This is a genomic window from Marinobacter alkalisoli (genome assembly GCF_045449795.1).
In the GTDB taxonomy this organism is placed as follows: Bacteria; Pseudomonadota; Gammaproteobacteria; order Pseudomonadales; family Oleiphilaceae; genus Marinobacter.
Genome location: NZ_JBJJLB010000023.1, coordinates 55,808 through 171,150 on the forward strand (window position 1 = coordinate 55,808; position 115,343 = coordinate 171,150).

A 115,343-nucleotide genomic window follows, 5' to 3' on the forward strand; every position below is an offset into this window, starting at 1 on the left:
TTTTTAAAATAAGGTTGCAAGAACAAATTAACAAGAACAAACGTAAAAAGGCGCACAATGACACCCTCAGCAAAACTTTCCAGCGCTCTGAAAACACTGCCCGATGAACTCGCGGAAGCGGTGAGGGCCAATGCCGAGAGCACCTTGGCCGCACACCGCCAGGAGATTGCGAGTGAGCTTGAGGAAGCTCGACGCCACCTGCCTTTGCCATCACGACTGGTTTTCAACATGACCGTCGGAAAAGACAACAAGGCGGAGGGGGGATCGCAGTGAAAACGTCCTCGTTGCAAATGGTAGCCGAACTGGAAAAATTACAGGCGCTCATTGGCGATCTCCCTGCCGCGCAGAGGAATCTGGCCAGTGGTTGCCAGCCCGGTCAGATCAGAGAGACCAGGGATGCCGTGCTCGACACCCTCCACGAGGACCACGCATCGACCTTCCGGCGCCTGGCCTGCTTCGTCAGGGCGCTGCCGGCAAAACGGGCGGCAAAACTCGCGACCAGCTGCGGCCCCGTCGTCGTCGCCCGGGTTCTGCCATTTGTCGACCTGTTGAAGGTCGGCAAAATTACCCGCCAGCTACCCGTGGATTTCCTCACCGAGGTGACACTGAAAGCGGATCCGCGGGCGCTGCGGACACTGATCCGGCACATACCCACTGATCAGATTGCCGCCGTGGCGGCAGCACTGATCGAGCAGGAGCATCACATTACCGCCGGCCAGCTGGCAGATGCCCTGCCCTCCACCGCCATTCGGCAGGTACTGACACTGGTTGACGATGACGTAGCCCTGTTGCGCACGGTGTTCTACATGGACGAGCCGGAACAGCTCGGAGACATCATCCGTCTGGTGGACAACGAACGCCTCAACCGGATCATTCTGGCCGGCCTCGGCAACCGCGACACCTGGCCCATTCTGATGTGGGTACTCGATCAGGTCGGACGGGACATCCAGAGCCGCATCACCAACCTGATCGTGGAACGTGACCCCGAGACCCTGAACGAACTGATCAACGTGGCGAACAGCCAGGCGCTCTGGGGGCCGATCCTCCGCTCCCTGGACACCATCAAGGAACGCCACCAGCGGTCACTGGTGCATTTGCAGGCCCTGCGGGACGAGCAGGTTCTGGAGGGACTGATGAAAGCCGCCTACGATGAGGGGTTGATGGCTAACACCATCCCTTTGATCGAGGCCATGAACGCTGACTTGCAGGCTTTCGTTGCCAAAGTCGGCTTGCGCCAGGGTGCGGATATTCTGGAGGCCTTCATTCGCGACGCGGTCCGTCAGAATCATGCCGCAGTCATCCTCACGCTCCTGAGCAGAATGACCGACGAAGAGGTCAAGGAACTGACCACCCTGGGCGTGTTCAACGATAACTTCATACTGCAGGCCATCGTGTCGGCCGGCATCGGCACCGGCCAGATCCGCCCCCTGATCCGTTTTGCCCGACGCCTGCCCAGCAAGGGTCAGGAACTGTTGGCCAGTCTGATGGCGGCCGACCACGGCGCCCTGCTGGAACGGCTGCTGAATCGTTCGGAACTGCTGGGAGACAGCGACTGGAACGAACTGGTCAGTCTCATATCAAAAGTCCGGATACCGGATCAGGCGAAGGAGATTGCCGATGTCATCCGCTACCAGTCACGTCAGACATCACGGGCACTGAAAGCCCGTGCCGAGAACATGGGTTCGGACCTGTTCAAGACGTTGTTGAAATAATCCGTCAAACGTCCTCAAGGATGAGGACTATCAGTTCCTTCGGTCCGTGGGCACCGTAGGCCAGCACCTGCTCGATATCCGCCGTCTTGGACGGTCCGGACACCAGTAACGTATTGGTCGGCAGACCCGCAGCCCAGTTCTGGACGGTCATCATGTCGTACCAGTTATCGTGAATCCCGCTGGCCTTGAGCAGGGCAATATGCACTGGCGGCACCAGGCTCATCAGCCTGGGTTCATTCCGGTCCGGCCAAAGCACCAGCGACCCCGTTGCGGCAATGCCGCCAATGGTGCCCGTCAGGCTGGCCTGCACGTCATTGAAGAACTCTGCCTTCCACTCCTCAATGGGACGGTCATAGGCCTGCAAATCCGGCCCACCTGTTCGGTCCTTCCAGGCACTCGCTAACTGCTCGCCATGAGTCGTGGCCGGGGCATACAACAGATTGTCGATCTCTCGCTTCGCCAGTAACTCCGCGACCAGTGCCGGCCAGTCATCCTGTCGGGTCTGATGCACTTCGGTATGCACCGCTTCCATCAGCTCCCGTAACCGGGCAATGCGCTGCTCCGGGGGATAGCGCCAGGGGCCGGTCACCAGGGATTCGTCGAATTCGTCCGGGCGGGGCGTTGTACCGGCCAGACTGGTTCTGAGCTTATTGAGAATATTGGCACGAGCGCTCATGATCCCGCTCTCCCGTTGGGTGGATTCTTCAAATGATCCCTGGCGAGGTCATGGAGAGAGCGTGCAGCGGGCACCGGGGCGCTGTGATTCTCGGTCCACGGGCCCACGTTTTTGGGCGCAAGCGCCCTGAAACGGGTCGCGCCCCACAGGAAAAGCTTATATAAGGACGGACGAGTGTTCAGCATCACCCAGGCCCGCCACATCATCCGCTCCTTGCGGGAGTACTTGCTGCCGGCCCCTTTCACGGCGGCCGGCTCGTGGTCCGGAGACTGAACGTTTTCCTGCCGCAGCCGCTGCAGCAGTTCCGGAATGGGGATCTTCACCGGGCAGACTTCCCCGCAGGCGCCACACAGGGATGACGCGCTGGGGTGGTCCGGCACCTTGTCCAGCCCCACCATATGCGGTGTGACAATCTTGCCGATCGGTCCCGGATAGACTTCCCCGTAGGTATGGCCCCCCACCCGGGTGTAGACCGGACAATGGTTCATGCAGGCGCCGCAACGGATGCAATTCAGGGTCTGGCGCATCTGAGCGTCGGCAAACGCGCCGGTGCGCCCGTTATCCAGCAACACCAGATGCACTTCTTCCGGGCCGTCCAGTTCATCAGGCTTGCGCGGGCCGGAGATCATGTTGATGTAGGTGGTGATGGGCTGCCCCAGGGCTGAGCGGGTCAGCAGGGACACCAGCGGCACCACATCCCGCAGGTTGGACACCACTTTTTCGATCCCGGTCACGGCGATGTGTACCGGCGGCGACGTGGTGCTCATGCGGCCGTTACCCTCGTTCTCCACCAGCAGCAACGTGCCGGTTTCGGCAATGGCAAAGTTCACACCAGACACCCCCACGTCGGCCTCAAGGAACTTGCGGCGCAGGATGCGTCGTCCGGTCTGGATCAGCTCATCCACATCTTCGGAGACGTGTTCGCCGAGCTTTTCGTTGAACAGCGCCGACACCTGGCGGGCGTTCTTGTGGATCGCCGGCATGATGATATGGGAAGGCTTTTCATCGTCGAGCTGGACGATGTATTCCCCCATGTCCGACTCCAGGCATTCGATATCACGGTCGGCGAGATAGTCGTTCATCTCCATCTCTTCACTGACCATGGATTTACCCTTCACCACCTGTCGACCGTCATGGGCTTCAATGATGCCGTGAACAATCTCGTTGGCTTCCTCAACCGTCTCTGCCCAATGCACCTTTATACCGTTGGCGGTGAGTTGGGTTTCCAGTTGTTCCAGCAGATCCGGCAGGTTGGAGAGCGAACGCGCGCGGATACGGTTGCCCAGCTCCCTCAGCCCTTCCCGCTCGTCTTCATCGCTGAACGCTTCAGCCCGCTTGCGCATCAGTGAGTCCATGGCGGTACGGAAGTTGGAGCGTAACTGCGAGTCGGCCAGCGCTTCATGGGCACGGCCCTTGAAGTCACTGGCCAGTTCAGTCACCGGAATGCGCTGGTTCATTGTTCACCTCCAAGCAGCTCTTCCCCGCACCTTTCCCAAAGAAAACTGGCCAGATGGCGCCCGCGGAACGCGTGCTGCTGCTTTTCCAGCGCGCCGTTGATGTTCATCAGGCAACCACAGTCCGCACTGATGGCTTCGGCCGCACCGGATTGCCGCAGGGCGGTTGTCTTGTCCAGCACCATGGCGCCGGAGATATCCGGCATGCGTATGGAGAAGGTGCCGCCAAACCCGCAGCACTCACTCTCATGGTCATGGTCAACTCGCTCCACGTTGGCGAGCTGGGCCAGCAGTTCCCGTGCGTGCAGGTGGGTATTCATTTCCCGGCGGGCGGTGCAGGAGGTGTGCAGGGCAATCCTGTGTTGCTTCCCACGATCAACGAGCTGGACCTTGCAGACCTTGAGCAAAAACTCCGTCAGCTCAAACGTGCGCTCGGCCAGGTCCTCGGCACGCTTCAGGTTGTCCGGCTCATCGGCGAACAACTCGCGGTAGTGATGGCGAAACATGCCGGCGCAGGAACCCGAAGGCACCACCACCGGACGACCGTTATCCAGGAGGTCCAGCTGCGCCAGGGCCACGGCCCGGGCCTCGTCACGGTAACCCGATGTCCACGCCGGCTGGCCGCAGCAGCTCTGTTGTTGTGGAAAGTGCACGCGAATGCCCTGCTGTTCCAGCAGACGGATAGCATCCAGACCCGCCTCCGGGAAGAACAGGTCCACCACACAGGTACCGAACAGCGATACCTCCGCAGGCTTGTCAGGATAGCGGCGCTCCGTTTCCCGGGCAGGAGCCACCCGGGTAGCGTTCGGGGCGGCGTCATAAAACAGTTCGCTCATTGTTTAACGTCCTCCGGACGGGATGAGACGAATGCAAATTGGTAATACCAATTTACAGGTATAGTCTGATAAGGTAAGTGAGTTGTTAACGGACTGTCAAAGATAGATGTTAGTACATTAGTCTGACAGGCATGGTAAAACGCCGTCCAAATACGTCAAATGACAGCCATTCGGATATTGGTCAGACCAATCACTAAGATGCGGGAATAGAATGGGTATCGGTCATATTTCACCAAAGCGCCTTGCAGACACCATCGTTGAGCAACTGGAAACCATGATTCTGGAAGGCACCCTGAAACCCGGGGAGCGGCTGCCAGCCGAGCGGTTGCTGGCTGAGCAGTTCGGGGTATCCCGTCCTTCCCTGCGGGAAGCGGTTCAGCGACTCGCGGCCAAGGGTCTGCTGGTTAGTCGTCAGGGGGGCGGGCATTATGTGGCTGAAACACTCGGCTCCAGTTTCAGCGACCCGCTGATCGGGTTGCTGGAAAACCGCCCGGACGCCCACCGCGACCTGCTGGAATTCCGCCGCACCCTGGAAGGCGACTGCGCCTATTACGCCGCCCAGAGAGCCACGGAAGTGGACAAGGCACAACTCAGGGAAGCCTACGAAGCCCTGCAGGCCTGCTACAGCGACGACAGCAAACAGGATGTCATCGCCGAAGGCGCCGCCGACGCCCGCTTCCACCTGGCCATTGCCGAAGCCAGCCACAATGTGATCCTGCTGCATACCATTCGCGGGCTGTTCAACATGCTGAAGAACAGTGTCGTTACCAACATTGGCGGTATGTACGCAAAGACCGCGGAAACCCGCAATGGACTCATGGAGCAACATCAACAGTTGTTCGAAGCCATCATGGCAGGACGTGCCGAAGATGCGCGGGAGATCGCCGGGCGGCATATCCAGTACGTACAGGGTGTGCTGTCAGAGCAGTTCGAGAGTCATCGAAGGCTGGAGCGGTCGCTACGCAGGGATCAGTTGGGTCGCAGCTGAGGCCCCTGCCTCACAGCAGAGCCTTGATGTCTCGCCAGAGCCTGCGATAGGCGTCGGCCGCCACCGAGTTGGGTGCCAGCAATTCCACCGGCGTGCCTTCCTCCCCCATCCGCTCCACCACGCTGGCGTTGGGGATGATGGTTGCCAGGCTGGCTGGCAGGCGTTCGTCCTGTGCGTCAATCAATTCACGGTGCAGGTTTCTGCGGCGGTCTGCCATGGTATAAAAAGGGTGCAGCCGTGAAGGCTTGAGTTTTTTCTCCCTGGCAACTTCCCGCAACTGCTGCCAACTGTTGAGCGACAGCCACGTTGGAATCACTGGCACGAACACCTTGTCCGCCGCCGTCAGAACCTGCTCTGACAACCGTGACAGCGACGGTGGACAATCCAGCACCACCAGACTGGTTTCCTCCGACAGCGGCGCCAGCCATTCCTTGATGAGGTTGGCGCTGTCATTCTGGTCCAGTTTGACGTCCAGATTGCGGAAGCTGGTGTGTGACGGAATGAAATCCAGATTCTCGTAGTCGCTTTCGCGAATAAAGTCGGCGATGGGTGTCTTGCCTTTCATCAACGCAGACAATTTGCGACCTTTAACACTGCTGGCACCTGCAAGGTACCAGCTGGAGGCTCCCTGTGGATCCAGGTCCCAGAGCAGTGTGGAATAACCCGCCTGACTGGCCAGGTAAGCAATATTGACAGCTGAAGCCGTTTTCCCGACACCACCCTTGAGACTGTAAAACGCGATTGTTTTCATTGTATGACTTCCAACTCCCGGACATAAAAAAGCCGGGGAAGTCCCCGGCTAAAGCATTGACACGATTCGCAAACGCAATGCATCTCGTCCTGATAACAACCAGCATGCCTCTGTCCCGTGACAGTTTGATGACACCCGTGGCCATCCGCCCTCCGCATGCTATTTTTACATCGTCTGACCCATGTTATCGGCACTACAGGATATCCCCATGACCGACCAACCCGTGCTCACCTCCGTGGATGACGGCATTCTGACCATCACCATCAACCGACCAGAAAAACGTAATGCCGTGGACAGACCGACGGCAAGCGCCCTGCGGCAGGCGTTTATGGAATTCGAGCAAAACCATACATTGAAGGTGGCCGTGCTTTGCGGTGCTGGCGGCAACTTTTCCGCAGGTGCGGATCTGAGCGCGCTGGATGATCCTCAGCGGCGCAACGAGATCGATCCCCATGGCACCGGTCACGGCCCCATGGGCCCCACCAGGATGGCATTATCGAAACCGGTCATTGCAGCCATCTCCGGCTATGCGGTTGCCGGTGGCCTAGAACTGGCGTTGATGTGTGATTTGCGGGTCGTGGAGGAGTCGGCGGTATTTGGCGTTTTCTGTCGGCGCTGGGGCATACCGCTGATCGACGGCGGTACCGTGCGCTTGCCCCGCATTATCGGCCACGGTCGCGCCATGGATATGATACTCACCGGTCGGCCAGTGCAAGCCGATGAAGCACTGGACATGGGCCTGGCCAGCCGCAAAGTCGCTGATGGCATGGCGCTGGAAACGGCTCGAAAACTTGCTCGGGACATTGCCAGCTTTCCCCGGCAATGCATGCTGGCGGACCGGGCGTCTGCGATTCATCAGTGGGATCTGGACATGCAGCAGGCGCTTGTGGCGGAGGGCGCCGCCGGCTACCCCGTTGTGTTTGAAGAAGCCGTGGAAGGCGCAAAAAAATTCAGGGATGGTGCCGGGCGTCACGGCCAGTTCTGAGCAACGCCGAAACCCAGTCCGACACGCCCGGGTATTCATTCAGGTCCAGCACAAACTCCTGACCACGGGCGGCGCAATCCAGGTAGCAATGCGGTGGTGCAAGCCGCCAGCGGTCCAACCGGGTGTGATAGCTAAGCGCCGGCCTGCCGTCTCCGGGAAAGAAGTCGGAGGGCAACCGCCACCGCGTAGGCAGGCGCCCGTCCGGGTCGCTCAGAACCAGGGGATCAGCGAGATGGGTAAATACGCCACTACCCGGAAACCGCTTGTTATGGTCCGCCAGGGAAAATCGGTCGGACGACACGTACAGCGTATTACCGGGATCGGGTTCGCCATGGAAGTGTGGATGATAGCCAGCCCAGGGCAAGGCGCCTGACATCAGGTCATCTATCCGGTGAACATCACCAATGTGCAACCAGCCCCAGATGGCATGAAACGACCGCGAGCCCGGCACAAACCGCCAGCGCCTCTGCCACAGCTCGGCGCGACGAAACACTCCGAAGAACAGGAACAGATCACCGGTGGTCACCCCCTGATTGCGCAAATGGCCCTGTGCGGAACCTGTCTGCCCCAGCACCGGGCGCCAGCCATCCGCCCGCGGAATAGCGTCAGCGATCAGGTCCGGATCCAGATGGGCGCCGTGGTTGCCACGGATTCTGCCCCGGGTCAGATCCCGGGCAATCTTTCCCAGCCGTCTTGTGCCGTGACTAACCTCATCGTAGCGAATGCGGGACTGGCTATCGGGAATGGGAAGCACGCACAGGGAACCGTCCGGCAACACCGAGCTTGGGCACCCACCGGCGGAAGAATCAAACCCTTTTCGGCTGAGGATCAGGCGCATGGACTCACTGCAAAAATCATGGACGACATATCGGGGGGCAATGCTATCTTAGATTCCGGGCGATTGCCCGCCACAACGTCAAATCGTCAAATCGTCAGCCGGATAGCGAACCATGAGACTTGTCTGCATTTCCGATACCCACAGTATGCACCGTCAGATTCAGGTGCCCGATGGCGACATCCTGATCCACTCCGGTGATTGTCTCGGTGTGGGCACGCTGGATGAGCTGGAAGACCTCGACAACTGGTTCGCTGACCAACCCCACAAACACAAGATTCTGATTGCCGGCAACCACGACTGGTGTTTTCAGGACGAGCCACAGGATGCTCAGGCGCTTATAAAACACGCCCATTACCTTCAGGACAGCGGCCTCGAACTGGAAGGCCTGAAATTCTGGGGCAGCCCATGGACGCCGGTGTTCTTTAACTGGGCCTTCAACCTCGAACGCGGCGCAGCCCTGGCCGAGCGCTGGGCCCGGATCCCCCGTGACACCGACATCCTGATTACCCACGGGCCGCCAGCGGGCATACTCGATGCAGTGCCAACCGGGACTGGTTCGCTGAACGTCGGCTGTGATGATCTTGCCAGCATGGTTGAAACCCTCAGCCTAAAGCTCCATATCTTTGGGCACATCCATGAGGGCTACGGCCAACAGCAAATTGGCCAGCGCCGGTATATCAACGCAAGCACCTGTACCGGCAGCTTCAAACCCCTGAATCCACCCATCGTGATCGATCTTTAGCCCAAAGGTTCGATTTATCCGGAGCACGATATGCCACAACGCCCGCCCTTTTCGCTGCTGGAACTGGCTTCCGTTCGCGAAGGCGACTCCGTCGGCGCCACGCTGGCCAACAGCGTGGCCTATGCCCAACATGCCGAAAAGCTGGGTTTCAAGCGATTCTGGCTGGCAGAGCACCACAACATGGAAGGCATCAGCAGTTCCGCCACCTCGGTGCTGATTGGTCACATTGCCGGTAAAACCGAATCCCTGCGCGTGGGCTCCGGGGGCGTGATGCTGCCCAATCATCCACCGCTGGTGATTGCCGAACAGTTCGGCACGCTCGCCAGCCTGTATCCGGACCGGATCGACCTGGGGCTCGGCCGCGCACCCGGAACCGACCCGATCACCAGCCGTGCCCTGAGACGTGACGGCCTGGGTGCCGAACAGTTTCCCGAAGACGTAGCCAGGCTGCAGAGCCTGCTCGGACCATTGCAGCCTGGCCAACCGGTCAAGGCGATTCCCGGCGCCGGCACCAACGTGCCGATCTGGCTGCTGGGGTCCAGTCTCTACAGCGCGCAACTCGCGGCCATGCGGGGGTTGCCCTATGCCTTCGCCGGGCATTTCGCCCCGCGACTGTACCGTGAAGCGCTCAAAGTCTATCGCGACCATTTCCAGCCCTCGGAACAGCTGCAAACGCCCTACGCCATGCTCGCGGTACCGGCGATTGCGGCAGACACCGACGACGAAGCCCAATGGCTGTCCACCACCAGCTACCAACGTATTCTGGCCCTGTTCCGCGGGCAGCCGCTGTGGATGAAACCGCCGGTGGACACCATGGACGGGCTGTGGAATGCCGGCGAAGAAGCCAGCGTACGAGATTTCCTGGGATTGCAGATACTCGGTGGTCCGGAGTCCGTCAGGGAACAGCTGGACCAACTACTGGACTCCGTGGACGTGGACGAACTGATGTTCACCGTCGATATCTACGACCCGGAAAAACGCCGGCATGCCCTGGATATCCTCAGCCAGGCCTGACAACACCCAAACACAACCAAAGGATGGGTTCCGGAAAATGACAGCAACGACTACCCACGTTTTTCTTTCCCACGGTCTCGAGAGCGGCCCGGGAAGCACCAAGATTCAGGCCATGAAAGAAGCGGCGGAATCCTTTCCGGGCGTCACCGCCGTGGCGGTTGATCATCGCAGCAGCAAGGATCCCGCAACCCGGCTGGAACAGATGAGGCACGCCATGGAGAAGGCGGGAGCCGATCCCAGGCGCACCATCCTCGCTGGCTCCAGCATGGGCGGCTGGGTGTGTGCGCAAACCAGCGCTGAACAACCGGTACTCGGTTGCTTTCTGCTGGCCCCGGCACTGGCGCTGCCCGACTATCCACAATCCAGCCCGACCATCCAGGCTGACTACGTGCAGATCATCCACGGCTGGAACGATGACGTGGTTCCGGCCATGCCGGTCATCGCACTCGCGGAGCAACAACGGTTGTCCATGCTGATGCTGGCGGATGGCCACCGACTGGAGAACAGCCTGGAACGGGTCGTGTCAGAGTTTCGCCAGTTCCTCGTCAGGGCTGGCTTATAGCTTCGAATTCCGCCAGTTCCTGGCCGTCGGTATCCAGTAACCGCAGACGGTGGTCATCCATCTGGACGCCGGCGGTGTTTTCCAGCGCCCTGAAAAAGGCCGGCTCCGGAATATCGATATTCTGGCATGCTCGGCGGGTACTGGCCATGCGACTGAACACCAGGTTGCGGTTGTTGATGACTTCATACTCCCCACGAAAGGCATTGCAGCCGCTGAAGCCATTCACGACACCATCGTCCCGGAGAATCAGATGCGCTTCACTGGCCGCACCGGCATCGGGCGTTGGCGTACCGTCCACCTCCTGAAGCTTCCAGTATGTATTGGTCAACGGCACCCCACCGCCTCCCATCATCGATTGAGACATGCACCCGGCCAAAACCAGCAGGCAGCTGGCCACAATCAGCCACCGCCCCACCATCCACGACTTGTCCATTCTGTTTCCTCCTTCGTACGAGAATCACTTCAATCATTTTTCATTTCACTTCAAGACGATACCTCGCAGCAATCTAAATTGGCCATTTTCTTGCGAAAACCACTTTGTTTTGCCAGTCTTTAATAATGCAGCAATAGTCTGGAGCAAAAAAACTAAATGGAGACAACACGATGAACAGCTTAAGCAAATTCAAGAAACTGGCCGGTATTTCAGCGATCGCATTCGCGACCATGACCGCCGCAAACTCGGTAAATGCTGCAAACTGGCGCTATGCCCATGAAGAATACGAAGGCGACGTCCAGGACGTATTTGCCTACAAGTTCAAGGAATACATTGAAGAGAATTCCGACCACACCCTTCAGGTTTATCGCTTCGGTGAACTGGGTGAGTCCGACGACATTATGGAACAAACCCAGGCCGGCATCCTCAACTTTGTAAACCAGTCTCCCGGCTTTACCGGTTCCCTGATCCCGGAAGCACAGATCTTCTTCATTCCCTACCTGATGCCGACCGACATGGAGACCGTTGTCGAGTTCTTCCGTGAAAGCGAAGCAATCAATGAGGACTTCCCGGAACTTTACGCTGAAAAAAATCTTGAGCTTCTGCAGATGTACCCGGAAGGTGAAATGGTCGTCACCGTCGATGAACCGGTCACCAAACCGGAAGACTTCAACAATAAGAAAATCCGGGTGATGACCAACCCGCTGTTGTCTGAAACCTATGACGCCTTCGGCGCAACTCCGACACCGCTGCCCTGGGGTGAAGTCTACGGTGCCCTGCAGACCAACATGATTCAGGGTCAGGAAAACCCGATTTTCTGGATTGAATCCGGCGGACTGTATGAAGTATCCCCGAACCTCGTCTTTACAGCACACGGCTGGTTCACCACTGCCATGATGGCCAACCAGGACTTCTATGAGGGTCTGTCCGACGAAGACAAGAAGCTGGTTCAGGACGCCGCGGATTTTGCCTTCGAGGAGATCCTCGTTCATATCGACGGCCTGGCCGATGAATCGCTGGCAAAAATTCAAGAGGCCAGCGACGAGGTCACAGTAACCCGCCTGACCGATGAACAGATCGAAGCCTTCAAGGCCCGTGCGCCCCAGGTGGAGAAAAAGTTCATCGAGATGACCGGCGAAAGTGGCAAAGAACTGCTGGAGCAGTTCAAGGAAGATCTGAAAGAAGTTCAGAACGACTGAACCGCAATATAAGGAAGCATTCCCGCCGGCCCGTCCGGCGGGAATCTGTATTAACCCCGCCCCGCCGGGGAGTCCCCAGACCGGTCGGGAGCGAGATGCTCTGGAGCAAACCCCATGTCAGAGAAACCCTCAGAGGTAGAAGACGACACCGGTACCTATGAGTCCGGCCTACCCGGTTTTTTGGGAACCATTGATGAAGTCATCGCCAAGGTAGAAGCCGTTATGCTGGCGGCCGGCGTGCTTCTCATGGCATTGAACACCTGCACGAATGTAATCGCGCGCTTTGTTTTTGGCCAGGGGCTGTTTTTTTCCGGTGAAATCAACCGAATCCTGATTATCCTGATTACCTTCGCAGGCATCGGTTACGCGGCCCGCCATGGCCGCCATATTCGTATGTCTGCGGTTTACGATGCGATTCCTCCAAAGGGACGCAAAGTGCTGATGATTTTCATTGCCCTGTTTACATCCCTGGTGATGTTCTTCCTTTGTTACTACTCCTACGGGTATGTAGAAACCCTCTACGGTCGTGGGCGGATTCTCCCTGCGCTGGGTTTTGAGATCTGGTGGATTTACATCTGGGCCCCTGTAGGCTTTGCGATCACTGGCATTCAGTATTTCCTCACGGCCATCAAGAACTTCACCAGTAAGGATATTTACCTTTCCACCGGTGTAATCGACGGCTACTCGGACACCGAATCGGAAGTCTGAACCCTGCAGCTGCTTTAACAAAGGATAGAAACTCATGGCGACTATAATGATGGTGATCATGATCGGGCTGCTGCTACTGGGCTTCCCGATGATGGTTCCGCTGATTGCCGGTGCGGTGGTCGGTTTTGTAATGATGTTTGATGGCTTCGGCCAGATGGGTACTTTCGTCCAGCAAATGATGGGGGGTATCCGTCCCGCCTCGCTCATTGCTGTGCCCATGTTTATTCTGGCGGCGGATATCATGACCCGCGGCCAGTCCGCTGACCGCCTGATCCATATGGTGATGGCGTTTATCGGACACATAAAAGGCGGGCTCGCCATCAGCACGGCGACTTCGTGCACCCTGTTCGGTGCGGTTTCCGGTTCCACCCAGGCCACTGTTGTGGCCGTGGGCTCTCCCCTGCGGCCGAAACTCCTCAAAGCGGGTTATTCAGACTCGTTTTCACTGGCGCTGATCATCAATTCCAGTGACATTGCTTTTCTGATTCCCCCCAGTATCGGCTTCATTATTTACGGGGTTATCTCCGGGACCTCCATTGCCGAGCTGTTCATTGCCGGTATTGGCCCCGGCATCATGATTCTGATCATGTTTTCAATTTATTGCTTGATCTATGCCTACGTTAAGAAGGTGCCCACCGAGAAAAAAGCCGGCTGGAGAGAACGAGGGGTCGCCGTCCGTGAAGCGCTGTGGCCGCTGTTCTTCCCGGTAATCATTGTGGGCGGTATCTATGGCGGCATTTTCAGCCCGACCGAAGCTGCAGCCGTCTGCGTGCTCTACGCCTTCTTGCTGGAATTCGCTGTTTTCCGCTCGCTGAAATTGCCGGACATCTATCGGATCGCCAAATCCACCGGCCTGATTACCGCCGTGGTTTTCATACTGGTGGCGGTCGGAAACGGCTTTTCGTGGATTATCTCCTTTGCACAGATTCCGCAAACCATACTGGAGGCTGTCGGCGTCAATGATGCAGGCCCGGTCGGCGTGCTGGTTGCAATCTGTATCGCTTTCTTCGTTGCCTGCATGTTTGTCGACCCGATTGTCGTCATCCTGGTGCTGACGCCAATCTTTGCCCCCGCGATTGAAGCCACCGGCCTTGACCCGGTGCTTGTCGGGGTTCTGATTACACTTCAGGTGGCCATAGGCTCGGCAACGCCACCCTTTGGTTGTGACATATTCACCGCCATAGCCATATTCAAGCGCCCGTACTGGGAAGTGATTCGCGGTACACCACCGTTTGTCTTCATGCTGGTGGCAGCAGCGGGGTTGATTATCGCCTTCCCGCAAATTGCACTGTTCCTGCGCGACGTGGCGTTCCGCTGAGGACAATAGAGACCAATTTCAGGGAGAAGAGCATGTTCAAAAGAATCCTGGTGGCTGTTGACGGTTCCTCGTCCTCCTTCAAGGCAATGGACAAGGCCATTGCGCTGCAGAAACTCACGGAAGCCGAGATCTATTTGCTCTGCGTTTACAAACACCACAGCCTGTTTGAAACATCGCTATCGATCGGACGTCCTGAAGGCATGGATATCCCTGACAAGGTGTTATCGGAGTACGCCAAGGGGGTGGTCAACCACGCCAAGGAACAGGCAAAGGAACAGGGTGCGACCAAAATACGGGGGTTCGTCAAAGCCGGGCGTCCCTCCAGTGTTATCGTCAAGTTTGCCCAGCAGAAAGAGGCCGACCTGATCGTGGTCGGCTCCCGGGGCACACACAGCGACAAGGACGGTTTGCTGCTGGGCAGCGTCTCCCACCGGGTTGCATCGAATGCGAAGTGCCCGGTTCTGGTCGTGTAACTTTCTGATTCTCCAAACACCCGTCATCCAAACGTCATCTGTTTGCGTTAAAAAAGATCCGACATTTTTTATGGAGCTGTATCAATGTCGGATCAATCCTCCCTTCTTGTTGAAAAACTCTGGCAACTCAAGCGCCTGATTGATAAGGGTGAATGCCCTGAAGTCACCTTCGTGCACCTGAATAACCTGCTGCGTGAACCAGGCTACCGCAGCGATGTATTACGCCGCGTTGAAGCATCCGGCACCGAGCGCCTGAAACACCTCGCCAAAGATATCCGCGCCCGTGACTCGGGCAAGCCTTTGATGGCAAAGCCCGCCACGAATACCGATAGCGCGGGCCAGGCTGACGCCGAGCAGCAACAATCTTGGTTACGCCGCAACCTGATATGGATAACCCCTGCCACGGTGGCGGCCGCCCTGGCCGCTGTCGGATTCACCGCGTTCGAGCCCCAGACTATCCGTGTTCACGAGGACATTGTCGCGGACACGGTCTGGGAATCCGGCAAGACGTACATTCTGGAAAAAGCCATTTTCGTCGAGGGTGCCAATCTCACCCTTGAAAGCGGTGTCACGGTAAAAGGCGACAATGGATCAGCGCTGATTATCACCACGGACAGCAAGCTGTTCTCCCGGGGTCGCCCCGACAGCCCGGTGGTATTCACCAGCAACCAGCCGGAAGGCCAGCGCGCCCGTGGCGACTGGGGCGGAGTGGTGGTGCTCGGCAAGGCACCGGTTAACCAGCCGGGCGCGACTATTGAGGGCGTCTCCGGCAACGATTCCAGAGGCAGTTTTGGCGGTACCGATCATCGTCACAGCTGTGGTGTCATCGAGTACACCCGCATTGAGTTCGCCGGCTTCGAGGTCTACAAGAACAACGAACTCAATGGCCTCACCCTCGGGGGGTGTGGGCGGGACACCATCGTCCGCAATGTGCAGGTGCATCGCGCCCTGGATGATGGCATCGAAATGTTTGGCGGTTCCGTGGATCTCAAGAACATTGTGGTGACCGGCGCTGCGGACGACAGCATTGACTGGGATTGGGGCTGGACCGGCCGGGTTCAGTTCCTTGTAGTACAGCAACACCCGGATGTGGGTGATAACGCCTTTGAAGGCGACAACAACGGCAATGACCACCAGGCCCAGCCGCGGTCGGAGCCATCATTCTATAACGTCACCCTGGTCGGCACTGGGCAGACCGCGAGGAAGCACCGGGGCATGGTCCTTCGGGAAGGCACTGGCGGCCATTTTCACAACATGATCATCGACAGCTATGGCATTGAAGCGGTCGACCTGCGGGACGAGGTCTCCTCACTGATCGCCAGGGGTTCCCTGACTTTCTCGAATAACCTGATCGCCAATACCGGAAAGCTCGGCAAAAGCGTGGATGAATCCGGCCAGGACGATGACGACTTCGGATTCAGCGAGGGCAACTGGTTGATGAGTCCGGATCAGAACAACCTTCAACGTCTCGACAGCGCTCTGCATATCACTGCCAGGGACCCGGTGGATCCGAACTTCCAGAGCCGCGTGCAGATGCGCCAGATGACAGCCATGGCACCGCCAAAATCCGAGTTCTTTGATGAATCGGCGAACTACGCCGGCGCCCTGAATCCACGCCTGCAGTCCAGCTGGCTGGACGACTGGACAGCCTACCCACAACGTTGAACAAGCATCTGCGGGTATCCACGTCAACTTCGGATATCCGCAACCCCCCATTGATTTCGCCGTGCTAGACTTCCGCGCCAACCCTTAAATACAAATTCCAAAGTCACAAGGCGTCATCATGACCGCAATTGTCGATTTTCTGAACTCTATACTGTGGGGCTATGTCCTCGTCTACGGTCTCTTGGGCGTGGGTGTATTCTTCACCATTCGTCTGGGTTTCCTCCAGTTCGTTAACTTCGGTGAGATGGTGCGCGCCATTCGCGGCTCCCGGGAGAGTGATGTCCATGGCATCTCGCCGTTCCAGGCATTGTGTACCAGCCTGGCGTCCCGGGTTGGTACCGGCAACCTCGCCGGTGTGGCCGTAGCGTTGTATCTGGGCGGTGCCGGCGCGATATTCTGGATGTGGATGGTCGCCCTGGTGGGTATGGCCACCGGGTATGCCGAAAGCACCCTGGCGCAGCTGTACAAAGTACGAGACGGCAAGGGGCAATATCGGGGCGGTCCCGCGGTGTATATTTCCAAAGGCCTGAAGGCGCCCTGGGCAGCCGCCATTTTTGCGGTTTGCCTCATTCTTTCCTTCGGACTGATTTTCAATGCGGTACAGGCCAATTCCATTGCCGATGCCATGCAAGGGGCGTTCGGCGCCCCCAAACTCGGTGTCGGGGTGGTCGTCGCGGCACTCGCCGGGGTTGTGATCTTCGGGGGCCTGCGCAAGATCGTCCGTTTCGCCGAATTCGTCGTGCCGTTCATGGCAGGCGCCTACGTATTACTGGCGCTCGTCATCATGGCGATGAACATCACGGAAGTGCCCGGGGTGCTGGCGATGATCGTGAAAAGCGCGTTCGGACTTGAGGAAGCTGCCGGCGGTGCCGCTGGCTCCATCACCGCAGCGATGCTCAACGGCATCAAGCGCGGTCTGTTCTCCAACGAGGCGGGTATGGGCTCCGCGCCAAACATTGCGGCAACCGCCACACCGGCGCCCCACCACCCGTCTTCCCAGGGGCTGGTCCAGGCCTTCGGGGTATTTGTGGATACCATTGTCATCTGTACGGCCACCGCCGTCATGATACTGCTGGCCGGCGTGCTTGAACCCGGCTCCGGAGTGACTGGCACCCAACTGACCCAACAGGCCATGGAAGTTCACCTGGGCGAGTTTGGCGGCTATTTCATTGCCGTTGCCATCCTGTTCTTCGCCTTTACGTCCATTGTGGCGAACTACACCTACGCTGAAAACGCGCTGATCTACCTCAAAGGGGGCAACACCCTCGGGCTGACCCTGCTGCGCCTGGCTGCCCTGGCCATGGTGGTCTGGGGTGGGTATGAGGCGGTTATCACGGTCTTCAATGCGGCGGATGCGTCCATGGGACTGATGGCCACCATCAACCTGACTGCGATCGTGTTGCTCTCCGGCACGGTCGTGAAACTGACCAAAGACTATCTGGCCCAGCGCAAGAAGGGTGAAGTCCCGCACTTCAAGTCCACGGATTATCCAGAGCTGCACGAAAAAATCGACAGTAATATCTGGCACTGATTGCTCTGCGCCTGCCCACGGTCGTCAGGACGGTGGGCAGGCGGGACACCCCTCTATCCGATCCCTGCCGCCCTCCTTCGCCCTGTATAGGGCACGGTCCGCCAACCCCAGCAGGGCCTCGGCGTCATCGGTGCATTCCGGCCAGCCCGCAACACCCACTGAAAAGGTAATCCCTCCCAAGTCCTGATTCTCATGAATAATGGGGGTCTCCCGCATGGCACGGCACAGGTTTTCTGCTTTTTCCCGGGCATTGGACAGACTCGCACCCGGCATGATGACAACAAACTCCTCGCCACCATAGCGGCACACCACGTCACTGCCCCGGAACTGCTGCGACAGTACTTGTGCCACAGTTTTCAGGGCGCTATCACCCGCTTCATGGCCATGGGTGTCGTTAAACTGCTTGAAGTGATCGATATCGACCACCAGCAAGGCCAGGGGCGTATGACTCCTGACCGCGCCGGCAGTCTCATGTGCCAGCAGCTGATTGAAGTAACGGCGGTTTTTCAGGCCAGTCAGCGCGTCTTCGTAGGAATATTTCTTCAGCTCTTCATGCAACCAGATGCCGGACAGGGTAATACCGATCCGCTGCAACCCCTGGTCCAGGGCGTGAAACAGCCGTGCCGCGCCGTATTCATTGCCCCGGGGCGCAAAGTTCTCCGGAATCTCAACCTTCAGCAATCCCATAACCAGCGCGCCCTCGCTGGCCGACTGCACCGTTATCCAGAAACACGCAGTGTCCGTCAGCACCCTTTGCTGTTCGTGGGTATGTTCCGGGGGTGCCGCCAGGTATCGGGGAGGCACCTGGGTGGGCGCGGGCAATCCCCCGGAGGTGTCCAGAATCAGTGCAAACTTCGGGAGTTGTCCGGCATAGCCCCAATGGTTGACGCGCTCGTATGCCCTGCCATCATCAATACGCTGGTAAAGTGCGCCCCGCAGCGGGCTGCAGAGATCCGGAAGAACCCGGGCAAGATAACTGAACGCCCGCGCCAGTCCCGGGCAATCCTGAAGTCCCGCGATAATGTCATTGAGCATCCGGCTCTTTTCATTTTCAAAGGTGAGCAGCCGAACTCTTCCCTGCTCCCGGCGTGCCAGCGCCTCGGCTTTTTCCGTGCGTTCAGCCACCTGTTGTTCCAGTGACAGGTTCAGTCGGTACAGCGCCTGCTGGGTGCGGGCGTAATGCCACAGCGAGATCACCACAACCGCCAGTGCGAAAATCAGGGCGCCCCAACTGACGGGAACCCGCCCCCAGGGCAACACACCGTGCGCCACCGCCATATCCACGATCAGAAACACGCAAAAAATGGCGTAGGTCAGCAGGATGATCCGCTGGTCCAGCAGCAAATTTTTAAACCGCTGGATTACGACTGCGGTCATGGTCAGCAGGGACATCAGGAACAGGGCGTCAAACGGCGGAAACGTTGACGATAAATCGATCACGCCAGCCACGGACAGCCCGAGAGCAACCACCACGTAGGCCAGGTGAACTTTCCAGATCAGATTGATGATCCCGGGCCGATAATCGGCCAGCCACTGCTCAAGCAGCAGCGCCATTGCCACCGGCAGCAGGTAATAGGAGCCAGCAGCCAGATAGTCCCAGACCAGCGGGGCATTCCACAGCAACTGGCTGGCCTGACTTTCCGCCAGCAACATGCTTCCCGATGAAAATGCAAACAGCGCCAGACTGCCAGAGCTTTTTCGCTCAGATTGAAGCATCGCGAAAATCAGCGCCAGTAAACCGATCAACGCCGAGAACCCCGCAATCACCAGTGCTTCCAGGGAGTTCCCGAGGATATAAAGAACCAGATCCGGTCGATCCATGATCGACACTTCACCCCAGAGACCGATATCGGTGTAATTGGAGAAAACCCGGAAATACAGCATCTTGCCCTCAAAATCCCTGGGCAGGCTGATGGCATGCCAGGGCCAGCCGGCAAAGCGTCCGCGCCCCTGGTCATCGAAGGCACCGTACTGATAGATCTTTTCGCCCTCGAAATACACCTGGACAATCAGGTCGACACTGAAAATGTACAGTACGGGTTCCTGCCATTCCCCCTCCGGCAGCATGACCCGGAACCACACATGCTGGCGACCATCACGATTGGGAGGATTGGACGGAAAACCGATCGCATGCCAGTCGCTATCTTTGGGTTCGCCCAGCGCCCAAACCGGGGTACCGTCACTGGCGGTAGGTGAATCGCCCCAACGGTATTGCCAGCCCTCGGAAAGCATCCGGGGCGCGGCTGTTGCGACACCACACATGATTAAGCAGACAGTCAGAACAACCAGTCTGGCGAGAGAACGTGGAACAGAACGCATCCTGGACATAACCTGATGGGTTGGCCTGCCCTGAGTATAAGACACGTCCGTGTTTCACACTGCATTCTTGCGGCGAATGACAATCTTTTACGGTCTGTTTACACAGACGGGCCGGAAACCGCCCCGGCCCGCCTGCCATGGAGCCGCCTCAGCGGCCGGATTTCAGTCGTTCCCAGTACCGGGTATACACCTGCATGGCGTCATCTCCTACATCCTCCTGGAACTCGGCGTTGGTCAGGTCTTCGGCGGTGGGATAGCTGGAACGGTCGTTCGCCACCTCATCCGGCAGCAGCTCACGGGCCGCGAGGTTGGGCGTAGCATAGCCAATGTCTTCACTGATCAGTGCGGATATTTCCGGCTGCATGACAAAACTGATGAACTGGTGAGCGGCATCCGCGTTACCGGCATTTTTCGGGATCACAAAACTGTCGAGCCAGACAATGGTGCCCTCTTCCGGATAGACATATTCCAGTGACGGCATGTCATCCTGTCCCATTACCGCTTCGCCATTCCAGATCATGCCGATGTCGGTCTCGCCTTCCAGGTACGGCATGCGCGGCGCGTCGGAATTGAAGGTACGCACCGCCGGCATCAGTTCCGACAGTTTTTCATAGGCCTGTTCGATTTCATCCGGGTTGGTGCTGTTACCTGAGTATCCCAGCACCCGCAGACCAATATGGAACACTTCGCGCATGTCATTGGTCAGCATGACCCTGCCCTGGTATTCATCGTTCCAGAGATCGGCCCAGGCGGTGACCTTGTCACCATCCAGATCTTCCGAATCGTAGGCCAGGCCGGTAGTACCCCACAGATAGGGAACGCTGTAGGCGTTGTTCTCGTCGAATGCCTGGTTCACCAGTTCCGGGTCCAGGTTATCGAAGCCTTCAATCTTGCTATGGTCGATTTTCTCCAGCAGTCCTTCCTTGCGCATCTTGTTGACGTAATAGGTGGACGGCACCGCAAGGTCATAGTCGCCGCTGCCTTCCAGCAGTTTGAGCCGTGCGTACATCGCTTCGTTGCTGTCGTAGGTGGTGTAAATCACCTGGATACCGGTTTCCTCTTCAAAGCGATCCAGTACTTCCCGAGGCATGTACTCAGACCAGTTGTAGAGGTTCAGAACCCTGGGTTCCTCCTGACTGCCGCACCCGGCCAGGGTTGCAGTCATCAGGCCTGCCAGCACCAGCTTTTTCATCGTTTGCTCCTTGTCAGTATCCATTGGGAAAGCATCAACATGACCAGTGAAAACACCAGCAAAAGGGTGCCCAGCGCGTTCACTTCCGGTTTCAGTCCGACACGCACCATAGAGTAGATGCGCAATGGCAAAATTTCATAACTGGGACCGCTGACAAACGTGCTGACTACGACATCATCAAGTGACAGGGTGAAACCCAGCAGCCAACCCGCCAGCAGGGCCGGCATGATCACCGGGATCAGTACGGTGCGGGTCATGGTGAAATCACTGGCGCCCAGATCCCGCGCCGCCTCCGGCAGGCTCTCATCGAAGCCGCTGAGGCGGGCCATCACGGTAATCACCACAAACGGCAGGCAGAAGGTCACGTGGGCCAGCAACAGCGAGACAAACCCGAGCTGTAGGCCAACGAGCAGGAACAGCGCCAGCAATGAGATCGCCAGCACGATCTCCGGCGACATCATCACCACAAACAGCATGCCCCTAAGCACCCGCTTGCCACGAAACCGGTACCGGTGAAGCGCCAGGGCGGTCAATGCGCCGATGACAGTGGACACGGTCGCCGCGGCCAGAGCCAGCCACAGGGAATTCCACATGGCCTGGACCATGGCGTGGTTGTCAAACAGCGACCGATACCATTCCAGACTCAGCCCACCCCAGCGATAACCAGTGCGCGAACTGTTAAACGAGAATACCACCAGCACCAGGATGGGCAGGTACAGCAGTGCATACACGGTGGTCAGGTAAGCCCGCGGCAGCCAACGCCTCATGGCGCCTGCTCCTGTTCACCAAGCCGGCTGCGGCTAAGCTTGTGGGCATACAGCAGCAACGCCATGGCCACGGTCAGCAGGATGCTGGCGGCAGCGCCAAACGGCCAGTCGCGGGCATCCAGGAACTGGTTCTTGATGACATTCCCCACCAGCAGGTTCCGTGAGCCACCGAGGATATCCGCCACGAAGAACAACCCCATCGCTGGCAACAATACCAGCATGACGCCCGCCAGCACGCCAGGCAGGGTCAGCGGCACAATGACATGAATGAATGTGGGCAATCTGCCCGCCCCCAGGTCATGGGAAGCCATCAACAGCTCGTGGCGGAGATCCTCAAACACTGAATACAGCGGCAGGATCATGAACGGCAGCAACAGATACACCAACCCCACGATGACCGCTCCCTCGGTATACAGCAGCCGTAGCGGCTCCTCGACCAGCCCCAGCCCCATCAAGGCGTTGTTGATCAGGCCATTGGTTGCCAATAGCAATTTGAGGGCATAGGTGCGAACCAGGGAGTTGGTCCAGAACGGTACGATCAACAGGAAAATCAGCAGTGTCTGCCGCTGCTTCGCCACCCGCGACAGGGCCCAGGCAAACGGATAACCTATCAGCAGGCATAACGCTGTGGTGACGCCCGCCATGTACAGCGAATGGAGAAACACCTCCAGATACAGGGGATCCAGCAGTCGCCGGTAGCTATCGAGATTCAGTGGCAACGACAGGAAGCTGGCGGCGTCCCGGCTCATCACACTGGCGCCGACCACCAGAAGGTTCGGCGTCAGCACCAGTAGCAATAACCAGCCCCACACCAGGACCAGAACAGCGGTTTTGAAGGGTTGCTGTAACACCCTATGCATCGATCAGGCGCTCCACAGCCGTCTCGTTCTGTTCGGCCGGGAGCAGCCATTCCCAGCCATCCACCCAGCTCACCCGGACCGGCTCGCCAAGGCGATAGTCAAAGGTGGGATCGTCCTCATCGAAGAACTCGCTGGCCAGCACTTCGGTGCCGTCGTCCAGGTGAATGACCGAATCCAGCGTGCTGCCCTTGTAGTTCCGCTCCATGACCTTGCCGGACAGCCCGTGGTCGGCATCTGGCTCCAGCACACGAATGTCTTCCGGACGCAGCAGGACGTGCACACTCTGGCCTTCGGCAACCGAGAAATCCGGCTTCCGCAGAGTCCGGTGTACACCAAAGACATCCACGGTAATCGCGGTTTCCATGACCTGCTTCAGGTGGCCCGGAAACAGGTTGGTCTCGCCAACAAAGCGGGCAGTAAACAGGTTGGCGGGGCGTTCGTATATTTCACGCGGCGTACCCAGCTGCTGTACAACGCCGTCTTTCAGCACCACCACCCGATCGGACATGGAGAGCGCCTCTTCCTGATCGTGGGTCACAAACACGAAGGTTATGCCCAGCTCCCGCTGCAGGCGTTTCAGTTCCACCTGCATGGTGCGACGCAACTTGTAGTCCAGCGCGGACAATGGCTCATCAAGCAGCAACAGGCGCGGGCGCTTGACCACGGCACGGGCTATCGCCACTCGCTGCTGTTGCCCGCCGGATAACTGGTGGGGCTTGCGACGGGCGAAATCACCCAGTTGCACCATCGCCAGGACGTCTTCGACCCGCTCGCGGATTTCTTCTTTCGGGCGCTTTTCCATTTTCAGTCCGTAGGCGACGTTGTCGAACACGGTCATATGGGGAAACAGCGCGTAATGCTGGAACACGGTATTGAGGGGGCGGTGTTCCGGAGGAGATTGGCTGATGTCATTCCCGGCCAGGGTAATAGAGCCGCCGTCGGCATGCTCAAATCCGGCCATCAGACGCAGCAGTGTGGTTTTGCCGCAACCGGATGGCCCGAGCAACGTGATGAATTCGCCATCGTAGATATCGAGATCCAGGGCATCGAGTACGGTTTTGTCACCAAATACCTTGCTGACGCCCTTCAGAGATAGCAGTGTCTGTTTCATCGGCCCTGCCCTATTGATGAGCGGCCTATTTTTCCAGAATCCACTGCAAACAAAAAGGGCACGCCGGTTTTTTGTACGCACCCGCCGTGCCCCTTTCGGTTTTCCCTGATCAGTCCGTGGCGACGCTGTTCAGGTAGGCCTTGTCAGAGATGTTGGTCCATTTGCGAACCTTCTGCAGGTAATCGCGCTGGGAGGTGATAATTTCCTTCGCCAGCGGGTCGTTTTCCGCTTCCTGCGCCAACAGCTTGTCGGTGGCCTCGCGCAGCGCGTCGATCACTTCCGGCGGGAACGTCTTGTGGGTGACGTTGGGATAATCTTCCTTCATGCGGTCCCAGGCCTCGCCGCTCATGTGAGTGCTCTGGATGTACATGTCATAGGCGGCGGTGCGCATGGCAACCCGCAGAATTTCCTGAAGATCTTCTGGCAGGCTGTCCCAGGTTTTCTGATTGATCAGGAATTGCACTTCCGCTCCGGGCTCCTGCCAGCCGGAGTAATAGTAGTCGGCTATCTGATGAAAGCCCATGGGCAGATCCAGCGCCGGCCCGACCCATTCGAGGGCGTCAATGGTGCCACGCTCCAGAGCGGTGTAAAGCTCACCCGGCGGAATGTTGGTCACTGCCACGCCGATTTCCGCCATCACCTCGCCGGCAAAGCCGGGCGTACGCATCTTCAGACCTTTCAGATCCTCAAGGGAGTTGATCTCCTTGCGGAACCAGCCCCCCATCTGGTTACCGGTATTGCCGCCGGGGAACGACAGCAAGCCATGGGGCTGGTAGACCTTTTCCATCAACTCCATGCCGCCGCCGTAATAGAACCAGGCGTACTGCTCAGCCGCCAGCATGCCGAATGGTACGGTGGTGAAATACATGGCATTGGGGATCGTGCCCTTGTAGTAATAGGACGCGGTATGCCCCATGTCGTACTGCCCCTGACGCACCATGTTGAAGATCCCGAAAGGCGCCTTATGCTTGTTGGACGAGTCAATGCGGAACTTCAGACGGCCCGAGGACATTTTCTCCGCCATCGCCGCCATACTGCGAGGCGTTTCACCAAGAATCGGCGAATTCGGCCCCCAGGTTTCAGCCAGTCGGATGGTGTAGGTTTTTTCGGCCATCAGCGAGGTGCTGACCAGCGACAGCATCAGCGCAAAAGCCGCAAGGAAGGGTTTGCGAATAGTCATTGTTGGCATCGTATTACCTATTATCGGTTGTTATCTGATTATCCCGACAATAGTAGCGTGCCAAATACCGCTTAGCCAATGCAGCAGGCGCTTGCCTCTGCGCCCGCTGAATTGGCTATTTCAGTCACTCCCGTTCCAGTTCCACCAGGCGATAGCGCACCAGCTCCGGATCAGATTCAATCTCTTCCTGCTGATACGGGAAGCGAATCCATTGCTTGCCGGAATAAGCCTCGGTCATATCACTGAACCAGGGCGATGCCGGGTCGGTCGACTGGGAATAGGTCACAAACCCCTCGGCCACCGGCTGCCCGTCTTCATCCCAGGTGACAGCCTGGATGTAGCTGTTGCCGTAGTTCACCTCGTAACGCCCATCACTGATATCGTTTGGCCGAGAAATGGCAATGGTAAAGGCGCCCTCAAACCCTTCCCCACCAAACAGCGGAATCACCGTGTCATGAACGCCGGACACCTGGACATCGCCCATGGCAGCGGTCATTGCCATTGGAGAGTTCTGTATGGCTTTTACGCCGTCCGCGAAGGCCGCCTGAATCAGCGGACTGGCCACGTTCAGCATCGCCGGCGTATTCACCGGATCCGCGGGATCGAAGGGCGTCAGCCATTTATCAGGCGATTCCACGGGAAGCGGGTCCACATTGCGCCAGAACTCGCGCCAGATATGCCCGCCGACAGAACCGAGGTTGTGGGTACCATCCCAGCGCTGCAGAACGGAACACGCTTCGGAAATATCCACCGGCTGACCATCGCTGCCCAACACAACACCAAGCGGGCAGTAGGCGCTCAGAACGTCTTGCCGCGCCAATTGCTCGGACATCAGGGAGCTGTCGAGAACGATGTCCTGTAGATTGGCCAGGTCGAACCCTGTACTGCCCGGGCGCCCATCGGAACCATCCAGACGCTGGACCACCTGCTCCATGCATTTACGGGTACGCAGTGAACGCGGGGTTTCCTCGTCACCAATGATGGCGGCAAAGCCGGTCAGCGGCTCCGCCGGGTTGGTGACCCAATAGCTGTCATTGCAATTATGGACCCAGTCGTTCCGCTGCAGCGACGGCAGGTTCGAGGGGCCGAATACTCCGTCTGCCGGAGCGTCCGCATCCGTGTCCCACTGGCAATCGGCACGGGCGCCGTCCAGCAGAGGCAGGCCCGGGGCCAACAGATCAAATACCGGTGACAACACCGTGGCACACGCCTGCACCTTGCTATCCGGAACATTGGGCACCACCGTCAGATCACCGTAATAGGCGGGTTTTCCTGGCCCTGTCGCGACGGTATTGACCCAGGGCACGCCAAGCACGCTGCCATGCAGTTCCACGAATTCCTCGAAACTGTCGGCCTGGTTCCAGCGGAAAAACTGGTTCAGCAAGCGGTCATTCTCGGCATTGGCGTCCCGCAGGGTGTATGCCTTGCCGTTTGACCAGTTCAGTATTGGCACACCTGCCGCCTCGAAAGTCAGCATGGGTCCATAACGGGAACTGTAAAGCGTGCGGGTGACGTCACTCACCTCACCGCTCTCATCCATTGCCTGTACCGTGATCTCGGTGGCATCCATATCCACAAACTCACCTTCATACAGGTACTGGGTCGGGTCTGCGGGGTTCAGGGTCAGTTCGTAGAAGCTGAAGCGATACGCTGTGGATACCGTATGGCTCCAGGCAAAATGTTCATTGAAACCGATCAGCACCGCCGGAAGGCCATAGAGTGCCGCGCCCATGATCTCGGCCTGATCCCCGACTTTAAGGTGGGCCAGGTAAAGCCGCTCGGTCTTCTCCCATGGAAAATGGGGGTTGCCGAATAATATGGACTCCCCTGTGCGACTGGCCTCGGCTGACAGCCCGTACATATTGCTGCCGATGGGGAGTTCGTCCGCGAAGGGGAATGGCAGGTCTCCGCCATCCTCAATGCCAGCATCGGCCAGCGCATCGAGAATCGCGTCGGCGGACAGCTCTGGCACGTCCGTTTCCGGCGGCTGGGCTGTCGCGACCCCATCCACAAACACAGAGGATGACGCCAATACCGCCAGGCGGAGATAACGGCGGTACATATCATCCTCTTCCATCGCCATCAGCCAGGGTTCGCTGCGGCAAGCTTCGTGCCGTCCGGGGTGCTCTCCATTGCGGAGCTCCCGCAGGTAGCGATTGAACCCGGCAACGTACCCACGGGAAGCCTCGCCAACCTCCGGATCGCTACCGGTTTTCAGGGGCTGTATGGCTTCATCCGTTGCCGTGGCTCGCCAGAAAAAGTCGGCGTTGAGGTTGGTGGTCGTCGCCCCATTGGACGGGATTTGATAGGTTCCATCGGCCCCGAGGAAGCGGGCACGCAACCCGCGAACGGTCAGGGTATCCTCCGCCAGGAGGCAGAGATTGTCCTCAGCCTGAACGTAACCGTAGGCATAACCCATACTGGCGAAGTCATCGGCTTCGATATGGGGAATACCGAAGGCCGTGCGCTTGAGGGTGGCCTTGAAGACTTGCTGATCACCCCCGACGACAGGTGCCGGGGCATTCGAATCGTCATCACCGCCGCTGCTGCTCAGGCAGCCGGAAAGCAGGATTGCTGACAGAGCAATCCCGCCCAGTTTTATTTTATGTACCATTGTCTCATCCGTCGTTGTTATTGTTGGTCACAAAGCTGACGCCCTGTCACCAACTAACGAACAACGGAGAGAAAGGGTTCCCTTTACCCGCGCAGTTTATACCTTGAATTGCCCCACCAACTCCCGCAGGTTCTCGCCCAGGCGCGCCAGTTCATGGCTGGCCTCATTGGTCTGGGTCACGCCGGTATCGCTACGCTGAGCGGCGTCCACGATGCGTACCACGTTCTGATTGATCTCCTCGGCCACCTGGCTTTGCTGTTCGGCTGCCGTTGCAATCTGCGTCACCTGGTCATGGATCTGACCCACGGATTTTTCGATGGTACCCAGGGCACTGGTGGCGTGATTGATACGCTCAACCGTTTCCGTGGAGTGATCACGGGATGCATTCATACGGTCAACGGCCGCCCGCGACTCGCTGACGAAGCCACCGATCATCTCGCGAATCTGGTCGGCCGACTCCGCACTGCGCTTGGCCAGCTGACGAACCTCATCGGCCACCACCGAGAAACCGCGACCGTGCTCACCGGCGCGGGCAGCCTCAATAGCGGCGTTCAGCGCCAGCAAGTTGGTCTGTTCGGTGACGGCATGAATCACATCCAGCACCTGTTGAATATCGTCCGACTTTTCAGCCAGGGAGTTGATGCTGCGGGCGGTTTCCTCAATTTCACCAGACAACTTGTTAACTGCGGCCTGAGCATTGGTGATGGTTTCACCACCATCCCGCGCCATGCGATCGGCATCCGAAGCGGCACTTTCCACTTCATTGGCATTGCCTGAAATCTGCTGGATTGTCGCCGCCATCTCATTGATGGCAGAAGCAATCTGGTCGGTCTCGGATCCCTGCTCCTGCACCGATGCGCGGGTTTCATTCGCCACCCGGCTCAGTTCTTCAGCAGCCGACGCCACCTGATCCGTGGTGGACCCCACTTCACGGATGGTGCCCTGGATCTTGATGACGAAGTTATTAAAGCGCCGCCCCAGCTCCGCCAGTTCATCCGTGCCCTCGTCCGGCAGGCGTTGACGCAGATCACCCTCGCCGTCAGCGATTTCCTGCATCATGTCACTGACGACTTTCAGCGGCTTGGTCACGGTACGGCCAACGAACAACCCAATGAACAGGGCCACCAGAACCACGATGACAGTCACCAGCAGAATAAAGCCAAGGGTGGCCTGAATGTTCTCTTCGACATCCTCGCGGGCGGCGTTTACCACGGCGTCAATATCCGTCACGTATACACCGGCGCCAACCAGCCAATCCCATTCAGGGATAATGGTCGAATAGGACACCTTGGATTCCTCATTGCCAGAGGCGGGATTCATCCAGTCGTATCCGTAAAAGCCACCGCTTTCAGCAGCATCAAACAGGTCTCTGATCAGTTTCCTGACAGTCGGGTTATCCGTGGGGCCTTCCTTCGAAGGATCGGGGGCATACGCCAGGTTGTTGACGTCCCGGGTGTAGGCAAATACATAATTGGTCTTATCGAATCGAATCGAACGCAAACGGGCTGCCGCTGCCTCCTTGGCTTCCGACTCTGACAGGTTCGGGTCGTTCTTCGCTTCCATGACCACTGCACGGGCTGCGTCCACCAGATTCCTCAGCCCGGTTTTGCGGGCATCCAGCAGGCTCTCTTCCAGACGCTCGAGCTCCGCCTCACCGTTTGCACTGATCTGACTTGCAGTAATCCAGGCAATGGTAGCGGCCGTAAGCAGAACCGGGACCATTACAGCCAGCAGCAGTCGGGAACGGATTTTCAATCGAGTCATCAGTGTCATAGGCGCATACCCCATTATAATCGGTGCTTGTGGTGCAATTATGCACAGGCCTGCAAACACATCTGTTCCAGTTTGTTAAGGCGGTGTTACCGGAATTCATTGTCGGGGGAGTCCGTGCATACGAACTCGTTTAACGACAGTTGATTACGATAAGAGGTGTATCGGCCATCCTGTTACGGACTTGAACCGAGTGTAGACTAAAGTATCTACCATCGGACGGCACCTATGAAGAATCTGCTCCTCATATGCCATGGGAGGGGATACTGCAGTGACTCAGGGGAGCAGAGATGACTGCGATGGGCGCTCATCCGCCGGAGCACCCTCATCGCACTTTTTACAATCCAATTCAAATCCGACCATCGAGGCCCGCCCTTCTTCGGACACAACCCATGGCCGGTTTACCCAGGGCGGCTCATGGCGCACATGCTGGTTATGACCACAAGCCAGTTGCGCAACCCAATGGTTTTCCTCGTCTTTGTGATAGCCGGTTATGGATTGTTTCATGGCTGGTTCAGGATATCAGAACCTGAATTCAGGCCCGGCGGAAATCACATGGATATCCGACTTGAAATTCTCAATATCGGCAACGTCTTCGCCAATGCTCTGGAGGTAATCATACTCCACCCGCAAGCCGAAGAACTCGGTGATATCCACGGTAGCGCCAACACCGGTACGCAGAGAGAAACCCTGTTCATCGTCACTGGCACTGCCCAGACCAGTCACTGAGGCGCTGATGTCCTGGCGCCAGAACTGGCCGCCGACTTTGGCAAACAGGCGGACCGGACCAAAATTGGGCGTGAACACCAGCAACGAGCCGTCGAACATGTGATAGCCCATATCCAGCCTCGCGCTCATACCCGGCACCGATGCCTCCATCGTGACATCGTCGACAAACCGATAGCCGCCTTCAAAAGCCAGGTACTTATCAATGAATCCGCCGGCATAGACGCGAACGGTGGTTGCCTCATCGTCGCAACCGGAATCAATGTCGTCGCAAAAATCCTTCACTTCTGCCACGCCGCCGGACAGACCGACGTAAACCAAGTCCTCTGCAGAAGCCGCTCCAGCGATACCGGCCATAAAACCGCCGGCTAACACGCAAGACAACGCCCTTGTCTTAAACATCCTGATTTTCCTTGTGTTGGTATAAGAATGCGGATTGAGACAGGGATAGTACATCGGGAAAATTCGCCAGAGGCATAACGCACCCAATGTTTTACATGGTTTGACATTGCCAGCGAGCCAGATAGTCAGAGGCAACACGCCTTGTATTTTTTACCGCTTCCACAGGGGCACGGTTCGTTGCGGCCGGGTTTCAGCTGGCCTTCCGTGGTGTCACCGGACACGTAATACCAACGGCCATCTTCCCTTGTGAAATTCGATGTTTCTTCCAGATACCCCCAGCCGTCACCCAAACGATAGACCGCACGGAAATGCACCATTCCGGCATCGCCCCGGGTGGACGTATCGAGAATACGAAGGGAGGCCCAGTCCGGCGACTGTTCCGTATCCAGGGACTGGGGGCGGGTACTCTCGTGCCAGGTTTCCAGCAGGTAGCCGGCAAGCCTGAAAACGAAAGCGCAATACCGCGAGCGCATCAACGTTTCCGGCGTGGGTGCCAGGCTGCCTTGATGAAATGGCTGGCAACAGGCATGGTAGGCTGCGCCGGAACCGCAGGGGCAGTGTTGCTGTTCAACGGAGGATTGGGCTGTCATCCGGATACTCTCATTCCACTATACTGTGATAAAGGCGCACAGTTTATCAGTTCCAACCGTTTCCCGGCTGTGCTATCACGATCCCTTACCCTCAATCGGTGACTTGTTTTGGACGAAGTAGCCCTGGTTCATATTCTGCTTGCCAACCTGACGTTACTTGCGGGTGCTTGCCTCCAGGGCGTTGCCGGCTACGGCATAGGCACCTTTTCGGCACCACTGCTGTTCCTGATCAGCCCTCTGTTCGTACCCGCGCCGCTGGTGTTGAATGCGGTTCTCCTGACGATCTTCATGCTGTTCCGGTACCGGGGAGCCCTGCAACTCCGCGAAGTACGTTTCGCGATTGGCGGAGGGGCACTGGGGACCATTTTCGCCGGTCTGACACTGTTGATCCTGTCGCCCCAGGGGTTCGAACTGATATTCGGGGTGCTGATACTGACCGGCGTGATGCTGAGCATTGGCGGCTTACGCCCGCGACTGAACGCCCGCAACAGCGTACTTGCCGGCGCTGCGTCTACCTATATGGGCACGATTACCGCGGTGGGCGGCCCTCCCATTGCCCTTATATACCAGAATGAAAAAGGGCCGCTGGTCCGTGCAAACATGTCCGCATTCTTTCTGGTCGCCAGTTTTTTCAGCGTAACGGCGCTGTTTGCGTCGGGGTATCTGGGCACCCGGGAGCTCACCCTGTTCGCCCTCACGTTTCCCGGTGTTCTGGGCGGCTTCTGGCTTTCGGGTAAACTGGTTCACCGCCTGCCGGTTGAGGGGCTTCGGCCAATCATCCTGGGCATCGCCGCCGTAGCGGGTACGGCGGCTCTGGCGCGTGGACTACTGTCGCTTTAGGGGAGCCCTGTCCTCACTCCGCCCAGAGCCGTGCCCGGAATCGGCTTCGCCGCCACAGCACAGCCAGCCATAGGGCGTGGAGATTGATCAGCAGCGCCAGCACCCATTCAAAGGCATTGTCCCTCTGGTCATGAAATTCCGGCACCACGCCATCGAGAATGACCGACAGGATGCCCACTGCGAGAGTGAGCTGGCACAGCTTCAGGAGCCGTGAGCCGGTTTCGTTCCAGGTCGGATGATGTCGCAGGGCGCCACTGATCAAAAGCTGGGCAATGAACGTGAGCGAGAAATACAGAACCACGCCGGTGCGCCGAACCAGGTTGAAGCCGTCACCGGCGTGACCGAGCGCCAGGGTATACGCGATCAAAGACAGGCAGGCGATAAGCCCAAGCCCGGGAATCCAGGCTACGCCCGAGGTGTGGATTCCCAGCTGGCGCAACCAGCGGCCATTCAGCCACCAGAACAGAATTCCAAGCAACCCGGCTGGCAACATCGCACCCTTGAAGATGAAATAGGCCATGCCGTTCCGCCCGGTACGGCTGATGCTGGTGCAGCTGTCCCAGTAGGGGATACACGCGGAAACATGGCCTTCCATCACCGAGACCACAAAGGTGGTGTGAATGGTCAGAAACGGAATAAGGCCAGCGGCAAGCGCCAGCCACCATAGTGATATACTCCTATGATCGGCCACGGCAACAACCCCTTTATCGGGAATCCTCAGACAATGAGGTTAGCACTTCGCCGATTTGACGGCTCGCCGCTCAAATGAACATTATCTGATCGGTTTTTGCAAGTGGACGTATTAAATGCCTTCAATGCCGCTTAACTGCTAGATTAGACAGACGCCCATTCATCATCCGACGCTGATTCCATTATAAAATGTCTCGAACGTGCCTGTTGTTTATCACTCTTCTTGCCAGCAGTTTTGGGTTCTCAGCCCCGTCCACCCCTCACAATGTCGCGTTCTACTATGGTGACGAAGCTCCCATAGGCAGCCTCTATGCCTATGACTGGGTGGTACTGCAGCAGGACCGGACATCCGATGCCCGTCTCGACCTGCTGGACAAGGGGGGAACCCGTCCACTGACCTATATCAGCATTGGCGAAATGGCGCGTTCACATCGGTATTACCGTCAGTTGAAGGATCACTGGAAACTGGGCAAAAACACCGCCTGGCAAAGCTCGGTACTGGATATCAACAACCCGGCAGTTCAGCAGTTCATTCTGGATAAGCTGGTTGCTCCCGCCATGGAGCGAGGGTTTCAGGGTGTATTCATGGACACACTGGACAGTCATCTTCTGACCGATCAGGGGAAGGAGGATCCTGCCAGTTTCGCCGAAAGTCAGGCTCGTCTGATCAGGGCAATCAAACAACGCTATCCATCCGCCAGACTGATCGCGAATCGCGGATTCCACCTTCCTGAAAGCGTTCACCCGCTGATCGATGCCCTGGCGTTCGAGTCCTGGCGGAATGGCTACGATGCCTCTCGCAACCAGTACACAATCGTATCGGACAACGACAGGGAATGGCTGGGGGGACAGTTAACGCATTGGCGTGAGGAACATCCGGCTGTCCCGCTCATTGCCATCGACTACGCCGGGCGTGGCGACAACGCCGATGACCAGGCAAGGCGCCTCCGGGAAGAAGGATTCATTCCCTACATCAGCAACGGAGCACTCAATCGGCTGGGCCCCACGCAGCCGGCAACCGTAAAGCGGCACGTGCTGGTCATCCATGATCTACCGACTGAACGCATGGACCAGAGCGCCGCCCACCGTCGTCTGGGTATTATCCTGGAGCGCCTGGGGCTGGTTCCGGTCTACCGATCCGCGCAGGAGCCACACCCCCAGGAGCCCCTGGAAGACCGTTATGCCGGAGTGGTCATCTGGTGGGAAACAGGCAACCGTAGCAGCGACCTTTGCCAATGGCTGGGTGGTCGGCAATCGCCAACCATGCCGGTCATCACCTTTGGCCAGGCTCCCGTGGAGACCGCCTGCAGGACCCTGTTAAAAACTACGCGCCTGGCGGTTCCCGAGGCGCCGCTGTCCTTCAACTCACTCCACCCCTCAGTTGGGCAATACGAAGGCGGTCGGTTGCCGACCGCACCCACATCTCCATTACCAGCCATGCAATCCAGCACTACCTGGATAACGGCAACCGGCCACGACGGCAGAAAATTTCACCCGGTCTACACCTTTGACAGCGGAGGGGCGGCACTGGACCCGTTTGTACTAGAGCATGGCCCCGACGATCAGGCGTTCTGGCTGTTCAACCCCTTTGAGTTCCTGCGCGAGGCCCTCCGGCTGGGCACATTCCCGGCCATCGACAGCACCACCGAAAGCGGTCGGCGAATCCTCACCGCACACATTGATGGCGACGGCCTGATATCCCGTGCCGAATTCCCCGGCAGTCCGCTCAGCGCGGAAGTGATCCGGAAACAGATACTGAAGCAGTTCCCTCTGCCCCATACCGTCTCCGTTATTGAGGCAGAAACATCCCCTCAGGGGCTCTACCCGGACGTCAGTGGGGAAGCAGAAGCACTGGCCCGGCAGATGTTTGAGATGGACAATGTCGAGGTGGCGTCCCACACCTACAGTCATCCGTTTTTCTGGCAGATTCTGGAGGGAGGCCCCGCCCCGGACCTTGAATTTACCCAGTATGGCTATTCGATGAACGTTCCTGACTACAACGCCAACCTGGACCGCGAAATCGACGGCTCGGTCAGCTACATCAACGACCGGCTGACACCGCCAGACAAACCCGTCTCGGTATTTCTGTGGACGGGAGATGCCAGACCGGGAAAACGCGCTCTGGCCAAAGTCCGCGAGCTGGGACTGATTAACATTAATGGGGGCGATACACACCCGATGCCCTATGATTCCGAGCTCGCGGGTGTGTGGCCAGACGCCAGACCCGTGGGTGACGAATTACAGGTCTATGCCCCGGTGATGAACGAAAACGTGTACACCAACCTCTGGACCGGACCTTTTTACGGCTTTCGCAACGTGATTGACTCGTTTGAAATACTTGAAGCGAAGGGGCGATTAAAGCCGGTTGGTATCTACTACCACTTTTATTCCGGTACCCGGTCCGAATCCCTGAACGCGCTAAAGGAAGTGTACCAGTACGCCCGCGGTCAGTCGGTCACTCCCCTGTTTCTGAGCGACTACGCCAAACGGGTGCAGTCTCAGTACTACTCAGCCATGACCGTTACCGGCGACGGCGGCTACCAGTGGCGCGGCATCGGCTCGCCATCAACGGTGAGAATCTCGCGGGATCGGTTCCCTGACCTGGCCCGCAGTAAGGGGGTGGCTGGCTATAACGATGTGGCGGAGCAACGCTTTGTCCATCTTGTAGGGGCAGAGCCAATGCTCCACCTTTCGCCGGCGCCGACCAAAGGACCGTACGTTGAGAGCGCCAACGCCGTGATCACCGAGTGGCAACGCAATCAGGCTTCCGGCAAGTGGTTGCTGAAGATTGCCCTGCAAGGCCACCAACCGGTCAGCCTCAGGCTGGCCGGCGCCGACCACTGCAAGATCACAAATAAAGCCCCAGTTCAGCAGTCCCGCGACGCGGACGCCAAGCGTCTGGTTTTCTCCAGCGCGGCTAACCACAGGATCCGCCTGGAACTGGAGTGCAGCTGATCCATGGCACGTAGAAAACCCTCATTTTTCAGCCTGCCAGCGCTACTCCTCATGGGATTTCTCTTTGCCCTGGTGCTGTATGTGTTGTTTCCCCGGCAGTCTGTTTTCGAGGACATGCAGCATCTTTCAGACCCCGACGCGGTCTCTATCGCCTATTTTGAGACATTGTTGAAGTCTGACCCTGACAACGTTCCCCTGCGCATCAATCTTGGCCGCATGCAACGTCAGGTGGGCCAGCTAGACAAAGCCCGGACAACGCTGGCCCCGCTACTGGAAAAGCAGCGAATTCCATCAAGAGCCCTGGAAAGCTACCTTGAGTTGCTGGTCAGTCAATATCAGGCGGCACCGGAAGGCGATCGTCGCGAACTGGTCAGGCGGGAACTGTCGTCGACCATCGACCGGCTCTTGGCACAATCCTACTCCGCCGAACGCAAACAGAACCTTGCCCTGCCCGTATTTCCGCTACTGTCGCCCGCGCGACAGCTGTCGATCCAGACTGAACTGTTCTCGCAATCCGACGGTCGGATGCACCTGTCCCTTGGCAAGAATCTGGCCCGCGAGTACGAAGCTCTTGGGCGACATGCAGAGGCCATCAGCACCCTTGAATCCGTGTCTGAGCTTGTGCCGCAAGAAGAGAAAACAGGATTCACATCCAACCTGATCCGCCTCGAACTGGCCGCGGGTCGCCCGGAACAGGCTCTGGCCAGGTTCCGCGCCAGCCAGCCGGCGACACTGGACGCGGACCAGTTACGTCAGGGTATTCGGCTGGCGGAACTCGCTGATGCTTCGGAACCAAGACAGCGATGGCTTGGCCAGCTGGCGGCCCTGGAACCCGATAACCTCGAGGTGCAGCGAGACTTCATAACCGCACAACTGGCCAGAGGGGATATCAACCGTGCATTGATAGCACTGAGACGCATCGAGCAACAGCCAGAGGCCATGACCCGGGAAGACCGGCGCCGCGCTGCCCGGATTCTCGAGTGGAACGGTTATCCGGAGCAAGCACTCTCCTACTGGCGACGCCTGTACCGGGAGTCCGGATCAGAGACGGCATTCGAACGCGCCACAGCGTTGGCTCGCGAACTTTTCCGCTGGGAAGCGCTGACAGCCCTCCTCAGCCAGGCGGCGGCCAATAATACGATTGACGCCCGTGGCTTCGAACTGCTTGCCGACAGCCTGGTGCGCAATGGCCGGCTGGATGAAGCAGGCGCCAGACTGGACGAGGGGATGAAGCGCTTCCCGAACAATGAGTCGCTGCGCGAACGAAAGATTACCCTGCTGATCAACCGTCGACGCTTTCCGGAAGCTATCCGGTTTCTGCAAGCTCAACCGTCCCTGACCGATGCCGAACGTATACGGCTGGCCAGGCTTTATTGGCGGATCCGTGACCCCGAGTCAGCTTTGGCGGCACTGGACTTCCAGCCCTCAGACCCGAAGCTGGCAGCGGAAGCCTCGGCGATACGACTGGAGCTTGGCGCGATGCTTGGTCAGGAAGATATTCTGCAAACAGAGTACGAAAGGCTGTCCGCCCTGCCTTTTGACGAGCTGGATGCCAGCATGCAGGAGCAAATGATCAACCTGGCCGTCAGGTTCAACGATTACACCAAAGCGGCCACACTGGCCGAAATCCGTTTTGAGGACACCGGTGATCCAAGGTATCTGGCGGCAACGGCTGAATACCAGCTTTCGATGAACAACTGGGACCAGCTGGAAAGCACCCTGGAACGATGGCGACAGCAATTCCCGGAAGCGCTGACCAACGCCCGGTTCTGGACACTCACGGCCCTGCTCCGCCAGCAACAGAATCGGAACGATGCGGCTCAACAGGCCTTCAGGGAGGCGGTCCGTCTGGCCCCGTACAACACGGAGGTGCTGATCAGCTGGAGCTGGTTCCTCATGGGGCATCCGGAACGCTTGCCTGGCCCACTGCCCGAGCTGCTCAAGCGGCTCTCGAACAATCCCCCCGCCGAAGCCTACTCAGCACTGGCCTACGGCTATCAGGCGCTGGGAGACTCAGAGCGAGCCCTGGCCTGGGCACGCCGGGGGCGATCGGTGCAACAGAACAATCCCGACTGGCTACTGGCCATGGCGCCCCTGGTAGAGCAAAACGATGCCAGGGCCGAAGGCTCGGCCTACCGCCGACAATCCATCGCGCTCGGCGGAACAAGCACGCAACAGAGCAAACAGAACCTACTCTATCCATCAGACAATCAGACCGGCGCAGTGAATGAGCCGCTTTACCGTTTTGACAACCGCGCCCTGCAAACCGGCCTGTCGATCATGGATCTCGGCGAATTTGGGGTACGTTCCACCAGCGTAAGCGGCGAATTCAGCCATGACCATTGGCGCTGGTATTTCAACGCATCGGATCGGCGGGCCGACGCCCGGGGACGATTGCGGGAACGCCCCGAACTCGAACGCGACTATCGGATCAGGCTGCAAAACAATAGCCGCAATACACTGCTGACGCTGGAACTGGGACAGCTGTCGCGGTTTGGGGGAACGGATACGGCCCTGGGCGCAGAGATAGACAGTCGGCCTGCGGACCGGATCAGCCTGAACGGTGGAATTGCACTGAAGGAGCGAACGCCTGACAGCGCCGAAGCCTGGTGGCTGACCGCCCGGGACCGGGTCTATGCATCAGCGCGGTATACGCCCGTCTCAAGGCTGGAGCTAGCCGCCGGGCTCGAGGGCATGTCCATTAATGACAGCTCCGGAGACTCCCTGGCAACAGGCTATGGCCTGGATGCCACGGGCACCTACACCCTGTTCAGAGAGGATCCGGGATGGGCAATTACCGCCAGCTACCGCCGCCAACAACTCGATCTGGCGGATCAGTTGGGCCCGAAGACCTCAGCGGCCCTGTCGCAACCCCTGCAGCCCGGAGACCTGGTAGCGGAAACCTACGAGCGGGTTGGCATCCGGTCACGCTGGTTTCACGGCGAACCCCATGCGCTCTATCGCACCACGCCTGAGCCACACTTTTTTGTGGGATTGGGCGCAGGTTATGTACTATCCACTTCAAGTCCGGATTTCGGAGTGGACCTGGGGCTTGGCTGGCGCGTCATCGGTGATGATTCGCTGTCGTTGTCAGCTGGCTACACCTCGGACGGCCTGGATGGCAGCTCCAGAACCAACCTAAACCTTACATACACTCTGTTTTTCGGTCGTTAAAGGAGACCCGTATGACGCTTCGTTCCATTGGATTGTGCTTAAGCTTAATATGGCTGGCCGGCTGCTCTGTCATGCAAAGTCAGGAGAACGCCGAGCCGGTCAGTCTGGACAGCCGGTTTGCAGTCATTCCCCTGAGCAACCTGTCGCAAACGCCCCAGGCAGGCGATCAGGCCGCGAGTATCCTGAGCGCATTGCTGAGGGCCAACGGTGCCACGGATGTCCGGTTATACCTGCCGGAGGATCGGGACCCACTGGTCTATGACAACCGGGCCCGGCAGCAGGAGGCCCTGTCCCAGGCACTGGAGAACGGAGCCGATCTTGTTATCTCCGGAACGGTGGATGAGTGGCGCTATAAAGATGGCCTGGACGGAGAACCGGCCATTGGCATCACCCTGGAAGTCCGTGACCCCACCTCTGATCAGATCGTCTGGTCAGGTACCGGCGCCAGAACCGGCTGGGGCCGCGAGGGTCTGAGCGTGGCCGGCCACAAAGTATTGCAGTCATTGCTGGAAGCCATGCCACTCACCTCCGGAGAGCGCAACTGACGCCATGAGCTATACCCAGGAAAACGCCGGGACTGAGCGCCTGCCAGAACGATTTTTGTTGAAATGGTTTGAAACCCTGGCGGTGACGGCCCTGTTCGTTTTCATCGGCGCATGGAATCGCCCCGACGACCCGTTCTTCCTGACGGGCAGTTTCTCCTGGCCAGCACTGGCGCCCCTGTTGGTGGCCTTGAGATACGGCTTCTTTATGGGACTGGTGTCATCCTTGCTGTTGCTGGGGACCGTGGGTATCGCCTTCCGCCTGACGCTGCTTCCGGGTGGAGAATTTCCCTATGTGTGGAGTACCGGGATTCTGGCCGTAAGCCTTCTTGCCGGTGAATTCCGGGATTACTGGGAACGCCAGGCGGACAAACTGAAGGCCAGTAATCGTTACCGCCAGGTGCGGCTGGAGGAGTTTACCCGCAACTTCTACCTGCTGAAGGTCTCCCATGATCGCCTGGAGCAACAGATCGCCGGCAGCTCAAGCAGTCTGCGCGAGGCGCTCAGGCGGCTTTATCATGAAATAGCCCACGCCAATGGCCGGGGCCTGAATTCGGAAACCGGCGACCTGATGCTGCAACTGCTGGTTCGCTACGGCCAGCTTCAGATTGCGGCCATTTACGGGGTGAACAACGACACCCTCGTGGAACAGCCTGTTGCCCGAATCGGAAATTTCAAGGACGTACACAAACAGGATCCGTTGCTACAGCACGCACTGCAGGAGCGTAAACTGGTGTCTCTCCAGAGTGAATACCGGCAGAAGCTGGAGGAGCTGGACACCAATCTGCTGCTGGCCATACCGTTGATTACTTCCCAGCAAACGGTGATAGGCATGGTGGTGGTCGAAGCCATGCCATTCTTCAACTTTCAGCCCAAGACCTTACGGCTTCTCGCCATTCTTACCGGGCACATGGCGGACATTGTTCGTCAACAAGCGCATATATCCCCCGAGGCTGATACCGAGTGGCAGCAGTTTCGTTTCCAGATGGATCGTGCCGATTGTGACGCGAGGGATCACAAACTTCCGGCTGCAGTGGTGCACTTCTCATTCGCCTCCGAACCCGATGCCGAAACAGTGACAGCGCGCATCCGCCAGTTACGCCGTGGTCTCGATGTCATTGCAGAACTCCCGGATAAAAACGGCCATCAATTGGCCATTCTGCTTCCGCTGACGGATGAACTCGGGCAAACCGCTTACCTGCAAAGACTGGAAGATGATATCCGGACCCACACCGGCAAGACCCTGTCAGAGCTTGCTCAGGTCCAGTCACTGATGATCACCGGCAAGACCAGCGCAAGCGAATGGTTGAGCGGCTTCCTGAAGGGGGAGGCTTCATCATGACCAACGCGTGGCTGGCTGCACTGGCGATATTGCTTGAAGGCGGCGGTATCTATGGCCTGATAGCAGGGCTGACGGATACCCTTGCCATCACCGGATACCTGACCGCCCATGCGTTTGCCTGCGGGTTCCTGACGCTTGTTCTGCTGCCGTTGCTGCCCCCCCGTTACCGGAGCCGCCTGCTCCTGCCGGGGCTGTTTCTGTTTACACTGCAGTTTGCCATCCCGTTTCTTGGCAGTCTTGGGGTATTCACCGGTGTACTGCTCGCACTGTACCTGCCCAGATTCGAACGCGATGTCGCCTGGCAGGAGCTGGAGATACCCGAACTGCCTTTTCAGCCGGTCGACATGGACCAGCAGGTCATCTACAGCGAGGGCGGGTTGCGTCAGATTCTGCGCGAAGCGGGGAGCACAGACAAGCGCCTCAAAGCCTTGCTCGCCACCCGACAGATGGCCGACCGTGATGCCATCGGACTGCTCCAGGAAGCCCTCAAAGATCCGGCGGATGATATCCGGCTACTGGCCTATTCCATGCTGGAGCAGAAGGAAAAAGTCCTTGCCAGCCAGGCACGCAACCTGCAAATGGCACTGGACGAGAAGCTGTCGGACAACCGCGAACGGCTGAAGCGACGACTGGCCCAGACCTGGTGGGAGATGGCCTACCTCGGACTGGCACAGGGCAGCCTGAGACTCTACTACCTGAATAGCGCCAAACGCATACTGCAGGAGCTGACCAGCGAACTGTCCCGACATAACGACTGGCGTTTACTCGGTCGTATCGAGCTCGCACTGGGCAATGTAATCGCGGCCCGTCATGCCTTTGACCGGTCCCTGGCGCTCGGAGCGCCGCCACAACTGCTCCTCCCCTACCAGGCTGAAGTGGCTTTTCTTGAACGGGATTTTCAGCGGGTCCGTTATTGCCTGGCCAGCCTTGCCAGGTTCAAGCCTCACCCATCGGTTCGCCTGGTGATGGAGGGATGGCTGTGACAACGCCCCGGCAATCCGGATCTCCGCAGGCAGACGTAACGCTGTTACTGGAAGGAACCTATCCGTTTATCCGCGGCGGGGTGTCCTCCTGGGTTCACCAGATCATCACTGGCTTGCCCGAATACACCTTTTCGCTGGTTTTTCTTGGCGGCGACCCTGCCCATTATGGCCAGCAGCAGTATGAACTGCCTGAAAATGTGGTCCATTTTGAGTGTCATTACATCATGGATGTCAGGAAGGAGCAGAAACCAACGCCAAGAAAAGGCAACAGGAAAGCGTTCCAGGACCAACGGGAACTGCACGACAGGTTTCGCAAGGGCGAGACTGTACCCGCCAACCTCCTTCACGATATTTTCCGGCAACTCGGGACCAAGCGTGGTATTACCCGCGACGATTTCCTCTACAGCGAGGAAAGCTGGTCGATGATTGACGACAGCTACCGCCAATTCTGCACCGAACCTTCGTTTGTCGACTACTTCTGGACCATCCGTATCATGCATGCCCCACTGTTCCAGTTGGCAGAGATCGCCCGGACCCTGCCAACAACCGGCATGGTTCATTCAATCTCGACTGGTTATGCCGGCCTGCTTGGCGCCATGGTGAGCGAACAGCGCAACGTGCCGTTTGCACTCAGCGAGCACGGCATCTATACCAAAGAACGCAAAATCGACCTGTCCCAGGCCGAGTGGATTCAGGACCCGAGTGACCTGGTCAGCGCCAACATCAACGATCAGCTGGGTTATATCCGGCAGCTCTGGATCCGCTTTTTCGAAGCGCTGGGGCGTCTCACCTACCAGCAGGCCGATCCCGTGGTATCGCTGTATCAGGGTAACCGCGCGCGGCAACTGGCTGACGGGGCGGATGAAAACAAGACCCGGATCATTCCCAACGGTATTGAACCAACCCGCTTCGAGGCCGCCAGAGCTGCGCGCCCGGAAAGGGTTCCCCCGGTGCTGGGGCTGGTCGGACGGGTTGTACCCATCAAGGACATCAAGACCTTTATCAGGGCGATGCGCTCGGTGTGCGAGGTCATCCCCGACGCCGAAGGCTGGATCGTCGGGCCGGAAGAAGAAGACCCGGTCTACGTGACAGAATGCAAGGAGCTGGTGCAGAGCCTTGAGCTGGAAGACAGGGTCCGGTTCCTTGGTTTCCAGAATGTAAACGACATTCTGCCGCAGCTGGGCCTGATGGTACTGACCTCCATTTCAGAAGCTCTGCCATTGGTCATCCTTGAAGCCAATGCAGCCGGCCTGCCGTGCCTGGCGACGGATGTCGGCGCCTGCCGGGAGCTGCTGGAAGGCATGTCCGAAGAGGACCGCGCCCTCGGGCGCAGCGGGTCGGTGGTGCCAATTGCCGATCCGGAAGCGACCGCCCGCGAAGCCATCCGGTTACTGCTGGATGAGGATCTCTGGCATCGGGCGCAGAAAGCCGGCCTCGAAAGAGTTCAACGCTACTACACCCTCGAGAGCATGTTCGACGCCTATCGCAACATCTACGTCGACGCGCTGGATTCGCGGCCGGGGGAATCCTGATGGCAGGTATCGGTTTCGAACTGCGGCGCATACTCAAGAACGACAGCCTGACCAGTCTGCTGGGCGCCTATGGCCTGGCCGGCGTCATCAGTTCAGGCCCATGGGTATTGTCTGTACTCGGGGTCATGCTGATTGGCATTATCAGCATCAATCTCTCAATACCGGGAACCGAGGTTGTGCAGTTCCTGGTGTCGGTCACCTATCTGATGGCGGTTTCCCTGATTCTCTCCGGGCTGTTCCAGCACGTGTTTACCCGTTGGGTGGCGGACCGGCTATACGAGAACCGCAACCCGGTCATCCTGCCCAACCTGATGGGGGTAATCTGGGTCTCCACCTTGCTGTCACTGGCGATCAGCCTTCTTGCGCTGGTGTGGTTATTCCCGGACACCTCAGTGATGTACAAGCTGTTGATGCTGGCCAACTTTGTGGTGTTGTGCAACCTTTGGCCGGTCACCATCTTTCTCTCCAGCATGAAGTCCTATCGCCGCATCGTTGTTGTCTTTGCCCTGGGCTACGCCACCGCCATCACTGCCTCCCTGCAGCTTGCCAGTTTCGGACTGGAGGGGTTACTGACAGGTCTGTTGATGGGGCACAGCCTGCTCTTTTTCAGTTTCTTCTATACCATTATCCGGCAATACCCGGGCGAAACCCTCATACGCTTCGATTTTGCCCGCCGTAAACAAATATTCCCGGCGCTGATCCTTACCGGTCTTCTATTCAACGCGGCTGTGTGGGCGGATAAAATCATCTTCTGGTTCCACCCCCACACCTCCCAATCCATCATCGGTGAATTACGGGCGTCCATCATTTACGATCTGCCGATCTTCCTGGCCTATCTTGCGATCATTCCAGGCATGGCCGTCTTTCTTGTGCGTATGGAGACCGATTTCTCCGAAGCCTACGAGCGTTTTTACGATGCGGTTCGAAACGGCGACACCATTGGTCGCATCAACGGGTTTCGCGATGACATGGTGCTGGTTGCCCGTAACGGGATCTACGAGATCTGCAAAGTCCAGGGCCTGACCGTCGTTCTCCTGTTCCTCTGGGGTAAAGAACTGCTCTCCGCCATTGGCATTTCCACCCTCTACCTGCCGCTGTTTTACGTCGATCTGGTCGCCGTCAGTATTCAGCTGATCCTGCTGGCGATCCAGAACGTGCTCTTCTATCTGGACGCACGCGGGATCAACCTCACACTTTGCTTTCTGTTTCTGACGTCAAACATCGTATTTACGCTGATCACGATCAATCTGGGAGCAGCATTTTACGGCTACGGCTACGCAGCAGCCACACTGGTGTCCGCGCTGGCCGGGCTGGCCCTGCTATCAAGGAAGTTTGACCGACTGGAATACGAAACCTTTATGTTACAAGGGCGCTGATACGCCCTTGGAATTCGCCAATGGCGGGCTTGTTACGGGCGCTTGGTCACGGCCATGGTCAGGCGGGAAATACAGGTGGTCTTGCCCTGTTCATTCTCAAGACGAATTTCCCACACCTGGGTCGCGCCACCGATATGCAGGGCCCTGGCTGTGCCGTAAACCCAGCCCCCGGTCACCGGACGAATATGATTGGCATTGATGTCCAACCCCACCGCAACCGTGTTCGGGTCTTTCAGGCAACAGTTCGCCGCCATGCTCCCGAGGGTTTCCGCCAGCAGAACGGAGGCACCGCCATGCAGGATGCCAAAAGGCTGAACGGTACGCTCATCAACCGGCATACGGCCTTTGACATAGTCATCCCCATACTCAAGGTATTCGATACCCATGTGGTTGACCGCCGTGTTCCTGCTGGCTTCCATCATCTGTTCAAGATTGGGGGTTTGGGTCCAGATTGCCATGGTGTTACTGCCTCCTGATGCGTGAAAAACAGGTTAATCAGGACTGAGTTTATACAGTTAGGTAGCGAACAACCATAGGACTTTTACATACCCCTCTTCTCAGTGGAGCACCCGGGCACGATGGGCCGTGCAAGGCGCAAAAGGGATCGTTGGCCAGTTGAGATAGTCCGCGAAAAAGTCGCAGTGCATGGATGTGTCCAGCAATACCTCCATGCATTCCCCAACGCCACAACAGCCCTCCGGATCGGACGCACAGGTCCCATCCGGCTGTAACTGCTCCAGAGCCCTTGCCAACACCTGCTCGGCACCGGAACGATCGCCCTGATCCGACAATGCGCGAAACACCAGTATCGCGGAAAGGGTCAACTCGATGTGCATGCACTCATCATGACTGCGGTGAGACAGGCAGGCCAGGTCAAACGCACTGCCAGACAGCGAGATGACATCACGCCGGTCACCGCACTCGTAGCGGGTGAAAGCGCCTTCCATCCAGAGCAGCCACAGCTCCTTTTGTTCATCCAACGGCAAGTCAGCAAACACCCGGCGGTGATTGGGACATAGAAATTCCATAACGGCTCCTTGTTTTGACCCATTAAATGATAATAATTATCATTTGCAGATTTTGCAAACAAGGAGGCAAGCTAGAGATACTAATGACAATCGTTTGCATTACAATTTTTAGCTGCTAACCTTTCAGAAGATGGGGTGAACAGGAGAGCGTGTGATGAGCAGAACAGCAACCCAATTAGCCGGTAACGCCAGCAGCATCTTTCAGGCGTGGCTGGACCTGAAACAGCAGGCTGGTTGCGAAACGCGGACCGGCGCCAATAGAAGTGCCACCCCGTCCGGCAATACTCAACGACGACGTGACACCTCAAGGTAATTGCAGCTCCGTACCACCCCCAGGCTGGAAAGGGATCGTTGAGGGTCTGCCAGAACGCTTTTCCGCCTGGTTCAGCTCCACTTCTTTCTGCACCTGAGCCGCATCAATGTTCACTTCGCTCATGTCATTGACGATGACCGCCACACGGCGGCCCTCACGGTTATTCAAAATGTGGCTCAGCACGGTGGTTTTTCCGGCTCCAAGAAAACCGGACAGTACAGTTACAGGTAATCGATTGGTTTTACTCATTATTCATAAACCTCTCTCAGAAATTCTCAGCAAGATAGTCAACGTCGGGGTTCACAAGTATTATGTTATAACATAACATTTACGCCGAAATCGATCAGCCGGCGTCTTGCCAAAGCCAACACGTTCAAACAGGACAGAACCATGACACTTCAACCCCCTGCACTGGAAACGCCGATGGCCATTGTGGGCGATCAGGCCGAATGCCTGACGGATATCTTTCGCAACGAAGTCAACCTGGCGGTATGGAATCGCAGCTTGCGCCCGGGAGTTACCCGATTTGCAAAGGCATTGACGGCTTCTTCCGGGCAACTGGATGGCTGCGGGAGGCACAGGTAACACGCCCCGACAGCTCCGGGCCCCTGCCCGATCAGTCAGTCGACACCAGCGATATTGAACGCCTGGCAACCGGTGCCATTGGACTACTCAAGGGTGAGGCCTGGGAAGGAAACGAAGGACGCGGCCTGGTTCACAGGTCTCCGGCACCCGGAGATCATCCACGATTGGTCCTGGCGCTGGACTGGCTTTGACTTCGCTCGAATATGCAATGTTATAACGTTTTTGAAGAATAACGATCAGAAAACAACCCTGTTCCTGACCATCCTCAGGTGCAAATTCACCAACCCTTCCAGAAATCAGAGGAATACTATGAAGCTGTTGAAGAACCATGCCAGTGCCGTTGCGCTGGCCATCCTGCCGTTCACCGCGATTCAGGCCAACGAACTCAACCCGGATGTCAGCGTCATCCTGGACGGCTATTACAAGCAGAACCACACCGCTCTGTCCCATCGTGATGAGGGCTTCGGGCTCGGCCACACCGAGTTGTCACTGTCCGCTCCCATCGACGACCTGTTTGAAGGCCGGCTGACCGCAGCGCTGGAAGACCACGAGGGTGAAACCGAGCTGGAACTGGAGGAAGCCTTCCTCCAGACCACCGGTATGCCTTACAACCTGAGCGTCCGCGGAGGCCGGTTCCTCTCCCAGGTGGGTTACCTGAACAGCCGCCACCTGCACGAAGACGATTTTGTGGAACGCCCGGCGGCCTATCGGGCGCTGCTCGGCAGTCACTACTTCGACAATGGTCTGCGCCTGAATCTGTTACTGCCGACACCGTTTTACTGGCAGATCGGCGCCGAAGCCTTTGACGGCGGCAAGCTGTCCGAAGGGGACGAGGATATCGGTGTGTATACCGTCAACACCCGCTTCGGCGGGGACATTTCCCGTTCGCAGAGCTGGCAGGCGGGCCTGTCCTACCTGAACAATCGTCAGATCCATGGAGATCATGGCGATGATCATGACGAAGGCCACGATGACCATGACCACGGCGGCCACAGCCACGGCGCCGGCTACACCGGCGAGAACCTCTACATCGCCGACCTGGTCTGGAAATGGGCGCCAGACGGCAACAACCGCCAGCAGCAGCTGACAATCAGTGGCGAGTACCTTTACGCCGACGACCTGAACGAACATGCCACATCGGATGATGTTCACAAAGGCTGGTACGCGTCAGCCGTTTACCAGTTTGCGCCCCAGTGGTCCGCCGGCGTTCGTTACGGCGAGGTGGAACTGAAAGAAGCCCACGGCGATCACTTCCACGACCAGGAACTGGAAGAGACGGACGTGATGCTGGCCTGGTCCCACTCACACTTTTCAACGGTACGGCTGCAATATACCCACCAGGAAGCGTACGGATTCGAGGAAGCCGACAATGCCGTGATGCTGCAATACGTGATGAGTTTCGGAGCGCACGGTTCCCATGGTTTCTAAGCGCTTACTTCTGACACTTCTGCTTGGGCTGGCGTCATTGCCTGCCCAGGCGTCGCTGACCATCTTCGCCTGCGAACCGGAATGGGCCGATCTCGCCGGCATACTGGTGCCGGAAGCCCGGATCACCGTGGCGACCTCGGCGTATCAGGACCCGCATTACATTGAAGCGCGCCCAAGCCTGATTGCCGCCATGCGCAACGCTGATATCGCGGTCTGTACCGGGGCATCGCTGGAAGCCGGTTGGCTGCCATCGCTGCTGCGCAAAGCGGCCAACCGCGACATACAGCCGGGGCGTTCCGGGCTCTTCTTTGCCGCTGACCAGGTCCCCCTGCATCAGCCACACGAGCACGTGGATCGCAGCATGGGTGACGTGCATCCGGAGGGGAATCCCCATATCCACCTTGATCCGGACGCGCTGCCACGGATAGCGGAAGCACTGGCGGAACGGCTGACGGCGATTGCTCCGGATCAGGCGGTGGATATTCAAAGACGGCTTCTGCAATGGAAGGTGCGCTGGAACCTGAGCAAGGCCGAATGGCGCGCCAAGGCCAGGGACCTGGAGGGCATATCAGTCGGTGTCCAGCACTCCGGGTTCGACTATTTGCTGCGCTGGCTTGGCGTTGAGGTTGCCTTGGATCTGGAGCCCAAACCGGGCCTGCCGCCCAGTGCGTCTCATCTTAACGCCGTGCTACAGGACCCGGACTTACCTGGCGCCTCCGCAATCGTGGTTGCCCTTTATCAGGATGAGCGTCCGGCGAACTGGCTTGCCGCACAAACCAACCTGCCTGTCCTGGTTCTACCCGGAACAGTAACCGGGAAAGATCCGGCCACCAGCCTGGAAAGGCTGTTGTCTCACCTGGTGAACGAACTTCATCAACTTGCTGCTGGCAAAACGGTGGAGAGAGATGGCTGACTGGCTTTGGTTGCTGTGGCCGATGACCGCAGGCCTGCTGATGGCAATAGCCCTGGTGCCTCTGGGCCAACGGGTGCTGGAAAGAAACGTGGTATTTGCGGATCTGGCCATCGCTCAGTGGGCTGCACTGGGGGCGATCAGCGGCGGGCAGTTATTGCCCGGCGACTGGTCACATTTCGCGCCGGCTTCCGCCCTGACGTTTGCACTGGTTGCCGTCCTTCTGGTACATGGCGTAATCCGCTTCGCACCGGATCACCGGGAAGCCATGATCGGCCTGCTCTACGTACTGGGCGCCTGCGCCGCAACGCTGATGGTCAGTGATGATCCTCACGGCGCCCAGCGTCTGAGCGAGGCTTTTAATGGTGACCTGTTGTGGGTAACAGGCACAAGCGTGATCCCCCTGGCTGTCATCGCCGGTCTTGTGCTTGTCTGGTGTGTGATGCTCCGGAGGCAGGTCCAGGAAAAGCTGTTTCTTCCCCTGTTCGCTCTGGCAGTCACCGTATGTGTCGATCAGGCCGGGATCTACGTGGTCTTCGCCTCTTTGATTGCCACACCGCTGCTGGTTGGCTGCATGCGCGCCCGCTCCACTGCAACTGCGGTCGCTGCCTGCTTTGCCGGATACACCATCAGCCTGCTGCTGTCCGCGGGTGGCGACTTGCCCGCCGGGCCGACCATCGTGGTTTCAATTGTTGCCTGCGGCCTGGTTGCTATAGCGGTTCTCAGAAAACCCGCACCAACTCATGCTTCTCCCAGCCCAGCCGACCGGTTTCAACCACCTGACGCCGAATGCCGGGTACCGGACGAATCATGAACAGATCGCCATTGCGGCCGACCAGGGATCTGGGTACGCCACAGGCTTTGGCGATACCGGCGTGAGCCTCCATGTGTTCGGCCTCACCGTGGACCGGTATGGCCACATCGGGTCGGACCCACTGGTACATGGCTTCGAGCTCTTCCCGGGCGGGGTGCCCGGAAGCGTGGATGGGGAGTGCTGCGTCTTCCGCCGTGATGACGGTCACGCCCATGACTTTAAGCCGATCGATCAGGGCGGCAATCGCCTCTTCGTTGCCGGGAATGGCCCGGGCGCTGAAGATCACCGTATCGCCGCTTTCCAGCTCGAAGTCCGGATGGTTACCATTGGCAAGTCGTCGCAGGGCCGTGCGGGGTTCGCCCTGACTGCCCGTGGCCACCGCCAGTACTTCGTGGCGGGGCAGATACCCCAGGTGGGAAGCGTTAATTAACTGATCCGCGGTGTCCCACACACCTGCGGCTTTGGCGGCACCACTCATATTGATCAGCGAACGTCCCAGCAAGCCCATATAGCGACCGGTTTCCCGGGCAATCATCGCCAGTGTGTGCAGGCGGGCAATGTTGCTGCCAAAACAGGTCACCACCACACGGCCTTCCGCACTTCCGACGGCCTGCAGCAAACCATTGTGCAACGCACTCTCCGAAACCGAGTGACCGGCAACCGTGGCATTGGTGGAATCACACACCATGGCGGCCACCCCCTCATCCGCCAGATCGGTAAAAGTCTTGCGGGAATAGCCGTGACCCACCAGCGGCTGGTCGTCCAGCTTCCAGTCCCCGCTGTGGAAAATATTACCCAGCGGGGTGCGAATCATCAGGGCGTTGGGATCGGGAATGGAGTGGGTCAGGGCCAGCCACTGAACGTTGAACGGGCCGATCTGTTTATGCTCTCCGGTGTCCACCACAATGATCGGTACCCGGTGCAGCAGATCGAACTCCGCCAGTTTGCGACGCAGTATTTCGGCGGTGAAACGGCTGGTGTAGATGGGGCACTGCAGCAGCGGCCACAGGTAGGGAACCGCCCCTACGTGGTCTTCATGGGCGTGGGTGATGATCAGCCCGGCGAGCTGATCGCGGCGATCGGCAATAAACCCGGGATCCGCCATTTGCACCGGCGGCTCGCCGCGATGGTGAACGGTGCCGTCCGCCGCGATTCGCCCGGGCCTGGGAAAGGTCACCCCGCAGTCCACCATCAGCCACTGTCCATCGTGACCATAGAGATTGAGGTTCATGCCAATCTCGCCAGTACCGCCGAGCGGTAAAAACCAGAGATCGTTGTGGTCAGGCGTCACGTATTCCCCTTCATGATCCGCACTCGATGGTTGAAATTGATGGCGCTGGCCACAAGGTTTTAACCCAGAGCAGTCAACTGATCCACGAAGCCCCATTCATCCATCAATTACAAGGATACATTCCATGAACGTTCTGATGGTTCTGACTTCCCACGACCAGATGGGCGATACCGGTCACAAAACCGGTTTCTGGCTGGAAGAGTTCACCGCTCCGTACTACGTCTTCAAGGACGCTGGCGCGCAGATTACCATAGCCACACCCAAAGGTGGCCAGCCCCCCGTCGACCCCAACAGCGAAGCGGAAGAGGCGCTGACCGAGACCACACGCCGATTCCAGGCAGACGCCCACGCCAAAGAGTCCCTCGCCAGCACCAAAAAACTGGCGGATGTGGACATGAATGAATTCGACGCGATTTTCTATCCCGGTGGCCATGGCCCGCTCTGGGATCTGGTGAACGATGAGAAAAGCGTCGCCCTGATCAAATCCGCCTACGAGCAGGACAAGGTCATTGGCGCCGTGTGCCACGCACCGGCGGTCTTTAAAAACGTGGAAGTGAAGCCCGGGCAGAACATCGTCGGCGGTCGCGAAGTCACCGGCTTCAGCAACAGTGAGGAGGAAGCGGTTGGCCTGACCAGCGTCGTGCCGTTCCTGCTGGAAGACATGCTCAGGGAAAATACCGCCACCTATTCCAAAGGCGATGACTGGGCGCCACACATTGTGGTGGACGGAAAACTGATCACCGGCCAGAACCCGGCCTCATCCGAAGGCGCGGCCAAAGCCGTGGTTCAGGCGCTTCAGGAAGGCTGACCCGCCTCCCGAAGTCTTCTATTCCCCGGCGTGACTGATCAATACGCCGGGGGCTCCCACCTCCAGCTTTTCCCGGATGTGCGCCGGTATTGGTGTCTTTGCCATCTCCGAGGGCTGAATCAACACGTAGGTAATGTCGGCCTCGGCAACCAGTTGCTCATCGCCATAGCGGACAAACTCCAGGTGTAGGGTAAACGAGGTGTTACCAAGACGACCGATCCTGATCCTGGCCTCCAGCACATCATCAAACCGCGCCGGAGCCCGGTAATTCATCGTCAGGCTCACCACCTGAATGTCGAGATCCTGGTCCAGCAGGTTCTGGTAATCCCCGAACAGGGTACGGATGTATTCGTTCACGGAAATATCCACAAAGTCCGCGTAACGGGCGTTGAAGACGACACTCTGAGCATCGCATTCACCGTAGCGGACGCGGAAACGGAAGCGGAATGGCTGGTCAGTCTGTTCAGTCATCGTTACTCAATCTGAAATATGGGTGGACCCACAGCCTACCCCATCAACCGATCATTTTCTGCCCGCCATGCCGAGCGACTCTGCGAAATAATCCAGCAACATTCGCACCTTTGGCGACAGGTGACGGTTGTGGGGATACACGGCCCAGATACCGTCATCATCCTCCCGATAATGGGTCAGCAGCGGTATCAGTGCACCGGAATCCAGTGCCGGCTGAACGTAGTAATCCGGCAGCTGGACGATGCCAATGCCCTTGAGCGCGGCATCCAGCAGGGCCCGCCCGCTGTCGCAGCGGACGTTGCCGCTTACCCGGATATTGCGGGGCTTGCCAGCTTCCTGAAAACGCCAGTAATCGAGATTGCCCTGAAGGCAGTTATGGTGCTCCAGTTCAGACAAGGAATGGGGGGTACCATGGACCGAGAGATAGGCAGGTGAGGCACACACATACAGGGTGCGGGAGGCCAGGCGTCGGGCCATCAGGCTGGAGTCCTCGAGCTTACCGAGCCGCACCGCAAGATCGTATCCTTCGGCCACCAGGTCCAGTGTCTGGTTGGTGAGGTTCATTTCAACGTCGAGTTCCGGGTAACGCAATACAAAGTCGTTGACCAGGGGCGCTATCGACTTCTCTCCGTAGGTCACCGGTGCCGTCAGCCTCAGTCTGCCCCGGGGTACCAGCTGCATGTTGGTGATAGAACGTTCCGCCTGCTCGAGGGCGTCGAGCACCTGCCGACAATGCTGGTAGTAGATCTGACCGGCTTCGGTCGCGGAGACTCTTCGGGTCGTTCTATAAAAGAGGCGGGTGGATAGACGCGCTTCAAGGGCAGCGACCTGCCGGCTGACCTGGGCGGTCGAGACACCCAGTCGTTTCGCGGCGCGGGTGAAACTTTCTGTTTCTGCCACCGCGACGAACTCGTTCACGCCTTCCCAATGATACATGTCCTGCCCTATGCCGTTTCTTTCGGCCTTAATTATTGCACACAGGTAAAAGTGATTTAACGGAATGCTCCATTATCAATCAAGTCGAGGTAAATACAATGGGCGGATGAGTCGGGCGGCTTCCCGCCTTCCACGTATGACCAACGGAGAGCGTTATGACTGAGATGATCAAATCGAAAGCGGCGATTGCCTGGGGACCGGGCCAGCCACTGTCCATTGAAGAAGTGGATGTCATGCCCCCGCAAGCGGGAGAGGTGCTGGTAAAAGTCATCGCCACTGGCGTGTGCCACACCGATGCGTTCACCCTCTCCGGTGAGGATCCGGAAGGCAACTTCCCGGCGATTCTTGGCCACGAAGGTGGCGGCATCGTGGAAGCGGTCGGTGAAGGCGTTACCAGTGTCGAGATCGGGGACCACGTCATCCCCCTGTATACGCCGGAGTGTGGCGAGTGCAAGTTCTGCCTGTCTGGCAAGACCAACCTGTGCGGTAAGATCCGTGAAACCCAGGGTAAGGGGCTGATGCCCGATGGCACCAGCCGTTTCTATAAGGACGGCCACCCCATCCATCACTACATGGGCTGCTCCACCTTCTCCGAATACACCGTGCTGCCAGAGATCTCCCTGGCCAGGGTCAACAAGGAAGCACCATTGGAAGAAGTCTGCCTGCTGGGCTGTGGCGTGACCACCGGTATGGGCGCGGTGATGAACACCGCCAAGGTGGAAGAAGGCGCAACCGTGGCGATCTTCGGGCTCGGCGGCATTGGCCTGTCCGCCATTATCGGCGCCACCATGGCGAAGGCCAGCCGCATCATCGGTATCGATATCAATGAGAGCAAGTTCGACCTGGCCCGCCAGCTGGGCGCAACCGATTGCATCAACCCGAAAGACTACGACAAGCCGATTCAGGAAGTGATCGTCGAGCTGACCGAGGGCGGCGTGGACTATTCCTTCGAATGCATCGGTAACGTCGATGTGATGCGCTCTGCCCTGGAGTGTTGCCACAAGGGCTGGGGCGAGTCTGTCATCATCGGTGTCGCCGGCGCCGGCCAGGAAATCTCCACCCGTCCGTTCCAACTTGTGACCGGCCGGGTCTGGAAAGGCTCCGCCTTCGGCGGCGTCAAGGGCCGGTCCGAGCTGCCGGGAATTGTCGAACGCTACCTGCAGGGTGAGTTCAAGCTCAATGATTTCATCACCCACACCATGGGGCTGGAAGACATCAATGAGGCCTTCGAGCTGATGCACGAAGGCAAGAGCATTCGCAGCGTTATCCATTTCGACCAGTGATTGTGATGGCCGCCTGCCCTGCCCGGCAGGCGGCCCGTCGACGGAGTGTCCAATGACCCTTGAAAACCTGAGCAGCAACAAAAGTTTTGGTGGCTGGCACAAGCAGTACAGTCACCCGTCCGACAGCCTTGGCTGCGCCATGCGCTTCGCGATTTACCTGCCACCCCAGGTCGCCAACGGGCAAAAGGTACCGGTGCTTTACTGGCTGTCCGGCCTGACCTGTACCGATGAGAACTTCATGCAGAAGGCCGGTGCCCAGCGCGTGGCAGCGGAGTTGGGCATGGCCATCGTGGCGCCGGACACCAGCCCGAGAGGCGAAGGTGTTGCCGACGATGAGAGTTACGATCTGGGCCAGGGCGCGGGTTTCTATGTCAACGCCACCGAAAGCCCCTGGAACCGGCATTACCAGATGTACGATTACGTGCTGAATGAATTGCCGGCATTGATTGAGTCCGTTTTCCCGGTCACTGACCAACGCTCAATCGCCGGCCATTCCATGGGCGGTCACGGAGCTCTGGTGCTGGCACTGCGCAACCCCGAACGATACCAGTCTGTCTCGGCGTTCAGCCCGATCTGCAATCCGGTCAACTGCCCCTGGGGCAAGAAAGCCTTTACCGCTTACCTGGGCAGGGACACCGCTCGCTGGGTGGATTACGACGCCAGTCTGCTAATGCGGGAGGCGCGGCAGTTTCTACCAGCTCTTGTCGACCAGGGGGACGCGGATAACTTCCTGGCGGAACAGCTACACCCGGAAACCCTCGAGTCAGCCGCGGCCAATAGCGGTTATCCGCTGGAGCTGAACCGGCGCGAAGGCTATGACCACAGCTATTACTTCATAGCCAGCTTTATCGAGGAACATCTCCGGTTCCATGGTCGTTACCTCGGGTAATTCGCTCGCATTATCAAATGACGGGTATCCGGATTTAATGGTTAATGGTGGCTCTAATGTCCTTCTCTTTCTCTTTACACGGCCACGAACGGGGCCTCGCGATGGCGGCCGTCGGTGTCACGATCCTGAGCTTTGACAGCTTGCTGGTCCGGCTGGCGGCGACGGATGGGTGGAACATCATTTTCTGGCGAAGTGCCCTGATGGGACTATCGCTCGGCTTGCTGTGCCTTGACGGGCGCCGGTTGGCGACGCTGCGCGGGAATCTTGGCGCCTCACTGTTCTCCGCGATACTGCTGGGCATCACCTCCAGCCTGTTTGTCCTGGCTGTCATGAACACCAAGGTAGCGAATGTGGTGGTCATCCTGAGTGCCGCCCCCCTGTTTGCTGCCATCTTCACCCATTGCTTTCTGCATGAGAAAGTCGCTATACGAACCTGGCTGGCAATCATCTCAGCCATGGCCGGCATGCTGATCGTCTTCTCGGGTTCGCTGTCCGGAGATGGCCTGGTCGGCGATGTCTATGCGGTGCTCGCAGCGGCCGCCGTCGGGGGTAACCTCACCCTCCTGCGCCGGCACCCCAACCTGGACAGGGTTCCCCTCATCGCCATAGGGGGCGGCTTATCAGCGCTGGTTGCCTGGCCGATGGCAACGCCACTGGCCCTCACGACACAAAGCTACTGCGTATTGGCCCTGATGGGGCTATTGCAGATGCCACTGGCCACCGCACTGATCAATAGTGCGACCCGTCATCTGCCGTCAGCGGAAGTTGCCCTGTTCTATTTGATTGAAGCCGTGCTTGGCACCCTGTGGGTTTGGTGGTGGCTGGATGAGCAACCACCACAGGCGACCCTGCTCGGCGGTTCTTTGATCCTGTTGACGCTCTTCGTCAATGCCTGGTTTGGCCTACGAACCTCCCGGATGCTGCAGCCTTCTGGCGAGTACCGCACCCCGTAGCGATCAACTCACTCGTCTGGAAGCAACTTCTACATACAACAATTTGTCCGCCCGTTGCACCTCACCCATCAACAACCACCAACCTGTGCTATGTTCATTGGTACCCTCCCAAACAGGCAGGCGGTGCACATGAGCAACCCCAAACACACGTTGTTCTGGATGACACTATTCCTTGCCGTTGTGGTGGCTGTGTGCGCGCTCATCCACGCGCCCCTGACCACAGCGTTTATGGCCAACTGGGTCTTCAACCTGCTGATCGTCTGCGTGCTGATCATCGGCATCGCGCTGACCTATCGGCAGGTTTTCATACTGTTCCCCGAGCTGCGCTGGATTGCCCAGTTCCGTACCGGCAACGCCGGGCTTTCGGTGCTGCAGGAGCCGCGCCTGCTCAAGCCGCTGGCGAAACAACTGGGAGACGAATACAAGCGTGATCGTTTCACCCTTTCCACGCTTTCCCTGCGCACGGTGCTTGATGGCATCCACTCGCGCATGGACGAGCAGCGGGAGATCACCCGCTACTTTATCAGCCTGCTGATTTTTCTCGGGCTGCTGGGCACATTCTGGGGGCTATTGGGCACGATCAACGCGGTAGGTGATGTCATTACCAACCTCAACATGGACCAGGACGATTTCGGGGTCGTGTTCGCCGATCTGCAGGCGGGCCTGCAAACACCGCTGCAGGGCATGGGCACTGCGTTCAGTTCTTCCCTGCTGGGGCTGGGTGGATCACTGATCCTGGGGTTTATGGACATCCAGGCGGGCCACGCCCAGAACCGTTTCTATGACGGACTGGAAGAATGGCTGACCAGCGTCACCAACCTCGTGGATACCGTGGAAGATCATGGCCAACAGATCGGGTAATGCCTCGTGATCGGTTCCAAGCGCCGCGCCCGCAGCACCATCAATGTCTGGCCGGGTTATGTGGATGCCCTGTCAGCACTGCTGATGCTCATCATTTTCATGCTGCTGATTTACGTCGTCAGCCAGCTGTACCTGTCTCAGACCCTGTCCGACCGCAACATGGAACTGGCGCGGCTGAACGATCGCCTGAATGATATTTCCCGCCTGCTGGGCCTGGAGAAAGACAAGAATACCGTGCTCCAGAGCCAGCTGGAGGCGAGCGTGACCCGCAACGAAGAACTCCAGATGCGTTTTGAAAGCGTGCGAAACCAGCTCATGCAACAGTCAGCCGAGGCACAGGCCCGGGAAGAACAGCTGAACGCCCTGAGCCAGGCGATAGAAGAGCGTGAACAGGCGTTGGACGAGAAAGACGAACTCTCCGCCAGCCAGCAGGACATGATCCTGCGTTTGTCCAACCAGATTGCAGCCCTCGAGTATCAACTCAGGCAGATTGCTTCCGCCCTGAAACTGCAGGAACAGCAAACGGCGGAAAAAGAAGCCGAACTTGAGGATGTAAGCCGGCGACTCAACACCCTGCTGGCGGAGCGGGTGAATGAACTGGAGCAATTCCAGTCGGAGTTTTTTGCCCGGTTACGGAGAATTCTGGAGGAAAACGAAAATATTCGTGTGGTCGGCGACCGCTTCCTGCTGCCATCGGAGCTGCTGTTTGCCTCCGGCTCGGCGCAACTGGGCGAGGATGGTCAGGGCGAGCTGGATAAACTGGCGGAGGTGTTACTGGATGTGGTCGAGCGGATACCGGAAGACATCGACTGGATTCTGCGGATCGACGGCCACACCGACGTGATCCCCATCAACACGCCGCAGTTTCCGTCCAACTGGGAACTGTCCACTGCCCGGGCGGTGGCGGTTGTTCGCTACCTGGCCGAACAGGGCATTCCCGAGCGGCGCATGGTCGCAGCCGGCTTCGGCGAATTTTTTCCTGTTACCGAAGGCACCTCACCGGAAGCACTTCAGCAGAACCGGCGAATTGAGCTCAAGTTGACCGACCGCTAACCTCAATCTTACCCACTTCCCTGATATCTCAAAAGGTTATATCTACCTGTCTGCCACTGCGGCCTTCTGAACGTTGGACGGATTCAATCCACCCAATTGTAAATCACTGTAAAATCCGGCAATTACGGCGCAAAAACTGGTCAATTTGCCGCCCCTACCCGACTTTTCGGCCAATGCCCGCGCACAAACCAATGCCGTATGTTCCGAACCATTAACAATAAGAAACATTCTGAAACATTTCGCCGAATGTATACCTATCTTACGCGCCGACGGATCACCGGGCGACAACAAAGAATCTAAAACGTGAAAAGGATCACACACATGACTCAACTCCATAAATTACTGCTGGCCGGGTGCATCGCATTGCCCGCCAGTTGGGCACACGCCGACTCTGAACATTTTCCGCTTTCCTACAGTTTCATCGGCGCCGAAGTGGGCTACGTCGATTCCGGTAACTCCAAAGACAAGTCTTCCAACATCGACAACCTCTCCAACTATCCGGAATACGGCCTGACACTGGGCCACCAATTCACGCCCAACTTCACCCTGATGGGAGCGTTCACCTACGGCGACGCCGAAACCCGCTCGACCAACATCGATACCGATATTCTGAGAGGCTCACTCGCGGGCCGGATTCATCCAGGCAAGTTCCGGCTCGCCGGCTGGCGGCCGTTTGCCGGTCTGGGATACAGCTATACCGACATTGACGTGGACGGCGCGCCCAGCTCCAAGACCGAGGACGCCATCTACCTTGAGGGCGGCTTCCAGCGCATGATGACGAAGCGTTTCGTTTTCGAAGCCGGCGTACGAGCCCGCACCGAAGTCGAAGACGGCTACGTGGATGGCCAGGCTTTTGCCGGCGTCCAGTTCCTCTTCAATCGCTCCTACCCCGAGCGTCCCAAAGACACATTAAGCAAACGTCCGGAGCCCGTGGCGCCACCAGCAGATTCTGACGGCGATGGCGTTGTGGATCCCCGCGACCTGTGCCCGGGCACCCCTAGAGGTGCGCTGGTGGATGCCGACGGTTGCGCCAAAGAGCTCACCAAGGAAATCAAGGAAACCCTGTACGTCGAATTCGACCTCGATGGCACTGACGTGAAACCCGAGTATTTCGATGAGATCGGGCGCCTGGCGGATCTGATGACCCAGTATCCCACCAGCCGGATGCTTCTCGAAGGCCACACCGACAGCACAGGCAGCGCACGTTACAACCAGAACCTCTCCCAGAGCCGTGCCGACTCGGTGATGAAGGTATTGGTCAAGGAATTCGATATCAGCTCTGAACGCATCTCAACTACGGGCATGGGGGAGTCCCAGCCCATCGCGGACAACGCGACTGATGAGGGCCGCGCGCAGAACCGCCGGGTAGAGGCCATCCTCACCGGCAAACACACTGAAATAATGAAAAAATAAAGAGGCTCAACATGGCTAATATCCGATATCAACTGGGGGTGGGTGTCACGGCCCTTTCCCTGATGATCGCAGGCTGTGGCGGTAGCGGCGGCCCCAGCGATCCACGCATTCCCGCGGAAAACACGCCTTCCGGTAACAACGACTCAAATGTCGGCGGCGATTCAGAAACCTTTTGTACTTCCGAGAGCACGACTTTCGAAGTCGCCGAGTTCGTGCCCGAAAATGGCGAGCAGGGCGTAGAACTGAACCGCAGCCTTCGAGTGACCTTCAACGCCGATGTCGATGCGGCCACTGTCAGCCAGAACTCACTGCCGCTGACAATTAATGGCAACGCGACTGTGGTGTCCGCTACCTACAGCGTGATGGGCAAAGCGGTTGTGATTAACCCCAACCAGAATCTTCAGCCCAACACCGACTACATGGTGAGCGCAACGTCTGACCTGCGCGCCCTTTGTGATCAGGAAGGTGATCGGACCAAGAACCTGACCGAAAACGCCTCTGCCGCATTCAAGACAGGTAGCGAAGTGGATGGTCAGGGGCCGTCAGCCGTGGCTTCCTCGCCTGAGGAAGGCGAAACGCTGGCTCCGACGGACACCAACATCTTTGTCGAATTCGATGAAGAGATCGACCCCCAGTCCGTCAACGCAAACAACTTCACTGTCACGGAGATCGACGAGAACGGCAACCCGGTTGCTAACGTCGAGGGTGTGATTAACCCGGTTGGGAACTCCATCGAGTTTGACCCCGACGCCAACCTGGACTTCCAGACGTTCTACGAGATTGCCGTCGATACCACGATCACGGATCTTGCGGGCAACACCCTTGAATCGGAAGCGACCTATACCTTCCGCACGGGCGGCCTGGTTGTCATGCTCGATAACACCTTGCTGGCAGAGCCTCAGACAGCCCAATCCGGAGAGGGTTTTAACAGCGGGATACTGGTCGATGGCCTGCATACTCTTGGTGGAACCCTGTTGTCCGCCCTGGAATTCGGTGAATCCGAAGACGGCCTGAACAGCGTTGATAATGCGCTGATCCTGCAGATTCCGCTGGTGGAAGACCTGCTCACTGCCCTGACGGGTTTGCGTGCTGGTGAAACTCCTTCCCTGGAAGGCACCGATCCCACCGACTACTCATCCGCGCTTGTCGCTGTTTGTGATCCGAAATCAATCAGCACCACGGATCCAAAAGCAGATTGCGCCCTTGGCCTGGACCTCGGTCTGGATGCAACCCAGCTCCAGAGCCTGGCCGATGCCTTCACGGGCGGGAACCCTGAGCAGATTCCAGCTCTGATTCAGGCCATGGCAGAGACCTTTGCTTCTGGCGACTTCAACAACCTTCCGCCGGAACTGTCGGAGGCTCTTGGAGGTCAGCTTTTCCCGGCTAACGATGGGTTCGGTGTCGAGTTCCGACTGGTGGACGACAGCAGCCTTCCCCTGCCGGCCCAAGGCGAAGACGCCCTGCTGGAAGTGCTGAAAGCATTCAACGCGATTCCGGTGCTCGGTGAGCTGTTCAACTTGAATGATGACAAGGCATTGGTCGATCTGGGTCTGTTTGAGGGCTCCCTGCTGGGTGTGGATTTGGGTGGACTGGCTTCACTGGATGTCCTGAGTGGTACTGAGACATTCATCGGAGAGAAAGGTGTTCTCAACCTCGGCGGCTCCCTGTTCGATATGCTGCTGGAAATGGTTCCCGAGCCGGGCGGTACGCCAGGCGATATGCCGATCGACCCCGAGGATCTGCCTCTGATCGGCGATCTGCTGAACATGGAAGACAGCCCGCTGGATCCCGCCCGTCTGGGGGAGCTGGCTGAAATGCTGGAGCTGCCTGAGGGCTTCGAGTTTGATCCAGAGACCCTGCCACTGATCGGCGATATCCTCTCCGCGCTGCCCAGTGACTTCCCGGGCGAAGGCGGTGAAACGCCAGGGCTGGATGATCTGCCCGTGCTGGGCGACCTCGTCCAGTTGCTGGATCCATCCAGCCTTGAAGAGCTCGACGGCGACCAACTGACATCCATTCCGGTGTTGGGGGATCTTGCTGGGCAACTGCTGGAGTTGAGCGATGGCGGCGAGGTGGATTCACTGCCGCTGGTTGGTGAGCTGACCACGCTTCTGGACGGCGGCGATCTGGGCGGCGATAGCCCACTTGGCCCACTGACCGATCTGCTCAATCCGGATCAACTGAGCGATACGTCGCTACTGGATGATCTCCTGGGACTGCTTGGGCTTTAATTCCAGGCAGCTGACCTACAAAAAACCCGCCAACTGGCGGGTTTTTTGATGGCTGAACTAAAGGTGATGCAGGCTTACCGACTCAAAAGTGAATCACCGACCGAATACTCTTACCCTCATGCATCAGCTCAAACGCCTCGTTGATATCCTCAAGCGGCATATTGTGGGTAATAAACACATCCAGCGGAATTTCCCCTTTCTCGGCCTTTTCCACATAACCCGGCAATTCCGTCCGGCCTTTCACACCACCAAACGCAGAACCCTTCCAGACCCGACCGGTCACTAGTTGGAACGGACGTGTACTGATTTCCTCGCCGGCGCCGGCTACGCCGATGATGATGGATTCGCCCCAGCCTTTGTGGCAACACTCCAGGGCTGAGCGCATCACGTTTACGTTGCCGATGCACTCGAAGGAGTAATCCACACCGCCGTCCGTCATTTCAACGATGACTTCCTGGATTGGCTTGTCGTAGTCATTGGGGTTCACCACATCGGTGGCGCCCAGTTGCCTGGCAATATCGAACTTGCCCGGGTTGATGTCGATGGCGATGATACGGCTTGCCTTGGCCATGGTCGCGCCGATAATGGCGGCCAGGCCGATCCCGCCGAGGCCGAAGATGGCCACCGTCGCGCCCTCTTCCACCTTCGCCGTGTTCAGCACCGCACCAATACCGGTAGTGACGCCACAGCCCAGCAGGCAGACCTTATCCAGAGGTGCGTCTTTCGGGATCTTTGCCAGGGAGACTTCCGGCAACACGGTGTATTCAGAGAAGGTGGAGCAGCCCATATAGTGGTAGATCGGCTCGCCCTTGTAGGAGAAACGGGAGGTGCCGTCCGGCATCACGCCCTTGCCCTGGGTTTCACGCACGGAACCACACAGGTTGGTCTTGCCGGAAGTGCAAAATTTACACTTGCCGCATTCGGCAGTGTAAAGGGGAATCACATGGTCCCCCACTTCCACGGAGGTAACGCCTTCGCCGACGGCCTCAACGATGCCGCCGCCTTCATGCCCAAGGATGGCCGGAAAGTTGCCTTCGGAGTCGGCGCCGGACAGCGTGTAGGCATCGGTATGGCACACGCCGGTGGCGACAATGCGTACCAGCACCTCCCCTTTCTTGGGCGGTGCAACGTCCACTTCCACAATTTCCAGCGGTTTGTTGGGGGCAAACGCCACCGCAGCACGGGATTTAATCACTTTCAGGCTCCTTTCGGATACGTTGGCAGGTTCAGCGTTTTACGCTGTTACCTCATTGTAGATGACCGTATCCACTAAAAGGACTGTTTCACGCAATTCCGTCCGGATTCCTTCGCGCTGTACAACGCCGCGTCTGCACGCTGAATGAGTTCATGGGGCGTATCGCCAGGGCGAAACGCGGCAACGCCCACACTGATAGTGACGGGTTCCGGAATCGAAAAACGGTGGCTTTCAATGCTGCTCCTCAAGCGATCAGCGACCGGAACGGCGCTGTCCAGGGAAGTCTCCGGCAGGATGATCAGGAATTCCTCGCCACCCCAGCGACCGGCAATTTCCGACTCACGAATGCCGTTGCTGACCAGGGAAGATACGCTGGACAACACCGCGTCCCCCTCATTATGGCCGAAGCGATCGTTAATCGACTTGAAATGGTCCAGATCAAAAATGATGAGCGAAAAGGTGCTGCCGTACCGGGTGCAACGCGCCACTTCCTGATCCATGAAACTTTCAATCTTGTGGCGGTTGTAGAGACCGGTCAACTGGTCATGCACGGCCTGGTAAGTCAGTGAATGCAGCAGCTGATTACGGTTCAGCGCACTGCCAAACAGGTTGGCCATCAGCTCTGCGGTTTGCGACCTCTGGGGCGTCCACGGGTTAACCGGGGCGGTCATCTGAATGCCCAGGATACCCGACATCCTGTCACCCCGATGCACCATGGCCAGCAGAACCGATTGGTTGCTTCTCAACGCCAGCAAGTCCTGCAGGAACTCCAGTTGCGGGGGAATGTCACGTTCCGTCGAGAAAATCACGCTCGCCTTACCCGCAAAAACCTTGGCCAGGGCCGCGGTGATAACCGGATATTTTCTGGCAGTGTGCTGGCACAGTGCATCAAAACCCTCACCAGCCCACTCATGACTGATCCACACCTGCTGACTGGCTTCCTCCAGCTGACACAGGAACACCCGATCCGCGCGGTAGAAACCACCCAGGGCCCGGCAGGTGCTGGTGAGTCCCTCGTCGGTCTCCTCGGGATCGAGAGTTAACAAATCCGTGCTGATACGACGGACCATCTGCTCTGAAAGCACCATTTGTTCCAGCTGACCCTTCGCCTGATGGCGCTCGATGGCCAGACTGGCAATGGCGATGGGGTCGGTCAGGGCATCAATGTCATCATCTCCTGGCGTCCAGGGCTCATCGTGATACACATCAAAGGTGCCCAGTAACTCCCCGCTGCTACCGAGGACCGGTTCGGACCAGCAAGCCCGCAACCCTGCCAGCTCGGCATCGTCACGATAACGATCCCAGCGGTCATCGGAGCGCACATCCCGCGTTACCACCCGCCCGCGGATAAACACGGCTGTCCCGCAGCTGGCCGCGCCAAAGGCCACGGGCACGCCATCCAGTGTTTCACGAAACGCTTCCGGAATAGACCGCCCGCCGACCCATCGCAGGCGGGCGCCTTCTACATTGTGCACCATGACGCCACAGCGCGCGCCGGCCATCCGGGATTCCGCCATTGCAGCAAGGTGATCGAGTGTCGCGTGCAAGCCATTATCGTTAGCCATGGATGTCATGGCCTTGTGGCGATAGCGATCGGCTTTTTCGGCGTGTTTGCGGTCGGTAATGTTCACGCCAGTAAACATCAGCGCCTGCCCGCCCTTGTAGGAAATGATGGAAAGTGAGCTATCGAGCCAGACCGGACGGCGGCCGACGGGCTCAAAATACCACTCGAATTTCTGTAAACCGGAGCGCCCGGTCTTGTAGATGATTTCTTCAAAGTCCAGCAAACTGAACGGAGCGGCTGACCATGCGTCCGGCTTTTGCATCACGCTGGCGGTTAGCTGTTCTTCGGTCCTCGCGCCAAAGGCCGTCATGGCGGTTTCATTGGCGTACAGTACCGACTTGTTCGAACGGTCCAGCAGCATCACCGCGATGGCGGACTGGTCGAACAGCGTGCGGAGATCCCGGTCTGCATTGCGCAGGGACCGGCTGGCAGAGCCCATTTCAAGACTGAGTCCCTGCACCCGGCGATTCAGGCGTTGATATCTCAAAATAGAGAGCACCAACAACGCCGCCAATACGGCCGTCAAAAATGGAAGAGCAACGGCCAGAGCGTTCTCTGAAAATAATGCCCAGTAATCCGATACTGCTGAGTCCACGTAGTCGCCGTCCATGCCTGAAACTGGATTCACTAATTCACTATAGACACATTTTCAATGAGTTGTGTTGTGTTTTGGTTAGCATTCACGACAGTGACCGACATATTGCCCGGATTCACGCCGAGTGCTGCCAGCAGGGGAGCCACCACGCCTTGAACCACGTCACTGGCAACGTCTTCCAGCAGGATAGTAATCGGTGTTACCAACGCGTTGGCCACACTCAAAATACCCGCACCCAAGCCGCTTGTCCCGCACGTAAGATCCAGCGACGTAATATCCACATTCGCATCAAAATCATCTGCCGAATTTCCCGAAGCCAGGCTCTTTCTGGCGCAATCACCATCCGCGCACTCAAGTGGGTAGTTGTGAATGACCGATGGCAGGGTCGTCTCACCGTACAGGTCAACGGCCAGACCGGCATCTACACACAGTTGCTCGGTATAGGTTCCCAATAGAATGGTATTTATCGTGAGCTCCAGGATCTCAGCGTGAACATCCCCCGGAATCACCGTGCCAGTGCCGGGATCAATCCGGCCTGTCTCTATTTCAACAGCGGTATCCACCAGATCAAAGCCCAGGGAAACGTCATTATCATTGCCGCCACGGGCGCAATCGCCGGACACAAAGCTGCCACGACCGCCGCCAGCCTGAACAGCCAGTGGGATGTCGATATCCTCAAGGAGATTGAGATCTATCAAACCAAGAGACAGGGTTGATATCAGGCTGTTAATGGTGCTGTCGCTCAGCCCGGCCGAGATAACGGCTTCAAGCCTTATATCCGCGGATTGGAACTGAGTTACCCATTCTCCATCGGAATCCTGCCGCGCCGGGCCATACACGATCTTCGGTGGTTCCGCTACGTGCAACCCCAGCGCGACATCCAGGTCAGCCAGTTCACCGATAGAGCTGGTCAGACTCTGCAAAAGTGTGGACTCCGACGTCTGCAGATTCAGAGTCAGAAGCGACCCGGAATCACTCAAAACCCGGGCGCTGTTCATGACCGTACTGATCACCAGGTCGTACACCGGAAAACTGGCATTCGCCGGTACATTCGCACCCTCGACCACCTCAAGCACATCACTCACATAGAGGCCGCTGATACCGGTCGCACCGGTCAGATCATCCACCAGGCCGCCAATGGGTTGCGCAGACCCACCCACAAGCCCCGTCACTTCCGTCAGCAGATCAACGAGAGGTTCGTCGACCAGATCCGCCACACTGGCAACCCCCATCCGCTCCAGCAGGTCGCCAACATTAACCAGGGTATTCTCAAGACTGTCCAGCTGGGTAGGACTGAGGCTGAAGGAAGGATCGCCCAGAACAGCACCCACCAGATCGCCTAACAGACCACCCTCGACATCAGCAGCGGAGCCGGCCGCGCTGATTGTGGCGTTCACTTCCTTGCGCACGGCGGCGGAGGTCTCAAGGGTAATGGAGCCTACAGGAATAAGCCTTGAAATAGGCTCTTCACGGGTCATCGATACCCGAACACCGTTACTGCGATTAAGGGCGGACTCCGGAACACTGCGAAACACCAAATCGGTATTTTCTTCCGAGGATTCCAACAGACCGGGCAATACCTCCAGGGCCCCGCCATCCCCGTCGTAACCGGCAGCCTGGGCCGCGGCCAGAGCCCTGGCCGTCATAGTAGACATCGCTATATCCGCACCGCCACAAGCCTGGGCGCCGTCGGCAGCGGCGCTGGCGGCGGCGTTTACCTGATTCTGCATTTCCGAGTTCAGGGCCAGAAGGCGGGCACTATCAACCGCCAGCACCATAATCAGAACGATGGCGGAAACAGCCAACGGCGCGAGAAAAATCAACGCTCCGCGCTGGCTACGGAGGTTTTTATTCCTCCCCACGGGATGCCTCCGCCATTTTGTCGGGAATAGCTCGCCGGAAAGTCTCTGCGATCCTCTCCTGACTGTCCACATAAGCCTGGACGGAAAGTTCACTTTCTTCCGGTGCGCCCGATTTTGCCTGCCGGTCCAGTTTCTCGCGCACTTCCGGTGTTTTCTCCGCCACAATCACGGAATTGGACAGCCCATACTCCGGTCGTTCCTGAGCAATCGCGGATACGGACAACAACATGAGACACATCAACAGGACTCTACTCATCTTAACCTCTGTAACCTGGCAGCCAGTTTTTCGGCATGGGCGATTTCATCCATGGACAAATCGTACTGATTCCGCAGCATGGCGAGGCCGGAACTGTCATCGGTAATAACGTAACTCGCCGCGAGATTCTGGCGCACAGCACCCTCGCCATCGGCAAGCTCAAAGGCCGTCCGCAATTCGAACACAGCTTCCTGGTAGCCACCTGTCAGTAGCAGGCCGTAACCATAATCATTGCGCACATCGGATGATGACGGCGCCAACTCCCTGGCCTTTCTGAGTTCACCGACGCCCTGGCTCAGTTTTCCCTGTTTCAGGTACACCAACCCCAATCCGTGATGCCCCATGGCGGAATCGCAGTCGGTCGCCAGCGCCTGAAAAATGTCCTCTGCCTGGGCAACCTGTTCGGTTGAAGCCAGCAGCTGTCCCCGCCTTACCCAGTGCTGTTCAGTTTCAAGCCCCTCACTTTCCAGCTTGGCCAGGGCCGCATAGGGCTGTGACCGGGACATCAGGGAATCCACCGCGTCCAACTGCAACTGATGCTCAGGCTGCAACGTGGTGGTGCAGCTCACCTGAGGTAGTGAGTCCACACCCTGACTGCTGCCGGTTCCCATCGTTGCGCAACCGGTGACGCCCAGTGTCATAGCCAGCAGCATCGCTCCCCGACTGCTGGTGTTTTTAAGTGTTCCCATAATGTCTCCTGACAGGGTTTTTTATTCGTTTGTCGATCCGGAAAGCTTTCAACGGCTTAACGTATCGACTATCGACATCACAGCCGGGCCGCCAATCAAAAGGAATAAGCCGGGCAACATGAATGCCATCATCACTATGGTCATCTTTGCACCAACCTTATTGGTTTCCTCGCTTATGCGGTTACGTTCCGTTTGCTGGGCCTCTTTAATGATACGTTCAAGGCTCGACGTGACACCCGCTCCCAATGTACCACTCTGCTTCATCAGGTTTACGTAACTCCGAAGCACCAGTATTCGACGGTTTCTACCCAATTCATCCAGCGCGGCAGTTCTGTCAGCGCCGCTTTCCATCACCCTGTTGAACCGATCAAGGCGACTCGCCAGATGAGGCATAATCGGCCTTGCCTGAACCGCAATGAGCCTCAGTGCACGCTCAATGGAAAGCCCGGCTTCCATCAGCATTCGCGTCATATGACACAGCTCGATGGCCTCAAGGTTCTGTTTTTTCTCTGCGTTGGCCCCCATCGTCCGAATAATGCGGCGGGGCAGGAGAAACCCCACAGCGGCGACGACCACACCGGCAATAGGTCCCGCGACAATAATGCCGAGCACGATGACTACCAGAGGGAAAAGCCAGCATAATGTCAGGTAAGTGGCCTGGCTCTGCTGACGGCTGCGCCCTGTAGTCTCAAGAGCAGCTTCCATATCCTCGTAATCGCCCTGTATTGCCGACAGACTGGTGAAGCTTTCACCGAACTCCGCGAGAAAGCCGGAGATATCGTCATCAGCGTTAACGCCGACACCTCTGTTTCTGAGACGCTCATGAATTCTAGACCTGACGGCCCAGCGCGGAGCCATATAGCCAGCCATCCACAGTGCAAAAAGTGCTGCAGCAGCTGCCAGGAGAAACCAGGTATCAACCACGACCAACCCCCTGAATCATTCGCCACATGACCAGCATGCCGATCACCTGGAGAATCCCGGCTGTTAACAGCAACGAATGACCGGTCGAGGTATGCAGCAACGCGTCCGAGTATTCCTGGTTAATCAACACCATGAAGACCGCAAGCGCCGGGGGGATGATGGCAAATGAAATCGCGGTAAAGCGTGTTTCCGCTGTAGCTGCCATGAACTCCTGCCGCAACGCCTGTTGTGACCTTAACGACGCGGATACTTGCTCCAGCACAGGCCTAATCGACGAGCCGAAGCGTGATGTCGTACGCAGGGCAATCGCCACCAGAACCATGGAGGGCACCTTGTAGAGCTCCGCGAAATCTTCAAACAGGCGGGTATATTCGCGGCCCGCCTCCACAGCGTTACGTAGCCGGAAAACCAGGGGGGTAAAGACGGGTGACGACTCGTCAAACGCCGAAATCAGGGAGTGCTCAAGGGAACGGCCGGCGTCAATGTTTCTCAATACGGCTTCCACAACGCCCGGAAGCTGTTCATGAATGATCTGGCGCTGTTTCTGGAAACGCATTCGCCACCAGACACCAAGCGCGGTAACAACAAAGAACAGCACAACCAGTAGAACCACCACACCCCGGGACACGGCAATAAAAGCCAGCGCAAGCAGCAACACTGCCGTTATCGTCACCAGACGCCGCATACTCCAGCCGATATCCGCCTGCACCAGCAATTTTTCCAGCGGTCCGAGATCTACCCTGGCGCCGCCCAGTCCGGAACTTTCACTCGCAGCGGTCAACCGGGTTCTGATCGCCTGAGTGATCTGGTGATGGTTCCGCAGATATCCCCAGACCAACTGCACTATCACCAGCACCGTGGCCAGCAAGCCTACAAGCAGGGCGCCGACAAACCAGATCTGGCTACTCACCTCGGTGCCTCCCCGGTCATTGGCGCCATCTGATCACCGCCCTCCCGCTCTGCGCGGTACAGGGTTTCCATTTTGTAGGGATCATCCGGCGTGGCTTTCATTGCAACCACTTCGCTGACAAACCGGCGGCCGTTGGGTAGCCGGGAAAGCTGGACGATGACATCCAGTGACGAGCCGATCAAACGGCCAATGGCCCGCTCACCGGCGTCGTACCCGTTCACCGCCAACAGGGTTTCAATTCGCACCAGCGCATCCCTGGCAGTGTTGGAATGAATGGTACTCATGGAGCCTTCATGGCCCGTATTCATGGCCTGTAACAACTCGATGATTTCACCGGACCGGACCTCGCCGAGAATAATCCGGTCCGGCCGCATCCGTAGTGCGTTGATGACCAGGTCCCGCGCCGTAATCTTGCCTGACCCCTCGGTATTGGCCGGGCGGGTTTCCAGACGAACTATGTGGGGGTGATTAAGCTGCAGTTCCGCCGAGTCCTCAATGGTGACCACCCTTTCATCCCTGGGGATATACTGGCTCAGCAGGTTGAGAATGGTCGTTTTGCCGGTACCTGTACCGCCGCTGATCAGGATATTGCGTCGGGTTTCCACCAGCGACATCAGGATTTCCAGGCTCTCGGAAGTCATCGACCCGCTGTTTACCAGGTCCTGGGCCGTCAGATGCTTCTGGGTGAACTTCCGGATGCTGATGGACGGACCGTCCAGCGCAATCGGGGGGATGATGGCATTAACCCGGGAACCGTCCGGCAGGCGGGCATCCACCATTGGGCTGGACTCGTCCAGGCGACGCCCCAGGGGAGCCAGGATACGGCGGATGACACGGGTTACATGGTCGTCATCGATAAAGCGGGTCTGTGCCCGTTGCAGTACACCTGACACTTCAATAAACACGTCTTCCGGCCCGTTCACCAGTATGTCGTTCACGCTTTCATCCGCGAGCAACGGCTCCAGGGGACCAAAACCGGCCACTTCATCGAAAGTTTCCCGGGCCAGCAGCGACAGATCCTGCGCGGACAATGGCATCCGATGCTGGGACACGAAGCTTTGCACGTTGTCCTGAACAAAGGCATAGAGGGTTTCACGTCCGGACTTACCAACCTCCACGCCTTCTTCGTCCAGTCGCTCCACGAGAAAATAGTGAACGCGCTTCTTCAGGTCCTGGTATTCCTGATCAATTCGGGTAGCCACTCGACTTTCTCCTTAACCAACCCGTAACAGCTTGCGTCTCACATCATGCTGGCCTTCCCTGTTCTCTCCAGCCGCGTATCGCTTCAGGATGCTTTCCAACTGCTTCTGATACGAGCTTCTCTGCGGCAGTTTATGCAGCGGTAGGCCAGCATTGATGGACATCAACCTGCTGGTCCAGTCCAGCGGCAGGTTGCCCATGTATTCAATGCCAACCGCCCGTTCAAGCTCGCCCAGCGCAGGGGAACCTTTCTTTTCATAACAATCCAGCACCAGGGATTTGCGACAGTCCCGAGTCAGATGTTCACGCCAGCTATCCAGTTGCCGACGCGCCTCATGGGCCTGCTCGACAATCGGCTGAATCACCATCACCAGGTCCTTGGCATGGAGGCCCACCGCACTCACCCAGAAATCAGCAACCACGGGATCCACATTGACGACGATGTAGTCGAACATGCTCATCAACTGGCTGACTGCGATAAACAGATCCGCGTTGCGATCATCACTGAGGGCTTCGGGCGACAGCTTACCCGCCAGCAACCGCAGGTTCGGAGCGTATTCCTCCAGGGCGGTTTCGATCATTGCCTGATCGAGCGATTCCGGGTTCTGTAACAGGCTTTCCAGGGTGACCCGGTTATTGCTGTCCAGGTAGAAGGCATGCCGATCCGTTGCCGACGTATCAAGTGCCAGGATACGCGCCTCCGGAAACAGCTTATTGGTGGTGAAGGCCAGGTTCTGCGCAAAAAAACGCGTATCCACCACCGGACTGGAACTGGTCACCAGGGTAATCTTGTGCCGGCCACCGGCGGCAGGCCGGGAACCGGCCGTCGCCGGCCCGGGCGTGGCCTTCAGAAACTGCTGGATCCGGGTACGGATTTCCTCGCCATCGCTACTGGCGATAAAGCAGTCCCTGGCGCCGGCACGCATGCTCCGCAGCAGGAAATCCTGGCTCACCCGACGGGTCAGTGATACCACCGCCAGATCCTCGCGGGATTTGGTGAGGGCACTGATGATCCTCAGCGCTTTTTCCGCGTCGTTTTCATCCGCCGCCACCATAACGAAGCGACTGCCGGTGGCCTCAACCAGCCGGCTGACGCGGGAAAGGTCTGATGATGCAACGAACTCCACCGGCCACATGCCATCCAGCGTTCGCTCCAGCCAGGTCCGTATGCCAATGTCATCCGCCACGCAAACCAGAATGTCGTCTCTGTTCATAGGATCACCAGCTCAGTCCGTGTTTGATGGGGCGTTCGCCGGGGCTGGAATCGGTCGCCATGTCCAGCCAGCCTGTGCTGCTGCGGTGGTAATCCCGGGCGATGGTTTCCAGCTTGCCGTTACCCTGTTTACCGGGGCTGACCAGGTGAGGTGTAACCACCATGATCAGTTCGCGATCTTCCCGTGAGACACGGTCGGAACGGAACAGCGCGCCCAAAACCGGCAAATTACCAAGCCCCGGAATTCGATCGCTGTTGTTGAAGGTGTTGCGACTGACCAGACCACTGATGATGAAGGTTTCGCCAGACCCCATGGCGACGGTGGTTTCCGTACGGCGAACCCGCAAACCGGGAATGGTAATGCCACCGGTGGTCACACCCGCGGTTTCATCCAGATCACTTACCTCAGGCGCGACCTTTAAAATGATCTGGTTTTCGCCCACCACCGTCGGTGTCAGGCTCAGGCTGACACCGAACTGTTTGAACTCCACCTGTATGCCATCATCGTCACTGCGTACCGGAATCGGGAATTCACCGCCAGAAAGAAAGGTGGCGCTCTGGCCACTCAATGTAACCAGCGAAGGTTCCGCCAGCGTGTAGGCAAAACCGCCAGATTCGAGGGCGTTCAGAATACTCAGGGAGCTGTTGCCAAACCGGAAAAAGTTGAAGCCATTGGTGGCAATACCATTAGCGCCGGCAAATCCCGGCACTGTTGAGTCGGGCGCCGCAAAGGACGCCCCCAGACGCCCGCCATCAAACAGCTTGGAATAGTACATTCCCAGTTCATTCAGTTCGTTGCGGTTCACTTCAACGATGCGGATATCGGTCTGCACCTGAGTCCCGAAAGGCAGCTTTTCACCCAGGGTAGAGGCGACAACGACCGGGGATCGCAAAGGCTCGGACCGACCATTGAGCCAGACGGTCAAAATCGCGACACCTTGTGACTTGGCGGTCAGCAGCAATTCCCTGTCATCTGACACCGAGACACTGGCCACCTCAGGGTCAGACGTTGCCACCTTGGCTAGCGTATCCGGGAATGTCAGCACCTTCTGCTCGCCTTTACCCAGCTTGACCGGTGCACCATCCACCATCTCATCACCCTGGGCCGCCGCGGGCATGACCACAGCAAGGCTACCCAGCAGCAGGGCCGCTATCCAGAAGGCGATCGGCTTACCGTACATAAACACTCCTCGATTCGGATCCTTCGAAAACCTGTACTCGGGTGGAAGGTGGTGCGGTACGCCGGGTAGGCGCAGGCTTGGGTGGTGAGGGGAATAGATCTTCCAGGTAGACCGCCTTGACGGTTCGTTCTTCCTCCCCTGAACCTGCCTCTGCTTCCGACGCTACCTCCCGCTTCGGAGAAACCGCTACAAGCCGGAGGCTGCCTTCACTGGAAGCAAGCAACAGGCGTGACACTTTGTCTTCGGGAACCGACAACACGACCGTGTTGTTACGGCGGGAATCGTTGTCCTCCCCTGCCTCCCCGTTGTAGGGAACCCCCTTGACCGCCAGAACCAGTACATTGCCCAGCAGTTTCAGGGCAGCGGGCTTGTCATTATCCGAGCGGCGGAATGAGGCAATCACGTCCACCCGGTCGCCGGGCCGCAGCAAACCGCCGACACCAGACACCTCATCCACGCCAATGGCCATGGCCTGATGGTCTTGCGGCACCAGGGTTTCCAGCACACTGTCGGTTCGCAGGTTCGCCGCCGTCAGCATCTGGCCGGCCGCCAGCGACGTCTTTATGGGTTGGCCAAAGGGAGCGTCATCAGCGCGAAGGGCATCAGGCACAGGGTCGGAGGACGAAACCGGCATAAAACCGTCTTCTTTCATCACATCGCCGGGAGACAGGGCCTGGCTGGCCACCAGGTATCGATACTCCGGCGCCGCCGGCACAGTTTCAGGCTCGGATACCTGACTTTGCGAAGAGGGAGTAGCAGGTTGACTCTTGACGGACAGAAGGCCAGCAATGGCCAGGCCCAGAGCCACCAACGCCAATACCGTTGCCGGCAGTGCATAGATCAGTCTTTTATTCATTATTGTGCCTTAGTCATCCAAAACTAGAAGGCCATGGTCGCTTCCGCACGCATAGAATCAGGCATCGGGGGAAACTTTCCCAGAAAACCGAACGTCAATTGGGGAACCATGGGCGCGTCCAGATTGTTGCGGGAAATGACACAGCTCAGGAAGTTGATCCCGGCCGTCGCTGACACGTCACAATCGATGGATTCCGTTCCAGCCCTCAGACGCTGGGATCTCGATGCCCAGCTTTGTTCCAGGGTCGCATTGGCTGTGGCCACAATCTGGCCAGAGAGATCATCGGCGGAGAAACGGGTCCGATCCACCCGCAATGCTGACGAGGCGGCCTGGTCCACGGCACTCTGCATTTCATATTTTCCGAAGAACAGAATGCCGTAGGTGATCGCCCCGTACAGCATAGCTATAACGAGCGGGAAGAGGAGCAGAAATTCGAGGGCGACAGCCCCTTTTTCTGGTCTCATCAAATTGCCCCGAATCAGATAGCCCTATGCCGCTCCGCCAGTGAGATCAACGCCGTCAAAGAGTGCGGTAATTTCAGGCCCGAAAGCAAAGACTGCAGCGCCCAGAACAACGACGATCGCAGCAACCAGAACGGCATATTCCAGCCCTGATGCGCCTTTCTGCTTAGACTTAAGAGACAACTTCCTGGACTTCAGGTTGACGGCAATACGGGTAGACAAGTTGTTGATGCTGTCGATGCTCATGGCAAACTCCATCGCATGTGTTGTTGTATGGTTTTAACGTAGTTTAAATGTCGCTTCTAACGCGACAGTTTTTGTTTTGTTTTTTGTTACTGACAGTCATGTTTCATTGCGTGCGTCAATTGATTCAGTTCAAGAAAATGCCACTGAAACCTGGTTCAATTGTCGAACACGTCACAGAACAATAACACCACTTCAACCCTCAAAATATTGCCCGTAATGACAAGTAAGTCAGCCATGTCAGCCAATAACCCAAGGGCGAAATCATCCCGAAACCCTCTCCCAAGCCCGGATTCCCGCGCTGTTGCCCGCCAACAGGGGCAAATGGGATACTGACCCACGAATTCAGGTACGGAACGTCTTATGTCTACGCCCCATAAGGCCATTGCACGAATCATTGACACGACCCAACCACGTAATTTGCTGGTTTGCGGTGCATTGGCGGAAAAGGCGGGCAGGCACTGGCAGTTACACAATGAGGGTGTTCGTATAACAACCTTGACAGAAACCGCCCCCAACGAAGCATTCCCATTGCCCGAGGTTCAGGACCTGGCGCTGATTACCGGCGTTCTTGAACACCTCCCGAGGGATCAGGGGGAAGTCCTGTTGGGCCAACTGAGAAACTACGGCACACATCAGATCGCTGTGGTGGTGGCTCCGGATTGGGGCTGGAGCTTTACCGACTTTATCGCCCTGGGGTTTCGGCGCCAGGCCGAACTGACCGATAATGATCACGCGTCGACGCTCTACACCTACAATATCGACACCTACAACCACAAACGGGCCTGGAACAATCCGGACAACTGGGCCAACCCCGAAATGTGGGGGAAAGCCTGGTGGTAATGGACCAACATTCAAATTGACAGGATCAAGCAGCATGCCCGTCTTCAGCCAGAAAAACGCAGAAAAGCAGTTGAACGCAGAAGCAGACAAAGTCCGGCGTGAGGATCTGGATTCCCTGCTGGCCAGGCAGCGCACCATTGAGGACAAGGTCAAAGGCAGCGGCAAGCTCAGCCGCTTCAGGGAGGACATCAAACTGATGTTCGCCATGATCCGGGATTACTGGAATGGCAGCTACCGTGATGTGCCCTGGAAAAGTATCGCCGCCATTGCCGGCGCTCTGTTGTATGTGCTGAACCCGCTGGATGTCATTCCGGATCTGCTGATCGGCATTGGCTTCCTGGATGATGCCGGCGTGGTGGCCCTGTGTCTGAAGCTCGTGGAATCAGACCTGCATCGTTATGCGGCCTGGAGAGAACAACAGGAAGAAGCGTGAAGCACACCTTTTGCGAATTGATTAAATTCTGACCTGAAGGTAACCTCGCCGCCATTATTGTCTTGCTACCTCATTCAAATCTGGAGTAACCGTGGATTTCGCCACTCTTATCGGTCTTGTTGGCGCCATATTGCTTATCGCTTCCGCAGTGATTCTCGGCGTTTCCCCATCGGTATTCATAAATCCGGCCTCCCTTCTGATCGTTGTTGGCGGCACTTTTCTGGTGGTGCTTGCCAAATTCAGCTTTGCCCAGTTTTTTGGCGCCTTCAAGGCCGCTGCGAGAGCGTTCAAGTTCAAGTTACCTGAGACCCAGGCCAGCATCGAGGAACTGGTGGATATCGGCAATGTTGCCCGGAAAGAGGGCGTCCTCGGCCTGGAAGGCCGTGAGATCAGCAGCCCCTTCCTCAGCCAGGGTATCCAGATGCTGGTTGATGGTCGGGACGGCAACACCATCAAGCAACTTCTGAGCAAGGAACGCCTGATGACGCTCGACCATAACCGCTCCGGGGCCAAGGTTTTTACCGCCATGGCAGACGTTGCTCCGGCAATGGGCATGATCGGTACCCTCATTGGTCTGGTGCAGATGCTTTCCAACATGGAAGACCCGAAATCCATCGGTCCGGCTATGGCGGTTGCGCTTCTGACGACGCTGTATGGTGCGATGATCGCCACCATGATTGCCTCGCCCATCGCAGACAAGCTGTCCCTGCGGATGACGGAAGAGGCGCGAATGCAGTCCCTGTACATCGACGCTCTCGTTGCCATTCAGGAAGGTACCAACCCGCGCATCATTGAACAGATGCTCTCCAGCTACCTCCCGCCCAAGGAGCGTGAAAAACTGGCTGAGGCCGAGGGTACCTAGCCGTGGATGATCTGCCGGAAGAGGAAAAACCGGGAATTCCCGCATGGGTCGTCACCTTTGCGGACCTCATGTCCCTGTTGATGTGTTTCTTTGTTCTGTTGCTCTCTTTCTCGGAGATCGACGCACAGAAATTCAAGCAGATTGCCGGTGAACTCTCCAAAGCCTTCGGTGTCCAGCGGGAAGTCCCGGCCCTTGAAATTCCCGAAGGAACCAGCCCGATCTTCGACAAGTTTTCTCCTGCTCCGCCTGAACCGACGGTAGTCAGTGAGGTGAAGCAGACGACTACCGACGAGAAGCCGGAGCTTCAAACCCTCAAAAGCCCCACAGACGTGGCTGTGGAATCGGCCATTCAGGATCAGATGCAGGAATCCGTGGACCAGATCCTCCAGGTTCTCAAGCCTGCCATCGCCGACGGGCGCATCAACGTCAGCCAGGACCAGCGGCGCATTGTGATCCGGGTAGAGGAAAAGGGCTCTTTCCCGTCAGGGGCTGCCCGGCTGACCTACGAATTCGAAGGGCTGTTGCTGGAAATGGCAAGAGTTCTGGCCGATATTCCGGGCAACCTGACCATTGAAGGCCACACCGACAACGTTCCTATCCGCACAGACCGTTTTTACAGCAACTGGGACCTGTCCGCCGCCAGGGCAGCGGCGGTCGCGAACGTGCTACTGGCCCGTGATCACGTGCAACCTGCCAGGCTGGCCGTAACCGGCCTGGCGGATACCGAGCCGAGAGTGCCGAATAACTCGCCAGAGAACCGCGCCAAAAACCGCCGGGTAGAAATCATCATTGATCTCTCCGAGCCCATGCAGGAACAGGAAATTCGCCTGCGGGCACTTATTGAATCCGAATCCACAAATCAGGAAGCCATAATCGATATCGAGTCTGGAAAATCGCTATCAGACGAAATCAGCTGGTAAAGCACTCCAGATTGGTGCGCCACCCCTGAAAACGCACAACAATAGTGCGCAAATGCCCTTCCATACCCCAGAGCGAGCTTCCAACAATCCCGCAACCCCCTTACCGCCCTTGAATTGCATTATTTTGGAACACCTCTTGCTACTAACGCACTCCATCAATGCACGCACTGCCCGGCAAGAGGCAGCAATCCAATCTATCAGGAGAGAAAACCCGTGGACATCACGAGTGCAGTACATACCCTGACCGAAAGCGCCAACACGCTGTTCATACTCATCGGCGCCATTATGGTACTGGCCATGCACGCCGGCTTTGCCTTTCTGGAAGTGGGCACCGTACGCCACAAAAACCAGGTCAACGCCCTGGTCAAGATCATGACTGACTTCGGCGTCTCTGCCGTTGCCTACTTTTTCGTGGGCTACTACATCGCCTATGGCAACCACTTCATGGCCGGCGCCACGGAGCTGACCGCCGCCAATGGCTACGATCTGGTCAAGTTCTTCTTCCTGATGACCTTTGCCGCTGCGATTCCCGCCATCGTCTCCGGCGGCATTGCCGAAAGGGCGAAGTTCTACCCCATGCTGATTGCCTCCGGTCTGATCGTGGCTTTTGTCTATCCGTTTTTTGAAGGTCTGATCTGGAATGGTAATTATGGCTTCCAGGCCTGGCTGGAGACCCAGTTTGGTGCAGGTTTCCATGACTTCGCCGGCTCTGTTGTGGTGCACGCCGTGGGTGGCTGGATCGCCCTGGCTGCGGTCCTGCTGCTTGGCGCCCGGAACGGGCGTTACCGCAATGGGCGCGTGGTCGCTTTTGCACCGTCAAACATCCCGTTCCTGGCCCTCGGCGCCTGGATTCTGACCGTGGGCTGGTTCGGCTTTAACGTGATGTCCGCACAAACCCTGGACGGCATTAGCGGCCTGGTGGCGGTCAACAGTCTGATGGCCATGGTTGGTGGCGTACTGGTCGCCATGCTGGTCGGTAAAAAGGACCCGGGGTTTATCCATAACGGCCCGCTGGCCGGCCTGGTCGCCGTATGTGCCGGCTCGGATCTGATGCACCCCGTCGGTGCGCTGGTGACCGGCGGTATTGCCGGCGCCGTCTTCGTGTACCTGTTCGAATGGGCCCAGGCCAAAATCGAGCGCCTGGACGATGTATTGGGTGTCTGGCCGCTGCACGGCGTGTGTGGTGTCTGGGGCGCCATTGCCGCAGGCATCTTTGGCCAGGAAGCCCTGGGGGGACTGGGCGGCGTCAGCCTCATGTCACAGATTGTTGGCTCCATCGCCGGCGTTCTGATTGCTTTTGTTGGCGGCCTGATCGTATACGGCGTGATTAACGTCATTGCCGGGCTCCGCCTGACCCAGGAAGAAGAGTTCAACGGCGCGGACGTGAGCATCCACAAGATCGGCGCCACATCAATGGACTGAGGCCTGACGATTAATACCCGGTCAGCTCCATGTAGCCCTCACCCCGATGGCTGCCGGTGACGCTGACCGGGCTTTCCCAATAAGGGAAACGACCCAGGTTCCAGTATTCTCCAGCCGGGGCTTCCACGTTCATTTCCACATCCTTCGCAAGCCCTCCCCCCTTTGATAGCACCCGGATGCGCCATCGCACCGGCACCTCGCCGCGCTCTGTATCCCGGCGCTGCTCCGCCGTCACCTCCAGTTGATCTGGCCCCAGGGCTATCGGGTTCCGCTCCGGAGTAATCCAGGTACCGGACAGATAATCCCCGGCTTCCTGGCGCAAGCGAAACACCATGACCTTGTCACCGGAGTCCAGGTGCAACGCAAACCAGTCCCAGCCCTGCTGCCCCGCCTTCAGAAACTGGCTGCTCCACTCCCTGTCGAACCAGCCCTGTCCGGACACCTGATAGCTCTTCCCTTCGATCGTCACGGTTCCACGAATGGCGATGTCCACCAGGCTGAAGTACATCGAACCCTCACCACCTTCGGATTTGGCGCTGAACCCCTGGTTGCCGTGGGCGACAGGCTCCCCCTGATTCGCCAGGGTCAGATCGTATGCCCAATTGTCACCACTGGCCTGCAATCGCCAATGACCACTGTCCGACTGCAAGCGCCAGTCATCCAGCCAGACTTTAAAGGGCGCTGCAGTCGCACCTGCCTGCCCGATGTCTCCCCGCGCCAGTTTTTCGGCAAACCGGTGGTCACCACGGAATGACACGGCGGCATGGGCCATCCAGCCAGCTTCCAGCGGCCAGCTTTCGGGTTCCGGCACCGGTTCGTCGGGCGACCGCGCCGTAAGGGCCTGACGAAACTGGGTCCACTGCAGGCCCATGGACTCCCCCTGTTCCGTGGTCAGGTTAGCCGTGAGGTACCACCACTCAATCCGGTGGCGGGGATGGGGGCCCATATCGTCCGGAAATGCCAGGCGATCCCCCGGACCCGGCTGTGCAAATTTCCCCTGCTCGTCCCCCAGACCGGCAAAGCCGGTTTCTTCCGCTGAGTCAGTACACCCCGAAAGAATCAGTGCCAAAACCACCAGCCATACCGCAACAACGGGTACACTGTTCATCGTTCACCTCCGCGGGCACCGATGGCAAATTCGGGCGGGGGCACCTGCCCCGTCAATTGTCGGCGCATCAGCAAGGCGATGCATCCGCCGATGGCCAGACACAGCACAGCCATTTCCAGCCAGAACCCCGGGTATACCGTCATCGGCAACGACCAGCCAAACGCCAGCGGATTAATGCGGCTGACCAGCACCCAGGTCAGCCAGATCCCCAGCGGCAACGCCATTAGGGCCAACGCGCCCGTCAGCACCATGGCCAGCCGGTACAACTGGCCGGCCACTTCGGCCCGCGACATTCCCCACACCGATAACAGCCGGAAATACCACGCCCGGGTTGTAAAAAACACCCAGCCCATCATCAACAGGGAACCCGCAGCCAGCGCCAGGGTCAGCAGGGTGATTGCCCGGGTCAGCAGGAACGTCTGGTCAAATACGGCAGAAGCCAGGGAGCGAATGCTTTCGTTGTCTCTGATCACCGGTTTCTCGGTGTCCCAGGCGCTGGTCAGCGCCTGTTCAATCTGCGCCACCGGCAGGGATCCGGTATTAATGGAAAAGCTCTCGAAAGCCGGACTGTAAGCACCCGGCAGATGATCCCCAGCCAACAGGACCTCCCCCGCCGGGCGGCCGTAATCGGCATAGACCCCAACGACAGGCAGGCGCAGGGAGTTACCACCAACCGAGATAAACATCTCGTCACCGGGCTGGAAGCCTTGCCGACGCGCCAACTGCTCGTTGACCATGACACCGTTTCCCTTCGCCAGTTGCGACCAGGCCCCCGGTGCTGCAGACAGAAGCTCCCAGCCGTCGACCAGCGGGCCAATGGGCGATATGGCGAAGAGGTCCGTCGCAACTGGCTCACTATCGCGCCCGGCGCCTTCCACACCCCCAACCCGCACCTTTCCCCGCTGCACAAGGTGCCAGTCACCGAGACCTTCCAACGCTGACAGCGCAGCCACGGCGGCCCGCGATGACTCGCCCTCCGGCACCTCCACATAGAGTTCCGCCGCCAAACGCTGGCCCAGCCAGGCCTCGAAGGTATCTTCGAAGGTGGTAACCAGGGCCTGAATGGCCAACACCATGGCTACCGCGAATTGCAGTGCCACCACCGGTAAGGCAAGACGGCGAAACAGTACCGACAACTCCCGCAACCGCCATTGCCTGACCACATCCCCGCTACGCCTGGCCTGCCTGCCAGCAAGCCCGGAAAGCACCAGGGGCGTCAACAGCCCCAGGGCAACAAACACCACGGTTATTCCGGTGAACAGCCAGATCAGCGTGGTGGTCAGGGTGACTGTTGTCAGCCCGGCCAGCAGCAACACCACCAGCAAATGGCGATAGTTCCGGCTACCAGGCGCTATCCGCCAGCGCGGCTTCAGGGTATCGGCGAAACAGGCGGCCAGCACCACCAGCGCCATAACCAGTGCCGGCCACAGCAGATCGTCGGTTTGCACGGCATACAGGGGCGCGTCGAACAGCCTCTCCATGGCTTCCCCGAATCCGCTGCCGAGCGCGCTGGCAAGCCAACGTCCAAGCCAGATGCCTGGAACCACACACAAGGTTGTCAGAACCGTCAGTTCAATCAGCAACCACCATCGGACGCTGGCCGCCGGAACCCCGAAGCGTTCAAGCAGGGCAAAACTTTCCCGACGCTGCGCCAGTCCCAGCAGGTAGACACTCCGCACCAGCAACGCGGTGATAAGCAACACCAACAACCCCAGGGCATCCAGGTTCAACAGGAAGCTTTCTCCCAACTCACCGGTATCCGGGCCCATTGAAAAGCTACGAATCCGGTAACCGGCTGGCAGGTCCCCAGCGGGCATATCTTCCGCCACCAACAGTGTCAGCCTGGCGGGGTACCCCTGCCTGACAAGCTCCGACGCTTCACTGATATCCAGAAAAGGGTGTCCCTTGAGCAGATCGTCCCGGGCCTGCCCGGGGACGTCATCGCCAAAGCACGCCCCGGCAAACGGGTCGACTCCGATAACCCGGCCGTCGGGGGCCGGCCGCTGCACTTCCAGCCAGGGCATGACGCACAGTCCCTGGCGGCGCAAGCGGACAAAGTCGCTGACCGTAACCGCCTTCTGATCCTCGCGAACCACCTGCTGACGACCGGCCACTGCCTGCTCACTTTGCGCCAGGCTGGCGCGGGCAAGATCCGTCAGATGGCTCACACCGGTCCAAAGGGTGGTTGCCAGTACAATCATCAGCGCCAGTGCCGCCAACTGCATGGGGTGGCACCGATAATGGCTGAACAGCGCGGTAAACAGGGTCATGACGGCGACGATGTCACAACGGGCTGCTCAACGCCCAGGTCAAGGCGCGACTGGCAGCGGGCCGCCAGAGCCAGGTCATGGGTGGCGAGGATCAGCGAACAGCCGGTTTCCTGCTGCATACTGAACAGACAGTCTGCCACGTCATCCGCCGTGTGGTGATCCAGGCTTCCCGTCGGCTCATCCGCCAGAATCAGGCCGGGGCTCATGGCAAATGCCATGGCCAGGGCAGCGCGCTGACGCTGACCACCGGACACCTGATCCGGATACCGCCCCGCCAGCTCTCCGATTCCCAGGCGCTCCAGCCAGCCCTTTGCAGACTGCTCCGGCTGCCCCGCCAGTCGCGCCCGGAAACGGACGTTCTCAAGCAGGGTCAATGCCGGCATGAGGTTGGCATCCTGGAACACCACACCGATTGCGCGTCGTCTCAGGGCGGCCCAACGCCTTTCTTCATCCCGGGAATAGCCGCCAGCATTCCCCTGGAAAACGTCTCCCAGCACTCCAATACGTCCACGATCCGATGCTTCAAGACCACACAACAGATTCAGCACCGTGCTTTTTCCGGACCCCGAACGACCGGTGAGCGCCAGCGAGTCTCCTTCGCCAAGCTCCATGTCGAGGTCAGAGAGCACCTCTACGGCTTCACCTGCCCCGATATAGCGTTTAACCAATCCGGTGACCTGTACGACTGCCATTGATGGCTCCCCCGGTAAAATACATCCCGCCCACTGTAAGATAGCCACTATCCGCCCCTGCTCCGACAAATCAGTACAACTCGCTACAAACATCTTATTGACATTCTTTGACAAATTTTTTGGAACCATTGTTCAGTCTTTGTCGTTTGGTCTGGCAAGGGCCGTTTCCGCCCGCATGACAATAACAATCGGAAAGGTACAGACATGGTCAACATCAGAAAAACATCGCTCCTGGCGCTTGTGGCAGGCAGTACCGCGCTGTCGGGTTGTCTCGACAGTGGCGGCCAGACTGGTAAAAATGCCAACCCGGTCTACGAGATCGACAACCCTAATCACCCTGCGGACGGCACCAAACCCATTTTTCGGCCACTGGACACCGCGTTTCCGCTGCCCAGTGATCCATTATTTTTCCTGAACCCTGAAAACGACGGTACCATGCTGAACGGTACCGACCCCGCCAACCCGGTCACTACCGGCCTTGGCTTTGTCGATGGTAACTCCATCCTGGCGCCGTTTGACGTCAAAATCAGTGACAGCCTGGACCCAAACCAGACACTGGACGCCCGTGCCTTTGTTGAAATAGATGGAGAAGTGATCCCTAACCCGGATCAGAACGTTTTCGTGTTGGAAATCGAATTCCCCTCTGGCGATAGCGTCTTCCAGCAACAGCGAGAAGTGGGCGGCGTTGTCGACGCCGAGAAGTATCGCCACGCCAGGCGCCTGGAGGAACAGGGCGATACAGCAGCTGCCGATGCGCTCTACCAGGAACTGCTGGACCAACGCTTCCGCATCGAGATTATCACCGTTGACGCAGACGGTCCTGCCGAAGCCGCCGGGGGTTCAGCCAACAACGCTATTCGAGTCCTGCCGGTCAAACCGCTGAAACCGAAAACCAAGTACGCGGTGGTCCTGAGCAATGACATCGTGGATAAGGATGGCGAGCCGCTGGTTCAGGAGCTGCGCTTCGAGACCGCCTCCAACCCCGAGTTTGTGCTTAGCAACCCGGCACTGCAGCCATTCCGGGACTCCATGCTGCCGGCGCGCGCCTTTGGCTCGGACTTCTTTGATTTCAAACGCGAGACGCTCGGCGACCTGGGCCGGAGTGCCACTGGCATTCCCACGTTCGATGATGTCACTTTCGCCATCAGCTTCACCACCACGGCGGTGGAAGACGTGCTGCTGGCCAATGCCGCACCAGCGGCCTGGTTCCGCAACCACCTGCTCACAGATCGCAAGCAATCGGTCCTGAACGCGCTGATCGCAGGAGATTTCAACCTCTCCGACCAGCCGCTCAGCGGTGCCTCTGACGAAGAGCAGCAGGTCAACTCCCGCATTTTCGAGCTGCTTACGGACGAAACCTATCGCTTATTCGACGCTGAACTCGCCAGCATCCTGACTGAAGCCAATGAGAACGGCATGACCGTGCTTTATGGCGATCTCGTGGCCTCCGAGGACGACGACCGCAGGCTGGCGTTTATCCTCCAGGACACAGCAACCCAGGCCGTGGCGGAAGTGGTTGATGTCTCCGCCCGGGCGGATCAGCTAGCCGCCGATGCCTCGAGTACCCTGGACATTCCTGCGGCTTATGACCCGGAATCCGGCGCCCCCTCTCCGGTACGCTTCTTCAGCCAGAAAACCGGAGGCGAGGTCAACCCCGCACTGCAACAGACTGCAGTTGATCTCGGGCTGACAGAGATCAATGTCAACGTACAAGTATACGAGGGCGAAATTACCCTGCCGTATTACCAGCAATTGCCGGACGGTACCGATGGCAGCCCGTTACAGACCGGATCCTGGCTCCCCGCTGATTTCAGCGCAAACCCTGATCTGCCGCAGGCGAAATCCGACAGGGTGACCTACCGGTTCCCGTTCATCCAGAAACAGGCCGATACCAAGATTCCCATTATCGTTGGTACGCCGGACACAAACGATCTCTTCGGAGGCCCTCCTGCCGAGGGCTATCCGGTGATTATCTATCAGCACGCCGCTACTCAGGATCGGTCCGCGATCCTGCCAATGGCAACGGCCGCAGCATTGCTTTGCCTTGCGGAGGGAGATACGCCCCAGAACAGTGCCGATTGTTTCATCACCGTCGGTATCGATATGCCCCTGAACGGCGTATTCGGCGAAGCTGCCACCAGCGCCCGCGATGAAAATGATCCTGAAACCACCCCTGGCATGGTGGAAATTTCCCAGCAGCCAGGCGCCTCTGAGGACGCCACGGAAAGGCACTTTGGTTTCACCGCCAACGATGCAATGCAGGCGGTGACCCGGGATCAGGTCGACAACCCTGAATCCGGCAGCCTGTTCCTGAACTTCACCAACTACGCCAACACCCGGGACAACATGCGCCAGGGCGCACTGGACCTGCTAAATGTGAACGCCCTGTTGCCGGCCATCGAGGACGCCATCAATCAGTGCGCAACTGACGGTGACTGTGCTGACGGCACCAGCATGAACACCGACCGGGTGTACTTCATCAGCCACTCCCTGAGCGGCATGGGTGGCGTGCCCTATCCGGTGATCAACAACCTAGCGTCGCAGGACAACCCGGACCTGAATCCGATCCTCGCTTCCGTCATGTTCAACACTGGCGGGCAGTTCTCGCGCCTGGCGGAAAACTCCCGCGAGACCATTGCCCCGGTGCTGCTGCCAGGACTTGAAGCGGCGTCCGGCGGACTGCTCGCCCAGGGCAGAACCGAACTGAACATCTACTTCAACGTGTTCCAGGCCCTGCTGGATTCCACAGATCCGGTGGCCTTCGCACCGCTGTTCCAGGAAAGCGGCAATGAAGCCACTCTACTGACTTCAATCGTGGGCATTGATGGCGATGCCGATCGCCCATCTGACGGCACCATTCCCAACGCAGCCGATGACCAGATCTACGATCTGGGACCGCTGCAACTGGTGACCGATACCGGTTTCGAGATTAACAGCCAGCCCGCGCCTCTGGCCGGCACCGATCCCATGGCCCGCTTCATGGGCGCCGTCAGCATTGATAACGGAGACGGCACCGATGACGGTAGCCGCCCCGTGATCACTCGCTATCTCGAAGGCTCTCACGGTAACCCGATATCCGCTGGCCAGAAGGGTGTTGATCCGTTCAGCTCCAGCGCGGTGTTTGACGAAATGGCCGCTCAACTGGTCGCTCTGTTCCGCAGCCGTGTGGATGCAAACACAGCATTCACGGTGGATGTGAACAACGACTGCGTCGTCAAAGACGTGGGCAACAACCCCGGCGACCCGGAGTGTGACGGGTCCACCGACGGTGGCGCTGAGCCTGATGATGGCGATGGATCCGGTGGCGACGACGGCGGTGACGGTGGCCTCCTTGATGATGGACTCCTCGGAGGACTGCTGTAACCGACAACACCGAAACGTCTACCCCGGGACCCGCAACGTGTTTGCTGCGGGTCCCCAAGATAAAAAGAATTGGAGCAGTAGAAATGACAACAACAAATACTTCCCGGTTTTCGCGAACAAGGTTGTCGCTGGCGACAGCTGCCCTGTCGGCAATGGTATCCGCGCCTGCCGCAGCCATTAACTTTGACGTCTACGGTATCGATGCCTCCTTCAGCACAAAGCTGACCGCTGGCATTGGTATCCGTCTGGAGGATCAGGATCCGGATCTGATCTCCCAGGGTAATCTGGGATCGGAATTCGCCTACAGCGACACCGGCGCCTCGTCCAACAACTTTGATGACGGTAACCTGAACTTCGAAAAAGGCGATCCGTACTCCCAGATCCTGCGTGGCCGCTCCGAGCTGTTCCTCGACTACGCCCCCGACAGCGACTACCTGACACGTATCGGCGCCCTGGTTCGCGGCAGCTATTACTACGATTTCGAGCTCAAGGATAACGAGCGCGCGGTGGACCCCGTGGGGCAACAGCGCACGCTCAATCCCGAAGCCAAAGACAATGCTTCCGGCGTAGACCTGCTGGACGCCTACATTTTCACCGACTGGTACGCCGGCAACACGCCAGTGTCAGTCCGCTATGGCCGACAGGTACTGAGCTGGGGTGAAAGCACCTTCATCCTTGGCGGCATCAACGCCACCAACCCCATTGACGTGCCGGCCTTCCGGGCCCCGGGCGCGGAACTGAAAGACGTTCTGTTGCCGGTCAACATGCTGTACACCTCGGTCGGGATCACCCCCGAAATCAACGTAGAAGCCTACGTTCAGACCGAGTGGGAACCGTTCAAGATCGATGATTGCGGCACCTTCTTCTCCTCGGCGGATGTCGCAGCCGACGGCTGTGGCCCGGTACTCCTCGCAGGCCAGGTACCCGATTCACAAGCATTCGAGGAAGGCTTCGTCTCGCCCCGCCGGGGTGACGTCGAGCCCGGTGACAAAGACCAGTTCGGCGCCGCCGTTCGCTGGTTTGTACCGGCGCTCGATTCGGAGCTGGGGTTCTACTACATCCGCTACCACAGCCGTTTGCCGTACATCAGCGGCGTGGTGAACAACCCGGAAAACCCGGAAGCAAACCAGATCAATGATCCAAACGAGCCGTTCACCCGGTTCCCGAGCTACTTCATTGATTACCCCAAGGGCATCGACCTGTACGGCATCAGTATCAACACCACCTTGCCAACCGGGACATCCCTAGGGGCCGAGTACAGCTTCCGCCCCAACATGCCCATCCAGTGGAACACCTTTGAACTGATCTACGGCGGCCTGCAACAACGCGGCCCGGATGATCAGGTGGTGAGTAAACTGGAGCAACGTGTGCGGGACGACGACCCCAACTTCAATTACGCCGGCAAGCCTGTTGACGGTTATGACCGCTACGACGTGTCCCAGGTCCAGGCCACACTGATCCACTTCATCGACCGCGTACTGGGTGCGGGGCGGTTTATCATCGTAGCCGAGGTTGGCGCCACTTACGTCCATGACCTGCCGGACAAAAGCGAAGCCCGCTATGGCCGATCCGGCATCTACGGCGTAGGACCGGTTCCGCTCGATGGCGAGTCTTTCTCCGGTGACTTCTGTAGCGAAGGCCCGGGGGACGAGACAACCAGGCTGAACATCAACCCCACCAACTGCGGCTCGGACGGCTTCACCACGTCGTTCTCCTGGGGCTATCGCGCCCTGTTCGCATTGGACTACTCCAATGCCATTGCCGGTATCAACCTGATGCCCAAATTGTTCCTCACCCATGATGTCGAAGGCTATGCCCCGGACCCCGGCGGCAACTTCAACGAGGGCAACAAGTCGGTCAGTCTTGGTCTGGATGCCAACTACCAGAACAAATACTCCGGCTCGATCAGTTACACGAACTATTTCGGTGGTGACTACAACGTCATTTCAGACCGGGATTTCATCTCCGCCAGTGTTTCCTATTCATTCTGATTCACTAACGACAATCACAAAGGAGTTTCTTGTGAATACATACAGAAAACACCTCATCGGTAGCGCTATCGCCGTCTCCCTGTTTTCTTCCGGGGCAGCCCTTGCGGCTGTTTCCGCCGAGGAAGCAGCAAAACTTGGCAACGAACTGACGCCCATTGGCGCTGAACAAGCGGGGAATGGCGACGAGATCCCGGCCTGGGACGGTGGCCTGACATCCCCGCCCGTGGATCAGCCTCAGGAAGGGATCTACCCGGACCCGTTCCCGAACGACGAGCGCCTGTTCGTCATCGACCAGAGCAACGTGGAGGAGTACAAGGACCGGCTCTCTCCGGGCCAGGTTGCCACCATCAAGGCCTACGACGACTATTTCATTCCGGTCTACCAGACCCGGCGCACTGCGGCTTACCCCGACTTCATGATGGAGAAGGCTGTCGAGAACGCTACCAAGGTGTCTCTGACTGCCGACGGCAACGGCCTCCAGAACTATGAAACGGGCGTACCCTTCCCGATTCCCAAGAGTGGTGTCGAAGTCATTTTCAACCACATTACCCGTTATCGCGGCGGTTCCATTATCCGGAACGTTGCCCAGGTAACCCCACAGGCAAACGGTGATTACAGCCCGGTCAAATTCACCGAGCATCTGACCGACCGTGTCGCACTGGCAGACTATGAGCCGGGCCAGGATGACAATGTGATGTTCTACTTCAAGCAGGTCATCACCGCGCCCTCCCGTCTGGCGGGTAACGTGCTGCTGGTTCACGAAACCCTGAACCAGGTCAAGGAAGCACGCCGGGCCTGGCTGTACAACTCGGGCCAGCGTCGTGTCCGCCGTGCCCCGCAGGTAGCCTATGATGGTCCGGGCACCGCCGCCGATGGTCAGCGCACCTCCGACAACCTCGACCTGTACAATGGTGCGCCGGATCGCTATGACTGGGAACTGATCGGCAAGAAGGAAATGTACATCCCGTACAATTCCTACCGGCTGGGCGACCAGGATCTGAGCTACGATGACATCATCCAGCCCGGCCACATCAACCCGGAGCTGACCCGCTACGAGCTGCACCGCGTCTGGCATGTGCGCGCCACCCTGAAGGACGGCGAGCGTCATATCTATGCCCAGCGTGATTTCTATGTCGACGAGGATTCCTGGCAGATCGCCGTGGTCGACCACTACGACGGACGCAGTCAGCTCTGGCGCGTAGCCGAGGCCCACATGGTTCAGGGTTATGATGTCGTCGTGCCCAGCTATGCCGCTGAAACCTTGTACGACCTGCTGTCCGGCCGCTACCTGGTGATGGGTCTGACCAACGAGGAAGACGACCCGTACACCTTTGGCGTGAAAGCCCGCTCCAACGAGTTCACGCCCGCAGCCCTGCGCCGCGCCGGCGTGCGTTAACAGCGCCGTCAGGCACCCCATGGGGATAAACAAAAAGCCCGCTTCAGTGCTGAAGCGGGCTTTTTGTATTCAGCGATAACGCCGCTGGTCCAGCGTGGTCAACCGGTCCGGGTGGAACACCATCAGCCCGGTCACGAACGTGCCGTTCACGAAGCCCTCAGGCAACATAATCAGCGGCAGGTACCGGAGGTACTCATGGACCAGTTCTCTGAACTCATACACCCCGGCGGTCCATAGCATCAAACACATCACCACCCCGGCACACGCCACCGCAATACCGGCGCCGAAAAAGCCGCAGAAAAAGATATACGCAAAGAAATTACGAAAATTCCTGCCTCGCTCCCAGAGCATGATGCCGTGGCTGACCAGCGCCGGTACCATCACTGTGACCAGCCCGTTGGCGGCAAACATGACCAACGGTTCCCGCCCGGTGATGACGGTAATCACCAGCGCCAGCAGGCCTGCCAGCACCGCCAGCCCCCACCCCAGCATCAGGGTAATGACTGTCATGCCGAAAATATGAATGGACAGGCCCGGCGAGATTCCGGCTCTCAGTTGCCAGAGGAACCCGAGGACTACGGCGGCGCCGAAGAAGGAATGCTGCAGGGCGTTGTCCCTCCGCAGGGCCTGCCAGTCCACCTGACGGACAGCAGTGACCAGTATCCCGAGGAACAGGAATGCCGTGATGATCAACTGAGTGGTGGACAGCAGGTTGTCCGTCATGCCCATGGAAGTTCACCCTTTCAAACCGGGCAGCCAGTGTATCAGGGCACGCTCGTTACCGGCATCTCTGAAGGTGACACCAGTGTTTGCCAGGCCTCAAATGTACTGAGGAAAACCGTTCCTTCCAGACGACTGAGCAACTGAGTATTCTTCAGCCGGTCCATCACCGGCCCCTTCACTTCAGACAGATTCAGACGCACGCCGGCATCACTCAGCCTTTCGTTGATGGTCTCCAGGCTCTCCAAGGCGGAGGCATCAATCAGGTTCACTGCCGGGCACACCAACACCAGATCCTTCAGGTCCGGCTGGCAGGTGACCAGGTCCATCACCGCTTCTTCCAGGAAGCGGGCATTAGCGAAGTAGAGGCTCTCGTCCACCCGCAGGAAGGTCACGTGACGGCTGGTTTCCACCCGATGACGCTGGATATTACGGAAATGCTCGGTGCCGGGCACCCGGCCGACCACCGCACTGTGGGGGCGACTGGTTCGAAACAGAAACAAACCGATCGACAACCCCACCCCGGCGATGATGCCCGCTTCAACGCTATAAACCAGAGTGAGCGTAATAGTCGCCAGCATGGCGCCAAAGTCGGCACGGGAATAACGCCAGGTACGCACCAGCGCCGGGAAATCAATCAGCGTGGCCACCGCCACTATGATCGTTGCTGCCAGCGTTGCCGTCGGCAGATAAGCGATCGCGGGTGTCAGCAACAACGTCGCCAGAGCGATACCCACGGCGGTATACGCACCTGCCGCCGGGGTTTGCGCACCGGCGTCAAAATTCACTACCGAGCGGGAAAAACCGCCAGTTACCGGCATCCCCCCGGAAAAGCCCGCCCCGAGATTCGCTGCACCCAGGCCAATCAGCTCCTGATCCGGATCAATGCGCTGCCGGCGCTTCGCCGCCAGCGTCTGCCCTACCGACACCGACTCCACAAACCCCACCACGCTGATTAGCAACGCGCCAACCGCAAGCTGCTTCCAGACAGACACTTCCATGGAAGGCATCGTCAGCTCCGGCAAACCGGAGGGCACCTCACCCACCAACTGGACACCCAGCGCATCCAGCTCCAATACCCACGCAACCAGAGAGGTGACCAACACCGCCAGAACGGGCGCTGTTCTGGTGAGGATGTCCGCCATTCGGATTCCACATCCGAAGTGGATCAACAGGGGTTTCAGACGTGATCGGGCGAACATCAGGAACACCAGGGCCCCCGCACCGATCAGCAGGGTCGGCAAACTGACGTTCCCCAGGTTCCCGGCCAGTGAGCCGGCAATCTCAATCAGATTATGACCAGAGGCATCAATCCCCAATATGTGCTTGAGCTGGCTGAACGCGATCACGATGCCCGACGCGGTGATAAATCCGGAAATCACCGGATGGCTAAGAAAATTCGCCAGAAATCCCAGTCTCAGCCCCCCCATTGCCGTCAGCATCAGACCTGACATGACGGCCAGCAGCACCGCTCCGGCCAGGTACTCCGGGCTGCCAGGCGCAGCGATCGGCGCCAAAGCTGCTGCGGTCATTAACGCGACCACGGCCACGGGCCCCACCGACAGGGTCCGGCTGGTGCCAAACACCGCGTACAGCACCAGTGGCAGGATGCTCGCGTAAAGCCCAACCTGCGCAGGTAGTCCCGCCAGCAGTGCATAAGCCAGTGACTGGGGAATCAGCATAATGGTCACAATCACCGCAGCAATCAGATCACTGGCGGCCTGTTCCCGGCGATACTCCGGTAGCCATTGCAATACCGGAAGGTAGCGTTTGAGGCTCATCGGCGGTTCAGAACAGGTTGACCGGCACTTTGAGATAGACCTGCCCATTACCTTCCGCCGGAGGCAGTTGGCCAGCCCGCATGTTGACCTGTACCGAAGGCAGAATCAGCCGGGGCATTTCCAGGGTGGCATCGCGTTCGGTGCGCATCTTCACGAACCGTTCCTCGGAGATCCCTTCATGAACGTGCACGTTCGCACGGCGTTGCTCTGCCACGGTGGTCATATGCTGATAGGTTTCACGCCCCGGCGCCTTGTAGTCGTGACACAGGAATATGCGGGTCTCCGGCGGCAGGGCCAGGACCTTCTGGATCGACCGGAAAAGGGTTCGCGCGTCTCCTCCGGGAAAATCGCAGCGGGCGGTGCCGTAATCCGGCATGAACAGAGTATCGCCGACGAATGCGGCGTCTCCAATCACATAGGTCAGGCAGGCAGGAGTGTGGCCCGGCGTGTGCAGCACACAGACCTCCAGATTGCCGATGTCCACGCGGTCACCTTCCTCGAAGAGCCGGTCGAACTGGCTGCCGTCACGGGCGAACTCAGTGCCGGCATTGAAGGCCTTACCGAAAATGTTCTGCACTTCGACGATGCGGGCTCCGATACCGGTTCTCCCGCCGAGATGCTCCTGCAGATACGGCGCGGCGGACAAATGGTCTGCATGAACGTGGGTTTCCAGAATCCACTCGACAGCCAGGCCTTCGCGAAGAATATAAGTAATGATGTTATCGGCGGAACGAACCTCCGTGCGCCCGGACGCGTAGTCAAAGTCCAGTACCGAGTCAATAATGACGCAGGCCGTACTGTCCGGGTCACGGACAACGTAGCTGAAGGTATTCGTTGGCTCGTCAAAAAAATGCTGCACGACTGGGCTCGTCATGGCTTCACCTCCAGGGGAGACTTAAATTTATAGGCATAAGGATATACCCATTATGAATAAGAGGTGAAATGATCTTTTTTTATGGGCGAAATACCCCCGATGCATCAACGAAACAATTCCTGCCCGCCTCCTTTGCCAGATAGAGGTGGTGATCCGCTTTGCCGATCACCGGGTCCGGACTGGAAGGTATCGTCGGCAGGTCCGTCACCGCGGCAATGCCCGCACTGACGGTGACCTCAATGGGCAAGTCTTCGAAAACAAACTCATGCCCACGCACCGCCAGCAGGATCCTGGCAACCATACCGCCCACATCGTCCGTGTCGTCCAGCGCAAACGCGACCATGAACTCTTCCCCGCCAAAGCGAGCCACCACATCCATGCCGCGGGTATTTTCCACCAGGATCCCGGCGAACTCGGTCAGCACATAATCGCCGGCGAGATGCCCCAGCGAATCATTGATCTGCTTGAAATGGTCGATATCAAACATCGCCACGGCAAACGGTTCGTGCTTCCGGGCCGCCCGTCCCAGCATTTCCTCCAGGCGCGGCATCAGGTAGCGACGGTTGTGAAGTTCGGTCAAGGGATCCCGAATGGACTGGCTGAGTAGCTTCTGCTCCAGGTTATGGCGCTCCAGTGCGCCGGACAGCAAGCCGGAAACAATGATCAGGAGATCGCCCTGGTCCTCACGCCAATTTCGCTTTTGCAGTGAATCCACGCCAAAAAAACCGGTAACGCGCCCGCGGATCTTGACCGGCACAGCAAACATGGAGCTTACGCCACGGCGTTCCAGTATCTCTTTCTCCCCGCCAGCAATATCAGGCAATCCAGACGCGTCAGGTATAAAGACAACCTTATCAGTGCTCACCATTCCGCTAATCTGCTGCTGCCACCACTGCAAATTTCCAATATAGACGCTCTGCTGTCTGTCAATCAGGGCGGGAACACCAGGGCCTACCCACTCATGGGTGTTGGCCATGGACTGGTAATCGTCTGAAAAACTGAACAGGTAGGCGCGATCGACTTCAAAGAACTGCCCCATGGTTTTCAGCAGTTCGCGTATACACTCATCAATGGTTCCGAACTGCAGGTTGATGAATTCCTTCGACAGGTCGGCGATCAGCTTCTGGAAACCCGCCTGATACGAATGCTCCGTTTCACTCTCACGCAGAACCTGCTCCAATTCCTTGTATTGCTGGATATTGTGAAACTGACCGTACCACAGGGTACTGCCATCGCTCAGTCGCTCCGGTTCGGAGTGGCCTTCAAACCACTGGTACTCTCCGGTCGTGAGCTTCAGCCTGGCGCAGTGCTCCCACGTCGTCAGATTACGAGCGGAAGCCTGGATACTCTCGCCAACACCGGCCAGGTCATCCGGATGAACAATCCCAAAAATGGCATCCGCACTTTTCTGCAATGCCTCAGGTTCCAGCCCGAACCAATCAGCCACCCGCCTGCTAACATAAGGATACCGATGCTCACCCCCGTCAGCACTCAACCAGTAGGTATAGAGAATAACGGGTACGCTGGCTGTCAGCTTGTTATAAAATTCTGGCGAGTTCTGGCCTGAGCCATCGCTATCCTTTTGATCATGCATAAAACTGCGTGACTCCTCTCAAGGGAGCCGTTTTTCCGGCGGCCTACAAAAAAAGTGTAGAGTATGGCAACAAATCCCGCGAGCATGCCCCCGGAGCAGCATTTGAGCACCCATACAAACCCCGCATCCCGTGAATGGCAGGCCTTCTGGCTCGCGATTGGTTTCCTCACCCGGATACCAATGCTGACCCAGATCGATTACTCACAACGCCTGATGAACCAGAGCAGCCTTTATTTCCCGGTCGTCGGCCTGCTCCTGGGCGCATGTTATGTCGGCGCCTACACCTTATTGACCCTTGCCTTCAGTCCGCTGATCTCGATTGTATTGGTGGTCATCCTGCACCTGTGGCTGACAGGGGCCTTCCACGAGGATGGTCTGGCCGACAGCGTGGACGCACTGGGTGGTGGATATACGCTCGAAAAGCGTCTGGAGATCATGAAGGACAGCCGAATTGGCACCTACGGCACAGCGGCACTGGTGATGGCCCTGGTGCTGAAAGTCGCCCTGCTGGCCGAGGCAAGCCCCGTCTGGCTGGCACTTTTGGCCGCACCCATGGTGGCACGTCTCACACCACTTTTGATCATGGGCTACCTCCCATACGTGACCGATCCGGACAAGAGCAAGAGCAAACCGGTTGCCGATGGCTTTTCGCGAACCCGGCTGGCGATTGCCGCGACCTTCACTGTTTTTGCGTCCCTGGTACTGGTTCTGTACGAACCCTGGCTATTGTTGTGGGGGCTGTGTGCAACCCTGGGAGTTGCCCTGGTTTGGGGAAGCTACCTGCGCAGCCAATTGGGCGGCTACACCGGCGATACCCTGGGCGCCAGCGTGGTGTTCTCCGAACTTGTCCTGTTGCTGGGCCTGACCATCTGACCGCGACACGCTCAGTTCCGAATCCGGCGAGTTTTCCCGGCCAGCACTGGTACACTTTCAGACATGGACACATTGACTGATGATCTCTGCTACCAGGCGCTGCAAACCCGGGATGCCCGTTTTGACGGTCGCTTCTACACCGCCGTACTGACCACCGGGATCTTCTGCCGCCCCATCTGCCCCGCGGTAACGCCCAAGCGGGGCAATGTGCGCTTTTACCCGTCGGCGGAAGCGGCCATGGCCAATGGTTTCAGGCCGTGCCTGCGATGCCGCCCGGAAGCCGCTCCTGGCAGCCCGGCCGCCGCCGGCGTGCATACCACGCTGGCACGAGCGGTGAGGCTGGTGGAGGAAGGCGCCCTGGACACCCGTTCAGTACCGGAACTGGCTGAACGCCTGGGCATTACCGATCGCTACCTGCGCCAGCTCTATAAGCGCCACACCGGCGTAACGCCCCAGCAACATGCCCAGGCCCGACGCCTGTTACGGGCAAGGCAGCTGATCGTGGACAGCAACCTGAGCATGACCGAGATTGCCGAGATCGCCGGTTTCCGCAGCCTTCGACGCTTCAACCATACCCTGAAAGAAACCTATGGCGATGCTCCCACAGCCTATCGCCGTGGCCCTGGACGGCCGGCCAGCAACAGCCGCCGCAGCCCCGACGATCCCTTCAAGCCGGCTCGCGATGATCTCGTCCTGTTCCTGCAGGCGCGACCGCCCTTTGACAGCGATGCCCTGCTGGCGTTCTTCCGCGCCCGTGCCATTCCCGGGTTGGAAGCAGTGGGCGATCAGTATTATGCCCGTGCGATACAGTTCACTGGTCAGCCGGGGCTGGTGATCTGCCGGCCGCGCGCTGACCAGCCAGGTATGCAGGTGATTCTCAGGGGGCCGGCACGGCAGGCCATCCTCGAGGTGAGCGAGCGGATACGTTGGCTGTTCGATCTGGACGCAGACCTGTCCACCATCACCAGCCTCCTGTCCCGGGATCCACTGTTGCGCCCCATCGTTACACAGCATCCCGGCCTTCGCGTACCCGGATGCTGGGACCGGTTCGAGTTCGCCGTGCGGGCTATCCTGGGCCAGCAGATATCCATAGCCGCCGCCCGCACAATTGCCGGTCGGCTGGTCGCCCGCCATGGAACTCCCCTTCCGGAAGACCTGGCGGCTGGCACCGGCATCACTCATCGATTCCCGGAGCCAGCGGACCTGGCAGCGCAACCACTGGATAAACTGGGACTGCCCCGCAGCCGGGCAGAAACCCTCGCCCGGGTCGCTGCAAGGTTTGCCGAACCCGGTTTTGCCGAGCTGGATGGCAGTACCCTGCTGGAGCAGCTAGCCCCCCTTCGCGGTATCGGTCCCTGGACACTCAACTACCTGGCCCTGCGCGGCCTGTCCGACCCCGACGCTTTTCCGGCCAGCGACCTGGGCATCCTCAAGGCCTCAGCCAGCCTTGGCGGACCAGCCAACGCCAAAGCCCTTACCCGTCACGCTGAACGCTGGCGCCCGTGGCGGGCTTATGCCGCCCAGTATTTGTGGGCCACGCTGGCCGACCATCCACCCCGGCAGGAGACCACGCCATGAATACAGTCATCACTATCAGCCGCTTTCCCAGCCCCGTTGGCCCCCTGAGTCTGGCCACGGTGGATGACAAACTGGTCCACCTGGACTTCGACGGCAACGAAGACCGTATGCACGCCCTGCAGGCCCGGCGATTCCATCATCCTCAGTGGCGGGAGCAGCCGCACTCCGCGCCCAGCGCCATCACCGAGTGGCTGGAGGCCTATTTCGCCGGCGAGCTTCGGCCCCTGCCAAGGGAGCAGATCCAGCTGACCGGCACCGACTTCCAGCAACGCGTCTGGCAGGGGCTCATCGACATCCCGACGGGTGAACATCGCTCCTACAGCGCCCTGGCCGAAACCCTGGGCAACCCCAAAGCGGTGCGCGCCGTGGCCCGGGCCAATGCCCTCAACCCGGTGGCGATCCTGATTCCCTGCCACCGGGTCATTGGTGCCAACGGTACCCTCACCGGGTACGCCGGCGGTCTGGAACGCAAGGCCTGGCTGCTCGACCACGAGGCAAAGTACCTGAAGGCCGTTTAATCCAACGGGGCTGGGCATTTGCGTCGATAACGGCCACAATCACGGCACGGATGTCCCTTGTCAGGATAAGGAGCCCAGCCGAACATGCCACCACACTCGCCCCACGCCCAGCCCCCGGGCGCGCAGGAAGACAAACGCGCGCTCTGGTCCTGGGCGCTGTACGACTGGGCCAACAGCGCCTTCTTTACCATCATTCTCACCTTTGTCTTTGCCCAGTACTTCAGCGTATCGGTGATGCAGGACGAGGTGGCGGGCACCAATGCCTGGGGCAACATCGTGGGCATTTCCGGTATCTTTATCGCCATCCTGGCGCCGATACTGGGCGCCATTGCCGACCAGTCCGGGCGGCGCAAACCCTGGTTCATCACCTTCACCCTGCTGTGCGTGCTGTCTTCCGCCATGTTGTGGACCGTCACTCCGGAGCAGGACCAGTTCTGGAACGCCGCGCTATGGGTCGGTCTGGGCACGCTCGGCGCTGAATTCGCGTTTATCTTTTACAACTCCATGCTGCCGGACCTGGCCAGCCGGGAACGCACCGGCCGCTGGTCCGGCTGGGCCTGGGCACTGGGTTACGTGGGCGGTGTTACAAGCCTGGTCGTCGCGCTGTACGGCTTTATCGAGACCGACGCCAACCTTTTCAACCTGGACCGGGACCAGGCCGAACACGTGCGCGCCACCTTCGTACTTGTGGCTGTCTGGTACCTGGTGTTCGCCCTGCCGGCGTTTATCTTCATCCCGGACCGGCCATCCACCGGTCTGAGTCTGGCAGCATCCACACGCGCCGGGTTCGCGCAGTTAAAGGAGTCCATCGCCCACGTCCGCCAGTACAAGGATATTGTGCGCTTCCTGATTGCCCGCATGCTGTACACCGACGGACTGGCCACCATCTTTACGTTCGGGGGCGTGTACGCCGCCGGCACCTTCAACATGAACCCTACTGAAGTGCTGCAATTCGCCATTGCCCTGAACGTGACGGCAGGGCTGGGCGCCCTGGGGTTTGCGTGGATCGACGACGCCCTGGGTGGCCGCAACACCATCCTGTTGTCGCTAATCGGGCTGGGCAGCAGTGCGCTGGCCATCCTGGTTGTGGATGGCGCGACTGCATTCTGGGTATGGGGCATGATCCTGGGCATTTTCGTGGGGCCGCTGCAATCCGCCAGCCGTTCACACCTGGCCCGCGTTGCCCCACCCCACCTTCAGACCCAGATGTTCGGTCTGTTTGCCTTCTCCGGCAAGGCCACCGCGTTCGCCGGCCCCCTGCTGGTGGGCTGGGTCACAGCCGTCACCGACAGCCAGCGCTGGGGCATGAGCACTATCCTGGCATTCCTGCTGATTGGTTTCCTGTTGATGCTGACGGTACCCGCAACCGAAACCAAGGAGGTCGAAGAAACCGCCTAACGCCCGCCGCTTTCCGGCGGAGCCCACAGCGGCACTTCCTCCCGGCTGGGAGGTTGCCAGTCCTGCTTCATCACGTGGCTGAGGGTGTCTTCCAGCTTCATGAACAATTCGCCGTAACGGGGGCTAAAGCTGATTCCGGATTCGATATCCTTCCAGGCTTCGTGCAGTTCAGCCTCATGGGCTTTCTCGTTGTTCACAAAGGCCCAGGTCATCTGACGAGCGCGCAAGGGGTGTACGCCAAATGCCGTCAGTGCCTGACCGCCCAGCTCCAGGGCGGAATGATAGGTTTCGCTGACCACGTCATCGGCACCCGCGTCCCTCAGGTCGTACCCATGACCCCGGTCGAAAGCCCGGGCCAGAATCCACACGCCCGGGAAGTGTTGCTTGACGTGATGCACCAGAGCCACCGCACGCTCCCGATCATCAATGGCCACCACCAGCAGGCGGGCGTCGGCGATACCGGCGGTTTCCAGCAAGTCCATCCGGCTGGCATCGCCAAAGTAGCTCTTGATGTTGATGCGCCGCAGGTTCTCAATCTGGTCCAGCGCCAGATCCAGGGCCACAATCGGAATGTTGTTGGCTCGCAGCAAGCGGCAGACGATTTGGCCGAACCGTCCCACCCCGGCCACAATCACCGGCGCCTGTTCCTCGATGGTGTCCGCGTCCCGTTGCTCGTTACGGGCTTCGCGGTATCGCGGCAGGATCAGGCGGTCATAGGCGATGAACAGTAACGGCGTGAGGAACATGGACAGCGCCACCACCAGGGCCAGCACCTGGGCAATATCCATGGGTATCACCCGGTTCTGCATACTGTAGGTCAGCAGAACAAACCCGAATTCACCGGCCTGGGCCAGTCCCAGGGTAAACAACCAGCCGTCCCGGCCACGGAGGCCAAACAGCAGCGCCAGCAACAGCAGAACTCCGGCCTTGACCACAATCACCAGCAGCCCCAGCGTCAGCACCGTGCCCCACTGCGCCGACAACACATCGAAATTGATGCCGGCGCCCACGGTGATGAAGAACAGGCCGAGCAGCAGCCCCTTGAACGGCTCAATGTTGGCCTCGAGCTCATGACGAAATTCGCTGTTGGCCAGCACCACGCCGGCCAGAAAAGCACCAAGGGCGGGTGACAGGTTCACCACACTCATCAGCGCGGCAATGCCGATCACCAGCATAAGCGCCATGGCGGTAAACACCTCCCGCATGCCGGACTGCACCACATAACGGAACAGCGGTCGGCTCAGGTAGTGACCACCCACGATCACCGTCGCCACCGCGCCAATCACGACCAGCGCGTGGGCCCAACCGGGCAGATCCGCCACCAGGCTGAAACTGCCGTGCTGATCCGCTTCTGCCGAACCAACCGCCGCCAGCCCCGACACCGCCAGCAGCGGAATGACGGCCAGCATGGGAATCACGGCAATGTCCTGGAACAGCAACACCGAGAAGGCCCCGCGACCACCCTCGGTCTTACTCAGCCCCTTCTCGTTCAGGGTTTGCAGGACAATAGCGGTGGAGGACAGGGAAAAGATCAGGCCCACTGCGATGGTGGTTTGCCAGGGCAGGCCCAACCACCAGGCGATCGCCATGCCCGCAACGGAGGTCAGCACTACCTGTAGACCACCCAGCCCCAGTAAACGGACCCGCATGGCCCACAGGGATTTCGGATCCAGCTCCATGCCCACCAGGAACAGCATCATCACCACGCCAAATTCGGCGAAATGCTGGATTGTGGCGGTTTCCTGGCCCACCAGACCGGTCACCGGCCCGATCACCACCCCGGCCACCAGATAGCCGAGCACCGACCCCAGCCCCAGGCGCTTGGCCAACGGTACCGCGACAACCGCCGCCAACAGATAAATAAACGCCTGGATAAAGTATTCCGTCATCGATGCTATTCCGTTTCCGATTGATCGTTCGGGTCACGCCCCGCCTTCGCACTCTTCTGCTGCACCCTGTCAGGTTAGCGAAGGATCAAATTTTCGGAAACCGTTCTTTCCGGACTTCTTGACTGCATACATGGCCTTGTCAGCCTGGGACATCAACGAACAGAAATCGTCAGCGGTGCCAGGAAACGCTGAAATGCCGATGCTGCAACCTACGGTGACCGTTCCCCTGTTCAACTCCACCGGCTCGCTGACCTGGGCGATAATGCGTTCCGCAAGGGGCTCAAATGGATAACTTTCGGAATCGTCCGCGGTGCCTTCCACCAGAAAGGCGAACTCATCGCCCCCCACTCTCGCCACCATTTCACCCGCGCGCTGGATCTTCCGAAACCGTTCCGAGATTACCTGCAGCAGGTGGTCACCAGCCATGTGCCCATACTGGTCATTGACTTCTTTGAAGCCGTCAATATCGACCAGGTAAAGCACCACCTCGCCTGCCTGGTTCCGTCGTTGCAGGGCAATGGCGGACTCGAGGCTTTCTTCAAATGCCGCCCGATTGTGCAAGTCGGTGAGTGAATCGTGGGAAGCCTTGTAGAGTATTTCCGCCTCCTTGCGGCGGTCTTCGGTGATATCGCGGGCAATGGCAAACAGTTTGGTCGTGACACTGGAAATGGCGGGACAGTACCAGGCAATCCATCGCCAGCTCCCATCCTTGGCGCGATAGCGATTTTCAAAGCTGACGCTGTCATGCCCTTCTCCCAAGCCCTCCAGCTCTCTGGTCGTTCTGGCGACATCCTCCGGATGCACGAAGTCCAGAAACGGACGCGAGATCAACTCCTCTTTCGAATAACCCAACGTATTGGCAAACGCCGAATTCACCCGTTTGAAGTAACCGTCCAATCCGGCAATGCATAGCATCTGAACGGAATGTTCAAAGAACCACTCCCACTCCTTCAGGCTGCGGTCGTATTCCTCCAGTTCGCTGGACATTTGCAGCTTGGTATCCAACAAGTCTTCACGTTCCCGCTCCAACACCCTGAGCCGGCTCTCAAGATTCTCCAACCGCTCGGCCTTTTCACGCAGCCTGGCGATAACCTTGTTATCCGGATCATCCGCCTTACCCATAGGCGCCAGCCTCCAAACTGCGATTTTCGCCTGTCGGGGAATATCGCCAGGTGCAAAAACGTAAGAGCCCACACTTTCAACATAGCACTCGCAATTGGAACTGTGAACAAATGTTCAATTATAAGGATGGGCAACCTGTGTACGGATTCGAGCCTCAACCTTTGGGCACGTACGACCGGACATCCCAGCAGAAATAGCGTTTCAGGACACTGTTGGCTTCATGCTCTTTCTGGCGCCAACCGTAGACCTTGGGCTTGCTGGTCTCAATGGCGAGGGTACCAAACACCAGCCAGTCGTATATCGCCAGCGTGGAGGTCACATTCTTCGCTGAGTTGGGGCCACGGGCATGGTGATGATGGTGCTGGGTCGGGAACACCAGTACATGAGCCAGCGCCCACATGGTCTTGCGCACCCAGGCCCAGCGATGGTTATGGAAATACAGATCGTAATTCCAGTTGACGTGGGTATGGGCCGCCCACAAACCCTTGAATGCCGTGGCAATCAGAAAGACATCCACCAGCCCCAGGTAAAGACACAGCAACTGGAAGGTATAATTGGGCATGATCAGCCACCAGGCCCAGCCGTTGACGAATGTCTGGGTCACCGACAGCTGCCCTTTGCTATCCGTACCGCCAGACATGTGGTGTGGCCGGTGACTCATCTTGTAGAACGCCTGGACCCACTGAAGGATTCGGTTGTTGGGGCGACGCCGGTGAGCGAACAGGTGGAAGCTGCCGTGAATGAACTCCTCCACGCAGAAAAACACGATCAGCGTCGGCCAGAAGTAAGCCTGTTCAAGCCAGGCCAGTGATCCGGCACTGCCGGGAATCAGCGTTGACAGGCCAAGGGTCAGCACCAGCAATACCAGCGGACGCTGAACCGCCACCATCATGAAGGTCGCGAGAAAAGCCATCCGCCAGTCTTGTTTACTCTTCCGACCCTCGCGGGTGCGGCCACTGACCACCTCCCAGACAGCGGTCACCACAATGAAAGACGTTACCAGCATCGTCAGTTTTTGATCATCCATTTTTGTTCTCCCAGACATTGGCTGCAGGCATGTCTTCTGACGTTAATGGCACCCTGTATATTTTTCTATTCAATGTTTGGTATAAGTATTATCCATGAAGCTGAATTTACGCAGTGTCGACCTCAACCTGCTGCCCGTGTTTGATGCCATCATGGAAGCCGGTCAACTCTCCCGCGCCGCAGAGACTCTGGGTATGAGCCAGCCGGCCATCAGTGCCGCCCTGCAGCGTCTGCGCCACACCCTGGGCGACCCTCTGTTCGTGCGCACACGTCAGGGCATGCTACCTACGCCTCGGGCACGGGAGCTTCATGACAGCCTCAGCCAGCAACTGGCCGCACTGCGTGACACCCTGGACCCGGCCAACCGTTTCGTGCCCGCCACCAGCCAGCGTCGCTTTCGCGTGCTCAGCAATGACTATTTCGAAATGGTGGTGTTGCCTCCGCTTCTGGCACGTCTGCAAACGGAAGCGCCGGGGGTAGTGGTGGAAGTGGCATTGGCCGGTGACGACGTGCCGCAGACCCTCTGCACGGCACAGGCCGATCTTGCCATGGACGCCTTTGGCACCGAGAACGACCAACTGCACCGGCAGGTGCTGATGACGGAGAGACTGGCGGTCGTGGCGCGGCAGGGGCACCCGACACTGCGTGGCAGCTGCACCAAGCAGCAGTTTCTGGAGGCTGAGCACGTCGTACTGCCGGACCGGAACCGACGCCTGCCGCTGGATCAGATCCTCAACGAACCCGGCTGGCAGCGCCGCACCGGCGCACGGGTCACCCAGTTCGCCAGTATGCTGGCCACTTGTAGCCGGTCCGACATGATCGCCACCGTCCCGGAGCGCATGGCACAGCAATACGCCGAGGCCCTGGGACTACAGACCCTGCCTTTTCCGATCGACATTCCTCCACTACCGGTCTACCTGATGTGGGCCCCGGTGCTCGATAACGACCCCGCCCATCAATGGTTTCGGCAGCGCTTGCTTGAAAGTGTCGTGGACTGATTGAATGGGTATATCTGGCGGCGGTCTTTCAAGACTTATGGCCCCGAAATCGGGATAATACCAGCCAGTACCCAATAGCCCGCTCAATTCTGTAAACCCGGTATCCTGTTCATGGAAATCAAAGTTAACTTCCTCGAAAACCTCAGGCTTGAAGCCAAGTTTGATGATTTCACCGTCACCACTGACCAGCCCATTCGCTACAAGGGTGATGGCTCCGCCCCGAGCCCGTTCGATTATTTCCTGGCCTCGTCGGCCCTCTGTGCGGCCTACTTTGTCCGGGTTTACTGCAAGGCACGGGACATTCCCACGGAAAACATCCGCCTGTCGCAAAACAACATTGTCGACCCGGAGAACCGCTACAACCAGATTTTCAGAATTGAGGTGGAGCTGCCGGAAGATATTTCCGATAAGGACCGCCAGGGCATCCTGCGCTCAATCGACCGCTGTACCGTGAAGAAAGTGGTGCAGACCGGCCCTGAATTCCAGATTGAAACCGTCGAAAACCTCGACGAAGACGCCCAGGCCCTGCTGATGGCCGCGCCGGAAGGCGACTCCAGCACCTACATCGTTGGCAAGGACCTGCCGCTGGAGCAGACCATCGCCAACATGTCCGGCATTCTGGCGGACCTTGGCATGAAAATCGAAATCGCCTCCTGGCGCAATATCGTGCCCCATGTGTGGTCGCTGCACATCCGCGATGCCGCCTCGCCCATGTGTTTCACCAACGGCAAGGGCGCTACCAAGGAAAGCGCCCTGTGCTCTGCGCTTGGCGAATTCATCGAACGCCTGAACTGCAACTTCTTCTACAACGACCAGTTCTTCGGCGAGGAGATCGCCAATAGCGATTTCGTGCACTATCCCAACGAGCAGTGGTTCAAGCCCGGGCCTGAAGACGAACTGCCCGAAGGCATCCTCGATGACCACTGCCGCGCCATCTACGACCCCGAAGGCGATCTGCGCGGCTCTCACCTGATCGACACCAATTCCGGCCGGCGCGACCGTGGCATCTGTTCCCTGCCCTTTGTGCGCCAGTCCGACGGCGAGGTGGTCTACTTCCCCTCCAACCTGATCGAAAACCTGTACCTCAGCAACGGCATGAGTGCCGGCAACACCCTGCAGGAGGCACAGGTACAGTGCCTGTCGGAGATCTTCGAGCGGGCGGTGAAAAAGCAGATCATCGAAGGAGAAATTGCCCTGCCGGACGTGCCCCGGGACGTGCTTGAGAAATACCCGGACATTCTCGAGGGCATCGAGGCCCTAGAAGCCCAGGGCTTCCCGACACTGGTGAAGGATGCCTCCCTGGGCGGTCAGTTCCCGGTGATGTGTGTCACCCTGATGAACCCCAGAACCGGCGGCGTGTTTGCCTCCTTCGGCGCCCACCCAAGCTTTGAAGTGGCACTTGAACGCAGCCTGACGGAATTGCTCCAGGGCCGCAGCTTCGAGGGCCTGAACGACGTACCAGCTCCCACGTTCAACAGCCTGGCCGTCACCGAGCCCAACAACTTCGTCGAACACTTTATCGATTCCACCGGCGTGGTGTCCTGGCGCTTCTTCAGCGCCCGCTCCGATTACGAGTTCCGGGAGTGGGATTTCTCCGGCACCAACGCCGAAGAGGCCGACGGTCTGTTCAGCATCCTCGCGGACCTGGGCAAGGAAGTCTATGTCGCGGTTTACGAGGAGTTGGGCGCGCCCGTCTGCCGCATCCTGGTGCCGGATTATTCCGAGGTGTATCCGGTCGAGGACCTGATCATGGACAACACCAACATGGCCCTGGATTACCGGGAGGACATCCTCAACCTGCACCGCCTGAGCGACGAGCAGCTGGCCGATCTGGTGGAGCGCCTGGAAGCCAGCCAGCTCGACAACTACATGACCATCATCACCCTGATCGGCGTGGAGTTCGACGAAAACACCGTCTGGGGACAGCTCACCATCCTGGAGCTGAAAATCCTGATCTGCCTCGCCCTGCAATGGCACGAGGAAGCACTCGAGTTTGTCGACATGTTCCTGCAGTTCAACGACAACACCGTTGAACGCGGCCTGTTTTATCAGGCGGTGCAGGCGGTACTGGAAGTCACCCTCGACGACGAGATGACGCTGGACGACTACCTGACCAACTTCCGGCGCATGTTCGGGGACGACACCATGAACGCCGTGGTCGGGTCAGTGAGTGGCGAGGTGCGCTTCCACGGCCTGACCCCGACCAGCATGCAGCTGGAAGGGCTGGACAAACACCTGCGGCTGATTGAAAGCTACAAGAAGCTGCACGCAGCCCGGGCGGCCAAAGCGGGGTTGTAGCGCTTAAGGCATCAACTCCCCTGACACCCGGAGAAGCACGTGCTTTTCCGGGTGTCAGGCCAAAAAGATCACCCGGCGGGGCCGGAAACTTCCTGGCTCAGCCATTCCCGCAGACTGCCTCCCAGGTGGGACTGGGGATGGGACCAGTTTTCCTCCTCCATACCGATCTCTTCTTCCCAGGTTCTGATTTGCGTGTTGATCTGCTCGAACATGGCCTCGGGATCAGTCAGTGACAGGCCCACGCTCTGATACACGGCCTTGGTGAACCAGGTCATTTCCGAGTCGTCGCCGCAGCCGAAGGACGTGCGGTCTTCCCGGGCGGAGGTCATGATCAGTGTATCGCTGTCTTTGAGTTGGTTGAGCCAGTGGCCGGAGTAGCACGCGGAGACCACCAGCAATTTCCGGCGGGCGTTCAGTGGCTCCAACATCTCCGCAAAGGCCTGGGGCGACAGGTCCGGCAGTTCGATACCGGGTTGCTGCAACAGCAGTTGCCCATCTTTCCGGCCATGGCTGACCAGGTGAATGACAAGCAGGTCTTCTTCCGGGTTCATTTGCTCATCCAACGCCTTCAGGGCCGTTGCGATGGATGGCCGGGAAGCGAGGGGAAAGGTTTCGTAATCCCGGTGATTGAGCAGCATGATGGCGCGCTTCTCCACATCAAACTGCGCCTGCAGGCCTATTCTGGCCACCTCGATATCGCGCATGAAAACCGACTCGGTGCCATCTCCGCCCACGGCAAGGAAATAGGCGTCAGTCACACCAGGCCGTTCGGGTGCCAGGCTTTCTATCTGGTTATTCAGGCGCTGGCGATCCTCGGCAAGGATCTTTTCGGTGAGGGGCGCTGGCGATTCTTCCGGGGTGTATTCCTCCCTATCCAGGAACTCACCGTATTCCCAGGTGCCCGATAGGCTGTCCATACCCTCCGATTCGTCAGGAAAGGAGTAGGTGCCTTCCCCGTGGTAATACCAGTCGCGGAACTCCCCCTCATAGCTGCCATAGTCAGTCATGTGCTTCCCCCTTTACCGGGGTGCCATCTTCGAACTCGGCGATATAGACGCTGCCACTGGCTTCGTAACGGCCTTCACCATGGAACTCATTGTTCCGGAATGCTCCCTCATAACGACTGTCGCCATCTTCAAGCACCCCCTGCCCCGACATCAGGCCTTTCTCGAACTCGCCTTCGTAACGCCAACCCGCCGGGGATTCGAGTGTACCCTGACCATGCCAGTACCCCTCCCGGAACTGACCGCTGTAGACCGTGCCACTGGCAAACTCCTGAACGCCCTCACCATGAAAGAGACCGTCCCGGATATCGCCGGAATAGGTACTGCCATCCGGAAGGCGAGCATCGGGCGACAGCAGTTCTGGCGCGTCGCAGGCTGCAAGTACAAGAACGGCGATCAGTGGCAGGGTCATTCGCAAGGGGCGCTGTAAAACAGTCATCATCTTGTTTTCTTGGTCCTGGGAGGTGTATGGAAGTTTGCAGTCGCATCCTATCAACATTGGAGACAGGAAATCGCGGAGTGGTTCACTGCACACCGATAGCAGATGTGAGGCCGTTATAGTAACCTTGCCATCACATTCGTGTAACGAATAAACCATTGCTCCAGGGATAGGATGTCATGGAAAGGAAATCCGGGAAATTGCTGGCTGCCGGCCTGGCCTTCGTGCTTTGGGGTGGCTGGGCACTGGTGGTCAACTGGCAGGCCGGCGCGCAGGCGGCGACCATTGCCGCTCTGATACAGGGCTCTACCAGCTTTGTGGTTACCCTGCTTATGGCCGCTGCGGTCACCTGGCAGGTTCGACGTTTCAGGCATCCGGTCTGCCGGGTGCTGGCACCTCCCCTTATTACTGTGTCGGTGACAGGCTCCTTTCTCTTTCTCGTGCATTCGCTGGGGCAGACCCCCGGCTTGTGGCAGACCATTCTTCCGCCCACCACGATCGCTTTTTGCTACTGCCTGTTGCTGAGTGTGCAACTTCAGCGCGAGGCTTCCCTCTCATCAACCCGGTTACCGGTTTCGGATCTCAATAATGATGGATGACGTACAGGGCCAGAGAAGGCCGCTCAAGGTTCGACAGAAACAATGGGCCGGCGGCCTTGCCCGCTGGCTGGGGCAGCGCGGGGTAACACCGAACCAGATCTCACTGGCGAGCATCGCCTTTGCCCTGGTGGGAGCAGCCGCCTTCCTGGTCAGCGGGAACCTCGAAGGCGGCTGGCGCTGGTGGTCCCTGCTGCTGGCGGCGACGATGATCCAGGGGCGTCTGCTGTGCAACCTTTTTGACGGCATGGTTGCCGTTGAGGGCGGCAAGAGCACGCCCGCGGGTGAGCTGTTCAACGAGGTGCCAGACCGGGTCAGCGACTCCCTGCTGCTGGTGGCGCTGGGCTATTCCCTGCCAGGTTTTGAATCAGCGATATGGCTTGGCTGGCTGGCCGCCTTGCTGGCCGTGCTGACGGCCTATGTCCGGGTGCTGGGCAGTGCTCTCGGCGTGTCGGCGGATTTCCGGGGGCCGATGGCCAAGCAGCACCGCATGGCATTGCTGACGGCTGCTTGCGTATTGTCCGTATTCGACAGCCTGTGGGCCGAGCCGGGAATGGCGCTTTGGTTCGCCCTGGCACTGGTGGCGGCAGGCAGCGCCGCAACCTGTGGGCGGCGGCTGGCAGGCTTACACGCGCAACTGAATCACGGGGAGGGCTGAACATGGACCTGTCGTTCCTGCTGATCCTCTCACTGCCGACCAGCGTCCAGTACGCCATTGCAGGATTGTTCCTGCTGTTGGTCGCCGGCTCCGTGGCCGAGCGAATTCTGGCATCCCGCATGGAAGCCGGGGCCCATCGCGAGCTGCGCCAGCGCATCAACTCCTGGTGGATCATGGTCGGGATCCTGCTGGTGGTGCTGATCGTCGGTCGCGGGGCCTCGCTGGTGTTCTTCGCGGTGCTGAGTTTCCTGGCCCTGCGAGAGTTCTTTTCGATCCTGCCGGTGCGCCATACCGACAGACGGGTAATCCTGGCCCTGTACCTGATGATCCCGGTGCACTACTACTGGATCAGCCTGGAGTGGTACGGCGTGTTCATCATTTTCATTCCGGTGTACCTGTTCCTGTTCATCCCTTTTGCGTTACTGATGCTGGGGGAAACCAAAGGCTTTATCCGCTCCGCCACCTCTTACCAGTGGGCGGTGATGACCACGGTCTTTGCCATCAGCCATGTGGCCTACCTGCTGATCCTGCCCGCGGAGCGGAACCCCGCTGGAGGGCCCATCGGGCTGGTGCTATACCTGCTGTTCCTGACCCAGTTCAACGACGTGGCCCAGTATGTCTGGGGCAAGACCCTGGGCAAGCGCAAGATCGTGCCGAAGATCAGCCCCAACAAAACCTGGGCCGGGTTTGTCGGTGGCGTAGCGACCACCATGGTACTGGCCATGCTGCTTGCCCCCTGGCTTACCCCCCTGTCCATGTCGGAGGGATTGCTGGCGGGGCTATTGATCGGGGTTGCGGGCTTTGTCGGCGACCTGACCGTATCGGCGACCAAGCGGGACCTGGGCATCAAGGACACCGGGCAGCTGATTCCGGGGCACGGCGGCATCCTCGACAGAATCGACAGCCTGATGTACACCGCACCGCTGTTCTTCCATTACCTCTACTACCTCAAGTACTAGGGGATAACCATGTTTAGCAACGCACTGAAGAAACTGTTCTTCCTGATCATCGTCAAGCCTGTGGTCTTCATTGGTCTGGGGGTCAACCTGTTCAACCGGGAAAAGCTACCGGGTTCAGGACCGGCCATTATCGCGGCCAATCACAACAGCCACCTCGATACCATGGTGCTGATGTCGCTTTTCCCCCTCGGGCAACTGCCCAGGGTACGCCCCGTTGCCGCTGCGGATTATTTCCTGCGCAACCGGCTGCTGGCCTGGTTTGCACTGCGGGTGATCGGGATCATCCCCCTTGACCGCCAGGGCCAGGCAGCGCGGGATGAGCTGTTTGCAGAATGCCGGGCGGCACTGGAGCGGGGCGAGATACTGCTGGTGTTCCCGGAAGGCAGCCGGGGCGCACCGGAACAACTGCAACCATTGAAGAAAGGGATCTACCATCTGGCAAAGTCCGCGGGCAGTACCGGCGTCACTACCGTGGTAATGCATGGCCTTGGCAGGTCAATGCCCAAGGGTGGATCCATGCCGGTACCCTTCAACTGCGACGTGGTGGTGGGGGAAACCCACTACCCCGGTGACAATGCATCGACCTTTATCGACACCCTCAACGGAGCTTTCGAAGAGCAACTGGCCCAGTGCCTGACCCGAAGGATTGAGGAATAGAGTGTTTTAACGAATGGGGCCGGCCCCTCTGCGCTCAACCGCTATTTTAGGGTTACCTGTCCTGTTTGTTTTCTTTCGAGTGTATGAGGCGCGAAAACTTAGGCACCACATACAGTACGACCCAGGCCAGAAGGGTACACAAAATTGCCGTCTGCTCGCGCCCCAGGCCGACCGCAATGCCTATCGCGGCGGTAAACCAGATGCCCGCCGCCGTAGTGAGTCCACTTGCATTTTGCTCATCATTGCCATTGATGATCGTTCCCGCGCACAGAAAGCCAATGCCGGTAATGACGCCCTGGATAACACGGCTCATTTCCGAATCAGAGATGCCCACTTGCTGGGGAATCAAGATGAACAAAGCTGCCCCCATGCAAACCAGCATATGAGTGCGCACGCCGGCGGCCTTGCCTCGCTGTTCCCGTTCAAGCCCCAGCACGCCCCCTAAAAGCACAGCGAGCAGGAGCCGGATCAGAACAATGAGCATTTCGCCCAGGTCGTTGAGGTCTGAAAACTCGGAAACAACGGTATTGCCTATCAGTGTCATTTCGTCGTTCATAGACGTCTCTTTCATGTGGAAAAGGGGCGGCACCTGTTTAAGTCTAGACCAAGGCGAAACTTAGTAAGGGTTATGATGTCCGGTTACCCGTTATTTCCGCACGTACATCAACTAAAGACGCGAAACGGTCTGAATGTCACGGACTTGCACCGGTACAACCATTGAGCCTCCGTGTATATGCCGTCGAAGTTTTACAGCGTCTCCGTCAATCCTCAGGATAACGCCCTCCATTCGCTGACCACTTTTCAGGGTTATGGAAACATCCCGCTGGAGGTACTGCTTCAGATCTGCTGGCGACTCCGGATTTCCGCTGCTTACCGAGTCGGCAGGCGCGGTGCTTTTCTTGTCGGTGGTGGGCGATTCAGGTTGCCCTGCATCGCTCGCGGCAATGTCCTGCTCGGCCAAAGCGATGCTGACAGGCTGCATCCCCGTTCTTTCCGTGCCCATTTTCGGGTTCAGGCGGCCGCTCAGGTACACCGGGTCGGGGCTGAGATAATTGTCGCCAAGATCCAGGGCGGGAAAGGGCTCCATTTCAAAGACCAGCTTACTGCCCGGATTGCCGATGTAGTCGCGGTATACCTCGACGAAACTTTCGCTCGGCTTCAGACCCATCTTCTGCCACTCGGCAACCCAGGCCTCCATGTGATGTTTTTGATACTCGGCGGTGGTCATGCCGGTCTCCCCGGCACACAGCTCGAGCATGTGACCAAGCTGGCCGTGATCCTCAATACCAATACTGGCGGAGGATAATGACATTGAGCTGGCGGTTTCGGCAGACAAGCCAGCCTCGTTAATGGAATTCGAACGGTCCAATACCATGTCGAGGCTGACGGCCATCAGATCGCGGAACAGCATACGGTTGGTAAAGCGAATCCGCGTGCCCCCTTCAGACAGTTGGTAGCCCATGGTCATATCCAGCACCAGGCGATCAAAGCCCATGGCGCTGATATCACGCCGACTAAACCTTGAGCGCCCATTGCATCCCGCCGTTTCCAGTTTGGTGTAGAGGCTATCGGTAACCGCGGTGTTTTGCAGGTTGGTCATGAACTCCATATCCGCTACCAGGCCTTCTATCGAAAACTCGAGGCGGTCCGGAATTTTGTTCTCACGCAGTTTGTCTTGCAGGTTCATCAATACCCAGAGATTGCCGGTGTTCAATCCAATCTTGTCGGCGACGATCTCCTCGTTATTCCTCAACGAGACGAAGCGAAGGTCCGTCACCTCAATATTGCCAGACCAGGTGGTGGAAACATCGCCGTATTCCATCCGGACGAATGGCGCGATGGTCCGCTTGATGCTTTCGAGCCCATCAGAGACAGAGCTGGTGACTTTGTATTGAACGAAGGCGAAACCGACCGCAACAGCGACCACGACGATAAGCAAAAAGCGCTTCATAAAGTTCCCTTTTTACAGCATTCCTTAACGGATTCAGGGTTATGGAGAAAGGCGTTCTGAATTTGATGGCACGAAAAGATCATACCTTAACTTTACGTAATGTGGGAAGGCGGGGAGAGGGGCGCGGAAGGAGAGGCACATCCGCGCCGGGGGCGTCCCCTGAGAGCACTTGTTACACATTGACTGAGTACTTGAGGTCACGCGCTTCGTCTCCAGTCATGCCACGAAATCCCCAGCAGTGAGCTGGTTGTTCCTTTATCGTCACCTCGACGTCCACGGGTGAAATACCAACCTCCGACTCAATCCTACTAAATAGCTCCTTTATCAGAGCCTTTTGGGTCTCCGGAGTACGACCCTGCATCATGTTGATCTCAATGACCGTGTAGGCGGGCGTTCTGCCACCTGGATAATAAAAATCCTCGGCGTCCATTGGGATGAAACGATGAGCCCGTTTGTCTTCTGGCATGCCCAGAACTGACCGCATACATCCATGAATGACCTCAGAAAGCTGGGCCTTGACCGGATTAAGATATTCCTTGATTCCATAGATGACTATCACTATGCCTCCTGCATTGTATAACGCCGCTCAGCACACGCGGTTACGAAATGGATGCGGAGCTGCCGCTAATGGTGGTATCGACTGGCATGCGCCAGCTGCGGAACATGCTTTTTCTACTAGACTTACCCCGCAATTCCAGAAGCCAGTAATAACATAGCGGGTCATTAACGGGCAGCCCGGCGGGCACATCAAAACTGAATCTTACAATGCTTTCCCTGCCTTCGGGTTGCACCCGGATCTCCTGTTTTACGCTCCAATATTCGGCATCCCGCGACGAATAATCATTACTCGCTATTGCGTCTTCCTCATAACAAACCAGCTTGATCTCCACCGACTGGCACCCTCGCATAGGCTTCAAAAAACGTATGATCCCCGAAGCCTCCCCACCAACCTCAGGATGAGCACCGAGTTTTAGCAGCGTAGCTCCGTTTTTGAAAAGCTTCCGGCTTGTGTTCAGTCGAGAGGAGAGCATAAAAATCCCGAAAAGCGGGCCACATAACAAATACGGATGAAAAAAATTGCCCAGCGTCACGGCGTAGACGATCAGTGGCAACAGCAGAAAAAACAGCCCTAGAAGATACTGTGACTTTGACCCTGTTGCCTGCGCACTGCGCGTCCACCGGTCAACCCCGGGATACCCCTGCTCTTTGCGGGATTTTGGTTTCAGGCCGGGTATCGGAATGCTTTTTTTAAATATCACTCGATAGCCTCGGCTCGGGCCTCGTTTGCTTACTGAAATGATTTTTGGGCTTTCATCGCCAAAGTCTGTTCCTGACATATATATTTTCTGTCCCTGAAGTAAATCGGACGCTGAGGTTGCCATAGCCAAAGATTACTTTCTCTGTTTCAGCTAACAAATATGAGCCTCAGTGGGCTTACCCCGACAGAGGTCTCCGTTGGAGGCCGCAGGCCGGGAATGATATTCCCCAAAACCACAGCCAGCGGGTGATCAACACAGGAATGGCCAAGAGGGAAGCTGATATTGCCAGAACGATCTCGATGCTCATTCAGTGACCGCATAACACCAGTGGTAATGGGCGGCTACGCAGCGCAGTACGCGTTCCTTTGAGCACTTGATTAAATTTCGTTGAGGACCAATTCTAAGAAATACCGGAAATCCGCATTCTCCGTCTGTACAGAACACGATGGCTTGTAATTTACTCCGATCAGAAATTTAACGCAGAGCGAAGCGGCGTAAAGGCCACCGGTGTGACGCGTATGAATTGTTATGCACTGTTAGACATCCCGCCGCTGCCCGATGCACAGCAATGCCGTAGGTTCCAAG

106 protein-coding genes and 1 pseudogene (1 of these 107 cut by a window edge) are annotated in these 115,343 nt (G+C 58.3%); 53 read left to right on the forward strand and 54 right to left on the reverse strand.

Annotated elements, in window-relative coordinates; genetic code table 11:
- Positions 1 to 57: 57 nt before the first annotated feature.
- Positions 58 to 273: a hypothetical protein gene (locus ACJO3M_RS11280; RefSeq protein ID WP_407001468.1), complete on the forward strand. Its 216-nt coding sequence runs from the start codon at positions 58 to 60 to the stop codon at positions 271 to 273.
- Entirely contained in the window at positions 270 to 1,712 is a 1,443-nt protein-coding gene (locus tag ACJO3M_RS11285) for a hypothetical protein (protein WP_407001469.1), read from the forward strand. The genes ACJO3M_RS11280 and ACJO3M_RS11285 overlap by 4 nt, the downstream gene beginning before the upstream one ends.
- Before the next feature lie 4 nt (positions 1,713 to 1,716).
- Here the strand turns inward: ACJO3M_RS11285 and ACJO3M_RS11290 are convergent, their stop codons facing one another.
- The 3 genes from ACJO3M_RS11290 to ACJO3M_RS11300 are packed head-to-tail and all read right to left on the reverse strand — an operon-like array spanning position 1,717 to position 4,678.
- Complete coding sequence (locus ACJO3M_RS11290) at positions 1,717 to 2,388, reverse strand: LutC/YkgG family protein (RefSeq protein WP_407001470.1); 672 nt, start codon at positions 2,386 to 2,388, stop codon at positions 1,717 to 1,719.
- Entirely contained in the window at positions 2,385 to 3,845 is a 1,461-nt protein-coding gene (locus ACJO3M_RS11295; protein ID WP_407001471.1) for a LutB/LldF family L-lactate oxidation iron-sulfur protein, read from the reverse strand. The genes ACJO3M_RS11290 and ACJO3M_RS11295 overlap by 4 nt, the downstream gene beginning before the upstream one ends.
- Positions 3,842 to 4,678: a (Fe-S)-binding protein gene (locus ACJO3M_RS11300; protein WP_407001472.1), complete on the reverse strand. Its 837-nt coding sequence runs from the start codon at positions 4,676 to 4,678 to the stop codon at positions 3,842 to 3,844. Before ACJO3M_RS11300 ends, ACJO3M_RS11295 begins: the two co-directional genes overlap by 4 nt.
- A 211-nt stretch (positions 4,679 to 4,889) precedes the next feature.
- Here ACJO3M_RS11300 and ACJO3M_RS11305 point away from each other — a divergent pair, with 211 nt between their 5' ends.
- Positions 4,890 to 5,666 carry an FCD domain-containing protein gene (locus tag ACJO3M_RS11305; RefSeq protein WP_407001473.1) on the forward strand — a complete coding sequence of 259 codons (777 nt, stop codon included), beginning with the start codon at positions 4,890 to 4,892 and terminating at the stop codon, positions 5,664 to 5,666.
- Positions 5,667 to 5,676: 10 nt separating this feature from the next.
- Here the strand turns inward: ACJO3M_RS11305 and ACJO3M_RS11310 are convergent, their stop codons facing one another.
- A complete protein-coding gene (locus tag ACJO3M_RS11310) occupies positions 5,677 to 6,417 on the reverse strand; it encodes a ParA family protein (protein ID WP_407001474.1) in 741 nt (246 codons plus the stop codon).
- 208 nt (positions 6,418 to 6,625) lie between these two features.
- On the opposite strand from ACJO3M_RS11310, the gene ACJO3M_RS11315 reads away from it, so the two are divergent.
- A complete protein-coding gene (locus ACJO3M_RS11315) occupies positions 6,626 to 7,402 on the forward strand; it encodes a crotonase/enoyl-CoA hydratase family protein (RefSeq protein WP_407001475.1) in 777 nt (258 codons plus the stop codon).
- On the opposite strand, the gene ACJO3M_RS11320 is transcribed toward ACJO3M_RS11315, so the two are convergent.
- Positions 7,368 to 8,240 carry an Nmad3 family putative nucleotide modification protein gene (locus tag ACJO3M_RS11320; RefSeq protein WP_407001476.1) on the reverse strand — a complete coding sequence of 291 codons (873 nt, stop codon included), beginning with the start codon at positions 8,238 to 8,240 and terminating at the stop codon, positions 7,368 to 7,370. The genes ACJO3M_RS11315 and ACJO3M_RS11320 overlap by 35 nt on opposite strands.
- A 112-nt stretch (positions 8,241 to 8,352) precedes the next feature.
- On the opposite strand from ACJO3M_RS11320, the gene ACJO3M_RS11325 reads away from it, so the two are divergent.
- The 3 genes from ACJO3M_RS11325 to ACJO3M_RS11335 are packed head-to-tail and all read left to right on the forward strand — an operon-like array spanning position 8,353 to position 10,558.
- On the forward strand, positions 8,353 to 8,982 hold the full coding sequence (locus ACJO3M_RS11325) for a metallophosphatase domain-containing protein (protein ID WP_407001477.1): 630 nt from the start codon (positions 8,353 to 8,355) through the stop codon (positions 8,980 to 8,982).
- A 30-nt stretch (positions 8,983 to 9,012) separates the two neighbouring features.
- A complete protein-coding gene (locus ACJO3M_RS11330; protein WP_407001478.1) occupies positions 9,013 to 9,996 on the forward strand; it encodes an LLM class flavin-dependent oxidoreductase in 984 nt (327 codons plus the stop codon).
- 37 nt (positions 9,997 to 10,033) lie between these two features.
- Positions 10,034 to 10,558 carry a YqiA/YcfP family alpha/beta fold hydrolase gene (locus ACJO3M_RS11335; RefSeq protein ID WP_407001479.1) on the forward strand — a complete coding sequence of 175 codons (525 nt, stop codon included), beginning with the start codon at positions 10,034 to 10,036 and terminating at the stop codon, positions 10,556 to 10,558.
- On the opposite strand, the gene ACJO3M_RS11340 is transcribed toward ACJO3M_RS11335, so the two are convergent.
- Positions 10,542 to 10,991 carry an META domain-containing protein gene (locus ACJO3M_RS11340; RefSeq protein WP_407001480.1) on the reverse strand — a complete coding sequence of 150 codons (450 nt, stop codon included), beginning with the start codon at positions 10,989 to 10,991 and terminating at the stop codon, positions 10,542 to 10,544. The two genes, ACJO3M_RS11335 and ACJO3M_RS11340, sit on opposite strands and share 17 nt — an antisense overlap.
- Before the next feature lie 170 nt (positions 10,992 to 11,161).
- On the opposite strand from ACJO3M_RS11340, the gene ACJO3M_RS11345 reads away from it, so the two are divergent.
- The 6 genes from ACJO3M_RS11345 (at position 11,162) to ACJO3M_RS11370 (ending at position 17,885) form a co-directional block, all read left to right on the forward strand.
- On the forward strand, positions 11,162 to 12,190 hold the full coding sequence (locus tag ACJO3M_RS11345; protein WP_407001481.1) for a TRAP transporter substrate-binding protein: 1,029 nt from the start codon (positions 11,162 to 11,164) through the stop codon (positions 12,188 to 12,190).
- Between the two features lie 114 nt (positions 12,191 to 12,304).
- Positions 12,305 to 12,898 carry a TRAP transporter small permease gene (locus ACJO3M_RS11350; protein WP_407001482.1) on the forward strand — a complete coding sequence of 198 codons (594 nt, stop codon included), beginning with the start codon at positions 12,305 to 12,307 and terminating at the stop codon, positions 12,896 to 12,898.
- Positions 12,899 to 12,932: 34 nt separating this feature from the next.
- Positions 12,933 to 14,216, forward strand: coding sequence for a TRAP transporter large permease (locus tag ACJO3M_RS11355; protein WP_407001483.1), 1,284 nt, complete (start codon positions 12,933 to 12,935; stop codon positions 14,214 to 14,216).
- A gap of 32 nt (positions 14,217 to 14,248) precedes the next feature.
- Positions 14,249 to 14,689 carry a universal stress protein gene (locus tag ACJO3M_RS11360; RefSeq protein WP_407001484.1) on the forward strand — a complete coding sequence of 147 codons (441 nt, stop codon included), beginning with the start codon at positions 14,249 to 14,251 and terminating at the stop codon, positions 14,687 to 14,689.
- An 84-nt stretch (positions 14,690 to 14,773) separates the two neighbouring features.
- Positions 14,774 to 16,354 carry a beta-helix domain-containing protein gene (locus ACJO3M_RS11365; RefSeq protein ID WP_407001485.1) on the forward strand — a complete coding sequence of 527 codons (1,581 nt, stop codon included), beginning with the start codon at positions 14,774 to 14,776 and terminating at the stop codon, positions 16,352 to 16,354.
- A gap of 118 nt (positions 16,355 to 16,472) precedes the next feature.
- On the forward strand, positions 16,473 to 17,885 hold the full coding sequence (locus tag ACJO3M_RS11370; RefSeq protein WP_407001486.1) for an alanine/glycine:cation symporter family protein: 1,413 nt from the start codon (positions 16,473 to 16,475) through the stop codon (positions 17,883 to 17,885).
- 24 nt (positions 17,886 to 17,909) lie between these two features.
- On the opposite strand, the gene ACJO3M_RS11375 is transcribed toward ACJO3M_RS11370, so the two are convergent.
- From ACJO3M_RS11375 to ACJO3M_RS11425, 11 genes are all read right to left on the reverse strand, one after another.
- Positions 17,910 to 20,204, reverse strand: a complete 2,295-nt coding sequence (locus tag ACJO3M_RS11375) for a sensor domain-containing diguanylate cyclase (RefSeq protein WP_407001487.1) — start codon at positions 20,202 to 20,204, stop codon at positions 17,910 to 17,912.
- Between the two features lie 148 nt (positions 20,205 to 20,352).
- Entirely contained in the window at positions 20,353 to 21,396 is a 1,044-nt protein-coding gene (locus ACJO3M_RS11380; RefSeq protein ID WP_407001488.1) for an extracellular solute-binding protein, read from the reverse strand.
- The gene (gene potC, locus ACJO3M_RS11385) at positions 21,393 to 22,163 is read right to left on the reverse strand and encodes a spermidine/putrescine ABC transporter permease PotC (RefSeq protein ID WP_406985687.1); all 771 of its coding nucleotides are present in this window, start codon (positions 22,161 to 22,163) and stop codon (positions 21,393 to 21,395) included. Before potC ends, ACJO3M_RS11380 begins: the two co-directional genes overlap by 4 nt.
- Positions 22,160 to 23,023, reverse strand: coding sequence for a spermidine/putrescine ABC transporter permease PotB (gene potB / locus ACJO3M_RS11390; protein WP_407001489.1), 864 nt, complete (start codon positions 23,021 to 23,023; stop codon positions 22,160 to 22,162). Before potB ends, potC begins: the two co-directional genes overlap by 4 nt.
- The gene (gene potA / locus ACJO3M_RS11395; RefSeq protein WP_407001490.1) at positions 23,016 to 24,134 is read right to left on the reverse strand and encodes a spermidine/putrescine ABC transporter ATP-binding protein PotA; all 1,119 of its coding nucleotides are present in this window, start codon (positions 24,132 to 24,134) and stop codon (positions 23,016 to 23,018) included. Before potA ends, potB begins: the two co-directional genes overlap by 8 nt.
- Positions 24,135 to 24,243: 109 nt before the next feature.
- Positions 24,244 to 25,314, reverse strand: a complete 1,071-nt coding sequence (locus ACJO3M_RS11400) for a TRAP transporter substrate-binding protein (protein WP_407001577.1) — start codon at positions 25,312 to 25,314, stop codon at positions 24,244 to 24,246.
- 124 nt (positions 25,315 to 25,438) lie between these two features.
- Positions 25,439 to 27,928: a penicillin acylase family protein gene (locus ACJO3M_RS11405; RefSeq protein ID WP_407001491.1), complete on the reverse strand. Its 2,490-nt coding sequence runs from the start codon at positions 27,926 to 27,928 to the stop codon at positions 25,439 to 25,441.
- Between the two features lie 96 nt (positions 27,929 to 28,024).
- A complete protein-coding gene (locus ACJO3M_RS11410) occupies positions 28,025 to 29,701 on the reverse strand; it encodes a methyl-accepting chemotaxis protein (protein WP_407001492.1) in 1,677 nt (558 codons plus the stop codon).
- Positions 29,702 to 29,974: 273 nt separating this feature from the next.
- Positions 29,975 to 30,205 (reverse strand): DUF3565 domain-containing protein, encoded by a 231-nt coding sequence (locus ACJO3M_RS11415; protein ID WP_407001493.1) that lies wholly within the window; start codon positions 30,203 to 30,205, stop codon positions 29,975 to 29,977.
- 15 nt (positions 30,206 to 30,220) lie between these two features.
- Positions 30,221 to 30,826: an outer membrane beta-barrel protein gene (locus ACJO3M_RS11420; protein ID WP_407001494.1), complete on the reverse strand. Its 606-nt coding sequence runs from the start codon at positions 30,824 to 30,826 to the stop codon at positions 30,221 to 30,223.
- 125 nt (positions 30,827 to 30,951) lie between these two features.
- Positions 30,952 to 31,416 carry a YchJ family protein gene (locus tag ACJO3M_RS11425; RefSeq protein WP_407001495.1) on the reverse strand — a complete coding sequence of 155 codons (465 nt, stop codon included), beginning with the start codon at positions 31,414 to 31,416 and terminating at the stop codon, positions 30,952 to 30,954.
- Positions 31,417 to 31,524: 108 nt separating this feature from the next.
- Between ACJO3M_RS11425 and ACJO3M_RS11430 the strand changes: the two genes are divergently transcribed.
- Positions 31,525 to 32,256, forward strand: coding sequence for a sulfite exporter TauE/SafE family protein (locus ACJO3M_RS11430; protein ID WP_407001496.1), 732 nt, complete (start codon positions 31,525 to 31,527; stop codon positions 32,254 to 32,256).
- 13 nt (positions 32,257 to 32,269) lie between these two features.
- Here the strand turns inward: ACJO3M_RS11430 and ACJO3M_RS11435 are convergent, their stop codons facing one another.
- Positions 32,270 to 32,947: a Frag1/DRAM/Sfk1 family protein gene (locus ACJO3M_RS11435; protein WP_407001497.1), complete on the reverse strand. Its 678-nt coding sequence runs from the start codon at positions 32,945 to 32,947 to the stop codon at positions 32,270 to 32,272.
- Positions 32,948 to 33,135: 188 nt separating this feature from the next.
- On the opposite strand from ACJO3M_RS11435, the gene ACJO3M_RS11440 reads away from it, so the two are divergent.
- From ACJO3M_RS11440 to pelG, 7 genes are all read left to right on the forward strand, one after another.
- Positions 33,136 to 35,901, forward strand: coding sequence for a bifunctional glycoside hydrolase/polysaccharide deacetylase family protein (locus tag ACJO3M_RS11440; protein ID WP_407001498.1), 2,766 nt, complete (start codon positions 33,136 to 33,138; stop codon positions 35,899 to 35,901).
- Between the two features lie 3 nt (positions 35,902 to 35,904).
- Entirely contained in the window at positions 35,905 to 39,075 is a 3,171-nt protein-coding gene (locus ACJO3M_RS11445) for a tetratricopeptide repeat protein (RefSeq protein WP_407001499.1), read from the forward strand.
- 71 nt (positions 39,076 to 39,146) lie between these two features.
- The gene (locus ACJO3M_RS11450) at positions 39,147 to 39,620 is read left to right on the forward strand and encodes a hypothetical protein (RefSeq protein WP_407001500.1); all 474 of its coding nucleotides are present in this window, start codon (positions 39,147 to 39,149) and stop codon (positions 39,618 to 39,620) included.
- Between the two features lie 4 nt (positions 39,621 to 39,624).
- Positions 39,625 to 40,959, forward strand: a complete 1,335-nt coding sequence (locus ACJO3M_RS11455) for a PelD GGDEF domain-containing protein (protein ID WP_407001501.1) — start codon at positions 39,625 to 39,627, stop codon at positions 40,957 to 40,959.
- On the forward strand, positions 40,956 to 41,942 hold the full coding sequence (locus ACJO3M_RS11460) for a polysaccharide biosynthesis protein (protein WP_407001502.1): 987 nt from the start codon (positions 40,956 to 40,958) through the stop codon (positions 41,940 to 41,942). The genes ACJO3M_RS11455 and ACJO3M_RS11460 overlap by 4 nt, the downstream gene beginning before the upstream one ends.
- Positions 41,933 to 43,474, forward strand: coding sequence for a GT4 family glycosyltransferase PelF (pelF, locus tag ACJO3M_RS11465; RefSeq protein ID WP_407001503.1), 1,542 nt, complete (start codon positions 41,933 to 41,935; stop codon positions 43,472 to 43,474). The genes ACJO3M_RS11460 and pelF overlap by 10 nt, the downstream gene beginning before the upstream one ends.
- Complete coding sequence (gene pelG, locus ACJO3M_RS11470; protein WP_407001504.1) at positions 43,474 to 44,850, forward strand: exopolysaccharide Pel transporter PelG; 1,377 nt, start codon at positions 43,474 to 43,476, stop codon at positions 44,848 to 44,850. The genes pelF and pelG overlap by 1 nt, the downstream gene beginning before the upstream one ends.
- 32 nt (positions 44,851 to 44,882) lie before the next feature.
- On the opposite strand, the gene ACJO3M_RS11475 is transcribed toward pelG, so the two are convergent.
- Both ACJO3M_RS11475 and ACJO3M_RS11480 read right to left on the reverse strand, forming a co-directional pair.
- Complete coding sequence (locus ACJO3M_RS11475; protein ID WP_407001505.1) at positions 44,883 to 45,308, reverse strand: hotdog fold thioesterase; 426 nt, start codon at positions 45,306 to 45,308, stop codon at positions 44,883 to 44,885.
- Positions 45,309 to 45,407: 99 nt separating this feature from the next.
- Positions 45,408 to 45,878: a hypothetical protein gene (locus ACJO3M_RS11480; protein ID WP_407001506.1), complete on the reverse strand. Its 471-nt coding sequence runs from the start codon at positions 45,876 to 45,878 to the stop codon at positions 45,408 to 45,410.
- Between the two features lie 154 nt (positions 45,879 to 46,032).
- Here ACJO3M_RS11480 and ACJO3M_RS11485 point away from each other — a divergent pair, with 154 nt between their 5' ends.
- Positions 46,033 to 46,191: a hypothetical protein gene (locus ACJO3M_RS11485; protein ID WP_407001507.1), complete on the forward strand. Its 159-nt coding sequence runs from the start codon at positions 46,033 to 46,035 to the stop codon at positions 46,189 to 46,191.
- A 54-nt stretch (positions 46,192 to 46,245) separates the two neighbouring features.
- On the opposite strand, the pseudogene ACJO3M_RS11490 reads toward ACJO3M_RS11485, so the two are convergent.
- Positions 46,246 to 46,440 (reverse strand): annotated as a pseudogene (locus tag ACJO3M_RS11490) (GTP-binding protein); the annotation flags it as partial.
- Positions 46,441 to 46,581: 141 nt separating this feature from the next.
- Here ACJO3M_RS11490 and ACJO3M_RS11495 point away from each other — a divergent pair.
- From ACJO3M_RS11495 to ACJO3M_RS11515, 5 genes are all read left to right on the forward strand, one after another.
- Positions 46,582 to 46,776, forward strand: a complete 195-nt coding sequence (locus tag ACJO3M_RS11495; protein WP_407001508.1) for a DUF1826 domain-containing protein — start codon at positions 46,582 to 46,584, stop codon at positions 46,774 to 46,776.
- A complete protein-coding gene (locus tag ACJO3M_RS11500; RefSeq protein ID WP_407001509.1) occupies positions 46,683 to 46,967 on the forward strand; it encodes a DUF1826 domain-containing protein in 285 nt (94 codons plus the stop codon). Before ACJO3M_RS11495 ends, ACJO3M_RS11500 begins: the two co-directional genes overlap by 94 nt.
- 118 nt (positions 46,968 to 47,085) lie before the next feature.
- Complete coding sequence (locus ACJO3M_RS11505; RefSeq protein ID WP_407001510.1) at positions 47,086 to 48,204, forward strand: hypothetical protein; 1,119 nt, start codon at positions 47,086 to 47,088, stop codon at positions 48,202 to 48,204.
- Entirely contained in the window at positions 48,194 to 49,117 is a 924-nt protein-coding gene (locus ACJO3M_RS11510; protein WP_407001511.1) for a metal ABC transporter solute-binding protein, Zn/Mn family, read from the forward strand. The genes ACJO3M_RS11505 and ACJO3M_RS11510 overlap by 11 nt, the downstream gene beginning before the upstream one ends.
- Positions 49,110 to 49,928, forward strand: a complete 819-nt coding sequence (locus ACJO3M_RS11515; RefSeq protein WP_407001512.1) for a metal ABC transporter permease — start codon at positions 49,110 to 49,112, stop codon at positions 49,926 to 49,928. The genes ACJO3M_RS11510 and ACJO3M_RS11515 overlap by 8 nt, the downstream gene beginning before the upstream one ends.
- Here the strand turns inward: ACJO3M_RS11515 and ACJO3M_RS11520 are convergent.
- Complete coding sequence (locus tag ACJO3M_RS11520; RefSeq protein WP_407001513.1) at positions 49,837 to 51,219, reverse strand: ribonuclease J; 1,383 nt, start codon at positions 51,217 to 51,219, stop codon at positions 49,837 to 49,839. The two genes, ACJO3M_RS11515 and ACJO3M_RS11520, sit on opposite strands and share 92 nt — an antisense overlap.
- Positions 51,220 to 51,343: 124 nt before the next feature.
- Here ACJO3M_RS11520 and ACJO3M_RS11525 point away from each other — a divergent pair, with 124 nt between their 5' ends.
- Entirely contained in the window at positions 51,344 to 52,027 is a 684-nt protein-coding gene (locus tag ACJO3M_RS11525) for a type 1 glutamine amidotransferase domain-containing protein (RefSeq protein ID WP_407001514.1), read from the forward strand.
- An 18-nt stretch (positions 52,028 to 52,045) separates the two neighbouring features.
- On the opposite strand, the gene ACJO3M_RS11530 is transcribed toward ACJO3M_RS11525, so the two are convergent.
- Both ACJO3M_RS11530 and ACJO3M_RS11535 read right to left on the reverse strand, forming a co-directional pair.
- Positions 52,046 to 52,498 carry an acyl-CoA thioesterase gene (locus tag ACJO3M_RS11530; RefSeq protein ID WP_407001515.1) on the reverse strand — a complete coding sequence of 151 codons (453 nt, stop codon included), beginning with the start codon at positions 52,496 to 52,498 and terminating at the stop codon, positions 52,046 to 52,048.
- Positions 52,499 to 52,549: 51 nt separating this feature from the next.
- Complete coding sequence (locus tag ACJO3M_RS11535) at positions 52,550 to 53,434, reverse strand: LysR family transcriptional regulator (RefSeq protein WP_407001516.1); 885 nt, start codon at positions 53,432 to 53,434, stop codon at positions 52,550 to 52,552.
- A 164-nt stretch (positions 53,435 to 53,598) separates the two neighbouring features.
- Between ACJO3M_RS11535 and ACJO3M_RS11540 the strand changes: the two genes are divergently transcribed.
- The 7 genes from ACJO3M_RS11540 (at position 53,599) to ACJO3M_RS11570 (ending at position 62,117) form a co-directional block, all read left to right on the forward strand.
- A complete protein-coding gene (locus ACJO3M_RS11540) occupies positions 53,599 to 54,717 on the forward strand; it encodes an S-(hydroxymethyl)glutathione dehydrogenase/class III alcohol dehydrogenase (RefSeq protein WP_407001578.1) in 1,119 nt (372 codons plus the stop codon).
- 52 nt (positions 54,718 to 54,769) lie between these two features.
- Positions 54,770 to 55,606 carry an S-formylglutathione hydrolase gene (gene fghA / locus ACJO3M_RS11545; protein WP_407001517.1) on the forward strand — a complete coding sequence of 279 codons (837 nt, stop codon included), beginning with the start codon at positions 54,770 to 54,772 and terminating at the stop codon, positions 55,604 to 55,606.
- Between the two features lie 56 nt (positions 55,607 to 55,662).
- Positions 55,663 to 56,559 carry a DMT family transporter gene (locus ACJO3M_RS11550; protein ID WP_407001518.1) on the forward strand — a complete coding sequence of 299 codons (897 nt, stop codon included), beginning with the start codon at positions 55,663 to 55,665 and terminating at the stop codon, positions 56,557 to 56,559.
- Positions 56,560 to 56,688: 129 nt separating this feature from the next.
- Positions 56,689 to 57,420 carry a flagellar motor protein MotA gene (locus ACJO3M_RS11555; RefSeq protein ID WP_407001519.1) on the forward strand — a complete coding sequence of 244 codons (732 nt, stop codon included), beginning with the start codon at positions 56,689 to 56,691 and terminating at the stop codon, positions 57,418 to 57,420.
- A gap of 6 nt (positions 57,421 to 57,426) precedes the next feature.
- Positions 57,427 to 58,473 carry a peptidoglycan -binding protein gene (locus tag ACJO3M_RS11560; RefSeq protein ID WP_407001520.1) on the forward strand — a complete coding sequence of 349 codons (1,047 nt, stop codon included), beginning with the start codon at positions 57,427 to 57,429 and terminating at the stop codon, positions 58,471 to 58,473.
- Positions 58,474 to 58,794: 321 nt separating this feature from the next.
- Positions 58,795 to 59,886, forward strand: a complete 1,092-nt coding sequence (locus ACJO3M_RS11565) for an OmpA family protein (RefSeq protein ID WP_407001521.1) — start codon at positions 58,795 to 58,797, stop codon at positions 59,884 to 59,886.
- Between the two features lie 11 nt (positions 59,887 to 59,897).
- Entirely contained in the window at positions 59,898 to 62,117 is a 2,220-nt protein-coding gene (locus ACJO3M_RS11570) for an Ig-like domain-containing domain (RefSeq protein ID WP_407001522.1), read from the forward strand.
- A gap of 82 nt (positions 62,118 to 62,199) precedes the next feature.
- Here ACJO3M_RS11570 and ACJO3M_RS11575 read toward each other — a convergent pair whose 3' ends face one another.
- From ACJO3M_RS11575 to ACJO3M_RS11635, 13 genes are all read right to left on the reverse strand, one after another.
- Positions 62,200 to 63,312 carry an S-(hydroxymethyl)glutathione dehydrogenase/class III alcohol dehydrogenase gene (locus ACJO3M_RS11575; RefSeq protein ID WP_407001523.1) on the reverse strand — a complete coding sequence of 371 codons (1,113 nt, stop codon included), beginning with the start codon at positions 63,310 to 63,312 and terminating at the stop codon, positions 62,200 to 62,202.
- Positions 63,313 to 63,386: 74 nt separating this feature from the next.
- Positions 63,387 to 65,504 carry a sensor domain-containing diguanylate cyclase gene (locus ACJO3M_RS11580; RefSeq protein ID WP_407001524.1) on the reverse strand — a complete coding sequence of 706 codons (2,118 nt, stop codon included), beginning with the start codon at positions 65,502 to 65,504 and terminating at the stop codon, positions 63,387 to 63,389.
- Positions 65,504 to 67,333 carry a Tad domain-containing protein gene (locus ACJO3M_RS11585; protein ID WP_407001525.1) on the reverse strand — a complete coding sequence of 610 codons (1,830 nt, stop codon included), beginning with the start codon at positions 67,331 to 67,333 and terminating at the stop codon, positions 65,504 to 65,506. Before ACJO3M_RS11585 ends, ACJO3M_RS11580 begins: the two co-directional genes overlap by 1 nt.
- Positions 67,320 to 67,589 (reverse strand): hypothetical protein, encoded by a 270-nt coding sequence (locus tag ACJO3M_RS11590; protein WP_407001526.1) that lies wholly within the window; start codon positions 67,587 to 67,589, stop codon positions 67,320 to 67,322. The genes ACJO3M_RS11585 and ACJO3M_RS11590 overlap by 14 nt, the downstream gene beginning before the upstream one ends.
- Entirely contained in the window at positions 67,586 to 68,278 is a 693-nt protein-coding gene (locus tag ACJO3M_RS11595; RefSeq protein WP_407001527.1) for a tetratricopeptide repeat protein, read from the reverse strand. Before ACJO3M_RS11595 ends, ACJO3M_RS11590 begins: the two co-directional genes overlap by 4 nt.
- 48 nt (positions 68,279 to 68,326) lie before the next feature.
- Complete coding sequence (locus ACJO3M_RS11600) at positions 68,327 to 69,202, reverse strand: type II secretion system F family protein (protein WP_407001528.1); 876 nt, start codon at positions 69,200 to 69,202, stop codon at positions 68,327 to 68,329.
- The gene (locus ACJO3M_RS11605) at positions 69,195 to 70,112 is read right to left on the reverse strand and encodes a type II secretion system F family protein (protein ID WP_407001529.1); all 918 of its coding nucleotides are present in this window, start codon (positions 70,110 to 70,112) and stop codon (positions 69,195 to 69,197) included. Before ACJO3M_RS11605 ends, ACJO3M_RS11600 begins: the two co-directional genes overlap by 8 nt.
- Complete coding sequence (locus tag ACJO3M_RS11610) at positions 70,109 to 71,314, reverse strand: TadA family conjugal transfer-associated ATPase (protein WP_407001530.1); 1,206 nt, start codon at positions 71,312 to 71,314, stop codon at positions 70,109 to 70,111. The genes ACJO3M_RS11605 and ACJO3M_RS11610 overlap by 4 nt, the downstream gene beginning before the upstream one ends.
- A 12-nt stretch (positions 71,315 to 71,326) precedes the next feature.
- Positions 71,327 to 72,526, reverse strand: a complete 1,200-nt coding sequence (locus tag ACJO3M_RS11615; RefSeq protein ID WP_407001531.1) for a CpaE/TadZ family protein — start codon at positions 72,524 to 72,526, stop codon at positions 71,327 to 71,329.
- 4 nt (positions 72,527 to 72,530) lie between these two features.
- A complete protein-coding gene (locus ACJO3M_RS11620; RefSeq protein ID WP_407001532.1) occupies positions 72,531 to 73,706 on the reverse strand; it encodes a type II and III secretion system protein family protein in 1,176 nt (391 codons plus the stop codon).
- A complete protein-coding gene (gene cpaB / locus ACJO3M_RS11625) occupies positions 73,696 to 74,562 on the reverse strand; it encodes a Flp pilus assembly protein CpaB (RefSeq protein WP_407001533.1) in 867 nt (288 codons plus the stop codon). Before cpaB ends, ACJO3M_RS11620 begins: the two co-directional genes overlap by 11 nt.
- Before the next feature lie 23 nt (positions 74,563 to 74,585).
- Positions 74,586 to 75,026, reverse strand: coding sequence for a TadE/TadG family type IV pilus assembly protein (locus ACJO3M_RS11630; protein ID WP_407001534.1), 441 nt, complete (start codon positions 75,024 to 75,026; stop codon positions 74,586 to 74,588).
- 24 nt (positions 75,027 to 75,050) lie between these two features.
- Positions 75,051 to 75,269, reverse strand: coding sequence for a hypothetical protein (locus tag ACJO3M_RS11635; protein ID WP_407001535.1), 219 nt, complete (start codon positions 75,267 to 75,269; stop codon positions 75,051 to 75,053).
- Between the two features lie 360 nt (positions 75,270 to 75,629).
- Here ACJO3M_RS11635 and ACJO3M_RS11640 point away from each other — a divergent pair, with 360 nt between their 5' ends.
- From ACJO3M_RS11640 to ACJO3M_RS11660, 5 genes are all read left to right on the forward strand, one after another.
- Positions 75,630 to 76,109 (forward strand): DUF6231 family protein, encoded by a 480-nt coding sequence (locus ACJO3M_RS11640; RefSeq protein ID WP_407001536.1) that lies wholly within the window; start codon positions 75,630 to 75,632, stop codon positions 76,107 to 76,109.
- Positions 76,110 to 76,143: 34 nt separating this feature from the next.
- Positions 76,144 to 76,542, forward strand: a complete 399-nt coding sequence (locus tag ACJO3M_RS11645) for a YkvA family protein (protein ID WP_407001537.1) — start codon at positions 76,144 to 76,146, stop codon at positions 76,540 to 76,542.
- A 91-nt stretch (positions 76,543 to 76,633) separates the two neighbouring features.
- The gene (gene pomA / locus ACJO3M_RS11650) at positions 76,634 to 77,404 is read left to right on the forward strand and encodes a flagellar motor protein PomA (protein ID WP_407001538.1); all 771 of its coding nucleotides are present in this window, start codon (positions 76,634 to 76,636) and stop codon (positions 77,402 to 77,404) included.
- Positions 77,405 to 77,406: 2 nt separating this feature from the next.
- Positions 77,407 to 78,324, forward strand: a complete 918-nt coding sequence (locus ACJO3M_RS11655) for a flagellar motor protein MotB (RefSeq protein WP_407001539.1) — start codon at positions 77,407 to 77,409, stop codon at positions 78,322 to 78,324.
- 213 nt (positions 78,325 to 78,537) lie between these two features.
- Positions 78,538 to 79,746, forward strand: a complete 1,209-nt coding sequence (locus ACJO3M_RS11660; protein WP_407001540.1) for an ammonium transporter — start codon at positions 78,538 to 78,540, stop codon at positions 79,744 to 79,746.
- A 10-nt stretch (positions 79,747 to 79,756) separates the two neighbouring features.
- On the opposite strand, the gene ACJO3M_RS11665 is transcribed toward ACJO3M_RS11660, so the two are convergent.
- From ACJO3M_RS11665 to ACJO3M_RS11675, 3 genes are read right to left on the reverse strand one after another with little or no spacing between them, the layout of a single operon-like run.
- On the reverse strand, positions 79,757 to 80,854 hold the full coding sequence (locus ACJO3M_RS11665; protein WP_407001541.1) for a lipocalin-like domain-containing protein: 1,098 nt from the start codon (positions 80,852 to 80,854) through the stop codon (positions 79,757 to 79,759).
- The gene (locus tag ACJO3M_RS11670; protein WP_407001542.1) at positions 80,851 to 83,124 is read right to left on the reverse strand and encodes an FtsX-like permease family protein; all 2,274 of its coding nucleotides are present in this window, start codon (positions 83,122 to 83,124) and stop codon (positions 80,851 to 80,853) included. Before ACJO3M_RS11670 ends, ACJO3M_RS11665 begins: the two co-directional genes overlap by 4 nt.
- Positions 83,121 to 83,816 carry an ABC transporter ATP-binding protein gene (locus ACJO3M_RS11675; protein ID WP_407001543.1) on the reverse strand — a complete coding sequence of 232 codons (696 nt, stop codon included), beginning with the start codon at positions 83,814 to 83,816 and terminating at the stop codon, positions 83,121 to 83,123. Before ACJO3M_RS11675 ends, ACJO3M_RS11670 begins: the two co-directional genes overlap by 4 nt.
- A gap of 204 nt (positions 83,817 to 84,020) precedes the next feature.
- On the opposite strand from ACJO3M_RS11675, the gene ACJO3M_RS11680 reads away from it, so the two are divergent.
- The 3 genes from ACJO3M_RS11680 to ACJO3M_RS11690 all read left to right on the forward strand — a co-directional run bounded on the left by ACJO3M_RS11680 (position 84,021) and on the right by ACJO3M_RS11690 (position 90,566).
- The gene (locus tag ACJO3M_RS11680; RefSeq protein WP_407001544.1) at positions 84,021 to 87,179 is read left to right on the forward strand and encodes a hypothetical protein; all 3,159 of its coding nucleotides are present in this window, start codon (positions 84,021 to 84,023) and stop codon (positions 87,177 to 87,179) included.
- A gap of 83 nt (positions 87,180 to 87,262) precedes the next feature.
- Complete coding sequence (locus tag ACJO3M_RS11685; RefSeq protein WP_407001545.1) at positions 87,263 to 89,170, forward strand: DUF1302 domain-containing protein; 1,908 nt, start codon at positions 87,263 to 87,265, stop codon at positions 89,168 to 89,170.
- A 31-nt stretch (positions 89,171 to 89,201) separates the two neighbouring features.
- The gene (locus ACJO3M_RS11690; protein WP_407001546.1) at positions 89,202 to 90,566 is read left to right on the forward strand and encodes a DUF1329 domain-containing protein; all 1,365 of its coding nucleotides are present in this window, start codon (positions 89,202 to 89,204) and stop codon (positions 90,564 to 90,566) included.
- Positions 90,567 to 90,635: 69 nt separating this feature from the next.
- Here ACJO3M_RS11690 and ACJO3M_RS11695 read toward each other — a convergent pair whose 3' ends face one another.
- The 4 genes from ACJO3M_RS11695 to ACJO3M_RS11710 all read right to left on the reverse strand — a co-directional run bounded on the left by ACJO3M_RS11695 (position 90,636) and on the right by ACJO3M_RS11710 (position 95,535).
- Complete coding sequence (locus ACJO3M_RS11695) at positions 90,636 to 91,295, reverse strand: energy-coupling factor ABC transporter permease (protein ID WP_407001547.1); 660 nt, start codon at positions 91,293 to 91,295, stop codon at positions 90,636 to 90,638.
- Between the two features lie 35 nt (positions 91,296 to 91,330).
- Positions 91,331 to 93,067 carry a SulP family inorganic anion transporter gene (locus ACJO3M_RS11700; protein ID WP_407001548.1) on the reverse strand — a complete coding sequence of 579 codons (1,737 nt, stop codon included), beginning with the start codon at positions 93,065 to 93,067 and terminating at the stop codon, positions 91,331 to 91,333.
- 7 nt (positions 93,068 to 93,074) lie between these two features.
- Positions 93,075 to 93,941 (reverse strand): MBL fold metallo-hydrolase, encoded by an 867-nt coding sequence (locus tag ACJO3M_RS11705; protein WP_407001549.1) that lies wholly within the window; start codon positions 93,939 to 93,941, stop codon positions 93,075 to 93,077.
- Positions 93,942 to 94,020: 79 nt separating this feature from the next.
- The gene (locus tag ACJO3M_RS11710; RefSeq protein ID WP_407001550.1) at positions 94,021 to 95,535 is read right to left on the reverse strand and encodes a sensor domain-containing diguanylate cyclase; all 1,515 of its coding nucleotides are present in this window, start codon (positions 95,533 to 95,535) and stop codon (positions 94,021 to 94,023) included.
- Between the two features lie 102 nt (positions 95,536 to 95,637).
- Between ACJO3M_RS11710 and cobS the strand changes: the two genes are divergently transcribed.
- The 4 genes from cobS (at position 95,638) to ACJO3M_RS11730 (ending at position 99,902) form a co-directional block, all read left to right on the forward strand.
- Positions 95,638 to 96,408, forward strand: a complete 771-nt coding sequence (cobS, locus tag ACJO3M_RS11715; RefSeq protein WP_407001551.1) for an adenosylcobinamide-GDP ribazoletransferase — start codon at positions 95,638 to 95,640, stop codon at positions 96,406 to 96,408.
- 63 nt (positions 96,409 to 96,471) lie between these two features.
- The gene (locus ACJO3M_RS11720) at positions 96,472 to 97,986 is read left to right on the forward strand and encodes a DNA-3-methyladenine glycosylase 2 family protein (protein WP_407001552.1); all 1,515 of its coding nucleotides are present in this window, start codon (positions 96,472 to 96,474) and stop codon (positions 97,984 to 97,986) included.
- Entirely contained in the window at positions 97,983 to 98,504 is a 522-nt protein-coding gene (locus ACJO3M_RS11725; protein ID WP_407001553.1) for a methylated-DNA--[protein]-cysteine S-methyltransferase, read from the forward strand. Before ACJO3M_RS11720 ends, ACJO3M_RS11725 begins: the two co-directional genes overlap by 4 nt.
- 84 nt (positions 98,505 to 98,588) lie before the next feature.
- Complete coding sequence (locus tag ACJO3M_RS11730) at positions 98,589 to 99,902, forward strand: MFS transporter (RefSeq protein WP_407001554.1); 1,314 nt, start codon at positions 98,589 to 98,591, stop codon at positions 99,900 to 99,902.
- Here ACJO3M_RS11730 and ACJO3M_RS11735 read toward each other — a convergent pair.
- The 3 genes from ACJO3M_RS11735 to ACJO3M_RS11745 all read right to left on the reverse strand — a co-directional run bounded on the left by ACJO3M_RS11735 (position 99,899) and on the right by ACJO3M_RS11745 (position 103,940).
- Positions 99,899 to 101,791, reverse strand: coding sequence for a monovalent cation:proton antiporter-2 (CPA2) family protein (locus ACJO3M_RS11735; protein WP_407001555.1), 1,893 nt, complete (start codon positions 101,789 to 101,791; stop codon positions 99,899 to 99,901). The genes ACJO3M_RS11730 and ACJO3M_RS11735 overlap by 4 nt on opposite strands.
- A 69-nt stretch (positions 101,792 to 101,860) precedes the next feature.
- On the reverse strand, positions 101,861 to 102,913 hold the full coding sequence (locus ACJO3M_RS11740) for a diguanylate cyclase domain-containing protein (RefSeq protein ID WP_407001556.1): 1,053 nt from the start codon (positions 102,911 to 102,913) through the stop codon (positions 101,861 to 101,863).
- Positions 102,914 to 103,067: 154 nt separating this feature from the next.
- Complete coding sequence (locus ACJO3M_RS11745; RefSeq protein ID WP_407001557.1) at positions 103,068 to 103,940, reverse strand: sterol desaturase family protein; 873 nt, start codon at positions 103,938 to 103,940, stop codon at positions 103,068 to 103,070.
- Between the two features lie 94 nt (positions 103,941 to 104,034).
- Here ACJO3M_RS11745 and ACJO3M_RS11750 point away from each other — a divergent pair, with 94 nt between their 5' ends.
- Positions 104,035 to 104,937, forward strand: a complete 903-nt coding sequence (locus ACJO3M_RS11750) for a LysR family transcriptional regulator (protein ID WP_407001558.1) — start codon at positions 104,035 to 104,037, stop codon at positions 104,935 to 104,937.
- A 111-nt stretch (positions 104,938 to 105,048) separates the two neighbouring features.
- Positions 105,049 to 107,235, forward strand: a complete 2,187-nt coding sequence (locus tag ACJO3M_RS11755) for an OsmC domain/YcaO domain-containing protein (RefSeq protein ID WP_407001559.1) — start codon at positions 105,049 to 105,051, stop codon at positions 107,233 to 107,235.
- 68 nt (positions 107,236 to 107,303) lie between these two features.
- Here ACJO3M_RS11755 and ACJO3M_RS11760 read toward each other — a convergent pair whose 3' ends face one another.
- Together ACJO3M_RS11760 and ACJO3M_RS11765 are read right to left on the reverse strand one after the other, a co-directional pair.
- Positions 107,304 to 108,242: a C13 family peptidase gene (locus tag ACJO3M_RS11760; protein ID WP_407001560.1), complete on the reverse strand. Its 939-nt coding sequence runs from the start codon at positions 108,240 to 108,242 to the stop codon at positions 107,304 to 107,306.
- Positions 108,235 to 108,681, reverse strand: a complete 447-nt coding sequence (locus ACJO3M_RS11765; RefSeq protein WP_407001561.1) for an MORN repeat-containing protein — start codon at positions 108,679 to 108,681, stop codon at positions 108,235 to 108,237. Before ACJO3M_RS11765 ends, ACJO3M_RS11760 begins: the two co-directional genes overlap by 8 nt.
- A 176-nt stretch (positions 108,682 to 108,857) precedes the next feature.
- Between ACJO3M_RS11765 and ACJO3M_RS11770 the strand changes: the two genes are divergently transcribed.
- Genes ACJO3M_RS11770 through ACJO3M_RS11785 form a run of 4 tightly spaced genes read left to right on the forward strand, consistent with a single transcriptional unit; the run spans position 108,858 to position 111,548 of the window.
- Entirely contained in the window at positions 108,858 to 109,277 is a 420-nt protein-coding gene (locus tag ACJO3M_RS11770; RefSeq protein ID WP_406985795.1) for a hypothetical protein, read from the forward strand.
- Positions 109,267 to 109,932 carry a CDP-alcohol phosphatidyltransferase family protein gene (locus ACJO3M_RS11775; RefSeq protein ID WP_407001562.1) on the forward strand — a complete coding sequence of 222 codons (666 nt, stop codon included), beginning with the start codon at positions 109,267 to 109,269 and terminating at the stop codon, positions 109,930 to 109,932. Before ACJO3M_RS11770 ends, ACJO3M_RS11775 begins: the two co-directional genes overlap by 11 nt.
- Positions 109,933 to 109,934: 2 nt before the next feature.
- Positions 109,935 to 110,891 (forward strand): phosphatidate cytidylyltransferase, encoded by a 957-nt coding sequence (locus ACJO3M_RS11780; RefSeq protein WP_407001563.1) that lies wholly within the window; start codon positions 109,935 to 109,937, stop codon positions 110,889 to 110,891.
- A 9-nt stretch (positions 110,892 to 110,900) separates the two neighbouring features.
- Positions 110,901 to 111,548 carry a lysophospholipid acyltransferase family protein gene (locus ACJO3M_RS11785; RefSeq protein ID WP_407001564.1) on the forward strand — a complete coding sequence of 216 codons (648 nt, stop codon included), beginning with the start codon at positions 110,901 to 110,903 and terminating at the stop codon, positions 111,546 to 111,548.
- Between the two features lie 52 nt (positions 111,549 to 111,600).
- On the opposite strand, the gene ACJO3M_RS11790 is transcribed toward ACJO3M_RS11785, so the two are convergent.
- From ACJO3M_RS11790 to ACJO3M_RS11810, 5 genes are all read right to left on the reverse strand, one after another.
- On the reverse strand, positions 111,601 to 112,104 hold the full coding sequence (locus ACJO3M_RS11790) for an MgtC/SapB family protein (protein WP_407001565.1): 504 nt from the start codon (positions 112,102 to 112,104) through the stop codon (positions 111,601 to 111,603).
- A 111-nt stretch (positions 112,105 to 112,215) separates the two neighbouring features.
- Positions 112,216 to 113,499, reverse strand: coding sequence for an aq_1923 C-terminal domain (locus ACJO3M_RS11795; RefSeq protein ID WP_407001566.1), 1,284 nt, complete (start codon positions 113,497 to 113,499; stop codon positions 112,216 to 112,218).
- Positions 113,500 to 113,671: 172 nt separating this feature from the next.
- Complete coding sequence (locus ACJO3M_RS11800; protein ID WP_406985801.1) at positions 113,672 to 114,058, reverse strand: tautomerase family protein; 387 nt, start codon at positions 114,056 to 114,058, stop codon at positions 113,672 to 113,674.
- Between the two features lie 40 nt (positions 114,059 to 114,098).
- Positions 114,099 to 114,836: a hypothetical protein gene (locus ACJO3M_RS11805; protein WP_407001567.1), complete on the reverse strand. Its 738-nt coding sequence runs from the start codon at positions 114,834 to 114,836 to the stop codon at positions 114,099 to 114,101.
- A 458-nt stretch (positions 114,837 to 115,294) separates the two neighbouring features.
- Positions 115,295 to 115,343 carry the 3' end of a SagB/ThcOx family dehydrogenase gene (locus tag ACJO3M_RS11810; RefSeq protein ID WP_407001568.1) on the reverse strand. The gene runs 575 nt beyond the window's last position, so the window shows 49 of its 624 coding nt (coding positions 576–624); the start codon falls outside the window, past its right edge; it ends in the stop codon at positions 115,295 to 115,297.

Coding starts and splice junctions, on each gene's coding strand:
- ACJO3M_RS11550 (WP_407001518.1), top strand. CDS start 55,663: ATGTCCTTCTCTTTCTCTTTACACGGCCACGAACGGGGCCTCGCGATG.
- ACJO3M_RS11675 (WP_407001543.1), bottom strand. CDS start 83,816: ATGGCAGTCGTACAGGTCACCGGATTGGTTAAACGCTATATCGGGGCA.
- ACJO3M_RS11590 (WP_407001526.1), bottom strand. CDS start 67,589: ATGAGTAGAGTCCTGTTGATGTGTCTCATGTTGTTGTCCGTATCCGCG.
- ACJO3M_RS11440 (WP_407001498.1), top strand. CDS start 33,136: ATGTCTCGAACGTGCCTGTTGTTTATCACTCTTCTTGCCAGCAGTTTT.
- ACJO3M_RS11340 (WP_407001480.1), bottom strand. CDS start 10,991: ATGGACAAGTCGTGGATGGTGGGGCGGTGGCTGATTGTGGCCAGCTGC.
- ACJO3M_RS11500 (WP_407001509.1), top strand. CDS start 46,683: ATGGAATCGCAGCTTGCGCCCGGGAGTTACCCGATTTGCAAAGGCATT.
- ACJO3M_RS11770 (WP_406985795.1), top strand. CDS start 108,858: ATGGAAAGGAAATCCGGGAAATTGCTGGCTGCCGGCCTGGCCTTCGTG.
- ACJO3M_RS11730 (WP_407001554.1), top strand. CDS start 98,589: ATGCCACCACACTCGCCCCACGCCCAGCCCCCGGGCGCGCAGGAAGAC.
- ACJO3M_RS11620 (WP_407001532.1), bottom strand. CDS start 73,706: ATGTACGGTAAGCCGATCGCCTTCTGGATAGCGGCCCTGCTGCTGGGT.
- ACJO3M_RS11645 (WP_407001537.1), top strand. CDS start 76,144: ATGCCCGTCTTCAGCCAGAAAAACGCAGAAAAGCAGTTGAACGCAGAA.
- ACJO3M_RS11505 (WP_407001510.1), top strand. CDS start 47,086: ATGAAGCTGTTGAAGAACCATGCCAGTGCCGTTGCGCTGGCCATCCTG.
- pelF (WP_407001503.1), top strand. CDS start 41,933: ATGGCTGTGACAACGCCCCGGCAATCCGGATCTCCGCAGGCAGACGTA.
- ACJO3M_RS11685 (WP_407001545.1), top strand. CDS start 87,263: ATGACAACAACAAATACTTCCCGGTTTTCGCGAACAAGGTTGTCGCTG.
- potA (WP_407001490.1), bottom strand. CDS start 24,134: ATGAAACAGACACTGCTATCTCTGAAGGGCGTCAGCAAGGTATTTGGT.
- ACJO3M_RS11540 (WP_407001578.1), top strand. CDS start 53,599: ATGATCAAATCGAAAGCGGCGATTGCCTGGGGACCGGGCCAGCCACTG.
- fghA (WP_407001517.1), top strand. CDS start 54,770: ATGACCCTTGAAAACCTGAGCAGCAACAAAAGTTTTGGTGGCTGGCAC.
- cpaB (WP_407001533.1), bottom strand. CDS start 74,562: ATGAATAAAAGACTGATCTATGCACTGCCGGCAACGGTATTGGCGTTG.
- ACJO3M_RS11700 (WP_407001548.1), bottom strand. CDS start 93,067: ATGAGCCTCAAACGCTACCTTCCGGTATTGCAATGGCTACCGGAGTAT.
- ACJO3M_RS11735 (WP_407001555.1), bottom strand. CDS start 101,791: ATGACGGAATACTTTATCCAGGCGTTTATTTATCTGTTGGCGGCGGTT.
- ACJO3M_RS11280 (WP_407001468.1), top strand. CDS start 58: ATGACACCCTCAGCAAAACTTTCCAGCGCTCTGAAAACACTGCCCGAT.
- ACJO3M_RS11480 (WP_407001506.1), bottom strand. CDS start 45,878: ATGGAATTTCTATGTCCCAATCACCGCCGGGTGTTTGCTGACTTGCCG.
- ACJO3M_RS11360 (WP_407001484.1), top strand. CDS start 14,249: ATGTTCAAAAGAATCCTGGTGGCTGTTGACGGTTCCTCGTCCTCCTTC.
- ACJO3M_RS11290 (WP_407001470.1), bottom strand. CDS start 2,388: ATGAGCGCTCGTGCCAATATTCTCAATAAGCTCAGAACCAGTCTGGCC.
- pelG (WP_407001504.1), top strand. CDS start 43,474: ATGGCAGGTATCGGTTTCGAACTGCGGCGCATACTCAAGAACGACAGC.
- ACJO3M_RS11615 (WP_407001531.1), bottom strand. CDS start 72,526: ATGAACAGAGACGACATTCTGGTTTGCGTGGCGGATGACATTGGCATA.
- ACJO3M_RS11510 (WP_407001511.1), top strand. CDS start 48,194: ATGGTTTCTAAGCGCTTACTTCTGACACTTCTGCTTGGGCTGGCGTCA.
- ACJO3M_RS11475 (WP_407001505.1), bottom strand. CDS start 45,308: ATGGCAATCTGGACCCAAACCCCCAATCTTGAACAGATGATGGAAGCC.
- ACJO3M_RS11710 (WP_407001550.1), bottom strand. CDS start 95,535: ATGCATGATCAAAAGGATAGCGATGGCTCAGGCCAGAACTCGCCAGAA.
- ACJO3M_RS11485 (WP_407001507.1), top strand. CDS start 46,033: ATGAGCAGAACAGCAACCCAATTAGCCGGTAACGCCAGCAGCATCTTT.
- ACJO3M_RS11295 (WP_407001471.1), bottom strand. CDS start 3,845: ATGAACCAGCGCATTCCGGTGACTGAACTGGCCAGTGACTTCAAGGGC.
- ACJO3M_RS11345 (WP_407001481.1), top strand. CDS start 11,162: ATGAACAGCTTAAGCAAATTCAAGAAACTGGCCGGTATTTCAGCGATC.
- ACJO3M_RS11375 (WP_407001487.1), bottom strand. CDS start 20,204: ATGCGTTCTGTTCCACGTTCTCTCGCCAGACTGGTTGTTCTGACTGTC.
- potC (WP_406985687.1), bottom strand. CDS start 22,163: ATGAGGCGTTGGCTGCCGCGGGCTTACCTGACCACCGTGTATGCACTG.
- ACJO3M_RS11670 (WP_407001542.1), bottom strand. CDS start 83,124: ATGACCCTGTTTACCGCGCTGTTCAGCCATTATCGGTGCCACCCCATG.
- ACJO3M_RS11330 (WP_407001478.1), top strand. CDS start 9,013: ATGCCACAACGCCCGCCCTTTTCGCTGCTGGAACTGGCTTCCGTTCGC.
- ACJO3M_RS11400 (WP_407001577.1), bottom strand. CDS start 25,314: ATGACTATTCGCAAACCCTTCCTTGCGGCTTTTGCGCTGATGCTGTCG.
- ACJO3M_RS11805 (WP_407001567.1), bottom strand. CDS start 114,836: ATGTCAGGAACAGACTTTGGCGATGAAAGCCCAAAAATCATTTCAGTA.
- ACJO3M_RS11455 (WP_407001501.1), top strand. CDS start 39,625: ATGAGCTATACCCAGGAAAACGCCGGGACTGAGCGCCTGCCAGAACGA.
- ACJO3M_RS11555 (WP_407001519.1), top strand. CDS start 56,689: ATGAGCAACCCCAAACACACGTTGTTCTGGATGACACTATTCCTTGCC.
- ACJO3M_RS11495 (WP_407001508.1), top strand. CDS start 46,582: ATGACACTTCAACCCCCTGCACTGGAAACGCCGATGGCCATTGTGGGC.
- ACJO3M_RS11680 (WP_407001544.1), top strand. CDS start 84,021: ATGGTCAACATCAGAAAAACATCGCTCCTGGCGCTTGTGGCAGGCAGT.
- ACJO3M_RS11315 (WP_407001475.1), top strand. CDS start 6,626: ATGACCGACCAACCCGTGCTCACCTCCGTGGATGACGGCATTCTGACC.
- ACJO3M_RS11310 (WP_407001474.1), bottom strand. CDS start 6,417: ATGAAAACAATCGCGTTTTACAGTCTCAAGGGTGGTGTCGGGAAAACG.
- ACJO3M_RS11785 (WP_407001564.1), top strand. CDS start 110,901: ATGTTTAGCAACGCACTGAAGAAACTGTTCTTCCTGATCATCGTCAAG.
- ACJO3M_RS11790 (WP_407001565.1), bottom strand. CDS start 112,104: ATGAACGACGAAATGACACTGATAGGCAATACCGTTGTTTCCGAGTTT.
- ACJO3M_RS11570 (WP_407001522.1), top strand. CDS start 59,898: ATGGCTAATATCCGATATCAACTGGGGGTGGGTGTCACGGCCCTTTCC.
- ACJO3M_RS11515 (WP_407001512.1), top strand. CDS start 49,110: ATGGCTGACTGGCTTTGGTTGCTGTGGCCGATGACCGCAGGCCTGCTG.
- ACJO3M_RS11705 (WP_407001549.1), bottom strand. CDS start 93,941: ATGACGAGCCCAGTCGTGCAGCATTTTTTTGACGAGCCAACGAATACC.
- ACJO3M_RS11665 (WP_407001541.1), bottom strand. CDS start 80,854: ATGAACAGTGTACCCGTTGTTGCGGTATGGCTGGTGGTTTTGGCACTG.
- ACJO3M_RS11720 (WP_407001552.1), top strand. CDS start 96,472: ATGGACACATTGACTGATGATCTCTGCTACCAGGCGCTGCAAACCCGG.
- ACJO3M_RS11635 (WP_407001535.1), bottom strand. CDS start 75,269: ATGAGCATCGACAGCATCAACAACTTGTCTACCCGTATTGCCGTCAAC.
- ACJO3M_RS11305 (WP_407001473.1), top strand. CDS start 4,890: ATGGGTATCGGTCATATTTCACCAAAGCGCCTTGCAGACACCATCGTT.
- ACJO3M_RS11445 (WP_407001499.1), top strand. CDS start 35,905: ATGGCACGTAGAAAACCCTCATTTTTCAGCCTGCCAGCGCTACTCCTC.
- ACJO3M_RS11420 (WP_407001494.1), bottom strand. CDS start 30,826: ATGTTTAAGACAAGGGCGTTGTCTTGCGTGTTAGCCGGCGGTTTTATG.
- ACJO3M_RS11745 (WP_407001557.1), bottom strand. CDS start 103,940: ATGGATGATCAAAAACTGACGATGCTGGTAACGTCTTTCATTGTGGTG.
- ACJO3M_RS11335 (WP_407001479.1), top strand. CDS start 10,034: ATGACAGCAACGACTACCCACGTTTTTCTTTCCCACGGTCTCGAGAGC.
- ACJO3M_RS11740 (WP_407001556.1), bottom strand. CDS start 102,913: ATGGGTAAGGCGGATGATCCGGATAACAAGGTTATCGCCAGGCTGCGT.
- ACJO3M_RS11380 (WP_407001488.1), bottom strand. CDS start 21,396: ATGAAAAAGCTGGTGCTGGCAGGCCTGATGACTGCAACCCTGGCCGGG.
- ACJO3M_RS11795 (WP_407001566.1), bottom strand. CDS start 113,499: ATGAAGCGCTTTTTGCTTATCGTCGTGGTCGCTGTTGCGGTCGGTTTC.
- ACJO3M_RS11450 (WP_407001500.1), top strand. CDS start 39,147: ATGCAAAGTCAGGAGAACGCCGAGCCGGTCAGTCTGGACAGCCGGTTT.
- ACJO3M_RS11535 (WP_407001516.1), bottom strand. CDS start 53,434: ATGTATCATTGGGAAGGCGTGAACGAGTTCGTCGCGGTGGCAGAAACA.
- ACJO3M_RS11365 (WP_407001485.1), top strand. CDS start 14,774: ATGTCGGATCAATCCTCCCTTCTTGTTGAAAAACTCTGGCAACTCAAG.
- ACJO3M_RS11410 (WP_407001492.1), bottom strand. CDS start 29,701: ATGACACTGATGACTCGATTGAAAATCCGTTCCCGACTGCTGCTGGCT.
- ACJO3M_RS11370 (WP_407001486.1), top strand. CDS start 16,473: ATGACCGCAATTGTCGATTTTCTGAACTCTATACTGTGGGGCTATGTC.
- ACJO3M_RS11760 (WP_407001560.1), bottom strand. CDS start 108,242: ATGACTGACTATGGCAGCTATGAGGGGGAGTTCCGCGACTGGTATTAC.
- ACJO3M_RS11630 (WP_407001534.1), bottom strand. CDS start 75,026: ATGAGACCAGAAAAAGGGGCTGTCGCCCTCGAATTTCTGCTCCTCTTC.
- ACJO3M_RS11405 (WP_407001491.1), bottom strand. CDS start 27,928: ATGGTACATAAAATAAAACTGGGCGGGATTGCTCTGTCAGCAATCCTG.
- ACJO3M_RS11320 (WP_407001476.1), bottom strand. CDS start 8,240: ATGCGCCTGATCCTCAGCCGAAAAGGGTTTGATTCTTCCGCCGGTGGG.
- ACJO3M_RS11325 (WP_407001477.1), top strand. CDS start 8,353: ATGAGACTTGTCTGCATTTCCGATACCCACAGTATGCACCGTCAGATT.
- ACJO3M_RS11415 (WP_407001493.1), bottom strand. CDS start 30,205: ATGAAACAATCCATAACCGGCTATCACAAAGACGAGGAAAACCATTGG.
- ACJO3M_RS11350 (WP_407001482.1), top strand. CDS start 12,305: ATGTCAGAGAAACCCTCAGAGGTAGAAGACGACACCGGTACCTATGAG.
- potB (WP_407001489.1), bottom strand. CDS start 23,023: ATGCATAGGGTGTTACAGCAACCCTTCAAAACCGCTGTTCTGGTCCTG.
- ACJO3M_RS11775 (WP_407001562.1), top strand. CDS start 109,267: ATGATGGATGACGTACAGGGCCAGAGAAGGCCGCTCAAGGTTCGACAG.
- ACJO3M_RS11595 (WP_407001527.1), bottom strand. CDS start 68,278: ATGGGAACACTTAAAAACACCAGCAGTCGGGGAGCGATGCTGCTGGCT.
- ACJO3M_RS11750 (WP_407001558.1), top strand. CDS start 104,035: ATGAAGCTGAATTTACGCAGTGTCGACCTCAACCTGCTGCCCGTGTTT.
- ACJO3M_RS11355 (WP_407001483.1), top strand. CDS start 12,933: ATGGCGACTATAATGATGGTGATCATGATCGGGCTGCTGCTACTGGGC.
- ACJO3M_RS11425 (WP_407001495.1), bottom strand. CDS start 31,416: ATGACAGCCCAATCCTCCGTTGAACAGCAACACTGCCCCTGCGGTTCC.
- ACJO3M_RS11300 (WP_407001472.1), bottom strand. CDS start 4,678: ATGAGCGAACTGTTTTATGACGCCGCCCCGAACGCTACCCGGGTGGCT.
- ACJO3M_RS11640 (WP_407001536.1), top strand. CDS start 75,630: ATGTCTACGCCCCATAAGGCCATTGCACGAATCATTGACACGACCCAA.
- ACJO3M_RS11695 (WP_407001547.1), bottom strand. CDS start 91,295: ATGGGCATGACGGACAACCTGCTGTCCACCACTCAGTTGATCATCACG.
- ACJO3M_RS11765 (WP_407001561.1), bottom strand. CDS start 108,681: ATGATGACTGTTTTACAGCGCCCCTTGCGAATGACCCTGCCACTGATC.
- ACJO3M_RS11530 (WP_407001515.1), bottom strand. CDS start 52,498: ATGACTGAACAGACTGACCAGCCATTCCGCTTCCGTTTCCGCGTCCGC.
- ACJO3M_RS11755 (WP_407001559.1), top strand. CDS start 105,049: ATGGAAATCAAAGTTAACTTCCTCGAAAACCTCAGGCTTGAAGCCAAG.
- ACJO3M_RS11565 (WP_407001521.1), top strand. CDS start 58,795: ATGACTCAACTCCATAAATTACTGCTGGCCGGGTGCATCGCATTGCCC.
- ACJO3M_RS11460 (WP_407001502.1), top strand. CDS start 40,956: ATGACCAACGCGTGGCTGGCTGCACTGGCGATATTGCTTGAAGGCGGC.
- ACJO3M_RS11525 (WP_407001514.1), top strand. CDS start 51,344: ATGAACGTTCTGATGGTTCTGACTTCCCACGACCAGATGGGCGATACC.
- ACJO3M_RS11725 (WP_407001553.1), top strand. CDS start 97,983: ATGAATACAGTCATCACTATCAGCCGCTTTCCCAGCCCCGTTGGCCCC.
- ACJO3M_RS11780 (WP_407001563.1), top strand. CDS start 109,935: ATGGACCTGTCGTTCCTGCTGATCCTCTCACTGCCGACCAGCGTCCAG.